This is a genomic window from Yonghaparkia sp. Soil809 (assembly GCF_001429705.1).
Lineage (GTDB): Bacteria > Actinomycetota > Actinomycetes > Actinomycetales > Microbacteriaceae > Microcella.
This window is the reverse complement of sequence record NZ_LMSV01000001.1, coordinates 55,899-167,640: the sequence shown is the minus strand read 5'-3', so window position 1 is coordinate 167,640 and position 111,742 is coordinate 55,899. Positions and strand designations below refer to the sequence as shown.

Sequence of the window (111,742 nt, the reverse complement as noted above, 5' to 3'; positions counted from 1 at the left end):
GAGCGTCTCGGCCTCCCCGACCGCCCATCGACCGGTGCGCGGGGGCGGCTCGGTGCGCGCGCTCGCCGCATCGACCGAGGTGACGCGCTCGCGCACCGGTCGCGTCCCGGCGCGACGGCGATCCCCGGCGGAGCCCGTGGACCCGAGCTCGGTCATCGCCCGGCCTCGCGCGGCCGCAGCATCGCCTCGCGCACGATCGGGATCGAGCGCCGGCTCACGGGGACCTCTTCGCCGGCGACCGTGAGCGTCGGATGCGCGCCCACGAGCCTCACCGCGGTGATCGCGTCGCGCAGCACGAGGTACGAGCGGTGCACGCGGATGAACCCGGCGTCGTGCCAGCGCTGCTCGAGCTCGGAGATCGGCTCGCGGATGAGGTGGCTCTCGGTCTCCGTGACCAGCCGCGAGTAGTCGCCCTGCGCCTGCACCCAGCGCACGTCGCTGCGGTGCACCACGCGCATCGCGTTGCCCACCCGGACGGGGATGCTCTCGTCGGGCGGGGCGTCCGGGCCGAGGGGGCTGTCGCGCAGCGCGAGGATGCGGCCGACCGCGCGCTGCAGCCGCTCGCGCCGGATGGGCTTGAGGATGAAGTCGACGGCCTGCACGTCGAAGGCCTCGATCGCCCCGGCCTCGTCGGCGGTCACGAAAACGATCGCGGGCGGCTCGGCGAACCGCGAGACCGCGCGCGCCAGGTCGAAACCGGAGAGCCCTGGCATGTGGATGTCGAGGAAGGCGGCGTCGACCTCGCGCTCGGCCAGCAGCCGCAGGGCCTCCGAGCCCGTCGCGGCGCGCAGGATCTCGCGCACCCGCGGGTCCGCCCGCAGCATCGACTCGAGCTCGTCGAGCACGCGCCGCTCGTCGTCGGCGATGAGCACGTCGATCGCGCGCATCGGCTCGCCGGTCTCCGGGCGGGCCGTCACGGGCCCGCCGGCCTCTCGGTCTCGTTGAAGGGCTGCGACTTCGGGATGCGCATCCTCACCATCGTCCCGGCCCCCTCGTTGGTCTCGATCACGAGCGCGTGGTCGTCGCCGTAGATGCTCCGCACGCGGGCGTCGACGTTCCGCAGCCCGATGTGGTCGGTGCGCTCGGACTCCGTGAGCAGCTGCCGCAGGGCCGAGGGCCGCATGCCGACGCCGTCGTCGTCGACCGTGATCTCGGTGTGGGTGCCGTCGTCGCGAGCGGCGATGACGACGGTGCCTCCGGCCTCGCGCGGCTCGAGACCGTGACGGATGGCGTTCTCGACGAGCGGCTGCAGGCTCAGGAAGGGGATCACGGTGGCGAGCGTCTCGGGTTCGATGCGCAGCGTGACGCTCAGGCGCTCCTCGAAGCGGGCGCGCTCGAGCTCGACGTACGAGTGGACGCTCGTGAGCTCGTCGGCGAGCGTCGTGAACTCGCCCTGCGAGCGCAGCGTGTACCGGATGAAGTCGGCGAAGTCGAGCAGCAGGTCGCGCGCCCGCTCGGCATCCGTGCTCGTGTAGGAGGCGATGACGCTGAGCGCGTTGTAGATGAAGTGGGGGCTGATCTGGGCGCGCAGCGCCCGCAGCTCGGCCTCGGCGAGGGCGGCGCGCGAGGTCTCCAGCTCGCCGAGCTCGATCTGCGCGCCGCACCACGCGGCGACCTCCGTCGTCGCGCGGACGAGGGGGGCGTGCACCCGCGTCGCGAAGGCCACGATCGCACCGACCACGCGGCCGTTGACGATGACGGGCGCCCCGACGGCCTGGGGGGAGCCTCCCTCGTCGTCTCCGATCGACCCGCGCGGAGCATCCGCCCCTGATGACCGGGTCGACAGCAGCTGCCGCTGGCCCGTCTCGATGACGCTCGCCGCGACCCGCGCCGCGACCGGCGCGAGGTCGCCGCGGCCGTCGAGGGCGACGACGCCGTCCCGATCGGCGACGGCGATGGCCTCGCTGCCGAGGAGGGTGCGCAGGTAGCGGCCCGCGCGATGCGCGCCCTCGCCGTCGAGCCCGCCGCGCAGGTGCACGGCCGCGCGCGAGGCGAGCGAGAGCGTGCGGAACGTCGCGCGCTCGGCGTCGCTGCCGAGGTCGCCGCCGCCTCGGGCGTGCCGCCGGATCAGCTGCGCGAGCAGCGTGACGGCGATGCCGAGAGCGAAGGCGGCGACGGCGAGGAGCGCGGCGTCAGGCATCGGCGCTCCTCGTCACGTCGTCGTCAGCAGCAGCGGGCCCCGGGGTTCTGGTCCTGCTCGTCCATTCTGCCCCGCCAGAACTCCCGCTCGGTCATCGGGGCGACATCCGCTCCGTGCGTGGCGGCGTGATGATCGAGGTACGTGCGGTAGGCGGTGTCGCCCATGAGCTCGCGCATGTACCAGGTGACGGCTCGTCCGGCGCGCCCGAGGACGGCGGCGCCTGCCCGGACCGAGAGAGTCCGGGCAGGGCGCCGTGATTCGGTCGCGGTCATCAGTGCCTGGCCGACGAGGGCCGTGTGGCGGCGGGCAGCTGCGCCCACCGGCGCTCGAGCTCGCGCTCGGCCCTCGTGGCGAAGAAGCCCTCCGGCGCGTACCGGCGCGAGGCGACCGGGGCGTCCTCGTGGCTCTCGCCGCCGCCGGCGCGGATGGCGCGGACCGTCACGATGAGCGAGGTGATGACGACGATGATCGCGAGCGTCACGAACACGATCGACAGGATGCCCTGCACCATCGTGTTCCGCACGACCGCCTCCATCGCCTCGACCGTCGGGGCCGTGCCGAACGAGGTCTCTCCCGCCTCGAGCGCTCCGCGGAACGCGAAGTGGTTCGCCCAGTAGCCCACCTGGGGCACGGGGGAGAAGATCTTGAAGGCCGACGCGGTGATCGTCACGACCGCGGCGAAGGCGAGCGGCACGCCGATGATCCACAGCCAGCGCACGTAGCCCGGCCCGCGCTTGGCGACGATCGCGAGCACGACCGCGAGCGCGATGACCGCGAGCAGTTGGTTCGCGATGCCGAACAGCGGGAAGAACGTGTTGATGCCGCCGAGCGGATCCGTGACGCCGAGGATCAGGATCCAGCCCCAGCCCGCGACCATGAGGGCCGTCGTGATCCACACGCCGGGGCGCCACCCCGTGTCCTTGAACCTCGGGAGGACGTTGCCGATCGAGTCCTGCAGCATGAAGCGGGCCACGCGCGTGCCGGCGTCGACCGCGGTGAGGATGAACAGCGCCTCGAACATGATCGCGAAGTGGTACCAGAAGCCCGCGAGCGCGGCGCCGCCGAAGAGCTGCTGCATGATGTTCGCGATGCCGAGCGCGAGGGTCGGCGCGCCGCCCGTGCGGGAGACGATCGACTCCTCGCCGACGGCCGCCGCCGTGCTCGTGAGCATGTCGGGCGTGAGGTTCACGCCCATCAGACCGAGCGAGTTGACGAAGGCGACCGCGCCCTCGACCGTGCCGCCGGTGGCGGCCCCGGAGGAGTTCATCGCGAAGTAGATCCCGCGGTCGAGCGAGAGCGCGGCGACGAGCGCCATGATCGCCACGAAGGACTCCATGAGCATGCCGCCGTAGCCGATGAAGCGCGTCTGGCGCTCCTTCTCGATGAGCTTCGGCGTCGTGCCCGAGGCGATGAGCGCGTGGAAGCCGGAGAGGGCGCCGCACGCGATCGTGACGAACAGGAACGGGAACAGCGTGCCGGAGACGACCGGGCCGAGCTCGCCGCCGGCGAACTCGCTGAGCGCGGGGACCGAGATCTCGGGCCGCACGAGGACGACGGCGCCGGCGAGCATGACGATGACGCCGATCTTCATGAACGTCGAGAGGTAGTCGCGCGGGGCGAGCAGCAGCCAGACGGGCAGGATGGCGGCGACGAAGCCGTAGATGATGATGCCCCACGCGATCGTCGTGCGGTCGAGCGTGAAGAGCTCGATGCCCCACGGCGTCTCGGCGACCCAGCCGCCGGCGATGATCGCGGCCATGAGCAGCACGAAGCCGATGATCGAGACCTCGGAGATCTTCCCCGGGCGCAGGTAGCGCAGGTAGACGCCCATGAAGAGGGCGATCGGGATGGTCATCGCGACGCTGAAGACGCCCCACGGGCTCTCGCCGAGCGCGTTGACGACGACGAGCGCGAGGATCGCGATGATGATGAGCATGATGAGCAGCGAGGCGAGGATCGCCGCGGTGCCGCCGACGCGGCCGAGCTCGTCGCGGGCCATCTGGCCGATCGTGCGACCGCCGCGGCGCATCGAGAAGAACAGCACGAGGTAGTCCTGGACCGCGCCGGCGAGCAGCACGCCGACGATGATCCAGATCGTGCCGGGCAGGTAGCCCATCTGCGCGGCGAGGACGGGGCCGACGAGCGGGCCGGCGCCGGCGATCGCGGCGAAGTGGTGGCCGTAGAGCACACGGCGGTCGGTCGGCACGTAGTCCTTGCCGTCGGCGCGCACCTCGGCGGGCGTGGCCCGCCGGTCGTCGGGGCGCGTGATGTAGCGCTCGATGACCTTCGAGTAGAAGCGGTAGCCGATGAGGTAGGTGCAGACGGCGGCGAACACGAACCAGAGCGCGTTGACGGTCTCGCCGCGCACGATTGCGATCATGGTCCACGAGATGCCGCCGAGCAGCGCGATCGCCGCCCAGACCAGGATCTTCGGCAGGGTCCACCGGGTCTCGCGCTCCGCGGCGGGCAGCTCGGTGGGGGGAAGGGCCGGGTCGGGCTCGGGGCCGTCGGGCCGGGCCTCGACGGTCGATCCGGGTGGCTGTGACGTCATTGTGCTCCTCCAGGGGGTCGCATCGTTGCGTGTGGTCACCCTAGGAAGGGGCGCCGGCGCGCGCACGGCCCTGCCGACGGGCGGCTGTTCGGTGCGACGAACGGCGGATCCGTGCGACGAACAGCGAGCCGAGCTGCGCCTTCGACGCGCCTGCGCCGCGCGGGCGAGCGGGGCGCCGGTGAGGGGGCGCGCGCCGGAACCGTCACCCGCCGCATCCTGGCTGTGTAAAAAATCATTGACAGGATGTCCGTTGCGCTTTACCTTGAGCGTGTCAGGAATTCTTGACATCCGCATCGATCGACCAGAAGGAGACCCCGTGGCGCAGGAGGAGAAGGTGGCCTGGATCGGCCTCGTCGTCGGCATCGTGACGGGCGTCGTCTACGGCGTCGTGCTCGCCGCCCGCGCGGCCGGCGGGCCGCTCGTCGAGGCGCCCTACGTCGACGCGATGCTCTGGAGCATCGGCATCGGCATCATCGTGACGGCCGTCGTGACGATCGTCGTCGCCATCCTGACCCGTCGGGACGGCCAGGGGACCGACGTCCGCGACCGGCAGATCAGCGCCCGCGCCGAGCACACCGCGCGCGCCGTGCTCGTGATCGGAGCCCTCGCAGCCCTCGTGCTCGCGATGCTCGAGGCCGACCACTTCTGGATCGCCCACGCGCTCTTCCTCGGCTTCTACGCCTCCGCGGTGCTCGAGGGCATCACGAAGGTCGCCCTCTACCGCGGGGGAGTGCCCGCGTGGTGAAGCCCACTCGCGTGGAGAACCGCATCCGCGCCCTCCGCTTCGCCCACGGCGAGCTGACGCAGGCCGATCTCGCCGAGCGCATCGGCGTCACCCGCCAGACCGTCATCGCCATCGAGCAGGGCAAGTACTCGCCCTCGCTCGAGGTCGCCTTCCAGATCGCCCGCGTCTTCGGGGTCCCGCTCGACGACGTGTTCCAGTATCCGGACGGCGCGTGAGCGCCGCATCCGCCCCCGCGCCCGACCGATGAGACGAGAGACCACCATGACCACGATGACGACGCCCGCGACCATGCGGGCCCTGCTGCAGAGCGGCTACGGCGGCGTCGAGATGCTGCGACTCGATCAGGCGCCGGCGCCCGCACCGCGCGCCGGTCGCGTGCTCGTGCGCGTCGAGGCCGCGAGCCCCGACTCGGGCACGATCCACCTGCTGACCGGGCGGCCGACGCTCGTCCGCCCCTTCCTCGGGCTGCGCCGGCCCCGACAGCCAATCCCCGGCCTCGCGTTCGCGGGGCGCATCGAAGCGCTGCCGCCCGGCGCGACGCCCGAGCAGGTCGGGTTCGCCGTCGGAGATCGCGTCGCCGGGTCGGCGCCCGCGGCGTTCGCCGAGCTCGTGCTCGCGACGCCGCGGAAGCTCGCGCGCATCCCCGACGCGGTGTCGTCGACCGACGCCGCCGCGCTGCCGATCTCCGCCGTCACCGCCCTGCAGGCCGTCCGCGATGCCGCTCGCGTCGGCGCGGGGCAGAAGGCGCTCGTCATCGGCGCGGGGGGCGGAGTCGGGGCGTACCTCGTGCAGCTCGCCGTTCTCGCGGGCGCCCGCGTCACGGGCGTCGCGAGCGGGGGGAAGGCCGCCTTCGCCCGCTCTCTCGGCGCCGAGCGCACGATCGACTACCGCACCGATCCCGGGCCCGAGGGCTGGGGGCGCTTCGACGCCGTCATCGACACGGCCGACGGCCGCGACCTGCCGGTGCTGCGCCGACTGCTGACCGAGCGCGGCACGCTCGCGATCGTCGGCGCCGATCACGTCGGCGGGCCCGTGCTCGACGGGCTCGACCGGCAGTTCCGCGCTGCGCTGCTCGACCCGTGGGTGCGGCACCGCCTCGTGATGGTCATGCAGAAGGAGTCCGGCGCCGATCTCGCGATCCTGCTCGATCACCTCGCGGCAGGGCGGATGTCCGCGGCCGTCGACGAGGTCGTCCCCCTCGAGCGCGCCCTCGGAGCGATCGACCGGCTCCGGCGGCGCGAGGTGCGCGGCAAGGTCGTCATCGCGCTCGGCTGACCGGGGCCGGACGAGCCCGGCCGGGAGCGCTCAGCCCGAGAAGGCTCCGGTGAGGATCGCCTCGACGTCGGCGCGGTCGACCGGGCGGGGGTTCGCGATCGGCAGCCGGCCCGCCACGAGGTCGATCGCCTCGGTCAGCTGCTCGCGCGTGAGACCGAGCTCGGCGAGCCCGCGCGGAGCGCCGATCGCGCTCGCGAGGTCGCGCAGTCCCGCGACGGCGTCGTCCGCTCCGAGCGCGCGCGCCATCATCGCCGCCGACTCGGGGGCGGCGACGGCGTTGAACGCGAGGACATGTGGCAGGACCACGGCGTGCGTCTGCGCGTGCGGCAGGTCGAACGCGCCGCCGAGCGCGTGGCAGATCTTGTGGTGGAGGCCCGAGCCGGCTGTCGCGAAAGCCATCCCCGCGAGGAAGGAGCCGTAGAGGAGTCGCTCACGGGCGGCGGCGGTGTCGGTCCCGGCATCCGCCGCAGAGGCGCCGCTCGCCCGCTCGGTGCCCGCGAGGCCGCGCAGGCCCTCCGCGAGAGCCTGGACCCCCTCGGTCGCGATGAGCCGGACGATCGGGTTCGAGGCCTCCGTCCAGTAGGCCTCGACGCAGTGCGCCATGGCGTTGAGCCCCGAGGCGACCGCGAGGTCGACGGGCAGGGTCGCGACGAGGTCGCTGTCGTAGACGACGGTCGCGGGCAGCACCCGTCGGTCGACGCCGGTCTCCTTCCGCGCCGCAGTCGTCATGCCCCACATGGGCGTCATCTCGCTGCCGGCGTACGTCGTCGGCACGGCGATGATGGGCAGCTCCGTGGTGAGCGCGACGATCTTCGCGGTGCCGGTCGTCGATCCGCCCCCGATCGAGACGAGGCCGTCGACGCGGTGGTCGACGGCCATCCGTCGCGCCTCGGCCGCCACGGAGTCGGGCACGTGCGGACGCACCCCGGTGAAGCGGACGGCGACGCGATCGCGCCACGGCGCGAGGAGCTCGTCGACGAGCGCCGTGTCGCGATCCGACGCGATCACCATGAGGCGCTCGGCGCCGAGCGCCTCGACCTCGGCCGCGAGCGAGGTCCGGCTCGAGCCCGCGCCGAAGATCACGCGGTGAGGCAGCGATGCGTAGCGGAACTCCACGGCGCGAGCATATCCGCGCGGCGGCATCGCGACGATGCCCGCGCGGTCGCGGGAGAGCGCATCGTCTGCCATCCTGACGCGAGGAGCGCAGCGCTGCGCCCGGAGGGGAGCCCGCGGTGGTCGATGAGCCGGAGGCCGCGCTGCGGGCCGAGCGCGAGGAGCACCTCACCCGGGAGGTCGAGGCGAGCTTCGAGGCGACCCCCGACGAGCGGCTGAGAGCCGTCATGCAGGCGCTCACCCGCCACCTGCATGCGTTCGCGCGCGAGGTCCGGCTCACCGCACCGGAGTGGGAGGCCGCGATCGCCTTCCTCACCCGAGCGGGGAGCATCACCGACGACCGCCGTCAGGAGTTCATCCTGCTGAGCGACGTGCTCGGGCTCTCCATGCTCACGGTGGGCATGAACGCGCCCGTGACGGCGGAAGCCACGGAGTCGACCGTGTTCGGGCCCTTCTTCGTGAACGGCAGCCCCGAGATCGCGCTCGGCGGCGACATCGCCGAGGGAGTCCCCGGTCGACCGTGCCACGTCGCCGGTCGCGTCACGAGCACCACGGGCGCCCCGATCGCCGGCGCGCGCGTCGAGGTGTGGGGCGCCGACGAGGACGGCTTCTACGACGTGCAGTACGAGGGCGACCTCGTGCAGGCCCGCGCGCACCTCTTCACCGACGGCGACGGGCGCTATGACTTCTGGACGGTGCAGCCCGCCGCCTATCCCATCCCGCACGATGGGCCGGTCGGCGATCTGCTCGCCGCGACCCGGCGCTCGCACATGAGGCCCGCGCACATCCACTTCATGGTGAGCGCGCCCGAGCACACGACGCTCATCACCCACATCTTCGTCGCGGGCGACGAGTGGCTCGATCGCGACGCCGTCTTCGGCGTGACGGAGAGCCTCGTCATCGACTTCGCGCAGCACGACCGCGGCGAGGCGCCGGGGCGCATGATCGACGGGCCGTGGAGCTCGGCGCGCTTCGACATCGTCCTCGCGCCGAGAGAGGGCGCCGAATCGAGACCCTAGCGCGGGATTCTCAGCTCGACGAGCCCTCGAGGCTGCCCGTCACGGGGCCGGCCGGGTCGTAGATCACGCAGAGGATCTCGCGATCGCCCTGCGCCCAGCTGCCCTCGGTCGGGAAGTAGTAGCTGAAGTCGTAGGGCGACTCGTCGTAGCTCGCGCCGACGAACGACTCGAACCCGGTCAGGCACTCGGAATCGGCGCGCTCGAGGATGGCGTCCTCGCCGGGGTAGTCGTCCTCCGACATGATCACCGAGGCGTACACCTCGCTGTCGTGCGGCTCGTCGCACGGCGTCGTCGGAACGGTCTCGACCTGCTCGGTGGCCTCGGCGTCGTTGAGGCAGTCGCCGACCTGGATGGTGAACACGTCGGTCGAGTCGTTGCCCTCGATGACCTGGCCCTCGGTGTCGCGCTCGGCCTCCCCTCCTCCCGTGAACTGCGAGAGGAAGGCGCACCCGGATAGCGCGGCGGTCGCCGACACGAGTGCGAGCGCTGCGAGGGCTCGGCGGAACGGGGTGGACGCGGACATGGGCTACTCCTCTTCGTCGGGTGCGAGCGCGATCTCGTCGGATGCGTCGTCGCGGGCGACGAGCGCGAGCACAGCATCGTGCAGGTGGCCGTTGGTGGCCAGGGCGCTGCCGTGCCACGGCCCCGGTGCGCCGTCGACCGAGGTGAAGCGGCCGCCCGCCTCCTCGACGATCGGCTGCAGGGCGGCCATGTCGTAGGGCTGCAGGTCGAACTCGCCCGCCACGTCGATGACGCCCTCGGCGACGAGCATGTACGACCACATGTCGCCGATGGCGCGCGAGCGCCAAGCGGCGCGCGTCAGCGCGAGGAGGCCGTCGAGGCGGCCCTCGTCGTCCCACCCGGGCAGGCTGTTGTACGAGATCGAGGCGTCGGCGAGATCGCGCACGCCGCTCACGCGCAGCGGGCGGGCATCCGTCTCAGGGGCGGGGCCCGTGCGCAGCACGAAGGCGCCGAGACCGCTCGCGCCCCACCAGCGGCGCTCGAGAGCCGGCGAGCTCACGACGCCGACGACGGGCACGCCGTCGATCGCGAGCGCGATGAGGGTGCCCCAGATGGGCATGCCGCGCAGGAAGTTGGCGGTGCCGTCGATGGGGTCGATGATCCACTGGCGGCGGGCGCCCTCGCCCGTGCCCGTCGCGGTGCCGTACTCCTCGCCGAGGATGCCGTCCTCGGGTCGCGCCGCGGCGAGGCCCTCGCGGATGACCCGCTCGACGGCCCGATCGGCGTCGGTCACGGGGGTGCGGTCGGGCTTCGTCGTCACCTCGAGGTCGACGGCGCGGAAGCGGTCGAACGAGACGGCGTCGGCCCGCTCGGCGAGCTCGAGCGCGAGCGCCAGATCGGCGGCGAGGTCGGTCACGGCTCTCACAGTAGCGGTCGCGAGCCTCGCTCAGTACGCGGACTTGGTGAGCGTCGTCAGCAGCCGCTGCAGCGAGTCGAGACGCTGCGGCCCGAGCGCGCCCAGATCGCCCCGCGCGGCCGCGTCGACGAGCTCGCAGTCGGGCGAGTCGGGGAGGTGCGTGCAGCCGCGCGGGCACGAGCGGGCGACCTCGGCGAGGTCCTCGAACGCGGTGAGGATGCTGTCGGGGTTGACGTGCCCGAGGCCGAACGAGCGCACGCCGGGAGTGTCGATGATCCAGCCGCCGTCGGGCAGCCGCAGCGACACGGTCGAGCTCGAGGTGTGCCGACCGCGCCCCGTCACGGCGTTGACGTGGCCGATCGCGCGCTGGGCGGAGGGCACGAGCGCGTTCACGAGCGTCGACTTGCCGACGCCCGAGTGCCCGACCGCGACGGTCGTGCGGTCGCGCAGCAGAGCGTGCAGCTCGTCGAGCGGGGGATGCTCGGCCGAGCTCGTGACCACGCGCACGTCGAGCCCCGCGAAGTGGGCGAGGAAGGCCGTGGGGTCGGCGAGGTCGGTCTTCGTCACGACGAGCAGCGGAGAGATGCCGGCGTCGAACGCGGCCACGAGGTAGCGGTCTACGAGCCGGGGTCGCGGCTCGGGGTTGGCGGCGGCGACGACGATCATGAGCTGGTCGGCGTTCGCGACGACGATGCGCTCGACGGCGTCGGTGTCGTCGGCGCTGCGTCGCAGAAGGGTGCGGCGCTCGTGCACGCGGACGATGCGCCCGAGAGCGCCCTCCTCGCCGCTCACGTCGCCGACGACGTCGACGCGGTCGCCCGTGACGATCGCGGTCTTGCGCAGCTCGCGGGCGCGCGTGCAGATCACCGCGCGCTCGGACGGTTCGCCCTCGTCGATGAGGGCCAGGTACCGGCCGCGGTCGACCGTGACGATGCGGCCGACGACGGCGTCGTCGTGGGCGGGCCGCTGCTTCGAGCGCGGCCGGTTGGCCTTCGGGTTCGGGCGCGAGCGCACGGCCGACTCGTCGTACGCGCCGTACGGCTCGTCCTCGTCGTCGTCGGGCGGCAGCCAGCTCATGCGGAGCCGGACCCCGCCCGCGCGGAGGCGACGAGACGATGCCACAGCTCGGGGAACTCCGGGAGCGTCTTCGACGTCGCGCCGATGTCGTCGATGTCGATGCCGTCGACGGCGAGCCCGATGACGGCACCCGCGTGGGCCATTCGGTGATCCTCGAACGCGCCCCAGTCGGCGCCGTGGAGGGCGCGCGGCTCGAGGGCGAGCCCGTCGTCGAGCTCGGTCACGGTGCCCCCGGCGCGCGTCAGGTCGTCGGCGAGCGCCGCGAGGCGATCGGTCTCGTGGCCGCGGAGGTGCTCGATGCCCGTGATGCGGCTCGGGGAGTCGGCGAGGGCCACGAGCGCGACGAGCGCGGGCGCGAGCTCGCCCCCGCGCGAGAGGTCGAGGTCGACGCCGGGCATCGAGCGACCGCCGAGCAGCCCCTCGCCGCCGTCGACGACGAGCGCGTCGCCTTCGCGACGGACGGTCGCACCGAAGCGGGGGAGGATCTCGATGAGATCGGCGCCGACCTGCGTCGTCGTCTCGGGCCAGCCCTCGATCGCGACCGTGCCGCCCGCGACGACCGCGGCGATGAGGAAGGGCGCGGCGTTCGAGAGATCGGGCTCGATGTCGACGTCGCGCGCCGCGATCGGCCCGGGCGCGACGACCCACACGCCCTCATCAGGGCTCGAGACCGTCACGCCGCGCGCCTCGAGAGCGGCGATCGTCATCTCGATGTGCGGCATCGACGGCAGCCGCTCGCCCGTGTGCCGCAGGGTGAGACCCTCGGCGAAGCGCGGGGCGGCGAGCAGGAGGCCCGACACGAACTGGCTCGACGCGCTCGCATCGATCGCGACCTCGCCGCCGCGCACCGCGCCCGAGCCCCACAGGCTGAACGGCAGGGCGCCGCGGCCGTCGTCGTTGACGTCGACGCCGAGCGCGCGCAGCGAGTCGATCGTCGTGCGCATGGGGCGCCGCCGCGCCGCCTCGTCCCCGTCGAACGCGACCGGGCCGAGAGCGAGGGCCGCGACGGGCGGCAGGAAGCGCATGACGGTGCCCGCGAGGCCGACGTCGATGCTCGTCGATCCGGTCAGCTCGGCAGCGGGGGTCACGCGCAGGTCGGGGCCGTACGCGCCGTCGCCCGGCACCTCGTCGATGCCCACGCCGAGCGCGCGCAGCGCCGCGATCATGAGCGCCGAATCGCGCGAGTGCAGGGGCCGGCGCAGCAGCGAGGGGCCGTTGGCGAGAGCGGCCAGCACGAGCTCGCGATTGGTGAGGCTCTTCGATCCGGGCAGGGCGAGCCGGGCGTCCAGCGGGCCGGTCGCTCGCGGCGCGCGCCACGGCCCCTCGTCGCCCGTCGGAGCCGAGTGGTCGGCGCGGTCGTCGTCGTAGGGGCTGAATCGGGGCGAGGAATAGCCGAATACCTGCATCGGTTACAGAGTATCGGCAGCACGAGCGAAGGGAGCCGCCGCATGACGAGCGCCGTCCTCGAGCGCGTGATCACCGCATCCGCCGACCCGGCCGCCCGCCCGCGCGCGGGCGCGAGCCCGCAGGCACCGGTCGTAGACTCGCTCCCGATGACTGACGAGCTCGCCGAGCGCCGCCAGCTGTTCCAGGAGCAGGCGCTCCCCTTCATGGACCAGCTCTACGGCGCCGCCATGCGCATGACCAAGAATCCCGCCGACGCCTCCGACCTCGTGCAGGAGACCTTCGTGAAGGCCTTCGCCGCCTTCGGTCAGTTCGAGCAGGGCACGAACCTCAAGGCGTGGCTGTACCGGATCCTGACGAACACGTTCATCAACGTGTACCGCAAGAAGCAGCGCGACCCGTACCAGGGGTCGACCGACGAGCTCGAGGAGTGGCAGCTCGGCAGCGCGCAGTCGGCGACGTCGAGCTCGAGCCGCTCGGCCGAGGCCGAGGCCATCGATCGGATGCCCGCGAGCGCCGTGAAGGACGCCCTCCAGTCGATCCCGGAGGACTTCCGTCTCGCCGTGTACTTCGCGGACGTCGAGGGGTTCTCGTACCAGGAGATCGCCGACATCATGAAGACCCCGGTCGGCACCGTGATGAGCCGGCTCCACCGCGGCAGACGCCTGCTGCGCGAGCTGCTCGCCGACTACGCCCGCGAGCGCGGGATCACGCTGAAGGACACCATGACCACATCGAGGAGCACGACATGACCGACTGCGGCTGCGACAAGGCCAAAGCCGAGCTGGAGGAGTTCCTGCACAACGAGCTCAGCGCCGAGCAGTGCCAGGACATCCGCGACCACATGAGCAACTGCGACGACTGCTCGGCCGAGCATCTCGTCGGCCTCACCCTCACCACCAAGGTGAAGGAGGCCTGCCAGGAGAAGGCGCCGGACGAGCTCCGCGCGATGATCCTCGGCACGATCGAACGTCTGGATGCTCGCGCCTAGCCGCGCGATCCCTCATCCCGAAACGCGAACGGGCCCGCCCCTCCAGACGGAGGAAGCGGGCCCGTTCGGCGTTCTGCGGCCTAGTCGCCGAGCGCCGCGTCCATGATCGCGGCGTGCTCCTGCGCGCTGCGCTTGGTCGATCCGGTCGCGGGCGAGGCGGATGCCGGGCGCGAGATGACGCGGACGGGCCGGCCCCCGCGCTTGGCGCTCTCGAGCGCGAAGAAGGGCCAGGCGCCCTGGTTCTCGGGCTCGTCCTGCACCCACACCAGCTCGGCGTTCGGGTACCGGTCGAAGACCTCCTGCAGCTCGGCCTCGGGCAGCGGGTAGAACTGCTCGAGCCGCACGAGTGCGACGTCGTTCGTGCCGCGCTTCTCGATCTCGCTCTTGAGGTCGTAGTGGATCTTGCCGGCGTGCACGAGCACGCGACGCACCGACTGCGCGTCGGTGATGTTCGCGTCGTCGAGCACGGGCTCGAAGCGGCCCTCGGTGAAGTCGGCGACCTCGCTCGTCGCACCGCGCAGGCGCAGCATCGCCTTCGGAGTGAAGACGATGAGCGGGCGGCGGGGGCGCGCGTAGGCCTGGCGACGCAGCAGGTGGAAGTACGACGCGGGCGTCGAGGGGCGCGCGACGGTCATGTTGTCCTCCGCCGCGAGCTGCAGGTAGCGCTCGATGCGCGCCGACGAGTGGTCGGGGCCCTGGCCCTCGTAGCCGTGCGGCAGCAGCAGCACGACGCTCGAGCGCTGGTTCCACTTCTGCTCGGCGGAGGAGATGAACTCGTCGATGATCGTCTGCGCGCCGTTGGCGAAGTCGCCGAACTGCGCCTCCCACAGCACGAGCGAGTCGGGGCGCTCGACCGAGTAGCCGTACTCGAAGCCCATGGTCGCGTACTCGCTCAGGAGCGAGTCGTAGATCCAGAGCTTCGCCTGGTTCTCGGCGAGGTTCGCGAGCGGCAGCCACTCCTGGCCGTTGGCGCGGTCGTGGAGCACGGCGTGGCGCTGCACGAACGTGCCGCGGCGCGAGTCCTGGCCCGACATGCGCACGGGCGTGCCCTCCATGAGGAGGGAGCCGAGGGCGAGCAGCTCGCCGAAGCCCCAGTCGATGCCGCCGTTGCGGCTCATCTCGACGCGCTTCTTGAGCATCGCCTGCAGCTTGCCGTGGATCGTGAAGCCGGCGGGCGGGTTGTCGTGGGCGTCGCCGATGTGCTGGATGACCTCCACCGGCACGCCGGTCGTCTCCGGCTCCGCCGCGATGGTCTCCATCGCGGGCGAGGCGACCGCGCCGGCTCCGACGACGGGGATCTGCCCCGTCTGGACGGCGTGGGTCTCGGCGAAGGCGACCTCGAGGCGCTCCTGGAAGTCGCGGTGCGCGGCGTCGAACTCGTCCGGTGTGATGTCGCCGCGGCCGACGAGCGACTCGGTGTAGAGGGTGCGCACCGAGCGCTTGGCCTCGATGAGGTTGTACATGAGCGGCTGCGTCATCGAGGGGTCGTCGCCCTCGTTGTGGCCGCGGCGGCGGTAGCAGATCAGGTCGATCACGACGTCGCGCTTGAACTCCTGCCGGTAGGCGAAGGCGAGCTCGGCGACGCGGGTGACGGCCTCGGGGTCGTCGCCGTTCACGTGGAAGATCGGCGCCTGGATGGTCTTGGCGACATCCGTCGAGTAGTTCGACGAGCGCGCCTCCCCCGGGGGCGTGGTGAAGCCCACCTGGTTGTTGACGACGACGTGGATCGTGCCGCCCGTCCGGAAGCCGCGCAGCTGCGACAGCTGCAGGGTCTCGAGCACGACGCCCTGGCCGGCCATCGCCGCGTCGCCGTGCACGAGCACGGGGAGGACACCGAACTGGCCGTCGCCCTTGCGGTCCTGCTTGGCCCGGACGATGCCCTCGAGCACGCCGTTCACGGCCTCGAGGTGCGAGGGGTTCGCGGCGAGGTAGACGGGGATCTGCTTGCCGCTCATCGCGGTGAAGACGCCCTCGGTTCCGAGGTGGTACTTCACGTCGCCCGAGCCCTGCACGCTGCGCGGGTCCTGCGTCCCCTCGAACTCGCGGAAGATCTGGCCGTAGGTCTTGCCGGCGATGTTGGCGAGCACGTTGAGGCGGCCGCGGTGCGCCATGCCGATCGCGACCTCGTCCATCTCGGCCTCGGCGGCTCCCTGGAGGATCTCGTCGAGCAGCGGGATCACCGACTCGCCGCCCTCGAGGCTGAAGCGCTTCTGACCGACGTACTTGGTCTGCAGGAAGGTCTCGAACGCCTCGGCCTGGTTGAGCTTGCCGAGGATGCGCATCTGCTCGTCGTGCGTCGGCTTCTGGTACGGCCGCTCCAGGCGGTCCTGGAACCAGCGGCGCTGCGCCGGGTCGGCGATGTGCATGTACTCGAGGCCCACCGTGCGGCAGTAGGAGTCGCGGAGGACGCCGAGGATGTCGCGCAGGAGCATCGTGCGCCGGCCGCCGAAGCCGCCCGTGACGAACTCGCGATCCAGATCCCAGAAGGTCAGGCCGTGGCTCGCGATGTCGAGGTCGGGGTGCGAGCGCTGGCGGTACTCCAGCGGGTCGACGTCGGCCATGAGGTGGCCGCGAACACGGTACGCATTGATGAGCTCGTGCACGCGCGCCGTCTTGTTGATCTGGTCCGCGAGGTCGACGTGGATGTCCTGCGCCCAGTGGATCGGGTCGTAGGGGATCCGCAGGTCGGCGAAGATGTCCTCGTAGAAGCCGCGCTGCCCGATGAGCAACTCATGCACCTTCTTGAGGAACTCGCCCGAGCCCGCGCCCTGGATGACGCGGTGGTCGTACGTGCTCGTGAGCGTGATGGTCTTGCCGATGCCGAGCTCGGCGAGCGTCGCGGGCGACGAGCCCTGGAACTCAGCCGGGTACTCCAGCGCGCCGGCGCCGATGATGGCGCCCTGACCGCGCATGAGGCGCGGTACCGAGTGCACCGTGCCGATGCCGCCGGGGTTGGTCAGCGAGATGGTGTTGCCCTGGAAGTCGGAGGCGGCGAGCTTGTTGTCGCGCGCCCGCTTGACGACGTCCTCGTAGGCGGTGAGGAAGTCGCCGAAGCCCATCGTCTCGCACTTCTTGATGCCGGGCACGAGGAGGGCGCGCGAGCCGTCGGGCTTGGGCAGGTCGATCGCGATGCCGAGGTTGATGTGCGCGGGCGTGACCACGACCGGCTTGCCGTCGACCTCGTCATAGTAGACGTTCTGGCTCGGGAACTCGCGCAGCGCGCGGACCATCGCCCACGCGATCAGGTGCGTGAAGGAGACCTTGCCGCCGCGGGCGCGCTTGAGGTGGTTGTTGATGACGATCCGGTTGTCGATCATCAGCTTCGCGGGGATCGTGCGCACGCTCGTCGCGGTCGGGACGCTCAACGAGGCGTCCATGTTGGAGGCGAGGGTCTTGGCCATGCCCCTGAGCGGGGTGACCGTGTCCTCCGCCGGTTCCTCGGCATCGGCCGTCGCCGCGGGCGCGGAGGCCGTCGCGGGCGCCTGCGCGGGGATCGGCTGGCGCTGCGGGGGAGCGGAGGTCGTGCGGGCCACCGGCTGGCTGCCGGTGATCGGGACGGACGCCGGCGGGACGGAGGACGCCGCGGGCACCGAGGCGGGGGCCGCCTCGGGTGCGTCCATCGCGACCGGGGCGGGGGATGCCGCGGGAACGGGCTCGGCGTCCGACGCGGGCGGCGGGGCGTCGGCGAGAGCCGACTGGTGGTACTTCTCGAGGATCGGCCACCATGACGGGTCGACCGAGTTCCTGTCGGCCTTGTACTGCTCGTACATCTCGTCAACGAGCCACTCGTTGGCACCGAACTCGCCCGCGGCGCCGCCGTCGGGGCTCACTCCGGTCACTTGGCTTGACACAGCCGACCGCCCACTTCCGTTTCGCTAGATGCTCGGATCGAATGGGAACCCTCGCTGGTCCCCAGCCCGTCAAGCCTACCCATGGAAGTCCCGCCCCCCGTGCGCGAGAGGCCCGCCGTAGTCTGAAAGATGTGCGATTCTTCGACGAACGACCCGCCCACGATCTGACCTACTCCGACGTGTTCCTGGTGCCGAGCCGATCGGATGTCGGCGGCCGGCTGAGCGCGGACCTGACGGTCGACGACGCGACCGCCCTGGGCATCCCCCTCGTCGCCGCGAACATGACGTCGGTGACGGGCCCGCGCCTCGCCGCCGCCCTGGCTCGCCGCGGCGGTCTCGGGGTGCTGCCGCAGGACACCCCGCTCGGCGAGCTCGACGCCGCGATCCGCGCCGTGAAGAGCGCGCACGTCATGCTCGACCCGCTCGTCGCGGTGGGCGTCGAGACGACGATCGCCGAGGCGCTGCGGCGCGCCCCCGACACCGCGGGCGCCCTGCTGACCGTCGTCGACGCCGACGGGGCGCCCGAGCGGTGCATCCCCGTCAGCCGCCTGCGCGGCGCGCTGCCCGATTCGCGCATCGGCGACCTCGTCGGCGACCCCGTGCCCGCCCTCGACGACGAGGACGTCACCGACCCGCGCCAGGCCTTCGACCTCATCGACGCGGCGGGCGTCGACGCCGTCGCCGTCATGCACCACGGGCGCATCATCGGCTCGCTGAGCGCGCGCAGCGCCGTGCGCGCCACGCTCTACACCCCGGCGACGGATGCCCGTGGCCGGCTCCGCGTCGCGGCCGCGATCGGCGCCAACGGCGACCCGGCGGCGCGGGCCGAGGCGCTCGTCCGGGCCGGCGTCGACGTCATCGTCCTCGACACGGCCCACGGCCACCAGGAGTCGATGCTCGCGGCCGTGCGCGCCGTCGCTGGCAAGAAGCTGGGCGTCCCGCTCGTCGCGGGCAACGTCGTCACGCCGGAGGCCGTGCACGACCTCGTCGAGGCGGGTGCGGACATCCTCAAGGTCGGCGTGGGGCCGGGCGCGATGTGCACGACGCGCATGATGACGGCCGTGGGGCGCCCGCAGTTCTCGGCCGTGCTCGACACCGCGCAGGCGGCCCGCGAGAAGGGCGCCCGCGTCTGGGCCGACGGGGGAGTGCGCTACCCGCGCGACGTCGCGCTCGCGCTCGCCGCGGGCGCCTCGGCGGTCATGATCGGCTCGTGGTTCGCCGGCACGCTCGAGGCGCCGGGCGAGATCGAGGTCGACGAGGAGGGTCGCTGGTTCAAGAGCTCGTGGGGGATGGCCTCGACGCGCGCCGTCGAGCAGCGGTTCCGGCGGCTCGACGCCTTCGACCGGGCGCGGAAGACGCTCTTCGCGGAGGGCATCTCGAGCTCGCGCATCCTGCTCGACCCGCAGCGACCCTCGATCGACGACCTGCTCGACATGATCACCTCGGGGCTGCGCTCGTCGATGACGTACGCGGGCGCGGCGACGCTGCCGCAGTTCCACGAGCGGGCCGTCGTCGGCGTGCAGTCGGCCGCGGGGTACGAGGAGGGGAAGGCGCTGCCGGTCTCGTGGTGAGCGTCCGCCCCGCGAGGGTGCGCGTCGTCGAGAGCGCGCCCCCGGGCATCCGACGCTCAGCCGCGCCGGGGTCGCCTGGCTATACTTCCTCGCATCATGGATGACCCGCCGTCTTCGCCGTCCGACCCCAGTCATAGTCCCTCGCCGATGATCGGGGGCACCCGTGGGCGCTGAGTGGATCCTCCTCGGCGCGGGCGTGCTCCTCACCATCGGCACCGGCTTCTTCGTCGCGAGCGAGTTCGCGCTCGTCAACCTCGATCGCTCCGATCTCGAGGCGCGCCAGGCGCGCGGCGAGAAGCGGCTCGGGCCCACGATCGCGGCCCTCAAGATCACCTCGACGCACCTCTCGAGCGCGCAGCTGGGCATCACGCTCACGACGCTCCTCACGGGCTACACGATGGAGCCCGCCATCTCGATGATGCTCGCCGGGCCGCTCACGGCCCTCGGCCTGCCGGAGGGCGCCGTGAGCGTCGTCGGCACGATCGTCGCCGTCGTCATCGCGACGCTGCTGTCGATGATCGTCGGCGAGCTCGTGCCGAAGAACTTCGCGCTGTCGCTGCCGCGCCAGACGGCGAAGCTCGTCATCCCCTTCCAGACGCTGTTCACGACGGTGTTCAAGCCCGCGATCTCGCTGCTGAACAACACGGCGAACGCCATCCTCCGCGCCGTCGGCATCGAGCCGAAGGAGGAGCTCAGCGGCGCCCGCACGGCGGAGGAGCTCGCCTCGCTCGTGCGACGCTCCGCGAAGGAGGGCTCGCTCGAGGCCGACACGGCGACGCTGCTCTCGCGCACGCTCGCGTTCTCGCAGCACTCCGCCTCCGACGTGATGACCCCGCGACCGCGCGTCGCGAGCATCGACCGCACCGACTCGGCGCTCGCCGTGATCGAGCTCGCGCGCCGCACGGGCTTCTCGCGCTTCCCCGTCACCGACGATTCGATCGACGACATCGTCGGCATCGTGCACGTCAAGCAGGCCGTCGCGGTGCCGCACGACCGGCGCCCCGACGTGCCCGTCTCCGCGCTGCAGAGCGACGCGCTGCGCGTGCCCGAGACGATGATGCTCGACACCCTGCTCGCCGAGCTGCGCGGCCGCGGCTACCAGATGGCCGTCGTCGTCGACGAGTACGGCGGCACGGCGGGCGTCGCGACGCTGGAGGACCTCGTGGAGGAGCTCGTCGGCGAGGTCTCCGACGAGCACGACCGCGTGCTCGTCGGCGTCGTCCGCTCGCGCGACTGGCTGACCTTCCCCGGCATCCTCCGGCCCGACGAGCTGCGCGACCGCGCGGGGGTCTCGGTGCCGGACGACGGCCCGTGGGAGACCGTCGGCGGCTGGATGATGTCCGAGCTCGGCCGCCTGCCGGCCGTCGGCGATCTCGTCGAGATCGACGCGGGCGCCTTCCGCGTCGAGAGGCTCGACGGCCGCCGCATCGACCGCGTCCGCTACACCCCGAGACCGGCCATCGAGGACGAGGAGGCCGGTCGATGATCAGCGACTCCGACTGGTGGGGACTCGCCTGGCTCGTCGTCCTCCTCGCCGGCAACGCGTTCTTCGTCGGCGCCGAGTTCGCCGTCATCTCGGCCAAGCGCTCGCAGATCGAGCCGCGCGCCGAGGCGGGATCCCGTGCCGCGAAGACCGCCCTCTGGGCCATGGAGCACGCGACGCTCATGCTCGCGACGAGCCAGCTGGGCATCACGGTGTGCTCGCTGCTCATCCTGAACGTCTCCGAGCCGGCCATCCACCACATCCTCGAGATCCCGCTGCAGCTCACGGGGCTGCCGTACGAGGTCGTGAGCGGCGTCGCGTTCACGATCGCGCTGCTCATCGTGTCGTTCCTGCACGTGGTGCTCGGCGAGATGGTGCCGAAGAACATCTCGTTCTCGCTGCCGACGCGCTCGGTGCTGCTGCTCGCGCCCCCGCTCGTGGCGGTCGCGCGCGTGCTCCGCTTCGTCATCGTCGCTCTCAACTCGGTCGCGAACGGCGTGCTGCGCCTGTTCCGCGTCGAGCCGAAGGACGAGGCGACGAGCGCCTTCACGCTCGAGGAGGTCGCGACGATCGTCGAGCAGTCGCAGCGCGAGGGTCTCCTCCACGACCGCTCGGGCGCGCTCAGCGCGGCCTTCGAGTTCACGACGAAGAAGGTCGACGACGTCGCCGTGCCGATGGGCGAGCTCGTCCACCTGCCGGAGGACGCCTCGCCCGCCGACGTCGAGCGGGCGGTCGCTCAGCGCGGCTTCAGCCGCTACGTCCTCGTCGACGACGACGGCGAGCCCACCGGCTACGTGCACCTGAAGGACGTCATCGACCTCGACGAGGACGAGTTCGACGACCCGGTGCCGCCGAAGCGCATCCGTCGCCTCGTGTCGATCCTCGCGAGCGCAGACCTGGAGGACGGCCTCGCCGTCATGCGCCGCTCGGGCGCCCACCTCGCTCGCTCGGTCGACGCGCAGGGCAGCACGACGGGCGTGCTCTTCCTCGAGGACATCATCGAGGAGCTCGTCGGCGAGGTGCAGGACGCCACTCGCCGCCGCCCCTAGGCGGGGGCTCGCGCAGACGACGACGGCGCCGCTCCCGAGGGGGCGGCGCCGTCGTGCGAGAGGTCGCGCTCCGCGCGCGGTGCGGATGCGCCCCTAGAAGAACGCGCGCCGGTACTGCGGCGGCACGAGCTGCTGCAGCGCCGCCTCATCGCCGAGGTCGCGCGCGAAGCTCAGCGCGGCATGCGGGTCGCGCATCCACTTGCGCCCCATGAGGATGGCGTCGGCCTGACCGGAATCGATGATCTGCTCGGCCTGCGCAGCCTCCGTGATGAGCCCCACGGCGGCGACGGGCACGTCGCCCTCCGAGCGCACGTGCGCCGCGAGCGGCACCTGGTAGCCGGGCCCGACCGGGATCGACGCGCGCACGAGCCCGCCGCTGGAGATGTCGAAGAGATCGGCGCCCGCCTCGAGCGACCAGGCCGCGACCTGAGCGGTCTGCTGCTCGTCCCAGCCGCCCTCCGTCCAGTCGGTGGCCGAGAAGCGCACGAGCACGGGAACGTCGACGGCCGCGCGCACCGCGCGCACCACGTCGAGCACGATGCGCGCGCGGTTCTCCAGCGAGCCGCCCCACGCGTCGTCGCGCTGGTTCGACAGCGGAGAGAGGAACTGGTGGAGGAGGTAGCCGTGGGCGGCGTGCACTTCGACGAGATCGAAGCCCGCCGCGACGGAGCGGCGCGCCGCGTCGGCGAAGGCGGCCACGACATCCGCGATGCCCTGCTCGTCGAGGGCGACGGGCGCGTCGTAGCCGTCGAAGGCGATCGCCGAGGGGGCCACCGTCTGCCAGCCGGCCTCGCTGACCGGCATCGTGCCGCGGCCCGACCACCCCTCGGGCGTCTCGCCCCACTCGGGGTAGATGCTCGCCTTGCGTCCGGCGTGCGCGAGCTGGATGCCGGCCGCCGCGCCCTGCGAGTGCACGAAGTCGACCACGCGCGACCAGGCCTCGGCCTGCGCGTCGTTCCAGATGCCGGTGTCGTGGGGGCTGATGCGCCCCTCGGGCGTCACGGCGGTCGCCTCGGCGATCACGAGGCCGGCACCGCCGCGCGCGAACGAGCCCAGGTGGGCGAGGTGCCAGTCGGTGGGCACGCCGTCGCGCGCGATGACGGAGTACTCGCACAGGGCGGCCACCCACAGTCGGTTGCGCAGCGTGAGGGAGCGGACGGTGAGCGGGGAGAAGAGCGCAGAGGTCACGAGACAGTGCAAGCAGCCAGCGGCCCGGGGTATTCCTGGGAGCGGCCGCGCGGGTGGGGGCGGCCGTGCGCGGGGGCGGGTGCGGCCGGGCAGGCGGGCGCGGTCGGGAGCCCCGCGCTCGTGCGAGCGGACGGGCCGGGCGTCGAGCGCCGCTCGATAGGGTGTCGGCGTGACAGGCCCGACGCAGTTCCTCCCCGACGCCGCCGCTCGACTCCTCGCCGTCCCCGGCGAGCACGACGACAAGTACCGGCGCGGCGTGCTCGGCGTCGTCACCGGCTCGGCTCAGTATCCGGGGGCCGCGGTGCTCGGCGTCGAGGCGGCCCTGCGCACCGGCGTCGGCATGGTCCGCTACCTCGGCCCCGCTCGTGCCGCCGACCTCGTCCTGCAGCGCCGCCCCGAGGCGGTCACCGAGCCGGGGCGCGTGCAGGCGTGGCTCCTGGGCAGCGGGATGCCCGTGCCCGGGCACGGCGGGGAGCGCGACGCCGCCACGCGCGACCGCTTCGAGCGCGCGCTCGAGTCGGGTCGCCCCCTCGTGCTCGACGCCGGCGCGCTCGATCTCGCAGCCTCGTCGACGGCGCCCACGGTCATCACTCCGCACGCCGGGGAGCTCGCCCGGCTCACGAGCGTCGACGCGGACGCGGTGCGCGCCGACCCGCTCGGCTCCGCCCGCCGGGCGGCCGAGCGCTTCGGGGTGACCGTGCTGCTCAAGGGGCACACGACGCATGTCGTGGGTTCCACGGGCGAGGAGCTCGTGGCGCGATCGGCGCCCGCGTGGCTCGCGATCGCGGGGGCGGGGGATGCCCTCGCGGGCATCCTCGGAGCCCTCGTCGCGACGCACGGCGACGCGGTCGTCGACGATGCGGCGCTGCTGGGGCGGCTCGCGGCGGCGGCCGCGGTGATCCACGGGCTGGCGGCGCAGCGCGCCTCGGCCGGCGGGCCCTTCACGGTGCTCGACCTGTGCCGCGAGCTCGGCCCGACGATCGCGCAGCTCGTGAAGTACCGCCCGGTCGTGTAGCGCGCGGGCCCCCCGCCCGGCCCCCGCCCGGCCCCCGCGCCCGCGCCCTCACACGCGCTCGGCCCCGAACATGAGCTGCTTTAGTGAGCGGGCGCGGCTTCGGTCGAGCGCATCATCATCAAATCCGCTCATCGTCGCTCGCGGCCGGGGAAGAGGAAGCCGGCGGCCCGCAGGCGCGCCGCGAGCCGCACCGGCGCGAGCGCGACGGCCCACCCGGCCCGAGCCATGCCGCGCACGCGAGCGCGAATCTCGTCCTCGCGCTCCTTCTCCGCGACGAGCACCTCCTCCGCGGTGCGGCCGCCGCGCAGTGCGGGGTCGAGGTACTTGGCCCTGCCGTCGAACTCGAGCACGAAGTCCTGGTCGGGCCAGTAGCAGTCGACGAAGTACCGTCGGCCCGAGTCGCCGCGGAACTCCCACTGCAGCTCGGGCTGCGGCAGACCGAGCAGGTGGATGCTCGCCCGCAGCAGCGACTCGCCCGGGCTCTCCGCGCGAGCGTCGGCAAGCTGCGCGACCGTGAGCGCGCGCGTCCGGCCGTGTCGCACGGGGCGGCGCTCCGCCTCCTGCAGGAGCAGGTCCTGGTCGAGCGGCGCGCGAAGGAGGGCTCGCGCCGAGCTTCCACGGACCGCGGCGTCGGCGGCCATGAGCCCGGCGGCGAGGGATCGCGTCGCTGAGACGTCCGACACCGTCCGCGCGAGCGAGGTCACCGGGAGGCCGTCGATGTGCTCACCAGGATCCGGCCGGGAGGTGACGTGACGGATCAGCCCGCCGGAGTGCCGCCCGCCTCCCCGGCTCGGGCGGACCGAGTGCACGGTCGAGGGCCACCCGTCGATCGTCGGCAGCCGCCAGAGCGCCAGCGCGCTCGGTCCGCAGAGCAGCTCGTCCGACGCGAGGCCGCCCGATGCGGCATGCACGAGCGCGCGATACCGCGCGTCGGGGTCAAGCTGATCCCATGCCTCGTAGTGGATGTACACGCCACGCGCGAGACGGATCAGGGTCGACCGGCGCGCAGCATCGATGGTGGCGCTCCGATCCGAGGGGGTGGCGATGCCACGGAGCCGGATGAGCCCGCGGTCGTCAGCGAAGTCGTTCATGGCCGGAGCATCGAGCAGGTCGAGCCGGCGCCGCAGCCGCAGGTGGAATGACGGGGGATTCCGTCCGTGCACGGTGCGCTGGTGACGACACGCAGAGCCCGCTCGCCGCCCCAGCCCGCTCGAGGATGCGCAGGTCTGATGACGATGAGCGCTGTCGATGCGGCGCTTGCTCATCAAACCCGCTCATCGTCAAGGGTGGAGGGCGCGGGTGGCGTGCGCGGGCGAGCGGTCGTGCGCGCACCCGCCACTACGCTGGGCCGGTGACCGAGCCCCGCAGCGAGCGCCCCACGGCGGACGCGCGCACGGCGCGGGCGGGCACCTCGGACGCGCGCACGGCGCGGGCGCGCACGGCGCGGGTCGCCGTCGCCCGCGGCCTCGCCGAGCTGGGCGCGCATCCCCTCGCCCTGTGGTCGGCGTTCGGCGTCATCCACCTGTGGCTCATCGCCTACAACCTTCTCGGCCCCGGGCTGCCGCTCGGCGACGTGACGCTCGTGTACCGCTTCTGGGTCGAGCAGGGCCTCATCGCGAACGACTGGGTCGGCATCGACTCGTCGTGGGTGTACCCGATCGTCGCGCTCGTGCCGATGCTCGCCGCCTACGCGTTCGGCCCCGACCCGTACCCGGTCGTCTGGCTCGTGATCGTCATGCTCATGAACGCGGGCGCCCTGCTCGTCATCGCGGGCACCGGCCGTCGCGTGCGCGATGCGGCCGCCGCCTGGTGGTGGATGCTCTTCCTCCTCGCCCTCGGACCGATCGCGCTCGGCCGCATCGACTCGATCACGGCTCCTCTCGCAGTCGCCGCGGTCGCCCTGCTCGCCCGCCACCCCCGGACCGCCGCCGGGCTCCTCGCCGTCGCGGCGTGGATCAAGGTGTGGCCCGCCGCGATCCTCCTCGCCGCGGTCATCGGGCTGCGCGAGCGCGCGCGCGTCGTGCTCGCGACGGTCGCCGTGACGATGGTCGTCGTCGCGGGCGGGCTCGCGGTCGGCGCGGGCGCCTCGCTGCTGTCGCCGCTCACCGAGCAGTCGGGGCGCGGCCTGCAGGTCGAGGCGCCGCTCACGACGCCGTGGCTGTGGGCGGCGTGGGCGGGGGAGTGGAGCGCGCGCGTCTACTACGACCGCGACATACTCACCTGGCAGGTGTTCGGCGAGGGCTCGCAGCAGGCGGCAGCGCTCGCGACGCCGCTACTCGCGATCGTCGTGCTCGCGATCGTCGCGCTCGGCCTGCTCGCGCTGCGCGCGGGCGCGCCCGAGGTGCGGCTCGTCCCGGCTCTCGCTCTCGCGCTCGTCGCCGCGCTCATCGTCGTCAACAAGGTCGGCTCGCCGCAGTTCGGCACGTGGCTCGCGGCGCCGATCCTCCTCGGCGTCCTGTGGCGGGCGCGCGGCGGCGCGTCCTTCGCCGTGCCCGCCGGGCTCGCGCTCGCGATCGGCGCGCTCACGCAGGCCGTGTACCCGTTCCAGTACGGCGAGCTGCTGGGCCTGCAGACTCCGCTCGTGGTGATCCTGACCCTCCGCAACGCGCTCGACGTCGTGCTGCTGGTGTGGGCGGTCGTCGCGGTGGTGCGGGCGTGGCGGTCCGGAGCGACGGGCGCCGAGCATCCGCCCCGCGCCCGTCGTGGCACGCTGGAGGTCGACGGCCCCGCGGGCCGCGCGAGAGACAGGGAGCCCCACTCATGATCGTCGCCTTCTCGGTCGCCCCCTCGGGCGGATCCTCGACGGACTCGGTGCATGACGCGGTCGCCGCCGCCGTGCGCGTCGTGCGGGAATCGGGGCTGCCGAACCGCACGAGCAGCATGTTCACCGAGGTCGAGGGGGAGTGGGACGAGGTCATGGAGGTCGTGCGGCGCGCGACCGAGGCGGTCGGCGCCTACGGCACGCGCGTCTCGCTCGTGCTCAAGGCCGACATCCGCCCCGGCCACGTCGGCGAGCTCGACGGCAAGGTCGAGCGCCTCGAGGCCGCGATCGCGCGCCACGAGGCGTAGCCCCTCGATGCTGCAGCCCGTCATCGCCGGGGTGATCGGCGCCGTCACCGGGTTCGCGAGCTCGTTCGCGCTCGTCATCGCCGGGCTCATCGCGGTCGGTGCGAGCCCCGCCGAGGCCGCCTCGGGACTGCTCGCACTGTGCCTCGGGCAAGCGGTGCTCGCGATCGCCCTCTCGTGGCGCTACCGGCTGCCGCTGTCGTTCGCGTGGTCGACGCCGGGCGCAGCGCTCCTCATCGCGGCCGAGGGCACGACGGGCTCGTACGCCGCGGCGATCGGCGCGTTCCTGGTCTGCGGGATCCTCATCGCTCTCACGGGTCTGTGGGGCGCGCTCGGGCGGGCGATGACGCGCATCCCGATGCCGCTCGCGGGTGCGATGCTCGCGGGCATCCTCTTCCCCATCTGCCTCGCCCCGGTCACGGCGGTCATCGACGAGCCGCTCCTGGCGATCCCGGTCGTGCTCGTCTGGCTCGTGCTCGTGCGGCTCGCGCCCCGGTGGGCCGTTCCCGCGGCGATGCTCGTCGCGGTCGTCGGCATCGCGATCACCGCGACCGGCAGCGGGATGCTCGACGCGGGCCTCGCGCCCGCCCTCGCCGTGACGCTCCCCGCCCTGGACCCGCTCGTGATCGTCTCGCTCGGAGTCCCGCTGTTCATCGTCACGATGGCGGGCCAGAACGTCCCGGGCTTCGCGGTGCTCCGCACCTTCCGGTTCGAGCCGGTTCCCGCGCGGGCGATCCTCGTCGCGTCGGGCGGCATGACGGCGGCGGTCGCCGTGCTCGGCGGCTACGCCCTCAACCTCGCCGCGATCACGGCGGCGCTCATGGCGGGGCCGGACGCGCACCCCGACCCGCGACGGCGCTGGGTCGCACCCGTAGCCGGAGGCGTCACCTACGTGCTGCTCGGCCTCGCCGCGGGGGTCGCGACGGCCGTCGTCGCCGCGGCCCCGCCCATCCTCATCATCGCCGTCGCGGGCCTCGCCCTGCTCGGCGCCCTGACGACGAGCCTCGTGAGCGCGTTCGAGTCGCCCGAGACGCGGCTGACCGCGGCGGCGACCCTGATCGTCGTGGCCTCGGGCGTCGTCGTCGCGGGCATCGGCAGCGCGTTCTGGGGTCTCGTCGTCGGCGCCCTCGTACTGGCCGTGACGACCTGGCGGCCGACGCGCGGGCGCGAACCGGAGGAGCTGTCGGAGGCCCCCGAGCCTCACTAGCCTGGGCGGATGCACGCCGACTTCCGCACCCTCCCCGCCGACCCCGCCTCGCACGACGCCCTCGCCCGCCAGGGCCTGCGCTACGAGCTCGTCGGCGACGACACCGCCCGGCAGGACGCGTTCTCGCAGGCGGTCGCCCGCGGGTTCCACGGCGGAGCGCCGGAGGATCAGGCGCTCGTCGAGATGCGCGAGTCGTCGCGCGAGCGGCGCGCGATCGGCGTCTGGGACGACTCGGCCGCCGAGCCCGAGGTGCCCGTCGCGACGGTCGACAGCTGGCCGACGCCGCTGCGCGTGCCGGGCGACCGCGACCTCGAGGCGTGGGCGATCAGCGTCGTGACGGTCGCCCCGACCCACCGGCGGCGCGGCATCGCGCGCGGGCTCCTCGAGGGCGAGCTGCGCGCGGCGATCGCGAACGGCACGCCGCTCGCGATCCTCACCGTCTCCGAGTCGACGATCTACGGCCGCTACGGCTTCGGCCCCGCCACGTGGTCGGCCGAGCTCGTCGTCGACACGAAGCGCGCGCGCTGGGTCGGGCCGACCCCCGCGGGCCGCGTGCACCTCATCTCGCGCGAGAGCACCCGCGCGATCGCGCTCGATCTGGAGGAGCGCGCGCGGGTCGCGGGCGGCATCCCGACCTGGGGCGGTCATTGGGATCGCCAGCTCGGCCTCCGCCCCTCGCAGGCGTCGACGTCGGCCGACCTCCGTGTCGTGCGCTACGACGACGAGGCGGGCGAGCCGCAGGGCTTCGCGGTGTACCGCGTCAAGGACGCCGGCGCCGACTTCACGAAGCACCCGGTCGAGATCATCGACCTCATCGCCGAGACCCCCGACGCCTACGCCGCGCTGTGGCGCTACGTGCTCGAGCTCGACCTCGTCCACGAGGTGGTCGCCCACCAGCGGAGCGTCGACGAGCCCGTGAAGTGGATGGTCGCGGATGCCCGTGCCGTGCTCACGCGGTCGGTCACCGACCACCTGTGGGCGCGCATCCTCGACGTGCCGAGGTGCCTCGAGGGCCGTCGGTGGCAGCGGGCCGGCCGCGTCGTGCTCGACGTCGCCGACGACCTCGGTCTGGCCGGCGGGCGGTTCGCGCTCGAGGTCGACGACGCGGGCGCCGCGCGCGTGACGACGACGGACGAGCCGGCCGACGTGAGCCTCGGCATCGATGCGCTGAGCTCGCTCCTGCTCGGCGGCGCGAGCCCGATCACGCTCGCCGCCGCCGGTCGCCTCGAGGGCGACGCGGCGGCGGTCGAGCGCCTGCACGGCATGGCGGTCACTCCCGTGCCGCCGTGCCTGGGCTTCTGGTTCTAGCCGCTCAGGCGGCGAGCCCGCGTCGCGTCAGCAGCGGCTCGATGACGGCGTCGCGGCCGCGGAACTCGCGGTAGGCCTCGAGCGGGTCGCCAGCGCCGCCGAGCCCGAGCACGTACTGGCGGAACCGGTCGCCGTTGGCGCGCGTGAGTCCGCCGTTCTCCTTGAACCACTCGACGGTGTCGGCGTCGAGCACCTCGCTCCAGATGTAGCTGTAGTAGCCGGCCGAGTACCCGCCCGAGAACACGTGGGCGAAGTAGGTCGAGCTGTAGCGGGTCGGCACCGCGGGGTTGTCGAGACCCACGCGCGCGAGCGCCTCGGCCTCGAACGCGGCGACATCCGTCACGGCGGCGGCCTCGGCGGCGCTGAGCGTGTGCCAGGCCTGGTCGAGCAGGGCCGCGGCGAGGTACTCGCTCGTCTTGAAGCCCTCGCCCCAGGTCTCGCTCGCCCGGATGCGGTCGAGGGTCTCGGCGGGGATCGGCTCTCCCGTGACGTGGTGGACGGCGTAGTCGTTGACGATCTCGGGCCAGAGCATCCACATCTCGTTCACCTGGCTGGGGAACTCGACGAAGTCGCGGTACACGTTCGTGCCCGTGAACGACGGATAGGTGACGTGCGCGAACAGGCCGTGCAGCGCGTGGCCGAACTCGTGGAAGAACGTGTTGACCTCGTCGAAGGTCAGCAGCGCCGGCTCGCCCGCGGCGGGCTTGGGCACGTTGAGGTTGTTGACGACGATCGTCGGGTGGTCGAGCAGCGCGTTCTGGCCGATGAGCTCGTTCATCCAGGCGCCGCCGCGCTTGCTGTCGCGCGTGAACAGGTCGAGCAGGTAGAGGCCGAGCTCGGAGCCGTCCTCGTTGCGCACCTCGAAGGCGCGCACGTCGGGGTGGTAGCCCGTGAGGTCGGGGCGCTCCTCGAACGTGATGCCGAAGACCTTCGTCGCGGCGGCGAACACGCCCTGCTGGAGCACGCGCTCGGCCTCGAAGTAGGGGCGGAGGGCGGCGGTGTCGACGTCGAACTCGGCCGTGCGCACGCGCTCGCTGTAGAAGGCCCAGTCGTGCGCCCCGATCGGGTGACCGGCTTGTCGCTCGAGCTTCTCCTGCTCGGCGCGGGCGTTGCGAGCGGCGGCGGGCGCGAGCTTCTCGAGCATCTCGGCGACGCGCGCGGGCGTCTTCGCGGTGCCGTCGGCGGTCACGAAGGCGGCGTGGTTCTCGAAGCCGAGCAGCTCGGCGCGCTCGGCGCGCAGCCGCGCGATCTCGAGCAGCACGGCGCTGTTGTCGTGCTCGTTGCCGCGCGCGGCGCGGGCGCGGGATGCCGACATGATCCGCTCGCGGACGTCGCGGTTCGTGAGGGAGGCCAGCCACGGGTGCCCCGTCGGCAGCACGAGGGTGACGAGGTGCTTGCCCTCGAGCCCGCGATCGGCGGCCGCCTGCGCCGCGGCCGAGATCTCGCCGGGGGTGAGCCCGTCGAGCTCGGCGACGTCGTCGATCACCACGGCGAGGTCGTTGGTGTCGGCGAGGAGGTTCTTCTCGAAGCGGGTCTGCAGCACCGAGAGTCGCGAGTTGAGGTCACTGAGTCGCGCCTTCTGCGCGTCGTCGAGGCCCGCGCCGGCGAGGGTCATGACGGTGTGGCGGCGCTCGATGAGGTACCGCTGCTCGGGCGTGAGCTCGAGGCTGTCGCGCTGCTCGTGGAGCGCGGCGATGCGCGCGTAGAGCGCGGAGTCGAGCGTGATGGCGTCCTCGTGGGCGGCGAGCTTCGGCGCGAACTCCTCCTCGAGCGCGTTGCTCGCGTCGTTCGAGTCGGCCGAGCTCTTGTTGAAGAACACGCGCAGTACGCGCGTGAGCAGCTGGCCGCTGCGCTCGAGGGGCTCCATGGTGTTGGCGAAGGTCGCCGGCTCGGTCTGCGCGGTGATCGCGGCGATCTCGGCGCGCTGCTCGGCCATGCCCTGCTCGATCGCGGGGCCGAAGTGATCGTCGCTGATCTCGGCGAAGGGCGGCAGCTGGTACGGCAGGGTGCTGGGGGAGAGGAAGGGATTGCTCATCCGTTCACCCTAGGGCCGGCCGCCGCCGCAGCCGCNAAAGACTCTTTTGCAAGCGTATCTTTGCAGTCATGGGACCCGATCCGAACGGCAGGGCAGACCTCGAAGGCCTCAAGGCCCTCGCGCACCCCCTTCGCGTCACGATCATCGACGCGCTCTCGACGTACGGCCCGCAGACCGCGAGCATGCTCGCCGAGCGGCTCGGCGAGTCGAGCGGATCGACGAGCTACCACCTCCGCCAGCTCGAGAAGCACGGCTACGTGGAGGAGCTCGCGGAGAAGGGCACCGGCCGCGAGCGCTGGTGGCAGCGCGTCCAGGCCCCCATCTACCTCGGTGACGAGGAGACGGGCAGGAGCGAGACGGGCCGCGAGGTCTCGCGCATCGTCATGCGCGAGTTCGCCCACCACCGCGAGCAGTACTTCCGCGACTTCATCGAGCGCGGCATGACCGAGCTGAGCGAGGAGTGGCAGCACGCCTCGAGCATCACCATGTCGAACGTCCACGTCACCGCCGAGCAGCTCGCTCAGCTCCACCACGACGTCGGCGAGCTCGTCCACGAGTTCGTCGAGAAGCACCGCGGTCAGCGGGTGCCGGGCTCGCGCCCCGCGCTCGTGCAGTTCTACGCCTTCCCGGTCGTCGACGGAGTGGAGGTCCCTGCAGAGGGAGACACCCCCACCGACGGCAGCACCCCCGAAACCCCGTCCGACACCACCGACACCGCGAAGGAGGAGCGAGCATGACCGCCGTCACCATGAGCACGGGCATGATCACCATCCAGCTGCCGCGCCGGCGCACTCCCGTTCTCCGCCGCCTCGCTCTGAGTGCCGGCCTCGCCCTGCTCACCTGGTCGGGCGCGCGCGCCGCGGTCAGCGGGCACGACGAGCAGGCTCGCCTCATCGCGACGGAGAACGCCGTGCGCCGCACCCGCGACGGCTTCCGCTACGGCTTCGTGCAGTAGCCCCGCCGCCCCACGATCAACGGGCGCGCCGATCCCTCCTGGTCGGCGCGCCCGTTTCGCGTCTCCGGTGCATCCGCCGACGCGGCCGTCTCCGGCGCCGGCCGTCTCCGGCGCCGGCCGTCTCCGGCGCGAGCCGTCTCAGGCGTCGTGCGTCGCGTCGTCGTCGAGCGTCGTCGTGACGCTTCCGTCGTGCCCTTCGCGGATGACCGTCCCGTCGTCGAGCTCGACCACGGGTCGCCCCTCCAGCCACGTGAGGGTCCAGCGCCACTGCGTCGTGTCGCGCCCGAGCAGGTCGCCCTCGACGGCGCGGATCGCCGCGCGGACGGCGGGGCTCACGCGGGCCGGCGGCTCGCCGCCCACGGTCCAACGGGTTCCGAGCTGCATGCTCAGCACTCCTTCTCGTAGGTCACCCAGCTCGTGCGGGTCGCGAGCCGGTCGTACACGCGCTGGGCGCGGTCGTTGTCGTGCGCGGTGATCCAGCGCAGGGTTCCGCCGCCGTGCGCGGTCGCGTGCGCGGCGACCGCGTCGAGGAGCGCGGTCCCGGCGCCCGTGCCGCGCAGCTCCTCGTCGACGTACAGGTCGTCGAGGAACCAGCCGGGCCCGGCGGTGAAGGTGTCGGGCTGCTCGCGCACGTGCGCGAAGCCGCGGACCTCCCCGTCGATCTCCGCGACGAACGCGGTCAGCGGGTGGCGGGCATCCATCAGCCAGGCCCAGACGCCGTCGATGACGGCCGCCTCGAAAGCGGTCTCGTAGAACGCGCCGTAGGCGAGGAAGAGCCGCTGCCACGCGTCGCGATCGGCGGCGGCGATCGGCCGGATTGTCAGGGGGCTAACGGTCATGCGCTCAGTGAACCACGGCGCGCGCCCCGGCCGAGGAAACGGCGGGGCGCGCGTCGCGAGAGGCTCGCACGAGCAGGGCGCGGGCTACGGCGCCTCGGGCAGGGAGCCAAGCTCGATCGCGAGCACCTCGACGCTCTCGCCCTGCTGGATGTCGAGCGTGTCGATGCGCCCGACGGCCTTGAGGTCGCCGGCGGCCTCGGCGAGCAGGAGCGGCGCCGAGATCGTCGCGTGCGCGACGGGCGTCTTCTGCGAGGCCTTCGCGTCGGTCTTCGCGCGACGGATCCCGATGAGGGCGGCCGAGACGAGCGGCAGCAGCCCGCTCGGGGCGGCGTCGACGCCGAGCTCGTTGACCGTCGGCCAGGCCGCGCGGTGCACGCTGTCGTCGTGGGTCCAGCTCCACACCTCCTCCGTGGCGAAGGGGATGACCGGCGCGAGCAGGCGCAGCATGACGTCGACCGCGCGGCGCAGCGCGGTCACGGCGCTCGCCTGCCCGTCGACGCGATCCGACTCATCGCCGGGCGTGGAGCCGTAGGCGCGCTCCTTCACGAGCTCGAGGTAGTCGTCGCAGAACGTCCAGAAGAACTGCTCGGTCAGCTCGAGGGCGCGGGCGTGGTCGTACTCCTCGTAGGCCTTCGTCGCCTGGCGCACGACGTCGCCGAGGGTCGCGAGCATGTCGACGTCGAGCGGGTCGGTGACGACCGCGTCGCCCGCCGGCACGGGGAATGAGTAGACGAACTTCGCGGCGTTGAGCACCTTGATCGCGAGGCGCCGGCCGATCTTCATCTGCTTGGGGTTCTGCGGGTCGAAGGCCGCGTCGGTGCCGAGGCGCGAGCTGGCGGCCCAGTAGCGCACCGCGTCGGAGCCGTGCTCGTCGAGCATGCCCTGCGGCGTGACGACGTTGCCCTTCGACTTCGACATCTTCTTGCGGTCGGGGTCGACGATGAAGCCCGAGATGCCGGCGTGCTTCCACGGCACCGTGCCGTGCTCGAGCTCGGCGCGCAGCACGGTCGAGAACAGCCAGGTGCGGATGATGTCCTGACCCTGGCTGCGCAGGTCGTACGGGAAGACCAGGTCGAACAGCTCCGGGTCGTCCTCCCACTTCGCCGCGATCTGCGGGGTGAGCGAGGAGGTCGCCCACGTGTCCATGATGTCGACCTCCCCGATGAAGCCGCCCGGCTGGCCGCGCTGGGCCTCGTCGAACCCGGGGGCGGGCATCGATGACGGGTCGACGGGCAGCATGTCCTCGGTCGGCACGATCGGGTCGCCCGTCTGCTCGCCGTTCTCGTCGAGGCGGTACCAGACGGGGATGGGCACGCCGAAGAAGCGCTGGCGTGAGATGAGCCAGTCGCCCGAGAGCCCGCCGACCCAGTTCTCGTACCGCACGCGCATGAAGTCGGGGTGGAAGGCGATCTGGCGGCCGTTCTCGAGCAGCCGCTCGCGCAGGCCCTCGTCGCGTGCGCCGTTGGCGATGTACCACTGGCGCGTGGTGACGATCTCGAGCGGCTTGTCGCCCTTCTCGAAGAACTTCACGGGGTGCGTGATGGGCCGCGGGTCGCCGTGCAGGTCGCCCGACTCGCGCAGCAGCTCGACCATGCGGGCCTTCGCGCTGAACACGGTCGTGCCGGCGAGCTCGCCGTAGACCGCGAGGGCGTCGCCCTCGATGCCCTCCGGGGCATCGGCGAGGATGCGGCCGTCCTTTCCGAGGATCGGGCGCGTCGGCAGGTCGAGCTCCCGCCACCACACCACATCGGTCACGTCGCCGAAGGTGCACACCATGGCGATGCCGGAGCCCTTGTCCTGCTGGGCGAGGTGGTGGGCGACGACGGGCACCTCGACGCCGAAGAGGGGCGTGCGCACGGTCGTGCCGAAGTAGGGCTGGTAGCGCTCGTCGTCGGGGTGGGCGACGAGGGCGACGCACGCGGCGATGAGCTCGGGGCGCGTGGTCTCGATCTCGATCGTCCCGCCGTCGGGCGTGTGGAAGCTCACCCGGTGGTACGCACCGGGCATCTCCTTGTCCTCGAGCTCGGCCTGCGCGACGGCGGTGCGGAAGGTGATGTCCCACAGCGTGGGGGCGTCGGCGCGGTAGGCCTCGCCGCGGGCGAGGTTGCGCAGGAAGGCGCGCTGCGCGACACGCTGCGCCTCGTCGCCGATCGTCCGGTAGGTCTGGGTCCAGTCGACGCTCAGGCCGAGCGCTCGCCAGAGGTCCTCGAACTGCTTCTCGTCCTCGACGGTGAGGCGCTCGCACAGCTCGATGAAGTTGCGGCGGCTCACGGGCACCTGGTCGGCGGGCTTGCCGCTCGTGCCGCCGCCCTCGAAGGGAGGCGTGAAGTCGGGGTCGTAGGGGAGGGCCGGCTCGCAGCGCACGCCGTAGTAGTTCTGCACCCTGCGCTCGGTCGGCAGCCCGTTGTCATCCCACCCCATCGGGTAGAAGAGGTGCTGGCCGCGCATGCGCTGGAACCGCGCGGCGAGATCCATGTGGGTGTAGCTGAAGACGTGGCCGATGTGGAGGGAGCCCGAGGCGGTCGGCGGGGGAGTGTCGATCGCGTACACGGCGTCGGAGCCGGCGACGAGGGCGGCGTCGCGGTCAAAGCGGTAGGTGCCCTGAGCCTCCCACACCTCGCCCCACTTCGGCTCGAGACCCTCGAGGGCGGGCTTGTCGGGGATGGCGTTGCTCATGGGTTCTCGCTCCGTATGGGCGGCACCGTGTCAGAGGTAAGGGTGCCTGGGTGTGGGTGTGACTCCATCGTATCCAAGGAAGCGTCAAGCGCCGTTCTCACCGGTAGAGCCTCGATCGAATGAGACCAGTGGCCTCTCGCAGCGAGCAACTCTGTTGACCCCTTCGGATAACGCACCAACCCGCGAGGCTCGTGCGGGGCAAAGTCCGCACGGTCACCGTAGATCGGCACATCGAGAAAGCACCCATACGTAAAACCGCAAGTTACGCGGAAGAGAAGTTCTTTCCGAGCCTTGACGGCGGAGCGATACCAGCGACGGATGACGCTCGAGAAATGCGCCTTTCGATGTCGCCCTTGGTTGAGATTACGTGGCTATGCTCACCTTATTCGCGTGTCGCCATCTCAAGTCGTGAGTTCAACCGGAAGACTATTTCGGTCACAGTTCGGCGATAGGGCAGTAAGAGACCTCGAAATGGACCAACGNCCTGCCAGCTAGCATCAAGCTCAACTCTTACAAGCTGTCGATTCTGAAGTAGAGCGTAGACGCTTGGAGGCGAAGTTGGCGCGTAAACCCGAAGCTCCGTCGAGGTCGGGCGCAATGCAATTGCCGAGATTGAAGTAGTTACTTGCCGAAAATCAAGCTGTCCATAACCCCCTTCGCTAACGGAGATGGGCCCGACGAGCGCCACGACATCTTGAAGATGCCGACGTGCTTCCCGAGTGAAATGTCGAGCTTGCAGGTGACGTCCAAGAAGCCAGATCAACAGTAACGCGTACATTGAAATGGCAACAATCCACGAAGCGGGCACGGCCGAGTCGCTCTGGGGATTTCTTAGGTAAGAGAGACTGGAAAGAATTAGCGGGATTAGCGGTAAGGGAAGCAGGGCGAAGAAGGCAGCCGGGTGATTTTTGATGTCTGCCTCCGTTGGTGTCAGATATTTGGCTCGGTTGATGATGACTACTGGCCGGAGTACCAAGGCCCCGAGAACGTCCATGCCGAGGATCCCACNCCGCGCCCCTCCCGAGTCTCCCCGGCGTCAATACTCTCAACAACGACGATGTCCCCGCGTTCGGCGTCGCGAGTATCACCGTCTCCTTCACGCTCGACTGCTCCACCACATGCTCGAGGTCGACCTGTGGCGCGATGCCGCGGAAGATCAGCGAGTCGCGAACCTTCCCGTTCGAGGACTGAGTGCTCGCCGTTCCCGGCCCGGCGCCCGTGAGCGAGAAAGTGACCTCGTGGCCCTCACGGGTGAGCACGACAGCTCGTGAGCTATCCGCCCTATCGGCGAAACGCGGATTCAGGGGGTGCTTATCGGTTCGCCATCCCGACGCTGCTGCCTCGAGCCGAGTCTGGCCTGGCACCCACCTGTCGTCGACGTCACGAACGTTCGATGGATACGGCGTGGTGACATCGACAAACGATCCATCGGGGGTGCGGTATGTCGTCGCGTACTCCGAGCGGCGAACGACGTCGGCTTCGGTGGCAGTCGCCAACCATTCGTTCAGGGCCGCTTCGTTTGCGCCGGCTCCCTCTGGCCCCGCAGGGGCCAACTCGTGAGCGCCCGGATCCCCGACGGATGAGAAATCTCCAGCAGGAGTGCTCGATGCCCGATCAGGAGCAGCAGAGGAGCCGATGGACGGCAGATCCAGCACGGATCCCGCCGCGAGTGCTGGCGCCGCGACAGCCTCCACGGCCACGAACATCAGCATCGATGAGATGAGAGAGAAACTGGTGATCGACGCGACGACGACGGCGAGCAACCCACGAGCAGCACTGACCAACGTTGGCCTTCCGGACGCCACGGGCATTTGGGAGGACCGCTCACCTGGTGTGGTTAAAGCAAAGCATCTTCACAAATCGCGCAGGGTGACAGATGCCGTTGATAACGGATGCATAACGAATGGACAGAACGGTCGGTAACCACGCGGTACTGTCCTCTGCGGCCCGTCTGCTGCCGCTATCCACAAACACCGACGTGCAGGAGCCCCGCGGCGTGGACGACCGCGGGGCTCCTGGCTTCCTGTGGGGCGGGGCTAGTTCGCCGCCGCCTGGTAGGCCTGCTGGATGGCCGTGCCGAAGTACGGCCCGAACATCGTGTTGCGCACGCCCGAGTAGCCGAAGCTGTTGACCGAGTTCTGCAGGCCCTGCGTGAACCACGGTCCGCCCGAGGAGCCGCCCGTCATGTCGCACGGGATGCCCTGCGAGAGCGTCTGGTTGTACGGGTCGGGCTTCGCCGTGCCCGTGCAGCCCTGCAGCGTCTCGCCGTTGAAGGGCCGCGCTGCCGGGTAGCCGAAGGCTTCGTAGGCGAGCCCGCGGGAGAGGTTGAAGCCGACGCCCGTCGCGCCGACCGTGTCGCTCAGCGTGCGGCCGTTGAGGGGGGCCATGACAGCGAAGGCGCCGTCGTAGCTGATGTCGCCCGAGTTCGCCCAGGCGGAGGTCGTGATGAGCTCGGTGGCCGTCCACTGGCCGTACGGCGCGCGGCCGTTCTCGTAGGCGGGCACGAAGATCCAGCGCGAGGCGTAGGCCCCGCCTCCCTCGTTGACGCAGTGGCCCGCGGTCGAGACGGTGAGCTCGTTGGCGGAGGAGACCGCGTTGCCCGAGCAGACGTAGTTGCCGCCGTTGAGGGTGAAGAAGACCTTGCCGATGTGCGAGACGGGCGAGTAGCGCGTCGCCGACGGCTTCTGCGCCTGGATGCGCTGCGGCTGACCGGCTTCGACGGGCTTGCCCGGGTTCGCGTTCTTCGCGGCGCGGGCGTTGTCGGCGACGAGGACGTCGGCGGGGATCGCGGAGCGCATGCGCTCCTCCGTCCAGTACTCGGCGGCCGAGACGGCGTGCGCCGGGACGTGCCGCTCGATGCCGTTCTCGAGGCCGTTCTGGCTCGGAGCCGCGGTGGCGGTGGCCGGCGCGGACAGCAGCGCGGCGGCCATGAGCGCGGCGAGCGCGCCCAGACGAGCGCGCGTGACGTGCGTGGTCATGGTTCTCCTTCAGGGGTGACCGCCGTGTCGCCGGCCCGGCTGGACCGCGATCATGACGTGATGCGATGCTGGCGGTCACCCCCCGCTCTGGGGTGAGGTTTCTCGGTTAGACAGAAAGGTCTGTCTCTTAACGACAATCTCGGTTTGCGGCTCATTGCTCTTAGTACTGTCGTCAGTCGGCATCTGGAGCACCGCAAGGAGGCTCGGTCTTCTTGGCACCCGCGCCGACTAGCGGAAGCCCCTGGCCTTTCTAGGTCCCGCTCATCAACGGCACTGGATTCAGTCGAAAGTAGCGCCAGGCTCGCGAGCGCTTGAGGCCTTCGGAAGCGCCAGTCTCTCGGCGCAGCGCACATTCGTCCAGCAGCGACTCCCGTCGCCTCAAGCCAGGAGTCGCTTAAGTCTTCAGCAGTCCCGACCGATGCCGTGGTCCGGTCGCAGTCGGGCCGGATCGTGGCTTCCACTCTCACCAGCGGTGATCCGGCTGCGGGGGGTGTGGCTTATCGGGGAGTGTTCGGCTTCGATGCCGCCGCGCGTCTGGTGAAGGCCAGCCTCTCGGTGAATGGCGCGGTGGACCACACTTTGCAGTATGGATTCACGGACTCTTCGGCGGCGTGCTCGACGGCGGGTTTTGCCGGGTCGGTGGCGGGTGCCGGGCGCAATGGCAACCGCACCTCGTACTCCGATTCCTTCACCCCCGCATCAGGTACGGTGGAGACGACCGCGTCAACGTATTGCTATGACGCCGCTGATCGCCTGCTGGGCTCGATCGTGACCGGGGCTGCGGCAACGACCAACCCGGTCGCGGATGGCCTGGCAGCCTCCGAGCTCGCCTACGATGCGCGCGGCAATACGATCACGTTGGCGGATCAGCAGCTGGCATACGACGCAGCGAATCGTCATTGGCGCACGATCACCGGCGTCGGCAGCCCGTCGCAGACGACCATCACCTACACGCGGGATGCGGGAAGCCGCATCGTGGCGCGCGAGGTGAAGGAGGGTGCCACGTCCACCGAGAGCGTCCGCTACGCTCATGCCGCCTCCGGGGACGTCTCGACGCTGGTCGTGGACGAGGCCGGTGCAATTCAGGAGTACACGGTCGCTCTGCCGGGCGGGGTGGCGGCGCGGATGCTGCCGGGTGCGCAGCAGTGGTCGTATCAGAACATGCATGGCGACATCGTGCTGACCGCGGATGGCGATGGAGTGCGTGGGGCGCAGTTGGTGCGGTATGACCCGTTTGGTCAGCCGATCGATCCGGCGACGGGGCGGATCGGATCGAGCAGCGCGGATGATGCGGTGATCGACAACGCTGCCGGGAGTGCTGACTATGCCTTTGTGGGTCAGGATCGCAAGCTGTATGAGCATCAGGGGTCGGTCGCGATAGTGCAGATGGGTGCGCGGGTGTTCGTGCCGGCGCTGGGGCGGTTCTTGAGCGTGGACCCGGTCGAGGGCGGGGTGGACAACGACTACGTCTATCCGAACGACCCCATAAACAAGCTCGATCTGACGGGAATGTTCACTGCCGATTCTTATGAGAAATGGATCGGGAATAAGGGCGCCAAAAGGGACCCGCTGGGCTCCATTTGGCGTAAGGGGCGACCGGCCAGCCCGTCTCTATTGTCGCGGCTGATTTCCGGCCCGCCCAGAAAACCTGCAGCCGTCAGTCAGGGAGGCGGTCGGTCTCGCCCCACGCCATTAGTCGAGATCCGGGAACTCCCAGGCACCAATCTCCGCACCGGTCTCGCAGTCTCTGCCGACGCCTGCCTTCTTGGATGTGTTTCCGGCGGGATTTCCTTCGCGAGTGGCAACATTTATGGCTCCCTCGGCTATGGGGTCGGCGCCTCGGCGGGGCTCAGCGTGAACGTCGGCCACGGCGGAGGAATCGGCGCAGGCGCCTCTACCGGAGTCGAGTGCGCCGGCACTCTGGGGCCGATTGGCGTCTACGGAGGTGGAAGCGTGAGCGGGCCTGGAGATTACGGAACTGAAGCCGGATGGGCTGGCGGCGCTCGCGGCGGGTGTAGCCTCAACCAATCACATACCTGGCAGTTGTTCGGATAATTTGTCCAGATTGGATTTGCGCCATGGAAGATGTGCACTGGGCCGCCTTTGTTATTCCCCCACTGATGATTTTTGTCGGAGTGGCCATGTTCGCAAATGCGAGGAAAGTGGCAGCCATCAATTCCGAGGCGCTCAAGGCACTGGGCACAAAATCTGCAACTAAAGCTCTGCCTCGGTCAACGCCGGGACAGTTTCGAGTTGCAGGGACAGTTCTGGCGCTCGGCGGCATTTCGGTGCTCATATTTGGCTGGCTACCAAGGCTATTCTGAATCTGCGCGGCTTTTAGCTTCGAAAGTGTGAAGACCTCCAGGCTGTGCAGAAATTGCGGAGCTATCGAGATCTCGACGCAATCAGCTTCGTGGGACCGGACACTGCGCCCTAAGGCACCGATCGGCACGGCCATCCAGCAGGCGTACCAGGCGGCGGCGAACTAGCCCCGCCCGACCAGAAGCCAGGAGCCCCGCGGTCGTCCACGCCGCGGGGCTCCTGCACGTCTGGCCTGCCGCACGCGCTACGGCAGCAGGCGCACGACCTCGACGGTCCGGTGCGTCACGAGCCCGTCGGCGTTCTCGGCCGAGACCGTGTAGAGCTGGCTCTCCTCCGAGCACTGGTACGCGAACTCGTAGGTCGCCGTCGTCGGCACCTCCTCGAACGGCTCGGCCCGCGCGTCGTCGGTGCCGATGCCGAACCACGCGGTCGTCGCGCCATCGATGCTCCAGCTCCAGAACAGCGGAACGGATCCGCTCTCATCGGGGCAGTTGGCGGTGTTCTCCGCCTGGAAGATCGTGAACGCGGGCGCCGGGGCGGGCTCGGGGGCTGCGCTCGTCTCGGTCGGGGTCGGCGAGGGCGACGGCTCCTCGGTCTCCCTCGGCGTCGGCGAGGGCGACGGCGTATCCGACGGCGAGGCGCTCGCGCTCGGCGTGCCCGACGCGACCGGTGCGGGCGCGTCGTCGCGGTTGAGCAGGGCGAAGATGAGCACGACGAGCGCGATGAGCAGGATGACCGCGAGCACGATGAGCGCGATCGCCCCGCCGCTCAGGCGGCGCGATCCCGTCGCGGCGCTCGCCGGGGCGGGGCCCGCAGCCGGCCCGGCCCCGATGGGCGCGCTCGAGCGCGGGAAGCCGCCGGCGGCAGCACCCGCCGCGGCCCCGGCACCGAGGCCGGCGGCCGCTCCGACTCCGCCCGGTCGGAAGATCTCGGTCGGGGCGGTCGGCGGCGGGGGAGTCGGCGCGACCGGCGGCACGGCGCCGGGCTGGTCGAGCGGTCGGGTGAAGGCGCGAGTCGGGGCATCCCCGGCATCGACGGCGTCGTACGCCTCGGTCGGGGCGTCGCCCGCAGCATCCGCCCCGCTCACCGGCCGCAGCGGCTCGGTCGGATCCTCGTTCGGCGTTCGCTCGTCGGCCATGGTCGCCCCCGTCCCCTGAGACGGAGACCGCCCCCGTCGCGGCCAGTGTAGGGCGCGAGCGGGGGCGGTCGGGGGAGGCGGGTGGCGCGGGGAGCGCCGATCAGCGCTCGGCGCCGACGACCTCCGGAGCCGTCACGGCGGGCGCATCCTCATCGCGATCGACGCGGATGCGGATCGCGACGAGCGAGGCGACGAGCGTGATGAGCGACATGCCCGCGAGCACGATCGCCGGGTGCCACCAGGCGTTGCCGGTCGCGACGCCGAGCTCGGCCGTGAGATACGGCACGAAGCCGGCCACGACCGCGGCGAGCGCGTAGGCGAAGCCGAGCGCCGAGTAGCGGTAGCGCTCGTCGAAGAGCTCGGTGAAGATGCCTCCGAGCGCCGCCCAGCTCATCGTGGGCAGGATGCCGCCGATCACCATCATGCCGACGAGGAAGCCGAACGAGGCGTCCTGCAGGAAGAAGTAGATCGGGAACGACACGAGCAGCGTGCCGAGCGCGCCGATCGCGATCACGAGGCCCGAGCCGATGCGCGTCGCCCACGCTCCGAACAGCGGGATCGTCACGAGCTGCAGCAGGCCGCCGATCGTCGTGGCGATGAGCAGCTGGTAGTAGTCGTAGCCGAGCACCGCCGCGCCGTAGTTGAGCGTGTAGGTGTTCATGAGCGAGTACGAGCCGATGCCGAGCAGCGCGACGCCCACGGCGACGACGATCGTGACGGGCTGCGCACGCAGCAGGGCGGCGAGGGGGATGCGCGGCGCACGGCCGGCTCCCTTCACGGCCGCGAAGACCGGGGTCTCGGTGATCGCGAGGCGCAGGTAGAGCGAGATCGCGAGCAGCGGGATCGCCGTGAGGAACGGGATGCGCCACGCCCACTCGCCGATCTCCTCCGTCGTGAGAGACAGGGTCAGCCAGAGAAACGCGACGGCCGAGAGGATCGAGCCGATGGGCGAGCCGAGCTGGGGCATCGCGGCGGCGAACGCGCGCTTGGCCTTCGTCTCGTGCTCGGTCGCGATGAGGATCGCGCCGCCCCACTCGCCGCCGAGCGACACGCCCTGCAGTACGCGCAGCAGCACGAGGAGCACGGCGCCGACCCAGCCGGCCTGGTCGAAGGTCGGCAGCACGCCGATGAGCGCCGTCGCGACGCCCATCATCGTGATCGTCACGATGAGGGTCGTGCGGCGGCCGATGCGGTCGCCGACGTGGCCGAAGACGATCGCGCCGATCGGGCGGATCACGAACGCGACACCGATCGTCGCGAGCGCGGCGAGGTTTGCGCCGACGGGGCCGAGCGGCTCGAAGAACAGCGGGCCGGCGAAGAAGGCCGAGAAGTACGCGAACAGGTAGAAGTCGTACGACTCGAGCGAGGTGCCGACGAGGGATGCCCAGCGGGCGCGACGCGCGATGCGGGGGTCGGAGGGGGCGGGGGTCAGGGGCTGCATGGTGGGCGCTTGGCCATGCGTATCAGTAGTCACAAGCACACCAGCGTAGTGACGCCCGGGCGTATTCCCGGCGGCCGGCCCTCGGGCGTTCGGTACCATGGACGCACAGGCGTCGATCCGGCCATCACCGGGGAGCCCTCGGAAGAACAGCGGGACGCTCGTGCTCGAGCGACCCGCCAACTAGACCCGAGCGGGGCAGGCCCGTCACAGCCGCAGGAGAGGGGCCGGAGCATCCGCCCGCCAGCACGGCGAGCGGAGGGCATCGGCAAGCGGGGTGGTACCGCGGCGGGCTCGACGAGCCCCGTCGTCCTCGCGGTGAGTGCGCTGCAGACACCGGAGACACCATGGGCTACCCCCTCCACCGCGACGACCAGGGCGTCGTCGCCTCCCCGCGCTTCCCCGCGCTCGAGGCCGACGTGCTCGAGTACTGGGCGACGAACGACACCTTCCGCCGGTCGATCGAGCAGCGCGAGGGCTGCGAGGAGTGGGTCTTCTACGACGGCCCGCCGTTCGCCAACGGCCTGCCGCACTACGGGCACCTGCTCACGGGCTACGCGAAAGACGTGTTCCCGCGGTTCCAGACGATGCGCGGCAAGCAGGTGCACCGGCGGTTCGGGTGGGATACCCACGGTCTGCCCGCCGAGCTCGAGGCGATGAAGCAGCTCGGCATCACCGAGAAGGCCCAGATCGAGGAGATGGGCATCGAGGCGTTCAACGCCAGGGCCCGTGAGAGCGTGCTGCGCTACACCGACGAGTGGGAGACCTACGTCACGCGGCAGGCCCGCTGGGTCGACTTCGAGAACGACTACAAAACGCTCGACATCTCGTTCATGGAGAGCGTGCTGTGGGCCTTCAAGACCCTGCACGACAAGGGCCTCGCGTACGAGGGATACCGCGTGCTGCCGTACTGCTGGCGCGACGAGACGCCGCTGTCGAACCACGAGCTGCGCATGGACGACGACGTCTACCAGATGCGCCAGGACCAGTCGGTGACCGTCACCTTCCCGCTCGTCGGCTCGAAGGCCGAGGCGCTCGGCCTCACGGGCGTCAAGGCGCTCGCCTGGACGACGACGCCGTGGACCCTCCCGACGAACGCGGCGCTCGCCGTCGGCCCCGAGGTCGAGTACGTCGTGCTGCCGGCGGGCCCCCACGGGGCGGCGGATGACCGGGACGGGTCGGGCGCCCGCGACGCGGTCGCCGGCGAGAGCCAGTACATGCTCGCGAACGACACCCTGGGCGCCTACGTCAAGGAGCTCGGCTACGAGACCGCGGCCGAGGCGCACGCGGCGATCACGCGGCGGATGCTCGGGGCCGAGCTCGGCGGCGTGCACTACGACCGCCTCTTCGACTACTACGCCGACGTCGAGGCCTGGGGCATGCAGCACGCCTGGCAGATCCTCGTCGCCGAGTACGTCGCCACGGGCGAGGGCACGGGCATCGTGCATCAGGCCCCCGCCTACGGCGAGGACGACCAGGCGATCTGCGCCGCCGCGGGCATCCCCATCATCATCTCGGTCGACGACGGCGGGCGATTCCTGCAGCAGGTGCCCGAGGTCGCGGGACTGCAGGTCTTCGAGGCGAACAAGACGCTCACGAGCATGCTGCGCGAGCAGGGCCGGCTGCTGCAGGTGCGCAGCTACGAGCACAGCTACCCGCACTGCTGGCGCTGCCGCAATCCGCTCATCTACAAGGCCGTCTCGAGCTGGTTCGTGCGCGTGACCGAGATCCGCGATCGGATGCTCGAGCTCAACGAGCGGATCCGCTGGGTGCCCGACAACGTCAAGCACGGGCAGTTCGGCAAGTGGCTCGAGGGCGCGCGCGACTGGTCGATCAGCCGCAACCGCTTCTGGGGCAGCCCCATCCCGGTGTGGAAGAGCGACGACCCCAACCACCCGCGCGTCGACGTCTACGGCTCGCTCGCCGAGCTCGAGGCGGACTTCGGCGCCCTGCCGCGCAACGCCGCGGGCGAGGTCGACCTGCACCGCCCGTTCATCGACGAGCTCACGCGCCCGAACCCCGACGACCCGACCGGGCGCTCGACGATGCGCCGCATCGAGGACGTCTTCGACGTGTGGTTCGACTCCGGCTCGATGCCGTTCGCGCAGGTGCACTACCCCTTCGAGAACGCCGACTGGTTCGAGAACCACAACCCGAGCGACTTCATCGTCGAGTACATCGGGCAGACCCGCGGCTGGTTCTACACGATGCACGTGCTCGCGACGGCGCTGTTCGACCGCCCCGCGTTCTCGAACGTCATCAGCCACGGCATCGTGCTCGGCAACGACGGCCAGAAGATGTCGAAGAGCCTGCAGAACTACCCGAGCGTGACGGAGGTGTTCGAGCGCGACGGCTCCGACGCCATGCGCTGGTTCCTCATGTCGAGCTCGGTGATCCGCGGCGGCAACCTCATCGTCACCGAGGAGGGGATCCGCGCGGGCGTGCGCGAGTTCCTGCTGCCGCTGTGGAGCACGTACTACTTCTTCACCCTCTACGCGAACGCGGCGCAGGTGGCGGATGCCCGCTGGCGCACCGACTCGACGAACGTGCTCGACCGGTACCTGCTCGCGAAGACGCGCGACCTCGTCGAGACCGTGACGGCCGAGCTCGAAGGCCTCGACAGCCCGCTCGCGGCCGCCGCGCTGCGCGACTTCGCCGACGTGCTCACCAACTGGTACGTGCGCCGCAGCCGCGAGCGCTTCTGGGCCGGCGACGACCGCGACGCGATCGACACGCTCTACACGGTGCTCGAGACGCTCGCGCGCGTGGCGGCACCGCTCGCGCCGCTCGTCTCCGAGGAGGTCTGGCGCGGCCTGACGGGAGGCGAGAGCGTTCACCTCGCCGACTGGCCGGGCGCGGATGCCTTCCCCGCCGACCCCGCGCTCGTCACCGCCATGGACCGCGTGCGCGCGATCGCGAGCTCGGGCCTGGCCCTCCGCAAGGCGCAGAGCCTGCGCGTGCGCCTGCCGCTGTCGACCCTCACGGTCGTCACGCCCGACGCCGCAGCGCTCGCGCCGTTCTCCGACATCCTCCGCGACGAGCTCAACGTCAAGGCCGTCGAGCTCGTCGAGTTCGACGACTCGCTCGTCGCCGCGTACGGCATCACGCGCCGCCTCGCCGTCAACGCGCGCGCAGCGGGGCCGCGCATCGGCAAGCAGGTGCAGCAGGCGATCGGCGCCGCGAAGGCCGGCGACTGGCGGGTCGAGGGCGACGGCGTCGTCGTCGGCGGCATCGCGCTCGAGCCGGGCGAGTTCACGCTCGAGCTCGAGCTCGAGGACCCGGCCGCGGCCGTCGTCTTCCTGCCCGGCTCGGGCTTCGTGCTGCTCGACACCACCGTGACGCCCGAGCTCGAGGCCGAGGGCGTCGCGCGCGACGTCATCCGCGCCGTGCAGCAGGCCCGCAAGGACGCAGGCCTCGACGTGAGCGACCGCATCGCGCTCGCGCTCGGCTCGAGCGATGCCGCGACGCGCGCCGCGATCGAGGCCCACCGGGAGCTCATCGGCGGCGAGACGCTTGCCACCTCGCTGAGCGTCGGGGAGGCTGGCGAGGGGGCGGCGGCGCCGGTCGGGGCCGGGGCATCCGTGACGATCGAGGTGGAGCGAGCATGACCGGGGCGCAGGACCGCCGGGAGCCGAGCGAGCAGGAGCTCGCCGACCGCGAGGTCGCCGACGCCGTCTTCGCCGAGCTGCTCGCGCGCCTCGGCGAAGGCAGCCCGCAGCCGCGCCTCGAGCCCACGCGCCGAGCCGTCGAGCTGCTCGGCGACCCGCAGCGCTCGTACGGGGTCATCCACATCACCGGCACGAACGGCAAGACGTCGACGAGCCGCATGATCGAGAGCATCCTGCGCGCCTACGGGCTGCGCGCCGGGCTCATGACGAGCCCGCACCTCGTGCGCGTCACCGAGCGCATCATGATCGACGGCGCCCCGATCGCCGATCGTGCGTTCGCCGACAACTGGGCCGACATCCAGCCCTACCTGCTCATGGTCGACGCCGAGCTCGCCGCGAACGGCGAGGAGCCTCTCACCTACTTCGAGGCGCTCACGGTGCTCGCGTTCGCATGCTTCGCCGATGCGCCCGTCGACGTCGTCGTGCTCGAGGTCGGCATGGGCGGGGAGTGGGACTCGACCAACGTCGCCGACGGCGACGTCGCCGTGCTCACGCCCATCGCGCTCGACCACGAGAGCCGACTCGGCCGCACCGTCGCCGAGATCGCGCGCACCAAGGCGGGCATCATCAAGCCCGCCGCGCACGTCGTCACCGCGCTGCAGCAGACCGAGGCGATGGATGAGATCCTGCGCGCCGCCGAGCACGACGAGGCGCCCGTCGCCGCCGCAGGGGTCGATTTCGCGCTGCTGGATGCCCGGCTCGCGGTCGGCGGCCAGGTCATCGACGTGCGGGGCCGAGCGGGGGAGTACCGCGACCTCTTCCTGCCCCTCTACGGCGAGCACCAGGCGCGCAACGCCGCTCTCGCGATCGCGGCGGTCGAGTCGTTCCTCGGCGGAGGCGAGCAGCCGCTCGCGATGGACGTCCTGCACGAGGGCTTCGCGACCGTGACGAGCCCCGGCCGGCTTCAGCTCATCGGCATCGAGCCGAGCGTGCTCGTCGACGCCGCCCACAACCCGCATGGCGCCGAGGCGCTCGCGACGGCGCTGCTCGGCTCCTTCGCGTTCGAGAAGGTCACGGCGATCGTCGGGATCCTCACCGACAAGGACGCACGCGGCATCATCGAGGCGCTCGACCCCGTCGTCGACCGGTTCGTCGTCACGCAGTCGGAGTCCGATCGCGCGCTCGACTCCGACGAGCTCGCCGAGCTCGTGACGCACATCGCCGGCCACGACCGCGTGCGCATCGAGCCGGAGCTGTCGGTCGCGCTCGAGGAGGCCCGCGACGAGGCCGGCCCGAGCGACGCCGTGCTCGTGACCGGGTCGATCACGCTCGTCGGTCAGGCGATGCGCATCGCGCGTGAGGAAGGCTGGGCGCTGTGAGCGCACCCGCATCCGCCTCCGCCGACGATGCCCCCCGGAAGCCCCGTCGCGCGCGAACCGCGACCGAGTCCCTCCTGAGCGTCGTGCTCGTCATGGAGGCCGTCGTCGTGATCTTCGGCGCCCTCGTGATCTACGGCCTCCGCGTCGTCGACCCCCTCGCCGCGTTCGGCGGGGGAGCCGTCCTCATCGTCCTGCTGCTCGTCGCGGCGCGCCTCGTGCGCTACCCGTGGGGGCAGTGGTTCGGCCACGCGCTGCAGCTGCTGCTGCTCGCGACCGTGTTCCTCGAGGTGCTCGCGGGCGTCGCCGCCGCGATCTTCGTGGGATTCTGGATCTGGGCCGTCATCAAGGGCCGCCAGCTCGACGCCGCGAACGGCGTCGGCCGAGCATCCTGACCCTCGCGCCCCAACAATCGCACGACCGCACCTGACCGCCGGGAGGCCACCATGACCACGTCCGTCGAAGAGACCCTCGTCCTGCTCAAGCCCGATGCCGTCGCCCGCAACCTCACCGGCGAGATCCTGCGCCGCATCGAGGCGAAGGGCTACCAGCTCGTCGACCTGCGCATGGTGCAGGCCGACCGCGACCTGCTCGCCGCCCACTACGCCGAGCACGAGGGCAAGCCCTTCTACGAGCCGCTCATGGAGTTCATGGAGTCGGGCCCCGTCGTCGCCGCGCGCGTCGCCGGCCACCGCGTGATCGAGGGGTTCCGCTCGCTCGCCGGCACGACCGACCCGACGACCGCCGCGCCCGGGACGATCCGCGGCGACCTCGGCCGCGACTGGGGCCTGCGCGTGCAGCAGAACCTCGTGCACGGCTCCGACTCGTCCGAGTCGGCCGCGCGCGAGCTCGCCCTCTGGTTCGCCTGAGCGGTCGCCCGCCGCCGCGCCGCCCTCGTCGGGGCTAGAGCAGGCGCGGGAGCAGTGTCGGGAACTGCACGATGATCGCGAGCACGATCACCGCGTAGTTGACGACGACGATCGCCCACGTGAACGGCAGCACGGCCGCGCCGACCCGTCGGCCGGCGCCGCCCGTGAGTCGGCCCGTGGCGAGCAGCCACGCGAGCAGCCACCAGAACAGGGGGATGACCGCGGCCCAGACGAGCATGCACCACGGGCACAGCGCGCCGATCTCGTAGACCGACTGGGTGAAGAGCCACGTCACGAACACCCACGCGCCCGCGACCCCCGCGAGGAAGAGCGCCCAGAACCAGCGCGCGAACCGCGCACCGGCGAGCAGAGCGACCCCGACCGCCATCGGCGCGACGAAGCCCGCGACGCCCAGCAGGGGGTTCGGGAAGCCCAGGAGGGACGCCTGCCAGCTCTCCATCACGCTGCCGCACGAGACGAGCGGGTTGATGTCGCAGTTGAGCACGTGCTGCGGGTCGATGAGCTTCGCGACCCGCTCGGTGATGAGGGCCATGGCGCCCCACCAGCCCACCGCGCCCGTGAGCAGGAGGAACGCGCCCATGAGCCAGGGGCGGCGGGCCGGTGCGGCGGTGGCGACGGAGGCGGGATCGAGCGCGGTCACGACTCGATCCTCCCGCACGCGGCGCGCGGGCGCCCGGGTCGAAGGTCCCCCGTCGGCGCGGGTCGTGCGATAATGAGGAGCAGTCGTCGCCAGCCGCGCTCGCGACGCACCAGAGACAAGCTTTCCGGGCACACCGGACCATCCTCGCGACACCGAGTCGCGAGCGTCGGATAGCCAGTTCCGAGTATGCGCAGTGACAGTGCGCGGGCCCGCGCCCGACCCGAACCGGGGGGCTGCGGCCCGACAACCGAAGAGTTTCGCAGCGGGGGCGACGCGCCCGCTGCCGGAGAGTTCCCGTCCAGGCGCGGCCCGGACGGTCGAGGAGTGCACCAGCGATGGTGAGTGACGACAACGAGACGAACCCGAAGAAGCGCACCCGGCTGTTCAAGCCCCGCGCCGCCCGCAAGGGCCAGGACGACGCGCAGAGCGCCCGCGAGAGCGCGGCGACCGCGCCCGTGACGGAGGACGTCGCGGCGCCCGCCGTCGAGGCGCCCCCGGCCGCCCCGCCCGAGGACGCGGCGTTCGAGGTCGAGTCGCCGGCTGCCGAGCCGGAGCCCGTCGAGCCCATGGCCGTCGAGCCGGAGCCCGTCGAGCCCGAGGCCAGCGAACCCGAGGCCAGCGAGCCCGAGCCAGAGACCCCGACGACCCCGTTCCCCGTGCTGAAGCCCGAGAGCACCACCTCGCTGCTGTTCTACGCGCCCCCCGTCGAGTACCTCGCGCCGCGTCCCGGCACCGGCCCGGTGCGCGAGCGCGATGACGACGACGAGCCCGAGGAGGGCACGAGCACGAGCCGTCGGCGCTCGCGCGCGCGTCGCAGCCGCGGTGGAGCATCCGTCGATGGCGACCAGGCCCCCGCCGAGCGCGAGGACCGCGCCGAGCGACCGGACCGTTCAGACCGCTACGACCGCTCGGAGCGCACCGACCGCCGCGACCGTCGCGAGCGCCGCCCCGCCGAGCTCATCACCGAGCCGCAGCGCATCAAGGGCTCCACGCGCCTCGAGGCCAAGAAGCAGCGCCGCCGCGACGGCCGCGACGCCGGTCGCCGCCGCCCCGTCATCACCGAGGCCGAGTTCCTCGCCCGCCGCGAGAGCGTCGACCGCGTCATGGTCGTGCGCTCGAAGGACGGCCGCATCCAGATCGGCGTGCTGGAGGACGGCGTGCTCGTCGAGCACTACGTCGCCCGCTCGCAGGAGTCCAGCCTCATCGGCAACGTCTACCTCGGCCGCGTGCAGAACGTGCTGCCGAGCATGGAGGCCGCCTTCGTCGACATCGGCCGCGGCCGCAACGCCGTGCTCTACTCGGGCGAGGTCGACTGGGAGGCCGCGCAGGCCGAGGGCGAGAAGAATCAGCCCCGCCGCATCGAGCTCGCGCTCAAGCCCGGCGACCGCATCCTCGTCCAGGTCACCAAGGACCCGATCGGGCACAAGGGCGCGCGCCTGACGAGCCAGGTCAGCCTCCCGGGCCGCTACCTCGTCTACGTGCCCAACGGGTCGATGAACGGCATCAGCCGCAAGCTCCCCGACACCGAGCGGGCGCGCCTGAAGAAGATCCTCAAGGAGGTCCTGCCCGACAACGTGGGCGTCATCGTGCGCACCGCCGCCGAAGGCGCGACGGAGGAGCAGCTGACGCTCGACGTCAACCGCCTCACCGCGCAGTGGGCCGAGATCTCGAAGCAGGTCGCGAACCCCAACGCGCAGGCGCCGATGATGCTCCACAGCGAACCCGATCTGCTCGTCAAGATCGTGCGCGACGTCTTCAACGAGGACTTCCGCTCCATGGTCATCCATGGTCAGGATGCCCAGCAGACCATCGAGGCCTACCTCCGGTCGGTCGCGCCCGATCTTCTCGATCGCGTGCAGAAGCACGAGGGCGACCACGACCCCTTCGACGAGTACCGCATCTCGGAGCAGATCGAGAAGGCCCTCGAGCGCAAGGTCTGGCTGCCCTCGGGCGGCTCGCTCGTCATCGACCGCACCGAGGCCATGACGGTCGTCGACGTCAACACGGGTAAGTTCGTCGGCTCGGGCGGCAACCTCGAGGAGACGGTCACGAAGAACAACCTCGAGGCCGCGGAGGAGATCGTGCGCCAGCTTCGGCTGCGCGACATCGGCGGCATCATCGTCGTCGACTTCATCGACATGGTGCTCGAGTCGAACCGCGACCTCGTGCTGCGGCGCCTCGTCGAGTGCCTCAGCCGCGACCGCACGAAGCACCAGGTCGCCGAGGTCACGAGCCTCGGCCTCGTGCAGATGACGCGCAAGCGCCTGGGGCTCGGCCTGCTGGAGACCTTCAGCGAGCAGTGCGACGTGTGCGCGGGCCGCGGGCTGATCCTCCACCACGACCCCGTCGTCAAGCACCGCTCCTCGCAGGGCGGCGCCGACCAGGGCGGCAGCCGTCGAGGCGGGCGCTCGGGCTCCGACCGCTCGGGCGGCGACCGCACCGGCGGCGACCGCGGCGGTCAGCGCGGCGGCGCCGGCCAGAACGGTCAGAACGGCCAGAGCGGCGGAGCGAAGTCGTCCGGCCACGCCGGCACTCACGCGATCACCGAGGACGTCTCGAAGGCGCTCGCGACCATCGCCGCGAAGACCGTGCACCACGATCCCGCGCCCGAGGCCGAGCGCCCCGCGGCCGACTCGGCCGCCGCCGCCGAGTCGCCGAGCGGGACGTCGGCTGTGAGTGCGCCGGCTCCCGAGAGCGCGACGAGCGAGGCGGGCGCGACGGGCGGCTCCCGCGCGGACGGCGCGTCGAGCGCCCCCGAGTCGCCCGCCCGTTCGGGACGCTCGCGCGGCGGTCGCCGTGCTCGCGGAGGCGCCGGGGCCGCATCGGCGGCGTCCGAGCCCGCGACGACGAGCGGCTCGGCCGACGCCGTCGTGCCCGTCCTCGACCTGCCCGAGCCGCCCGTGAGCCGGTCGAGGCAGCGCATCGACCCGCGCGCCGCCGAGCAGCTCCTCGGCTCGGTGCTCGAGGCCCTGCCCGAGCCCCCGGCCCCCGGCACGCGCAAGCGAGGCTCGCGCCGCGCGACGTCCGGGACCATCTCGACCGCCGGTCTGGACGCCGCGAGCGACGCCTAGCGTTCGATGACCGCTCGACTTCAGACGCCCGTGCGGCGGGAGGACCACCGAGCCTCCCGCCGCTGGGGCGCCCGGCACCTCATCGCCGCCGGGCTCGGAGTCCTCGGCATCATCGCGCTCATCGTGCTGCGGGCGGCGACCGCCGAGTCGGGACCCACGGGTCTGCCCGACGTCGCGCAGGATCTCCTGACGCTCTCCACGAGCGTCGTGATCGAGTCCCTGCCGTTCATCGTCCTCGGCATCGCGCTGTCGATCCTCGTCCAGGTCTGGATCCCGGAGGCGTGGCTGCTCCGGATCCTGCCTCAGAACCCGTGGGGCCGGCGCGCGGTCATCTCGCTCTTCGGCATGCTCCTGCCCGTGTGCGAGTGCGGCAACGTGCCCCTCGCGCGGGGGCTCGTGCGGCGCGGCTTCACGATCCCCGAGTCGATGGTCTTCCTCGTCGCGGCGCCGATCCTCAACCCGGTGACGATCCTCACGACTCACGCCGCGTTCGGCTTCGACGACGGCATCCTCGTCGCGCGCCTCCTCGGCGGCTTCCTCATCGCGAACGTCCTCGGCTGGCTGTTCTCGCTGCACCCGGAGCCCGAGTCGCTCCTCACGGGCCGGTTCGCCGAGGAGTGCCGGGTGGACGACGGCCACCGGCACGGCACCCGCGCCGAGCAGTCGGTCGACCTCTTCGTGCGCGAGTCGAGCATCCTCATGCCTGCCCTCGTGATCGGCGCCCTCGTCGCCGGGGGCATCCAGGTGGCGGTGCCGCGCGACGTGCTCGTCGCCCTCGGCAGCGACCCCCTGTTCAGCGTGCTCGCGATGATGGCGCTCGCGTTCGTGATCTCCGTGTGCTCGAACGTCGACGCGTTCTTCATCCTGCCGTTCGCGTCGACCTTCCTGCCCGGCTCGATCGTGGCCTTCCTCGTCTTCGGCCCGATCATCGACATCAAGATGCTCGCGCTCATGCGCACGACGTACTCCACGCGCACCCTGCTGCGCGTGACGCTCGTCGTCGGCCTGCTGAGCGCCGTGCTCGGACTGGTGGTGAACTATGTGGTCTAGCGTCCAGCGCTGGCGCGGGGTCGCCCTGATCGCCGCGATCTCGGCCGTCGCCCTGTGGCTCGCGGCCTCCGGCCGGCTCGTGCTCTACATCCACCCGCGCTACATCGTCTTCACGGTGATCATGGCGGCGATCGCCCTCGTGCTCGTCGTCGCCGCGGTCGCTTCGGCCGCCTCGCGACGGCGCCGCGATGAGGAGGCGCCCGTCTCGCGCCGCGAGCGCGCGCTCGGCCTGACGGCGGCGGCGATCGCGGGCGCGTTCGTGATCGGGATGCTCGTCATCCCGCCCGCGACGCTCTCCACCGCCACCGCCCAGCAGCGGCAGATCAACGCGACCGCGGCCGATCTCGACGCCCTCGACGACGCGGCGCAGGCCGACGACGCCGCCGTCGCCCGCTTCACCGTGCGCGAGTGGTCGGGCATCCTCCGTCAGACGAGCGACCTCGGATTCTTCGCCGACAAGCCGGTGACCGACCTCGTCGGCTTCGTCGCGCCCGACCCCGACGACCCCGAGAACGTCTTCTACGTCTCGCGCTTCGTCATCACGTGCTGCGCGGTCGACGCGCAGCCGCTGGGCGTGCCCGTGCATCGGCCCGGCTGGCAGAGCGAGTTCCCGATCGACACGTGGGTGAGCGTGTCGGGGGAGCTCGGAGCGAACCCGAGCGAGTCGAGCCTGCAGCCGCTCGTGGTGCTGCCCGACGCGGTCGAGGCGGTGGAGCAGCCGAGTGAGCCCTACCTCTTCTGAGCACACCCGGACGGAGGAGCGGTTCCCGGGCGTCGCCCGCGCCGCCGACCACGGCCGCCGCCTGCGGGACGAGCGCGACCAGCGCCGATTCTCCCGCGCGTTCGCCGCGCTCGTAGGGGTGCTCGCCGGGCTCGGCCTGATCTTCCTCGCGCTCGGCGTGCTGCAGGGCCCCAAGCTCTCCTCCGCGCAGGTCGACGCGACCCGGGTCACCGAGCAGTCGGGCCAGCAGCTCCGGCTGTTCGCCAACCAGCCCGTCGACGCCGTCGACGCGGACGCCGTGACCGTCGAGCCCGCCGCGGCGACGAGCGTGTCCGTGCAGGGCGAGCTCATCGTCGTCCAGTTCGACGAGCGCCTGCGCTACGGCACCGAGTACACGGTGCGCGTCGAGGGCGTCGGCGCTCCCTCCCGCCCGAACACGAGCACGTTCGAGCATCGCTTCACGACCGCCTCCGCGAGCGTGCTGTACCTCGACCGCGAAGACAACGGGGTGGACGAGATCCTCCGCGCCGACATCGAGGGCGCGGGTCGCGGCGCGGTCGTGCACGCCGCGCCGGGCATCCAGCACTTCGCGCCCGTCGAGCGGGTGCTCGTCGTCGCGCGCGACGACGGCGCCGGCGGCACGGTCCTCGAATCGGTGGATGCCCGCAGCGGCCGCATCGAGCGCCTGCAGCTCCCCGACGGGGCGCGCGTCGATCGCCTCATCGCGCCGCGCGCGGGCACGACCCTCGCGCTCGTGCTCTCTCCGGCCGCGGCGGCGGACGCTCCGGGCGGGATCTCCCCGCGGTCCCTCGCCCTGCTCGACATCGGAGGGGATCGCGCTCTGCGTCCGCTCGTCGACCTCGACGGCGAGCCGCTCACGGCCCTCGACGCCTGGTTCCTGCCGGAGGGCGACCTGCTCGTCCACACGGTCGACGAGACGCTCGTCCGGCTCGACCCCGGCGCCCCGGAGACCGTGCTGCCGGTCGGCGCCTACCCGACCGTCCACGGCGTCTCGAGCGACGGAGGCCGTGCGAGCGCGACCGACAGCTTCGGCGGAGTGGCCCTCGACCTGGCCACCGGCGAGGAGGAGCGACTGAACCCCTCGCTCGTCGAGGGCGAGGTGGCGTTCGGCGGCGAGGCGGCGCTCACCGCGGCGGGCCTGCGCGTGCAGAAGGTCGCCGTGGCCGACTCCGAGACGGGCGCTTTCGCGACCGTGCTCGTCGCCGACGACGGCGGAGGAGCAGCGCGCGTGCTCGCCCGCACGATCGAGAACCGCGGCAGCCTCGGCGCCGTCCTGCTCTCGCCCAACGACCAGTTCGTCGCCGTCGAGGTGACGCCCGACGTCGAGGCGGCGGTGGGCGACGGCCGGCCCGTCGAACCGCGCCCGACGAGCGTCACCCTCGCGATCATCGACGTGGAAACCGGGCAGCTCGTGCGCACCCTCGAGGGCTTCTCCCCGGTCTGGACGACCGGCTAGAGCCCGCGCTTCGCCCGCTGGCTCACCCGCAGACCGGCGGCGCTCAGGCGGGCGACGAGCTCCTTCCCGGTCACCGGCTCCGCGCCCTGCGCGACGAGCGCGTCGTAGCGCTCCTGCGGGTAGTCGTAGTGATCGTGGTCGAATCCCCGCTCGGGGATCCCCGCGGCGCGCGCGAAGGCGTGCAGCTCCTCGAGCGAGGAATCGCTCACGAGATGCCCCCAGAGCCGGCCGTGGGCGGGCCAGACGGGCTCGTCGATCAGCACAGCCATGCGGGAGATTGTAGGCTGGGGGTACGCGGTTCGAGGCGCGCCGGTCCTTTTGACCGGCATCCTGCGATCAGGTATGCTCGACCGTTGGTGTGCGCTGGGCCGAGCCCGCGCGAGACGCCAGGAGTTTTCTTCCATTCCGAAGTAAGGGTGAAACGTGGTCTACGCAGTTGTGCGCGCCGGTGGGCGGCAGGAGAAGGTCGAGGTCGGCACGGTCGTCGTCCTCGATCGAGTCAAGGCGGGCGAGGATGGCACCATCCAGCTCACCCCCGTTCTGCACGTCGACGGTGACACGGTCACCACCGACGCGAAGAAGCTCGCGAAGATCACCGTGACCGCCGAGGTCCTGGGCGACCTGCGCGGCCCGAAGATCGTCATCCAGAAGTTCAAGAACAAGACCGGGTACAAGAAGCGCCAGGGTTTCCGCGCCGACCTGACCCGCGTCAAGATCACCGGCATCAAGTAAGAAGGGGCGCGAAGAATGGCACACAAGAAGGGCGCTTCGTCCACCCGCAACGGCCGCGACTCCAACCCCCAGTACCTGGGTGTGAAGCGCTTCGGCGGCCAGGTCGTCAAGGCCGGCGAGATCATCGTCCGCCAGCGCGGCACCCACTTCCACCCCGGCGCCAACGTCGGGCGCGGCGGAGACGACACGCTGTTCGCGCTGTCGGCCGGCGCCGTCGAGTTCGGGCGCAAGGGCGGCCGCAAGGTCGTCAACATCGTCGCCAGCGCCTGAGCATTCAGGTCTCGGTCTCACGACCGCAACGTCAGCGAATGGGCGGGCTTCGGCCCGTCCATTCGTCGTTCAGGGCCTATTCGCCCGTACGGCGGATGCCCCGCTCATGATCCACAGGAGGGAACAGCCATGGCGACCTTCGTCGACCGCGTGACCCTCCACGTCCGCGCCGGCCACGGCGGGCACGGGTGCGTCTCGGTGCGCCGCGAGAAGTTCAAGCCGCTCGCAGGCCCCGACGGCGGCAACGGAGGCGACGGCGGCGACATCGTCCTCGTCGCCGACGCCCAGGAGACCACCCTGCTGCCGTACCATCGGCGGCCGCACCGCTCGAGCGACAACGGCGGTCCCGGCATGGGCGACAACCGCTCGGGCTTCTCCGGCGGCGACCTGATCCTCCCCGTTCCGGTCGGCACCGTCGTCCGCGACGAGAACGGCGAGGAGCTCGCCGACCTCGCCGAGCCCGGCATGAGCATCGTCATCGCCCCGGGAGGTCAGGGCGGGCTCGGCAATGCCGCGCTCGCGACGACCAAGCGCAAGGCCCCCGGCTTCGCGCTGCTCGGCACGCTGGGCTGGGAGGGGGACATCCTCCTCGAGCTCAAGACGGTCGCCGACGTCGCACTCGTGGGGTTCCCGAGCGCGGGCAAGTCGAGCCTCATCGCCGCGATATCGGCCGCGAAGCCGAAGATCGCCGACTACCCGTTCACGACCCTGCACCCGAACCTCGGCGTCGTCGAGTCGGGCGAGAGCCGGTTCACCGTCGCCGACGTGCCCGGCCTCATCGAGGGCGCCAGCGAGGGCAAGGGCCTGGGTCTGGAGTTCCTCCGTCACGTCGAGCGCTGCACCGCCCTGCTCCACGTGCTCGACTGCGCGACCCTCGAGCCCGGCCGCGACCCGCTCAGCGACCTCGACGTCATCCTCGGCGAGCTCGCCCAGTACCCGGTGCCCGAGGGGCAGACGCCCCTGCTGGAGCGCCCGCAGCTCGTCGCCCTCAACAAGGTCGACGTGCCCGAGGGCCGCGACCTCGCCGACATGGTGCGCCCCGAGCTCGAGGCGCGCGGCTATCGCGTGTTCGAGATCAGCGCCGTCAGCCGCGAGGGCCTGCGCCAGCTGACCTTCGCCCTCGCCGAGCTCGTCGAGCGCGACCGCGCCGCACGCATCGCCGAGAGCGCCTCGCGCGAGCGCATCGTGATCCGCCCGCGCGCCGTCGACGCCGTCGACTTCACCGTCACCGCCGAGGGCACGCACGAGGGCACGATCTACCGCGTGCGCGGTGCGAAGCCCGAGCGCTGGGTGCAGCAGACGGACTTCACGAACGACGAGGCGGTCGGCTACCTCGCCGACCGGCTCGCGAAGCTCGGCGTCGAGCGCGAGCTCTTCGCCAAGGGCGCCGTGGCCGGGGCGACCGTCGTCATCGGCGGCCGCGACGGCATGGTCTTCGACTGGGAGCCCACCCTCACGAGCGCCGCCGAGCTCATGACCGCCCCGCGCGGCACCGACGCGCGCCTCGACGCCCTCAACCGGCCCACGACGAGCCAGCGCCGCCAGAGCTACAAGGAGCGCATGGACGCCAAGACCGAGGCGCGCGCCGAGCTCGAGCGCGAGCGGGCGGCCGGCATCTACTCCGGGGAGGACGAGTGACGTCAGGCGTGCGACCGGAGGTCGTGACCGCCCATCGGGTCGTCGTGAAGGTCGGCTCGTCGTCGATCAGCGGCGAGAACGCCGCGCAGATCGGCCCGCTCGTCGACGCGCTCGCGGCGCTGCACGCGCGCGGTGCGGAGGTCGTGCTCGTGTCGTCGGGAGCGATCGCCACGGGCATCCCCTTCTTGGCGCTGGATGCCCGTCCCACCGATCTGGCGACGCAGCAGGCCGCGGCCGCCGTCGGGCAGAACGTGCTCATGGTGCGCTACCAGGAGAGCCTGGCGCGCTACGACCTCGTCGCCGGGCAGATCCTGCTCACCGCGACCGACCTCGAGCACTCCACGCCCCGATCGAACGCGCAGCGCGCCATGGAGCGCCTGCTCGGGCTCCGGGTGCTGCCGATCGTCAACGAGAACGACACGGTCGCCACCCAGGAGATCCGCTTCGGCGACAATGACCGCCTCGCGGCTCTCGTGAGCGAGCTCGTCCACGCCGACCTGCTCGTGCTGCTCAGCGACGTCGACGCGCTCTACACGCGCCCGCCGCACGAGCCGGGCGCCGAGCGCATCGAGCACGTCGCCCACGATGACGACCTCGGCGGCGTCGAGCTCGGCGACATCGGCGCGGCCGGCGTCGGCACCGGGGGAGCGGGCACCAAGATCGCGGCGGCGCGCCACGCGGTCGGGAACGGGATCCCCGTCGTGCTCACCTCGACCGGCAACGTCGGAGCGGCCCTCCGCGGCGAGGCCGTCGGCACCTGGTTCGAGGCGGCCCCGCCCGACTGATCGGGCCCCGAGCCCGCGCCTACACTGGGAGCATGACCGCTCCCGCCGGCGCTCCCACCGCTCCTCCCGCCTCCGCGCCCGCGATCACGACGCCCGGGCTCCTCGACGTCCTGAGCGCCGCGAAGGACGCCTCGCGCGCGCTCGCGACCCTCACCGCGAACGCCAAGAACGCCGCGCTCGAGGCCATCGCGCGCGAGCTCGAGGGCGGCGTCGAGCGCGTGCTCGCCGCCAACGAGCTCGACCTCGCCAACGGCAGGGAGAACGGACTCTCCGCCGGCCTCCTCGACCGCCTCCGGCTCGACGAGGCGCGCATCGCCGGCCTCGCGCGCGCCGTGCGCGACGTCATCGCCCTGCCCGACCCGGTCGGCACCGTCGTGCGCGGCTCGACGCTTCCCAACGGCGTGCGCCTGAGCCAGGTGCGCGTGCCCTTCGGCGTCGTCGGCGCCATCTACGAAGCGCGCCCCAACGTCACGATCGATATCGCCGCGCTCGCGCTCAAGAGCGGCAACGCCGCGGTCCTCCGCGGCGGCAGCGCGGCCGAGAGCACCAACCGCGAGCTCGTCGCGCTCATCCGCGCGGCGCTCGAGTCGGTCGGTATGCCCGCCGCGGCCGTCCAGACGATCGACCCCTTCGGCCGCGCGGGCGCGACCGAGCTCATGCGCGCGCGCGGGTACGTCGACGTGCTCATCCCGCGCGGCAGCGCCGACCTCATCCAGACCGTCGTGCGCGAGTCGACCGTTCCCGTCATCGAGACCGGCGCGGGCGTCGTCCACATCGTCCTCGACGCGAGCGCCGACGAGTCCATGGCCGTCGAGATCGTCCACAACGCCAAGGTGCAGCGGCCGAGCGTCTGCAACGCGGTCGAGACGGTGCTCGTGCACCGCGACGCGGCCGCCCGCCTGCTGCCGCCGATGCTGGAGGCCCTGCGGGCATCCGGCGTCACGGTGCGCGGCGACGAGCGCGCTCGCGCCGTCGCGGGCGATCTCGAGCCCGCCACCGACGAGGACTTCGCCACCGAGCACATGGCCCTCGAGATGTCGGTCGCCGTCGTCGACGATCTGGATGCGGCGCTCGCGCACATCCGCCGGTTCTCGACCCAGCACACCGAGTCGATCATCACCGCCGACATGGCCAACGCCGAGCGCTTCCTCGCCGAGGTCGACTCGGCCGTCGTGATGGTCAACGCCTCGACGCGGTTCAGCGACGGGGGCGAGTTCGGCTTCGGGGCCGAGGTCGGCATCTCCACGCAGAAGCTCCACGCGCGCGGGCCCATGGGTCTGCCCGAGCTCACGAGCACCAAGTGGATCGTGCGCGGCGACGGGCAGGTTCGCGGCTAGGCCGCGATAGACTGCACCGGCCGCCCCGACACCGTCAGGAGAACCCGCATGTCGCTCACCAGCCTCCTCATCGCCTCGGAGGAGCTCGCCCCGCTCATCGCTCCGCCGCTCGTGATCGCCGGTGTCGCCGCTCTCGCATTCCTCATGATGGGCATCGTGACCTTCACCTACCGCGACGTCGCCAACCGCCACGCGGGCAAGGGCCCCGCCCGCGGCCACGACGCCGGTCACGACGGCGGCCACCACTAGACCGGCCGGCGCGATCTCCGCCCTCGCCGCCGCCCCGTCGTCCGCACCCGCGCGGGCGCGGATCGGCATCATGGGCGGCACCTTCGATCCGATCCACCACGGTCACCTCGTGGCCGCGAGCGAGGTCGCCGACCACTTCCAGCTCGACGAGGTCGTCTTCGTCCCGACCGGCCAGCCGTACCTGAAGCCGGAGGCCACGGGCAGCGAGCACCGCTACCTCATGACGGTCATCGCGACCGCGTCGAACCCGAGCTTCAGCGTCAGCCGCGTCGACATCGACCGCGACGGGCCCACCTACACGATCGACACCCTCCGCGACCTGCGGAAGCGCTTCCCCGACGCCGAGCTGTACTTCATCTCCGGTGCCGACGCCATCGCCCAGATCCTCGACTGGAAGGACGTCGCGGAGCTCTGGGAGCTCGCGCACTTCGTCGCGGTGAGCCGCCCGGGTCACCCGCTCACTGCACGCGGGCTGCCCGAGGGCGACGTAAGCTTGGTCGAGATTCCGGCCCTGGCGATCTCGTCGACCGACTGCCGCGAGCGCGTGGGGCGGGGATCGCCCGTGTGGTACTTGGTTCCGGATGGCGTCGTCCAGTACATCGCCAAGCACCGCCTGTACCGGAGAAGCTCGTCATGACCACCTCGAACGAACCGCCGCTCAGCCGCCGGGCCGCCCGTCGCGCGCAGCAGGACGCGCAGACGATCGGCGAGCCCCGCGATCCGGCGCCGCTCGCTCAGCCGGATGCCCCTCAGTCTGATTCCCCCGAGCGCTCGGCGAGCTTCGCGGCCGTGCACTCGGCCCCCGCGCACTCCGCTCCCGCGCATTCGGCTCCGGTCGACTCGATCGAGTACCGCACCGAGGTGCGCCCGCGCGTGCCCCGCTACGAGCCCCTCTCGCCGCTCACGCCCGCGAGCGGCGACGACTCGCCGGCGCTGCCGCCGTCCGCCCCGCTCGCCCCGCCCTTCGCGCCGCCGACCGCCCCCGGGCTCCGCCGCGAGACCCGGACGCGCGACTTCCGTCCGCCGGCCGAGCGCGCGCGCACGTCCTTCTCGCCCGTCGCGCAGCCGGAGGACGCCGCCCTCGACTACCGCACGCAGCAGGGCCCGTCGGGCTCCTACGCCGCGCCGGCCCCCTCAGCACCGGCGCCGTCGGCCCCGGTCGCGTCGGCGCCGACGGTCGACCCCGCCTTCGCCGCGCTCGACCCGGACCCGGTCCCGGAGACGGCCAGCGGCGCGTCAGCCGATGTCCCCGAGCCCGACCTCCAGGCGATCTCCGAGCCCCAGCCCGAGCCTGAGCCCGAGGCGTCCCCGGAGCCGGATCCCGAGCGCGCGTCCTCGGCCCCCGCGGCCGCGACGGCCGCCGACTCCGGAGCGTTCGTGCTCCCCGAGTACACGATGACCCGCCGCGAGCTGCGTGCCCTGCGCGAGAAGCACGAGCAGCAGTCGTCCGCCGTCGAGCCGGAGCCCGTGCCCGAGCCCGAGCCGGCGCCCCTGCATCTGTGGCAGCCGACCTCGACCGGTGCGTCCGCACCCGCCCCGCTCATCGAGCCCGGCCCGCCCGCGTCCTCCGAGGTTGCGGCACCCGCCGTCTCGACCGCGACCGGGTCCCACTGGTCGGCCGGATTCCACGAGCCCGCCGACGATCCCTTCGAGAACACCTTCAGCCGTCAGGTCGGCTCCGCATCCGTCTCGACGAACGCGCTCGTGCTTCCCGAGATGCCCGTGGGCAGCCTCGCCGGTCCCGTCCCCGGTACGGGGGAGATCATCATCACCGGCATGGTCGACGTGCCCTCGAGCATCGCATCGACCGGCGCCGTCCCGTCCGTCCACGACAGCCCCGACATCGACGACCTCATCGATCCGGGCGATCGCGAGTTCGTGAGCTCCGACTCCGCCCCGGTGAGCGCGATCAACGCCGTCAGCAGCCACACGGCGACCCGCAACGTGATCTCCGGGCCGCGTCCGCGCGGCGCGATGCTCACGACCGTGCTCATCGTCTCGACCGTCGTCATGGCCATCGCCGCCGTGACGATCTTCGTGGTCGCCGCGGCCAACGGTCTATTCTGATCTCTCCCCACCCCCGAAGGATGCTGTGACCGCCACCGACCGTGCCATCGATCTCGTTCGCGTCGCCGCCCGCGCCGCCGACGCCAAGCAGGGCGACGACATCGTCGCGCTCGACGTCTCGGGTCCGCTGCCGCTGGCCGACGCCTTCGTCCTCGTGACCGGGCGCAACGAGCGCAACGTGCAGGCCATCGCCGCCGAGGTGGAGGAGAAGATGATCGAGGCCGGCGCCAAGCCGCTGCGCCGCGAGGGCCGAGCCGAGGGCCGCTGGATCCTCCTGGACTTCGGCGACGTCATCGTCCACGTCTTCCACGAGGAGGAGAGGCTCTTCTACTCGCTCGAGCGCCTCTGGAAGGACTGCCCGGTCATCCCGATCGACCTCCCCGAGCACGCCGCGGCATCCGACCAGGTCTGACCGCCGGGCGCCGGTCCGACCCCCGCGCCTCCCCGGCTCCCGCGATGCTCAGCGCTCCCATAGAGGAGCTTGGGAGGGTCGACGCATGAAGTGTCCTGCAGACGACGCCGTCCTCGTCATGAGCGAGCGCAACGGCATCGAGATCGACTACTGCCCCCAGTGCCGAGGCGTGTGGCTCGACCGCGGCGAGCTCGACAAGATCATCGAGCGCGCCGCGGGCTTCGACGCCGCCGGCCCGACGGCCGCGAGCGCCGCCCCGCCCGCCGCCCCGCGGGTCGAGCTTCCGCGCGACGTCCCGCCCGCTCAACCCGGCGGGTTCCCCGCCCCCGGCTACGCGCAGCCCGGCTACGCCGCTCCGTACGGCGACCCTGTGCACGGCCGTCCGCGCTGGGGCTCGAACTCGCCGTCGTCGGCTCCGCGATACGGGCAGGGCGGGTACCCGCGCAAGCGCAAGCACTGGCTGAGCGAGCTCTTCGACTGAGCGAGCGGGGCGGCCTCGGCCTCCGCCCGCGCGACCCTCCCGAGGGGGTCGCTCGAATTGGCCGAGGCGCACCCCGTGTACTACAGTGATCGAGTTGTCATCGGCTGGTCCGGTGGCTGCGGGCCTGTGGCGCAGCTGGTAGCGCACCTGCATGGCATGCAGGGGGTCAGGGGTTCGAATCCCCTCAGGTCCACGACACGATCCCCGGTTTCGGCCGGGTTTCGTCGTATTCGGCGCCTGCTGACCCGATCGGCGGGGCGGCGCGCCGGAGGCCGTGCGCGGTGAGCGCCGGCCCGGCCCGGAAGGACCACCCCGTGAGCTCCTCGCTCTCCGCCGCCTCCCGCTCGGTTCCCGCCTCCGCTCAGCGCATGCACGTCGTGAGCGATGAGACCACGCAGATCGCCGACATGGTGCTCGACTACGCGCGCCGTCGACTGCTGAGCACCGACACCCCACTCGACAAGCCCTTCTCGCCCGCTGAGCTCAAGCGCCTCGCGTCGGGCAGCATCGGCGAGAGCGGCATCGGCGCACGCCGTGCCCTCGCCCTGTTCGAGAACGTGCTCGCCCCCTCGTGCATCACGACCGACCACCCGCAGTACCTGTCGTTCATCCCCTCCGCGCCGACCAAGGCAGCGACGGCCTTCGACCTGGTCGTCTCCGCGACCGCGGTGTACGGCGGCTCGTGGCTCGAGGGCTCGGGCGCGGTCTTCGCCGAGAACGAGGTGCTCCGCTTCCTCGCGACCGAGTTCGGCCTGCCCGACGGTGCGGGGGGCGTCTTCGTGCAGGGCGGCACGGTCGGGAACCTCTCGGCTCTCGTCGCGGCGCGCGACCACCGGGCCCGCCGGCTGCGCGAGGCCGGTCGCCCCCGGCCCGAGCGCTGGGTCGTCGTGTGCGGCGCCGAGGCGCACTCCTCGATCGTCTCCGCGGCGCACGTCATGGACATCGACGTCGCGATCGTGCCGATGGACGAGTCGGGCTCCCTGCGCGGCGCCGACGTCGAGCCGGCGCTCGTCGAGCACGGCGACGCGGTCATCGCGGTCGTGACGACGGCGGGCTCCACGAACTTCGGCATCGTCGACGACATCGCCTCGATCGCGGCGCTGAAGGACGCGCACGACTTCTGGCTGCACGTCGACGGAGCCTACGGCCTCGCGGCCATGCTCGCGGCGGGCTCCCGACACCGGTTCGCCGGCGTCGAGCGCGCCGACTCGCTCATCGTCGACCCGCACAAGTGGCTCTTCGCCCCCTTCGACGCCTGCGCGCTCATCTACCGCGACCCCGACCACGGGCGTCTCGCTCACACCCAGCACGCCGAGTACCTCGACACCCTCACCGAGGCGGCCGACTACAACCCCTCCGACTACGCGATCCAGCTCACCCGCCGCGCGCGCGGCCTGCCGCTGTGGTTCTCGCTCGCGACCTTCGGCGCCGAGGTCTACCGCGAGGCGATCGAGATCTCGATCGACCTGGCCCGTCGCATCGCCGATGAGATCACGAGACGCCCGCACCTCCGTCTCGTCCGCGAGCCGCAGCTCTCCGTCGTGGTCTTCGAGCGCGAGGGGTGGGATGCCCGTGACTACGCCGCATGGAGCGACCGTCTGCTCGACGACCAGCACGCCTTCGTCGTGGCGAGCTCGCACGCCGGCCGCCCCAACACGCGCTTCGCGATCGTGAACCCGACGACGACGTTCGAGCAGCTCGTCGGCATCCTCGACACGATGGAATGAGCCCCCGCGGGAGTGCGCCGATCGCTCGGCCCGCTCCCGGCGACGCGGCCATACGCTGTCGCCATGAGCCACGACGCCGTTCCCGACCCCCTCGACGACGCCCTCCGGCGCCACACCGACTACGGCGCCGAGAGGCTCGAGGAGGAGGACGTCGCGGCCGATCCGATCGCGCAGTTCACCGCGTGGATGGCCGAGGCGGCCGAGCGCGGCGTGTACGAGCCGAACGCGATGGTGCTCGGCACGATCGACCCCGACGGCCAGCCGTCGATCCGCACCGTGCTGCTGCGCGGCGTCGACGAGCGCGGCTTCGAGTTCTACACCGACTACACCTCGCGCAAGGGCCGGGCGCTCCTGGCGAACCCCGCGGTGTCGGTCGTCTTCCCCTGGTACACGCTCCATCGCCAGGTGATCGTCTTCGGCGAGGCGCACCCGGTCGAGCGCGAGGCGAGCGAGGACTACTTCGCGCGGCGCCCGCGCGGGGCGCAGATCGCAGCGTGGTCGAGCGATCAGTCGCAGCCGATCGCCTCGCGCGAGGCGCTCGAGGAGAAGGTCCGCGACACGGAGGAGCGCTTCCGCGACGACGAGACCGTCCCGCGGCCCGAGCGCTGGGGCGGCTTCCGCATCGCCCCGCACCGGGTTGAGTTCTGGCAGGGGCGCACGTCGCGGCTGCACGATCGGCTCGTGTTCCGCGCGGCTGTGGGCGGGGGATGGGAGCTCGAGCGCATCCAGCCGTGAGTCGACTGCGGGAATGGCCTCGGGCATCCATGCGTTTGCATAGTTCGATACGCTCGTATCGCCACATCCGCGAGAGAGACGGAAGACCATGACCGCGACCACCGACCCGGCAGGCCTGCAGTTCGGCCTCAACACCTTCGGCGACGTCAGCCACGACGCCGCCGGCGAGCCCGTACCCTACCCGCAGGTCATCCGCGACGTCGTCGCCGAGGGCGTCCTCGCTGACCAGGTCGGCATCGATGCGTTCGCGATCGGCGAGCACCACCGCGACGACTACGCGGTCTCCGCCCCCGACATCGTGCTCGCGGGCATCGCCGCGCGCACCGAGCGCATCCGGCTCTCCTCCGCCGTCACGGTACTGAGCTCGGACGACCCGATCCGCGTCTTCCAGCGCTTCGCGACGATCGACGCGATCTCGAACGGCCGCGCCGAGATCGTCGTCGGGCGCGGCTCATTCACCGAGTCGTTCCCGCTCTTCGGCTTCGAGCTCTCCGACTACCAGGTGCTCTTCGATGAGAAGCTCAACCTGCTCGCCGAGGTGCTCAAGGAGGGCCCCGTGACCTGGAGCGGCAGCACGCGCGCACCGCTCACGGGCATCGAGGTGTACCCGAAGACGGCGAACGGGAGCATCCCCACCTGGGTCGGCGTCGGGGGCAGCCCCGAGTCGGTCGTGCGCACCGCCCACTACGACATGCCCATGATGCTCGCCATCATCGGCGGCGACCCGCAGCGCTTCGCGCCGTACGTCGACCTGTATCACCGCGCGCTCGACCAGATGGGCAAGGACCGCCTGCCCGTCGGGGTGCACTCGCCCGGCTTCATCGCCGACACCGACGAGGAGGCCCGCGAGCTGTTCTGGCCGCACTACCAGGCCGCCTTCGGCCGGATCGGCCGCGAGCGCGGCTGGGGCCCCACGACTCGCGAGCACTACGACGCCGAGATCGAGCACGGCTCGCTCTACGTCGGTGGCGCCGAGACGGTCGCCCGGAAGATCGCGGCGACGGTCACGGGGCTGGGGGTCCAGCGCTTCGACCTGAAGTACACGACCGGGCCGGTGCCGCACGCGGCCAACATGCGCGCGATCGAGCTCTACGGCACAGAGGTCATCCCGATGGTGCGCGAGCTCGTCGCCGAGACCGTGCCCGTCGGCTGAGCTCAGCCGGCGGGGGCCGGGGCGGTGGGGCGCGCGGGCAGGCGACGGGCGAGCATCCGCTGCTTGAACCAGTCGGTGTCGGGCACGCGCGCGAGGATGGAGCCCGCGATGATCGTGATGAGCACGTAGGCCGTCGCGAGAGGCGCGAGCTGCGGCTGGAGACCCGCCGCGACCGCGAGGCCGGCGATGACGATCGAGAACTCTCCGCGCGGGGTGAGGGTCAGGCCCGCGCGCCATCGCCCCGGGAGGGCGATCCCGGCGCGTCGGGCCGCGATCCAGCCCGTCGCGACCTTCGTCGCCATCGTGACGATCGCGAGGATGATCGCCGGGACGAGCACCGGCACGATGTCGGCGGGGTCGGTGGCGATGCCGAAGAACACGAAGAACACCGCGGCGAAGAGGTCGCGCAGCGGCGAGAGCACGATCTCGGCCGAGCGCGCGACCTGGCCGGAGATCGCGATGCCGACGAGGAAGGCCCCGACCGCGGCCGAGACGTTCACCTGCTGAGCGATGCCCGCCACGAGCATCGTCAGACCGAGCACCCCCAGCACGAGCGACTCCGCGTGGTGCGGCGAGAACAGGGCCGAGACGATGCGGCCGTGGCGCAGCGCCAGGTACAGGATCAGCAGCGCCACGAGAACGGCGATGACGAGGGCGGTCGCCCCTGCGAGGAGCCCCGCGCCGATCACGAGGGCCGAGAGCACGGGCAGGTAGAACGCCATCGCGAGATCCTCGATCACGAGGATCGAGAGGATGGTCGGGGTCTCGCGGTTCGACAGGCGCCCCAGATCGCGCAGCACCTTCGCGATCACCCCCGAGGAGGAGATCCAGGTGATGCCCGCGAGCGCGACCGCGGCGACGGGACCCCAGCCGAGGATGAGCGCCATCGCCGCGCCGGGGACGGCGTTGAGCAGGGCGTCGACCAGGCCTGCGCGTCGCGAGCGCCTGAGGCTCTGCACGAGTTCGGTCGCCGTGTACTCGAGCCCCAGCATGAGCAGCAGGAGGATGACGCCGATCTCGCTGCCGATGGCGAAGAACTCCCCGCTCTCCTCGAGAGGGATCATCCCGCCCTCGCCGATGAGGAGGCCGATGATGAGGAACAGGGGGATGGGGGAGAACCCGACGCGGTCGGCGACCCGGGAGAGGAGCCCGAGGGCGAGCAGGAGGGCGCCGACCTCGATCAGGAGGAGCGTCGTCCCGTGCATCGTCAGCTCGGCAGCGTGCCGTCGGCGAGCAGGCGCGCGAGCGTCTCGAGCGCCGGCCGCGTGCCCACCACGATGAGCGTGTCGCCGGCCCGCAGCTCGGTCTGCGGCGTGGGAGAGGGGACGACCTCGCTGTCGCGGACGATCGCGACGATCGACGTGCCGGTGAGGGTGCGCGCCTTCGTGTCGCCCAGGCGGCCGCCGACGAACGGCGAGGAGGCGGGCAGGAGGAGCTGCTCGGTGAACAGGCCGGCTGCCTGCTCGCGGATTCCGGCGAGCTGACCGAGCATCACCGAGGCGCCGAGCACGTCGGCGAGGGCGAGCGCCTCGTCCTCCGACAGGCTCACGCGTTCGCGGCAGGCGTCGGGGTCGACGTCGTCGAAGACCGCGAGCTCGCGCTCGCCCGTGCGGTGCGAGACGATGCCGATGCGCCGGCCGTCCTCGGTCACGATGTCGTGCCGGGTCCCGATGCCGGGAAGGTCCACTTTCTCGATGCGCACTCCCACGCCGCTCACGGTATCAGCGGATGCGGGCGCCGCCGACTCCACGACGGACGCTACGAAACCGCGATGAGGGCCCCGACCCCGGCGAGGCTCACCACGGCGGCGAGGGCCGCGCTCATGATGATCCGGAACAGGGCCCGCGACCGCGGAGCGCGCGCCACGACCACGGCCCCGACCACGAGGAGCGCGAGCCCCGCGGCGGCGCCCACGGCGCTGAGCGGGGTGACGCGGGCGGGGCCGAGCACGCCGAGCACGGCGGCGAGGGCGAGGCTCGCGAGCGCGACGAGCCCGGACGCCCGCGCGCCCCAGCGGTGGGGCAGCGCGCGGATCCCGTGCCGCGCATCGTCCTCCAGGTCGGGCAGCACGTTGGCGAAGTGGGCGGCGACGCCGAGCAGCGCGCCCATCGCGATCGCCCACCACTGCGCGCCGCGGGGGTCGGGCGCGGCGAGGGTGACGATGAGCGGCATTGCGCCGAAGCCGACGGCGTAGCAGGCGGTCGCGAGCGCTCCGCGCTTGAGGCCCGCGTTGTAGGCCCAGCCCGCGAAGAGGAAGACCGCGTGCGCGAGCGCCGCGCCCGGGCCGAGCAGGAGCGACAGCGCGATCGCGCCGAGCGCCGCGCCCGCGGCCAGCGCGAGGACGAGCCGCGCCGAGAGGTCGCCGCGCGCGATCGGCTTGTCCGCCCGCCCGTCTGCGGTGTCGCGCGCGGCGTCGAGCGCGTCGTTCGACCAGCCGATCGACAGCTGCTGCAGCAGGATCATGAGCGCGACGAGCGCGGCCCGCCCGGTCCCCAGCCCCGACGCGAGCGACAGCAGGAGCGCGACGAGCGTCACGACCACGGTCGGCCCCGCGTGCGCCGCGACGACGAGCGCGAGCAGGGGACGGGGCATGGGGTCATGCTAGGCGCGGGCTACCCTGGAACGATGCGCCGACCCCCGACGACGCTCTCCGGACGGTCCGCGCGCGTCGCGCGACCGGGCATCCGCCGCGGCCTCGCCGCCCTCGCGCTCCTGCTCGCGGCCTCGACGGCGCTCGCCGCGTGCGGTGCCGCGCCGGAGGCCTCGCCGGTCCTCCGCGGGGTCTCGGCGCCTCCCGCCGCCGACCCGACGGAGATCAACGTCGCCCAGCGCATCGCTTCGATGTCGCTCGAGCAGAAGGTCGCCGCGCTCGTCATGGTGCACGTGCCGGGGACCGACCCGGCCGCGATCCGCTCGGTCGTCGACGGCCACGGCCTCGGCGGCGTGATCCTGATGGGCGACAACGTCGCCGGCGACGTCGCGGCGACCCGGGCGCTCACGAGCGCTCTCTCCTCCGATCCGGGGCTGCCGCTGCTCACCGCGATCGACCAGGAGGGCGGGGTGGTGGCCCGCCTGCCCGGCGACGTGTGGCCGGCCGGGCGCGCGCTGCAGTCGGCGAGCCCGGAGGAGGTCGAGGGCGTCTTCGCCGCGCGCGCCGGACTCGTCGAGAGCGCGGGCGTGCTCGTCAACTTCGGCATCGTCGCCGACATCGAGATCGGCTCCGGCTCGTTCATCGGGCCGCGCACGCTCGGGGAGACTCCCGAGGCGGCGGCCGAGCGCGTCGCGGCGGCCGTGCGCGGCGAGCAGGGTCGCGCGCTGTCGACGCTCAAGCACTTCCCGGGCCACGGGGCGAGCCCGGACGACTCGCACGTGAGCATCCCGACCTCGAGCCTGACGCTCGCCCAGTGGCGGGCGACGCACGCGGTGCCCTTCGCGGCGGGGATCGAGGCGGGGGCGCCCCTCGTCATGACCGGTCATCTGCGGTTCGACAGCGTGAGCCCGCTGCCGGCCTCGCTCTCCCCGACCTGGATCCGCATCCTCCGCGACGAGCTCGGATTCGACGGCGTCATCGTCACCGACGACCTGCTCATGCTCCAGCGCTCGGGCGACGCGCACTTCGGCGACCCCATCGAGAACGGGGTCCGCGCCCTCGCCGCCGGCAACGACCTGCTCCTCTACGTCCTCCCGGGGGATCCCGCCTCGGTCGGCTTCGACGTCGGCTCGCTCGTGGATGCCCTCGTCGCCGCCGTCACGAGCGGTCGCGTCGACGAGGAGGCCGTCGACGACTCCCTGCGCCGGGTGCTCGCTCTGCGTCGGGCGGCGTCCGCCGAGACCGGCCCCTTTTCCGACTGCGGGCTGAAGTGCGTCGGCCTGTCGCCGCGAGCGCGGCCCGCCGACTGATGGCCGACCGCAGTCGGCAGCCGGCTCAGAGCGTCGGCAGCTGCAGGTCGCGGATCGTCTTGACCTCGCCGCGCTCGCTGACTCCGCGCTCGGCGCCCTGCGCGTCGGCGGTGAGCGCGAGCGTCCCGATCGCCGCGCCGCTCGTGAGCACGAGGCCAACGAGCGCGAGCCCGATGGTGCGGTGGAAGCTCTCGCTCGCGACGGCGGGCGTGCGCAGAGCGGCGCTCGTGAGCGCCGTCGCCGCCGCGCCGCCGCGCGCGAGCAGACTCCACATGGGGTGCTCCTCGTCGGGTTGAGGAACTCGAGCGCGTGGGTACGCGCCCTGAGAAGCGACCTCGTTTCGGGTTCGGTCGCTCGCTGTCATGGTACGTCGAGCCCTTCGGGCGCGCCAGGAGGCGCGACGAGTTCGCGCGGGCCGCGCGCGGCGCGTTCGCGCGCGGGGCCCCGATCATCCATGATGAGAGCGATGAGCGCCTCCGAGTCCCAGGTTCTGCACCGTGATGTGCTGCACGCCGTCGCCGGCTCGCTCGGTGCGACGCTCGTGGACGCGCACGCGCTGCAGATCGAGCCGACGGGTCAGGGGTTCACCCACGGCTACCGCGTGACCCTTCGCGACGACTCCGGCGGCACCGCCGACCACACGGTCTTCGTCGAGACCTCGCCGCCGGACACGACCCGATCCGGGGTGCTCACCCTCACGCAGCCCGAGACGGGCGAGCGCGTCGACGTCTGGGTCTACCCGGCCGACCCCTCGCTGCCCGCGCTGCGCACGGCCGTCTACGCCGAGGCCGCCTCGATCGTGCTCGCCCGCCTGGGCCTCCCCATCGAGGATCTCCGCGTGAGCCTCGCCGCCTACCGCCCGGGCAAGCGCGCGGTCGTGCGCGTCGACACCGCCCGCACCGCCTACTTCCTGAAGGTCGTCCGGCCGCCGGCCGCCGAGCCGCTGCAGGCCAAGCACACGCACTGGCGCCACGAGGGCGTCCCCGTGCCGACCGTGCTCGGCTGGAGCGAGGAGGGTCTCGTCGCTCTCGAGGCGCTCGCGGGCTCGGAGCTCATCTCGGTGCTCGACCGGGTCTCGGGGCCGGATGCCCTGCTCGACGAGATCGTCCGGCTCATGCAGCGCATCGCCGCCGTCCCGTCCACCGCCCCCGCGCGCGCATCGCTCGTGCGACGCCTCGACTGGTACGAGGAGCGCCTGGTCGAGCAGCTCCCCGCCTACGACGGCCTCATCGAGAGCACCTCCCGCGCGATCGCGCGACGCTTCCGCGCCGGCGGCGCACCGCCGCCCAGCCGCACGGTCCACGGCGACCTCCACCTCGCCCAGCTCCTGGTCGACCCCTCCGCACCCACGACCATCACGGGCGTGCTCGACATCGACACCTCCGGCTGGGGCGACCCGGCGGACGACGCCGCCGCACTCTACGCGCACCTCATCGCGACCGTCGTGCACGACGGCGGCAGCCGCGCGACGCTCCGCGCCTCGCGCGCCTCGGTGCTCGCCGACGGCTGGCGCCGCCGCTGGTTCTCGTGGCCCGAGGCGGGCTTCGCCGACCGCGCTCACGCGATCGCCGCGACCCAGCTGCTCGGCCACGCCCTCGCGCGCTCCGCCGCCGGCTCCGATGACGCGGCGGTGCTCATCGAGCGCGCGCACCGCGTGGTCGCGGCCGACGACGCGCCCCTCACCTCCGCCGCCTGGTGAGTCGCCCCGGAGGGTGAGAGTTCTCTCATCCCCGGCACCTCCGCCGCGCATCCTGGCACCATGGAGTCTGGGCGCGACCGGCGCGCCCGCGTGCACGGGGAGGGTCGGCATGCAGCAGAACGGCTGGATCGCACTGGGCGCCGCATCGGCGCTCGGGCTCGGCGTGCTCGCCGGCAGCGCCGTGACCGCCGCGACGGCGATGCCGCTCGCCGACACGACCGAGAGCGTCGACATCGCCCCGATCTCCGACCTCCGCGGCGACGCGAAGCTCTTCGCGGGTGCGCGCGACGACCGCGTGACGGTGCCGGGCAGCACGCCCGCTCCGTCGAGCTCGCCCGGCCCCGCGACCGCGGCGCCCGCATCGGCCCCCGCCGTGACGCAGGCACCGGCCCCGCAGCCCGTGCCGGTCGCGCCCGTCGCGCCGGCGCAGAGCGTCGACTCGCCGGATTCCCCGGACGACGGCGACGACGACGTCGACGACTAGGAGCTCGCCCGTCGATCAGACGAGCCGGTAGCCCATCCCGCGCACCGTCTCGATGCGCTCCGCTCCGATCTTGCCGCGCAGGTATCGCACGTACACGTCGACGACGTTCGAGCCGGGGTCGAAGTCGAACCCCCACACCCGCGACAGCAGCTGCTCGCGCGAGAGCACCTGGTCGGGGTGCTGCAGGAACTGCTCGGCGAGCGCGTACTCGCGCGCGGAGAGGTCGACCGCCGTCTCGCCGACCGTCACCCGCCGGGTGCGCATGTCGAGGGCGAGGTCGCCGTGCCGGAGGATCGTCTCGCCGGCGGCGATCTGCCCCGATTCGCGCAGTCGAAGGCGGATGCGCGCGAGCAGCTCGTCGAACTTGAACGGCTTCGGCACGTAGTCGTTGGCGCCGCCGTCGAGCCCCTGGACGGTGTCGTCGAGACTCGTGCGGGCGGTGAGCATGATCACGGGGGTGGTATCGCCGCGGGAGCGGATGCGCTGGAGCACGGCGAAGCCGTCCATGCCGCCGGGCAGGCCGACGTCGAGCAGGACGAGGTCGAACGAGCCGGTGGCGAGGTAGTCGAGCGCCTCGCGCCCCGATCCGACGACGGTGGGCGCGTACCCGCTGGAGGTCAGGCCCTTCTCCACGAACGTCGCGATGCGCGCTTCGTCCTCCACGACGAGGATGCTCGTCATCGCGTCTCTCCGTCCTCGCGGGTCGTCGGGCTCACGTCCGCGGGCGGCGGTGGCGCGGGGGCGTCCGACTCGACCGGCACGACGATGCCGAAGCGGGATCCCGCCGGCGAGGTCTCCAGGCTCACGTGGCCGCCGTGGGCGCGCGCGATCGCGGCGACGATCGGCAGCCCGAGGCCCGAGCCGGCGATGCCGCGGCCCGTGTCGGCGCGGCCGAAGCGCTCGAAGATGCGGGCGCGCGACTCCTCGGGGATTCCGGGGCCCTCGTCGGCGACCCAGAGCTCGACGGCGCCGCGGTAGGCGCTCGAGCCGATGCGGATGGTCGAGCCGGCGGGGGAGTACTTCGCGGCGTTGTCGGCGAGCTGCAGCCAGGCCTGGGTGATGCGGCTCGGCGAGAGCGAAGCGACTACTGGGACGGAGCTCTCGAGCTCCCACTCGTGGTCGCCGATCGCCTGCGCCTTGCCGAAGACGGCCGCCGTGAGGTCGGCCACGTCGGTGGGCTCGGTCGCGAGGAGGCCGCGCTCGGTGCGAGCGAGGTCGTCGATGTCGCTCACGAGCTCCGACATGCGGTCGAGCTCTTCGATCGCGATGTCGCGAGCCGCCCGCACCTCGGAGGGCTTCCGCGGGTCGAGGAGCTCGAGGTTCCCGCGCACGATCGTGATCGGCGTCGCGAGCTCGTGGCGCACGTCGTCGAGCAGCTGGCGCTGGGCGGTGAGCGCGCCGTCGATGCGGTCGAGCATGTCGTTGACGGTCGTGGTCAGGGCACCGAGGTCGTCGCGCGTGCGGACGGGGATGCGTTCGGTCGTGTTCTGCGCGGTGATCCGCTCGGCGGCCAGGCGCAGCTCGCGCAGCGGCGCGAGCAGGCGACCGGAGACGAACCAGCCGGCGGCGCCGATGAGGAGGATCGTGAGCCCGCACAGCCACGCGTAGGTGACGAAGGCGCCGCCGACCTCGTCGATCTCCCGCTGCACGTCGATCGCGGTCATGTAGGCGCCGCGCTGCTCGGAGCCGGAGATCTCGACGGGCGCGACGACGTAGCGCACGGCCCGGACGTCCTCGAGGGCGGGGGTGCTGGCGGTGCCGAGCACGACGGTGCCGCCCTGCGACTCCTCCCACGCCCGGGCGAGCAGGGCCGGGTCGTCGGCGAGCTCGAACGACACCGTCACGCTCGGCTGCCATGCGGGCGCTCCGTCGAGCAGCGCGATGCTGCTCTCGTGCCGGCCGGGGATCACGTACGACAGGATCGCCTCGAGCGCCTCCCCGACCGTCGCGTAGGCGGGCGCCGCGGGCGCGTCGGCGGGCGCCTCCGCGCCGCCCTCGGCGGGCACCTCGGCCGCGGGCTCGTCCACCGCGGCGGCCGCGGGCGGGTTCTCGAGCACCTGCCTGGCGGACTCGACGGCGGCGAGCAGCTCCTGATCGACGCTCTCGATGACGCGGTCGCGCTGCACGAAGTACGCGCTGATGCCCGCGAAGGTCATCCCGACCGTCGTGATGACGAGGATGACGGCGAGGATGCGCGCGCGCACCGACCACGTCGGGAAAGCGATCGCGCGCACCATGCCTTCATTATCGGCACCGTGCGCCCGCGAACCCGCCCGGATGAGAGGACTCTCACGCCCGGGCCCGCCTCGCCGTCTCAGTCGAGCCGCGGGGTGTCCTCCGCCGCGAGGACGCCCGCCTCGCCGAGCTCGAAGGCGAGACCGGCGCCGTCCGGGGCGGACACCCACGGGGCCTCGGCCGCCGCGCGCGCGGCGTCGTCGACGTGGCTGCGGCCGCCCGCGAGCACCGCCTCCCCTGGCGACAGCTCGCGGATCGCGACGGCGCGCACGTTCTCGGGGTGAGCGGCGGCGAAGTCCCGGTAGAGCTCCTCATCGTGCTGGCCGTCGTCGCCGACGAGGATCCAGCGGATCGTCGGGAACTCGCGGGCGAGGCGCTCGAGGCTCTCGCGCTTGTGGTCGCGGCCGCTGCGGAAGAGCCGGTCGTGCGTCGGCCCCCAGTCGGTCAGCAGCAGGGTGCCGTCGGGGTAGAGGTGGCGCGAGAGGAATCGGTCGAGGGTCGGTGCGACGTTCCACGCGCCGGTCGAGAGGTAGACGACGGGGCAGGAGGGGTTCTCGCGCACGATGCGCTCGTAGAGCACCGCCATGCCCGGGACGGCCTGGCGCGCGTGCTCGTCGAGCACGAAGGTGTTCCAGGCGGCGAGGAAGGGCCGGGGGAGCGCGGTGACCATGACGGTGTCGTCGATGTCGCTCAGGAGGCCGATGCGGGCATCCGGCTGCACGACGTAGACGGGGGCCTCGACGGGCGGGGTGTCCTCCACCTGCAGCTCGATCGTGCGCAGGCCCGGCTCGAGATCGACGGCGACGTCGACGTCGACGACGCCGCCGCGGTCGGCGTGCACGGTGAACTCCTGCCCGTCGACGCGCACGACGATCTCCGCGCCGCCGATCGCGATGCTCGTGAAGCTGCGCCACCCGCGGATGGCCCGGGCGGGCTTCCGGAGGTCGAGCCCGGGCTTGACCAGCAGGACGCGGCAGAGCACGCGCACCCAGCCGGGCCCGCCGTACCCGCTGTAGGGGAGGACGATCGGCACGAGGCCCCGCTTCCGGCCGCGGCGCTCGCGCATGCGGTGCACCGAGTCCTCGAGAGCGGCCGCCCGGCGCGCCCACGACGGACGGTGCTCGGGCTCGTGGTCAGGGGTGACGGCCGCCATCGCTCCAGTCTGTCACGAGGCCTCCGACCGGCCAGGACGCGACCGGATGTTCGCCACAGCGAACAGCCCCACGGCGCGCCGAATATTCCTGAGAGGAAAACCGGTCGAAGTCTCACCTTGCGCGCTACCATCGCACTCAGCCCGGTCGTCGAAAGGTACCCACCCATGTCAACCATCGAACTGAGTACGACGCTCCTGACCGCGTCGGCTCCCATCCGCAACGAACCCGTCCAGGCGCGCAGCACGGCGCGCCTCGCCGCCCTCCTCGATTCGGCCGCCGCCGTCATCGACGAGATCGGCTACGAGCGCCTCACGACCGCCATGGTCGCCGATCGCGCCGGTGCCTCGATCGGTACCGTCTACCGCTACTTCCCCGACCGCATCGCCGTCCTGCAGTCGCTCGCGGCGCGCAACTCCGAGCGCCTGCTCGCACGGCTCGCGGGTGAGCTCGCCGCCGAGGGCCACGCGACGGCGACGGACGCCCTCCTCGGCGTCCTCGACGTGACGGTCGACCTCGTCCGCTCGGAGCCGGGCTACCGCTCGCTCCGCGTGGGCGACGTGCTCGATCTGCTCCCGCCGAGCGCGGAGGAGACCGCCAACGGCGTCGTCGCCGGTGCCGTGGCCGACGCGCTCGAGCAGCGCTTCGCCCTCTCGCTCGATGACAGCGGCCGCCTGGCGATCGCGACGGCCGTCGAGGTGATCGACGCGCTCGTCGCCCGCGCCTTCGCGCGGGACGGCGACGGCGACGCCGCGCTCCTCGACGAGGCCCGCCGCGTCGTGCGCGCGACGGTCGCCGGGGTGCTGTAGCCCGCTTCCCGCGCTTCTCCACGAGAGCCCCCGCCGACCCGCGGGGGCTCTCGTGCGTCTCCGTGCTCGGTGCGCCGAGCATCCGCATCTTCTGGATATGTGCCGGGAAAACCGCGCGATTCGCCCCTCTCGCGGGGCGGCGGCTGTTTGACTGGGAGCGCGCTGAGTGATCCCTCGGCGGCGATCGACATCGAGGAGACGCGTTCCGTGATCGAGTTCCGCTCCATCTCCAAGACCTTCCCCGGCGGCACGACCGCCGTCGACGACTTCAGCCTCGTCATCCCCTCGCACCGCACGACCGTGTTCGTCGGGTCGAGCGGCTGCGGCAAGACCACCCTGCTGCGCATGATCAACCGCATGGTCGACGCGTCGAGCGGCGACCTCGAGATCGACGGCGAGAACGTCTCGACCATCGACCCCGTGAGGCTGCGCCGCCGCATCGGCTACGTCATGCAGAACTCGGGGCTTCTGCCGCACCGCACCGTGATCGACAACATCGCGACCGTGCCGCGCCTCAACGGGGTGCCGAGGAAGGACGCGCACGAGCGCGCGCTGCAGCTCATGGACACCGTCGGCCTCGACCGCTCGATGGCCGAACGCTACCCCTCGCAGCTCTCCGGCGGCCAGCAGCAGCGCGTCGGCGTCGCGCGCGGTCTCGCGGTCGACCCCAACATCCTGCTCATGGACGAGCCCTTCGGCGCCGTCGACCCGATCGTGCGCGCCGAGCTGCAGCAGGAGCTCCTGCGCCTGCAGCGCGAGCTGGGCAAGACGGTCGTGTTCGTCACGCACGACATCGACGAGGCGTTCCTGCTCGGCGACCAGGTCGTCATCCTCGAGAAGGGCGCCCGGATCGCGCAGAAGGGCACCCCGGAGGAGATCCTCGCGAACCCCGCGAGCGACTTCGTCGCGAGCTTCGTCGGCGCCGATCGTGGCAAGCGCGCGCTGAGCATCCGCGAGATCGACGGCGCGCGCGTGCTCGTCGACGCCGACGGCACGGTCGCGGGCCGGCTCGTGGAGGCGGGCCCGTCGTGACCTGGATTCTCGCGAACATCGAGCAGATCCTCGAGCTGTCGATCGAGCACGTCCGGCTGAGCATCCTGCCGATCGTGCTCGGCTTCATCATCGCGCTGCCGCTCGGCTGGGTCGCGCACCGCTACCAGCTCACGCGCGGGCTGATCCTGACGCTCGTGGGGCTCCTCTACACGATCCCGTCGCTCGCGCTCTTCGTCATCCTCCCTCCGCTGCTCGGTCTGCCGTTCATCGGTGAGGCCAACGTGCTCATCGCGCTCACCATCTACGCGGTCGCGATCATGGCCCGATCGACGGCGGATGCCCTTGCGAGCGTCGATCGCGACATCCAGCAGGCCGCCACGGCGATGGGGTACTCCTCCTGGCGGCGCTTCTGGGCCGTCGACTTCCCCCTCGCCGGGCCTGTCCTCCTCGCGGGCCTCCGCGTCGTCGCCGTGAGCACGGTGAGCCTGCTCACGGTCGGGGTCATCGTCGGCGTCGACAGCCTCGGCTACCTGTTCACGAACGGCTACCAGCGCGGCATCCTCGAGTCGGTGCTCGCGGGCGTGGTCGCGACCGTCGTGATCGCGCTCCTGTTCGACCGCATCCTCGCGCTCGTCGGCGCGTGGCTCATGCCGTGGACGCGCGTGAAGGGGGCATCGTGAACCTCTTCCTGGACGCGCTCGCGTGGATCGGCGACCCGACCAACTGGCAGGGGTCGACGTCGATCCCCGTCCGCATCGGCGAGCACCTGTTCTACACGGTGCTCGCGGTGCTCGCCGCGTCGATCATCGCGATCCCGCTCGGCTGGCTCATCGGGCACACGGGCAGGGGCCGCGAGATCGCGGTCGGCATCTCGGGCGCCGCGCGCGCCCTGCCCTCGTTCGGCCTCCTCTTCCTGTTCGTCATGCTCGCGGGCGTGCTGCTGCGCGGGCCGTCGACGGTCCTCGTCCTCGTCCTCCTCGCGATCCCGCCGATCCTCGCGGGCGCCTACGCCGGCCTCGAGGTCATCGATCGCCGCGTCATCGACGCCGCGCGCTCGATGGGAATGACCGAGTGGCAGATCCTGTGGCGCGTCGAGGTGCCGCTCGGCCTGCCGCTGCTGATGGGCGGGCTGCGCAGCGGCACTCTGCAGGTCGTCGCGACGGCCGTGCTCGCCGCCTTCGTCAACCTCGGCGGCCTCGGGCTGCCGATCGTGGAGGGCATCGCCCTGCGCGACTACGACCGCATGCTCGGCGCGGCGATGCTCATCATCGCCCTCGCCCTCCTGCTCGACGCGCTGTTCGCGGTGCTCGAGCGCTATGCGGTGCCACGCGGCGTGCGCGCGCGCCGCGCCCCTGAGCTCCGCACGGCGGCCCCTCGCCGTCGTGCGGCGGCGGAGACCCCCGCCACCACCTGAGAGAAAGAAGATCGTGATGTTCACAGCAAGGAACAAGGGCCGGTTCGCGATGACCGCGACCGTGGTCGGGGCGGCATTGGCCCTGGCAGGGTGCGCGTCGGGTGATCCGCTGGAGCCCGGCACCGACCCGGATGCGGGCGGCTCGAGCGAGACGATCGTCATCGGCTCGCAGGCCTACTACTCGAACGAGATCATCGCCGAGATCTACGCCCAGGCCCTCGAGGAGGCCGGGTTCGAGGTCGAGCGCAACTTCAACATCGGCCAGCGCGACGCGTACATCCCCGCCATCGAGGCGGGCGAGGTCGACCTGTTCCCCGAGTACACGGGCAACCTCCTGCAGTACTACGTGCCCGACACCGAGGCGACCGCGGAGGACGAGGTCTACGCGGAGCTCCAGGGCGCCCTGCCCGAGGGCCTTCAGGTGCTCGACCAGTCGTCGGCGACCGACCAGGACAGCTACAACGTGACGGCCGAATTCGCCGAGGCCAACGGCCTCGAGTCGATCGCCGACCTCGCGGGCGTGGAGGGCCTGATCCTCGGCGGCAACCCCGAGCTCGCCGAGCGCCCCTACGGCCCCGCGGGCCTCGAGTCGGTCTACGGCGTGACGGTGGAGTTCCAGGCCACCGGTGAGACGACCGTCGAGTCGCTCCTCGAGGGCGTCGTCAACATCGCCAACGTCTACAGCGCCGACCCGCGCATCGGCGAGAACGACCTCGTGACCCTCGCCGACCCCGAGGGCCTCTTCCTGGCCTCGAACGTCGTGCCGGTCGCGAGCGCGGACCTGTCGCAGGACGCGATCGACGTCATCAACGAGGTCAGCGCCGCGCTGACCCCCGAGGGCCTGGTCGCCCTCAACGTCCAGAGCACGGTCGACCAGCTGTCGGCCGCCGATATCGCCCAGGGCTGGCTCGAGGAGAACGGCTTCCTCGGCTAGTAGCCACGGCTTCCCACGCCCGACGGGGGCGGAGCGCTCGCTCCGCCCCCGTCGTCGCATTCGGGGGATGCCCGGGGCGGGCGGGAGCGCGCCGGCTCAGTCCTCGCGCGTACGGGCGTCGTGATCGCCCGGACGGTCGGCGAAGCGCGACGAGTACCGATCGAGGAGCTTCTTCACGATCCACACCAGGAGGAGGAATGCGATGATGATGCCGACGAACAGGTACGCCGCCCCGCCGAGCGTGTCGTCGAGCTCGCGGTAGGTGCCCGCGGCGGCCGAGCCGACCGAGACGTACGCGAACGACCAGATGGTCGAGGCGGCCGCGAGCCACAGGATGAAGGTGCGGTAGCGCAGCGTGCTCATGCCGACGGTGAGCGGCGTGAGCGAGTGCAGCACCGGCAGGAAGCGCGAGATGAACACGGCGATGCCGCCGCGCTGGTCGAGGAAGTTCTCCGCCCGCACCCAGTTCTTCTCGCCGATGAGCCGCCCGGCGCGCGAGGCGCGCAGCCAGGGGCCGATGGTGCGGCCGATCCAGAAGCCGATCGAGCCGCCGGCGAGAGCGCCCGCGATGCACGTGATCGCGAGGGCGAAGTACTCGACGGGCGAGTCGACGGCGGTCGAGGCGACGAGCACGACGGTGTCGCCGGGGACGACGAGGCCGATGAGCACGCTCGTCTCGAGCATGATGAACAGCCCGGCGAGGAGGGTCCGCACGACGGGGTCGACGCCCTGAACGGTGTCGAGCAGGCCGTCGAGGATCTCGTTCACGAGCGCGAGCCTACCGACGACCGCCTCGCGCGCGCTGGGGGCGTCGGCGCCGATCGGAGGCGCCGCCTCCGGATTCGGGACCTTCGGCCCCTGCCGACCCCGGAGCCCGATTCCTAGGGTGGAAGGGAACCCCACCCCTCACTCACGCAAGGCGGTCCGTCTCCCGTGCTCGACTGGCTCGATCCGCTCGCCCTCGCCCGCTGGCAGTTCGGTCTCACGACCCTCTACCACTTCCTCTTCGTCCCCCTCACGATCGGCATGGCGTTCCTCGTGGCGCTGCTGCAGACGGCGTGGGTGCGCACGGCGAAGCTGAAGTACCTGCACCTGACGCGCCTGTTCGGCCGCATCTTCCTCATCAACTTCGCCATGGGCGTCGTGACGGGGATCGTTCAGGAGTTCCAGTTCGGCATGAACTGGAGCGACTACTCGCGATTCGTCGGCGACGTGTTCGGGGCGCCGCTCGCGATGGAGGGTCTGCTGGCCTTCTTCCTGGAGGCCACGTTCATCGGTCTGTGGATCTTCGGGTGGGACAAGCTGCCGGCGAAGCTGCACCTCGCGTCGATCTGGGTCGTGTCGATCTCGACGATGCTCTCGGCGTACTTCATCCTCGCCGCGAACGCGTTCATGCAGAACCCCGTCGGCTTCACGATCAACGAGGTGCGCGGCCGCGCCGAGCTCACCGACATCGTCGCGGTGCTGACGAACCCCGTGGTCCTCGCGTCCTTCCCGCACACGATCTTCGCCTCGATCATGTTCGCGGCGGTCGTGGTCGTCGCGGTCGCCGCGTACCACCTGTCGCGCGGCCAGCACGACGACACCATGCGCACCGCGCTGCGGTTCGGCGGCGTCACCAACCTCGTCGCCTTCGCGGGCGTCGCGCTGAGCGGCGATCAGCTGAGCCTCGTGATGGTCGCGACGCAGCCGATGAAGATGGCCGCGGCCGAGGCGCTCTACGAGACCGCGGGGCCCGCGAGCTTCTCGATCTTCTCGCTCGGCACTCCCGACGGGTCGAGCGAGATTTTCTCCGTGCGCGTGCCCTACCTGCTGTCGCTGCTCTCGACGCACACGCTCACGGGCGAGGTCGAGGGCATCAACGACCTGCAGGCGCAGTACGTCGACCAGTTCGGCCCCGGCGACTACACACCCATCATCTGGGTCACGTACTGGGCCTTCCGCTGGATGATCGGGCTCGGCTCGCTCGCCGCGCTCATCTCGGTCGTCGGCCTCTGGCTCACCCGCGGCGGCCGCACGCCCGCCGGCTGGGCCTGGAAGGTCGCCATCTGGGCCGCCCCGCTGCCCATGATCGCGAGCCTCGTCGGCTGGATCTTCACCGAGATGGGCCGACAGCCCTGGCTCGTGTTCGGTCTCATGAAGACGGAGGATGGCGTCTCGCCCAACGTCACGGGCCTCGAGGTGCTCATCTCGCTCGTCGTCTTCACGGTGCTGTACGGCGCGCTCGCCGTCGTGGAGTTCCGTCTCATCCGGCGGGCCGCGATCGAGGGCCCGAAGGAGTGGGAGGACCACTCCGACGCGGACGACATCGACCGCTCGAAGCTCGCCACGGTCTACTAGGAGGACCCCATGGATCTCGCCACCCTCTGGTTCCTCATCGTCGGGTTCTTCTTCATCGGCTACTTCGTGCTCGACGGCTTCGACTTCGGCGTCGGCATGTCGCTGCCCTTCCTCGGCACGGACGACACCGACCGCCGCCAGATCATCAACACGATCGGCCCCGTCTGGGATCTCAACGAGACCTGGCTCATCGTCGCCGGCGCCTCGCTCTTCGCGGCATTCCCGTACTGGTACGCGACGCTGTTCAGCGGCTTCTACCTCGCGCTGCTGCTGATCCTCGTCGCGCTCATCCTCCGCGGCGTCTCGTTCGAGTACCGGCACCAGGGCCGCAGCCCCGAGTGGTCGGCGGCCTTCGACCGGATGATCGTGATCGGCTCGGCGGTCCCTGCCCTGCTGTGGGGCGTCGCGTTCGCCAACATCGTCCAGGGCACCCCGATCGACGCCGACGGCGACTTCGTCGGCTCGCTGCTCACGCTCCTGAACCCCTACGGGCTCCTGGGCGGGCTCACGACCCTCCTGCTGTTCTTCACGCACGGCGTCCAGTTCGTGGCCCTGAAGACCGACGGCGAGCTGCGCGAGCGCGCCCGTGCCCTCGCCGCGCGCGCGGGCCTCGTGACGATCGTCGTCGCGGCCGCCTTCCTGACCTGGACCGTCCTCGCGCACCTCGATGTCGCGCACGCCCCGCTCATCGCGGCGCTCGCCGCAGCCGCGGCGGTCGCCCTCGTCGGGGCGACGCTCGCCAACCGCGCGGGACGCGAGGGCTGGGCCTTCGGACTCTCGGCCGCGACGACGCTCCTCGCGGTCGCGACGATCCTCGCGGCGATGTTCCCGAACGTCATGCCGTCGACGATCGACCCGGCCTACAGTCTCACGATCGAGAACGCCTCGAGCACCGAGTACACGCTGCAGGTCATGACCTGGGTCGCCGTGTTCATGATCCCGCTCGTGCTGCTCTACCAGGGCTGGACGTACTGGATCTTCCGCAAGCGCGTCACGCGCGCCTCGATCGCCGTGGGGGCGGCGCACTGAAGCCCCTCGATCCGCGCCTGCTGCGCACCGCCTCGGCCGCGCGAGCGCTCCTCGCGCTCGGCGCGGTCGTCGGCGTCGCGCACACCGCGAGCATCGTCGCGTTCTGCTGGTCCGCCGCGGGCAGCATCGCGGCGGTGATCGAGGGCGCGCCCCTCGATTCGATGGGGATGCTCGTGGCCGCGACCGCCGCATCCGTCATCGCCCGGGCGCTCACCCAGGCCGCGCTCGACGCGCTCGCCGCCCGCGGCGCCGCGCGGGTGAAGAGCCAGCTGCGCCGCCGCGCGCTCGAGGCGATCGACCGCGGCGGCTCGAGCGCGCTCGGTCGGCGGTCGAGCGGCTCGCTCGCGACGATCATCGGCCCGGGGCTCGACGCGATGGACGGCTACGTCGGCCTGTACCTGCCGCAGCTGATCCTCACGGCGGTCGCGACCCCGATCGTCGTGGGGGTGCTGCTCGTGGCCGACACTGCCACGGGCGTCGCGGTCATGCTGACCCTTCCGCTCATCCCCGTGTTCATGGTGCTGATCGGCTGGGCGACGCAGGCGATGCAGCGCTCGCAGTGGGAGGCGCTGCAGTCGCTCTCGACGGGGTTCCTCGAGGTCGTCCGCGGGCTCTCGACGCTCACGATCTTCGGGAGGCAGCACCGGCAGACCGCGCGCATCGAGGCCGTGACCGACGCCTACCGCGCGCGCACCATGAGGGTCCTGCGGGTGTCGTTCCTGTCGAGCTTCGCGCTCGAGCTCGCGGCGAGCCTCTCGGTCGCGGTCGTCGCGGTGTCGGTGGGCGTGCGCCTCATCGACGGGGCGATCCCGTTCGCGCTGGGGCTCTTCGTGCTCATCCTGACCCCTGAGGCGTACCTGCCGCTGCGTCTCGTCGGCGCGCGCTTCCACGCGGCGGCCGACGGCATCGCCGCCTCCGACGACGTGCTCGATCTCATCGAGGGCGACGGCCGAGAGGGCGGCGCGGATGCCCCGCCCGCCCCGACCGCGCCGCTCGCCTCCGCGACGCCCCGCGACGGCGAGACGCACGACGTCGCCCTCGCCCTCGAGGGCGTGGGCGTCGCCCGCGGCGGCCGCGCGGTCGTCTCGGGCCTCGACGCCGCCTGGCGGCGCGGAACCCTCGTCGCGATCACGGGCCCGAGCGGCGCCGGCAAGTCGTCGCTCGTCGCCGCCCTCCTCGGCCTCGTCCCCGCCGAGGGGCGCATCGTCCTCGCGGGCCGCGAGGTCCCGGCCGAGGAGCGCCTCGCGCGCATCGCCTGGGCCGGGCAGAGCCCGGAGCTCACGGCGGGGTCGCTGGAGGAGGTCGTGGCGCTCGGCTCGGAGCATCCGGACCCCGCGCTCGTGGCTCGCGCGCTCGCGCTCGCCGGTGCGCTCGACGTCCCGCTCACGACCGTCCTCGGCCCGGCCGGTCAGGGGCTGTCGGGCGGGCAGGCGCAGCGCGCGGCGATCGCGCGCGCCGCCTACCGGGCCCTCGAGCGCGACCTCGACACGATCGTGCTCGACGAGCCGACCTCGGCGCTCGACGCGGAGGCGGAGGGGCGCGTCGTCGCGGGGCTGCGCTCGCTCGCCGACGAGGGGCGCCTCGTGGTCGTCGTCACGCACCGACCCGCAGTGGTCGCGGCCGCCGACGAGGTGCTCGACCTCGCCGCGATCGCCGCGGGGTCGGAGCGCTGGGGACGCGACGCCCGCGCCCCGGAGGTGATCGCGCGATGACCCGCATCGGCATCCGCCCGGTGCTGCGGGCCGCGCAGCCGCCGCTCGCGGCGCTCGCCCCGGCCCTCGCGCTCGGCGCCCTCGCGGCCGGCTCGTCGGTCGCCCTGCTCGCGACCTCGGCCTGGCTCATCGCGCGCGCCGCCGAGCAGCCGCCGATCCTCTTCCTCGGCTTCGCGATCGTGGGCGTGCGCGCGTTCGCGATCGGCCGTGCCGCACTGCGCTACCTCGAGCGCGTCGTCGGGCACGACGCCGCCCTGCGCGCGCTCGCGGGGCTGCGCGTGAGTGTCTTCCGGCGCCTCGTGCCGGTCGCGCCCGACGGGCTGCGCGCCGCGCGCTCGGGAGACGTGCTCACGACGCTCGTGCAGGACGTCGACGCCCTGCAGGACCTCCCGCTGCGGGTGGTGCAGCCGCTCGTGAGCGCCGGGGTCGTCGCGGGGCTCGCCGTCGTCGGCGTGGCCTGGGTCTCGCCCGTCGCCGCGCTCCTGCTCGCGCTCGGGCTCGCGGCCACGGCCCTCGCCGCGACCGCCGTGCTCGCGGCGCTCAGCCGCGGGGCCGAGCGTCGCATCGCCCCGCTCCGCGCCGACCTCGCCGACGCCGTGCTCGAGTACGTCGCCCGCTGGGAGACCCTGCGCGCGTTCGGCGCCGACGCGCCGCGACGCGCCGCGCTCCTCGCCCTCGACGACCGGCTGCGCCGCGCCCAGTCCCGGCAGTCCGCCGCGGCGGGCGCGGTCGTCGCGCTCCTGACGCTCGGCGGGGGGTCGATGCTCATCGCCACGCTCCTCGCGGTGCAGCCCGAGCTCGCGAACGGAGCGCTCACCGGCCCGCAGCTGGCCATGCTCGTCCTGCTGCCGCTCGCCGTGATCGAGGTCGTGGGCGCCCTCCCGTCGGCGGTCGGGGCGTGGTGGCGCGTGCGGGCGAGCGCCGAGCGCGTCGCGACCGTCGTGCCCGAGTACGTCCCCGACGAGATCCCGCTCGCGCCCGAGAATCCGCGCGCTCTGCCCGCAGGAGCATCATCGGTGCGGCTCACGGGCGTCGCGGCGCACTGGCCGGGGGATGCCCGCCCCGCGCTCGCTCCCCTCGACCTCGAGCTGCACCCCGGCGACCGGGTCGTCCTGCAGGGGCCGAGCGGGGCGGGCAAGACGACGCTCGCGCACGTGCTCGTGCGGTTCCTCGAGCACTCCGGGCGCTACGAGCTCGGCGGCGTCGACGTGCGCGAGCTGCACCCCGACGAGGTGCGGCGCCGGGTCGTGCTGCTGGAGCAGCAGCCGCACCTGTTCGATGAGAGCATCCGCCAGAATCTGATCTTCGCGCGCGACACCGCGACCGACGACGAGCTCGTCGCCGTGCTCGAGCGCGTCGGGCTCAGGGAGTGGCTCGCCGAGCGCGGCGGTCTCGACGCCACGGTCGGCGAGCGCGGCAGGCTCGTCTCCGGCGGTCAGGCGCAGCGCATCGCGCTCGCCCGCGCGCTGCTGAGCGCGGCGCCCGTGCTCGTGCTCGACGAGCCGACCGCGAACGTCGACCCCGAGCGCTCGGAGGCGCTGCTGGAGGAGCTGCTGGGCGCGGCCGCGGGGCCGGAGCGCGCCGTGCTCGTGATCTCGCACGCACCCGTGCCCGACCGGCTCGTCACCCGTCGGGTGCGCATCGCCCCCGCGCGCTGAGCGGGCGACCGGCGAGCAGGCCGATCGGCCGGATCGGGCGCTCAGTACTCGACGCGCTCGGTGTTCTCGCGCCAGGCGTCGAACGGCGCTGAGGCGCCCGACGACGGCGCGTGCTCGACGGGCGTGGGCCACGCGTCGCGGGGGGTGTCGAAGAGGTCGTAGAACACCGCGTCGTCGAAGCCCGCCCGTGCGGCATCGTGCCGGTCGGCGGCGAACACCACCCTGTCCAGCCGCGCCCAGAGCGCGGCGCTCAGGCACAGCGGGCACGGCTCGCAGCTCGCGTAGAGCACGCAGCCGCTCAGGTCGAAGGTGCCGAGCTCGCGCGCGGCGACGCGGATCGCGACGACCTCGGCGTGGGCGGTCGGGTCGTTGTCGCGGGTGACGCGGTTGACCCCGGCGAACTCGCGGCCGTCCGGGGCGACCACGATCGCGCCGAACGGACCGCCGCCGTCGGCGACGTTGCGGGCGGCGAGAGCGATGGCGCGATCGAGCGCGGAGGAGTCGTGCACCGCGACAGCCTAGCCGCGCCCTCACCGATAGACTCGAGCCGCCACCGCCACTGCTGTCGGACCCACAAGGAAGAGGCATCCATTCATGGTGCGCACCACCGGCCCTGCTCCCAGCTTCACGACGAGTGACGACGGAGTCCCGATCTATCGACCCGGTCTCGCGGAGGCGGGCGCCCCGCCGCGCGAGATGCGCATGGAGCACGACTCGCTCGGCTCGATGCCCATCCCGGCCGACGCCTACTGGGGCATCCACACCGCTCGCGCGCTGGAGAACTTCCCGATCACGCGTCGGGCGCTCTCCAATCACCCGAATCTCGTCATCGCCCTCGCGTTCGTCAAGCAGGCGGCGGCGCGTGCGAACGCCGAGATCGGCGTGCTCGACACCGAGAAGGCCGAGGTCATCGACCGCGCCTGCCAGGAGATCATCGAGGGCCACCACCACGACCAGTTCGTGCTCGGCGTGCTGCAGGGCGGCGCGGGCACGAGCACGAACATGTCGGTCAACGAGATCATCGCCAATCGCGGCCTCGAGCTGCTCGGCCACGCCAAGGGCGAGTACGAGCACCTGCACCCGATCGACGACGTCAACCGCAGCCAGTCGACGAACGACGTGTACCCCACCGCGATCAAGCTCGCGATGGTGCTGAGCCTGCGCACGCTGCTGGAGGAGCACGAGCTGCTCAGCGAGTCGTTCGCGAGCAAGGGGCGCGAGTTCGCGCACGTCCTCAAGGTCGGTCGCACGCAGCTGCAGGACGCCGTGCCGATGACGCTCGGCCAGGAGTTCCGCGGCTTCGCCACGACGATGCGGGAGGACCACGACCGGCTCTCCGAGGTGATCCCGTGGCTCAACGAGATCAACCTCGGCGCGACGGCGATCGGCACGGGCATCACCGCCGACCCGCGGTACGCCGAGAGCGTGCGCCGGCACCTGAGCGAGGTCTCCGGCTACGCCATGGTGACCGCCCCCGACCTCATCGAGGCGACGAGCGACGCGGGCATCTTCATGACCCTCTCCGGTACGCTCAAGCGCGCCGCCGTGAAGCTCTCGAAGATCTGCAACGACCTCCGCCTGCTCTCCAGCGGGCCGCAGGCGGGCTTCGGCGAGATCAACCTGCCGCCGCGCCAGGCGGGCTCGTCGATCATGCCGGGCAAGGTCAACCCGGTGATCCCCGAGGTCGTGAACCAGGTCGCGTTCTCGATCATCGGCGCGGATGCGACCGTCACGGCGGCGGCCGAGGCGGGGCAGCTGCAGCTCAACGCCTTCGAGCCGGTCATCGCCACGAGCATCATGCAGTCGCTCGCGTGGATGACGAACGCGTGCCGGACGCTCCGCCTCAACTGCGTCGACGGCATCACCGCGAACGTCGAGCGGCTGAGCGAGATGGTCGACCTCAGCGTCGGCGTCGTCACCGCCCTCACGCCGTACATCGGCTACCAGGCCTCGGCGAAGCTCGCCTACGAGGCGCTCAACTCGCCCCTGTCGATCCGGCAGATCGTCGTCGAGCGCGGCCTCATGTCGGCGGAGGACGTCGAGCGCGTGCTCTCGCCGGAGAGGCTCTCGGGCTCGGTGCCGATGACGGGCGCGATCGCCCTGCCGATGGTGCCGGTCGAGGACTGACCGCGAGCCGACGCCGGCCCCGTGGTCGCCACGGGGCCGGCGCTCTCGGCGTCAGTGGTCCCTGAGCAGCGCGATGAGCTCGCTCTTGCGCAGCCTCGAGCACCCGGTGAGTCCGAGCTCCGTCGCGCACGGCCGCTCCTCCGCCGCGCCCGTCCGCGCGGGCGCCATCAGAGGCTCTTCCCGCCGGTCACGGGCAGCACCGCGCCCGAGACGTCGCTCGCGGCGTCGCTCGCGAGGTACACGGAGGCGGGGGCGACCTCGGCGGGCTGCCCCGCGCGACCCAGCGGGGTGTCCTGCCCGAAGTCGGGTAGCGTCTCCGGCCAGCTCGTCGCGGGGATGAGCGGCGTCCAGATCGGCCCGGGCGCGACGGCGATCGCGACGGCGCGGCCGATGCCGCTGTCGCCGCCGGTGATGAGCGCGCGGCGGTCGCGCAGGCGGTCGGCGCCGCGGTAGCTCTCCTCGCCGTGGTCGGGCGTCGGGCTCGTCGCGTCGGTGAGACCGGGCTGCGACTGCTCCTGCTCGGGGAAGCCCTCGCTGCGGTGGAGGGACGTCGGGTCGGTGGTCGATGCGCTCATGTCGCTCCCTTCGTCGACCGCCGGCGCGGTCGCGGGGGCCACGGTACGACCGGGGCGTCGCCGGTCGTCACGGGGTTGACAGCCGGTCAGTTCGACTCGGCGCTGCCCTTCTCGACGAGCCGCTTGGAGAGCAGGACGATGAGGATCACGCCGTACGTGTCGGCGACGATGCTGATGTTGTACTCCCAGAAGAACCAGATCCAGAACTCGCTCGCCTCGAGCGGGGCGCCCGCGTGCTCCTGCTCGCCGACCCAGACGTGGTGCCCGGCGAGGACAGCGACCAGCGTCTGGACGACGAGGATCGCCGCGAGGACGATCGACAGGCTGTGGCGCTGCCAGAAGGAGCCCTCCGTGCGCGCGCCGCGGTAGTGCATGACCATGGGGGCACGCTAGCGACGGCGATCGCGGGCGAGGAGGGGGTTGCGCGAGCGGCCGCGAGGGCATGCTCAGACGGCGGGGCGCTCGTCGTCCAGGGCGACGTCGGGGTCGGGCTCGACCTCGACGCGCTCGTCCGGGTCGATCGTCGGCGGCGGCAGTGCCTCGTCGAGGGCGTCGTCGAGGTCGACGGGGCGCTCGGCGTCGTGGTCGATGTCGCGGGCCAGCAGCTCGCGGTCGACGAGCTCCTCGTCGCCGCTGCGGGGCTCGTGGTTCCGGGGCTCGTGCTCGTTCGCGGTCATGCCCGCTCCCTCCGTCGGTGCGCGGTGCGCGCTCCATCCTCCCGCGCTCCCGTCGCCGCCGGGGGAGCGCTTCTCCACAGGTGCAGGGTCGCGTAGCTGCGCCACGGCGCCCAGCGCTCGCCGAGCGCGTGCGCCTCGCGCGTCGTCCCGGCGGCTCCGGCCGCGCGCAGCGAGCGCAGAAGCACGAGGTCGTCCGCGAGCAGGATGTCCGGGGCGCCCAGCACGCGCATGGCCACGTATCCGGCCGTCCACGGACCGATCCCCGGCAGCGCCTCGAGGCGCGCCCGCAGCTCGGCCGCCGGCATCCCGACGTCGATCGCGAGCCGCCCGCTCGCGAGCTCCTCGGCGACGCCGATGATCGTCGCCACCCTCCGCGCGGGACCGCGCAGCACCGAATGCCCGTGCTCGGCGATCGCGGCCGCGTCCGGGAAGGCCCGCAGACCGGCGCGCGGCTCGTGCGCGGCGAGCGCATCGAGGTCGGCCGCGAGGCGCCCGAGCACGGTGCGCGCGGCCGGCAGCGAGATCTGCTGCCCGACGATCGTCCGCAGGAGCGTCTCGGCCGCGTCGACCGCTCCGGGGATGCGGATGCCCGGCTGCGCGGAGACGAGCGGCCCGAGCAGGGCATCCCGCCCGAGGGCCTCGTCGATCGCGGCCGCGTCGGCGTCGAGATCGAACCAGCGGCGGATCCGCGCGACGAGCGGAGCGAGGTCGGCGATCGCGGCGAGCTCGGCCGAGCAGACGACGCCCGGGCGCTCGGCGTCCAGGCGCACCCTCACGAGCGCGGGGCCGTGGGGGAGGGGGATCCAGCGCCGGACGGCCCCGTCGTCGACCTCCTCGACGCCCGAGATCGCGTGGTCGGCGACGTAGCGGACGAGCCCGGCGCCGTCGAAGGGCGCCCGCGCCGCGAGCCGCACGCTCACGGCGGTCGCTCCGCCCGCGGCGGCCGCGCCGGGCGTCGCGCGGACGCCGTGACGCCCGGACCGCGCGAGGCCGCGCAGAGCCGTGGGCGTGAGGCCGTAGACCTCCTGGATCGTGTCGTTGAACTGCCGCAGGCTCGCGAACCCCGCCGCGAACGCGACGTCGGCGACCGGGAGGTCGGTGCCCGCGAGCAGGGCCCGCGCCGACTCGGCCCGGTGGGCGCGCGCGAGGGCGAGCGGCCCGGCGCCGAGCTCGCCCTGCAGCACGCGCACGAGGTGCCGGCTCGAGTAGCCGAGCCGCGACGCGAGCCCCGGAACGCCCTCGCGCTCGACGACCCCGTCGAGGATCAGCCGCATCGCGCGGGCGGCGAGATCGTCCCGTCGATTCCAGTCGGGGTTGCCCGGCACCGCGTCGGGCTGGCAGCGCTTGCACGCGCGCAGCCCCGCCTCGTGCGCCGCCGCTGCGGTCGGGAAGAAGTCGACGTTGTGCGGCCGTGGCGTCGTCGCGGGGCACGAGGGGCGGCAGTAGATGCCCGTCGTGCGCACGCCGGCGATGAACTGGCCGTCGAAGCGCGCATCGCGCGCGGCGAGGGCCCGGTAGCAGACGGCGTGGTCGAGAGGGGGCACGCCCCCACCCTGCCACCGGGCGGATGCCCGCACCAGCGGGATTCGGACATCCCGATCAGGGCGCCGCGCCCCGATCGCCTCGCTAGGCTCGCGAACATGAGCGAGCCCCTCCACCCGCCCGCATCCGCGCCGAGCACGCCCGACTGGTCGGCGACCGCGGGGCTCGCGCCCGACTCGGCACCCGCGCCCGCGAGCGCGCCGCCGGAGGTGCGCGCGGAATCGTCCACGCCGGCCCAGCCCGGGTTCGCGACGCCCCCGCGGCGCCGGTCGGCGGGGATGCTCGTCCTCGCCGTCATCGGATTCGTCGTCCTCGGCGCGGTCGCCCTCGTCGTCGGGCTCTACCTCCTCGCCGGTCTCGGCCCTGCGGGCCTCGTGATCGGCGCGATCATGGCGCTCGTGCCGCTCGCGATCGTGTTCGCGGGCATCCGCTGGATCGATCGATGGGAGCCCGAGCCGCGCGGCGCGCTCGTCTTCGCCTTCCTGTGGGGCGCGGGCATGAGCGTGCTCATCGCGCTCGCCGTCGACGCCGAGATCCGCAACGTCGTCGCGATGGCGGGCGGGTCGAGCGAGGCGTTCGAGTTCTTCGGCGCCGCGATCCAGGCGCCGATCGTCGAGGAGCTCGGCAAGGGTCTCGGCGTGCTCATCCTGTTCTGGACGGTCCGCCGCCACTTCGACGGGCCCGTCGACGGCATCGTCTACGCGGCGACCGTCGCGGGCGGGTTCGCGTTCACCGAGAACATCCTCTACTTCGGCACGCAGCTCGCCGATGGCGGGCTTCTGAGCGGAGGCACGATCGAGATCTTCTTCATCCGCGGTCTCATGTCGCCGTTCGCGCACGTCATGTTCACGGCCTTCATCGGCGCCGCGCTCGGGTTCGCCGCTCGCCGGGCGGGGGCGCTCGCGGGCCTCGGGCTCTTCGTCGTCGGGGCGATCCCGGCGATCCTGCTCCACGCGTTCTGGAACGGCGCGCTGTTCTTCGTCGGCGACTTCTACGGCTACTACCTGCTCGTGCAGGTGCCGATGTTCCTCATCGCCGTTGCGATCGTCATCGCGCTGCGCAGGCAGGAGCAGCGACTCACCGCCGTGCGCCTCGGCGAGTACGCCGCGGTCGGCTGGCTGCACCCGCAGGAGGTCGCGATGCTCGGCACGCCCGCCGGGCGGCGCACGGCGCAGGCGTGGGCCGCGCGCCACGGGGTGCCGGGGCTCATGCGCGCGTTCATCCGCGACGCGACGCGCCTCGCGCACGCGCGCCAGCGCATCCTCGGCGGTCGCGACGGCATCGGCGCCCACGTCGACGAGGCGGAGCTCCTGCAGCGCGTCGCCGCCTCGCGGCACGCCCTCATGTCGGGGCGCGCGACGCCCTGAGATCGGCCGACGCTGCGACCGTCCCGCGCGAGCGCGCGGTCGGGCGGATGCCCGTGGCCCCTTAACGAGATGGGGGCCGGTCGGTGCGCCCCCGCGCTCCGACCGGCCCGTCCGATTCCCTCCCTGCGTCGCAGCCCCCTGCGACTCACCCCCCGGTTGCAGTCCCCCGGAGTTCCTCGGCTCGTTCCCGATACACACGGCATTCGGCGCCCGCCCGAGAGCGGATTGCCAGAGTGCGGGCCCCCACTTCGGGGGATATCCGCGGCGGGAGCGAGCGGAGTCGAGGCGGACGGCGCCGGTTAACAGACTCGCCGCCCAGTGGCGGGGCAGGGCCTCCGGCGCTTCTGGGCGGCGAGTTGATCTGCCCCTATGGTGCATCGCGCTTCGCGCGGGGTCAAGAGACGGGGAGAATCGGGCGTTCGACCCCCTGACTGGGGCGTGAGCGGACCGAGCGCCGCTCGCTAGCCTGACCAGCGGGGAATCGACCGCGCTTCGGCCCCGCTGACCCGACGAGCGCGAGTGAAGGCGGTGACGCGGGTGGCGGCCTGCCCGAACTGCGCTTCGCCGCTGCGCGACGGGCTCCGATTCTGCACGCAGTGCGGCACCGCACTGCTCACCGCTCCCGCCATCTCCGCGCCCGCTCCCGCGGTCGACGCCGTGCCCGCCCCCGTGCCGGCGCTCGGTCCCGGGGCTCCCGAGCCCGTCGCCCGCCCGAGCATCCTCGGGCTCCTGGTGTCGCCGTCGCCGGCATCCGTCGAGGCGGAGGACGCAGAGGAGGACGACGACGCGCGTGAGGCGGACACGGCCGAGCCCGAGGCGCCGCCGGAGCCCGCCGAGCCCGCCGTCCCCGTCGCGCCCCTGCATCCGCTGGGCGTTCCGGTCATCAGCGCGCGGCAGCCGCCGAGACCGGGCGCGAACCCGACGCACATCGGCCGCGCACGCTCGTACATCACGGCGCCTCCCGCGCCCGTGGCGTCCGCGACGTCCGCGGAGCCCGCGAGTGCGCCTCTGCCGACTGCCGACGCGGCAGCCGCCCGGATCCCCTCACCGCCGGCAGCGGTGGTATCCGGGTCGAGCGCGGCATCGGGGGCGACCGCGCCCTCCGCCTCGACCGCGCCCTCCGCGCCGTCGCCGTCGATCGATCAGCGACCCGCGGGGCGCACCTCCGGCCGTCGCTACTCTCCGCCGCCCGTGCGCAGCACCGCCGCGTCGTGGGCCCTCGTCACCGGTCTCCTGCCGCTGCTCGTATCGATCTTCGGCAACGCCGTGACGACCGAGCTCGGCACCGAGGCGCTCGAGGCGACCGCCTCCGGAGTGACCTCCGGCGCGTGGGCGCCCGTCTTCGTCGCGCTCTCGCTCGTGTTCGTCGCGAACGCCGCCCTGCTCACCGTGTGCGCGATCACCGGGGTCCGGGGCATCCGCGAGACGAGCAACGGCATCACGCGGGGTCGCCCTCTCGCGGTCTCCGGGCTCGCCGCCGGCGCTGTCAACGTCGTGCTGCTCGTGGCGGGGCTCGTGATCTCCATCTCGGGGCTGTCGGCCGTCCTCGCCTGACCGCCCCCAGCATCCGGTCGGTGCTCTGACGGCCTTCTCCCAGGTTCCAGCGCATCCGGATGCGCGGGCCGAGGGGAAGTGATGGATGTAAGGCGAATTCCGCCTTGACCCCGGAAGGGGCATCCGCCCCGCCCCCGGGGCCGTCAACTGGAGGAACCATGCGCAACCGAATCCTCGCGGGCCTGGGCGTCGCCGCCCTCGCCACCGTGGGCATCGCTGCCCCCGCGAACGCCATCAGCGACACCTCGGCCGACCTCTACGTCGTCCACGCCTTCCCCGGCCTCACCGTCGACGTCTACGTCAACGACGGCGCCGAGCCGGCGCTCGCCGACTTCGAGCCCATGGACGTCGCGGGCCCGCTCGACCTTCCCGCCGGTGACTACAACTTCAAGGTCGTCGCCGCCGGTGGCGACCCGACCGTCCCCGAGGAGGTCGCGATCGAGCTCGACGCGACGCTCGCGGCCAACACCAGCTACACCGCCGTCGCGCACCCGGCCGAGGACGGCACCCCGGTGCTCTCGGCCTTCGTGAACGACATCTCGGAGATCCCCGCGGGCGAGGGCAAGATCACCGTCCGTCACACCGCGCAGGTCGGGGCCGTCGACGTCCGCTCGGGAGACGCCGTCCTGATCGAGGCGCTCGCCAACCCGGACGAGGCCGACGTGCTCCAGCTCCCCGCTGACACCTACGCCGACATCAACGTCGTGCCGACCGGCACCGACACGCGCGCGATCGAGCTCGGCGATGTCGCGCTCCCCGCCGGCACGAACATCTTCGTCCACGCGTTCGGCCCCATGGAGGACGACACCTTCAGCGCCGTCATCTTCACGATCGACGGCCTGGGCGCGACGCCGGCCGAGATCCCCGCGGGTGAGGCCGGCCTCGGCCAGCAGCCGAACACGGGCCTGATCGCCGCCGGTGCGGCGCTCCTGCTCGCGCTCGCCGCGGCCGCGGTCATCGTCCGTCGTCAGACCGTCGGCGCCGAGCGCTGATCGCGGTTTGCCTCACATGACGACGAGCGGGAGGGCGGCGCGAGCGATCGGGCTCACGGTCGCCGCCCTCCTGCTCCTCGCCGGGTGCGCTGCTCCGGAGCCGGAAACGGCTCCGGAGCAGCGTGCTTCCGACACGCCCCGCCCGACCCCCACCTCGACGGCGTTCACCGATCCGCGCGAGGCTCTGGACGCCCTGGCGGCCCGCGTCGCTCCGGCTCCGGTGTCGCTCTCCATCCCCGACCTGGGGATCGAGATGGACGTCCTTCCGCAGGGTCTCGACGAGCGCGGGGCGATGGCGCTGCCGGCCAGCGCCTTCGACGCCGGCTGGTACGAGTACAGCGCGGGCCCCGGCGCGAGCCAGGGCGCGACCGTCCTGGCCTCTCATGTCTTCACCGTCGCCGAGGGGGAGGGCCCCTTCCTCCGGCTTCTCGACGCGCAGCCGGGTCAGCTCGTCGCGGTCGTGGACGCCGAGGGCGTCCGGCACGAGTACCGCATCTCGATGGTCGAGCAGATCTCCAAGGACGTCGTCCCGCTCGATCGCGTGTTCACCTCGGTGGGCGACCCCCATCTGGTGATGGTCACGTGCGGGGGCGACTACGACTACGGGTACGCCGGTGGCCGCGGCCGCTACGAGGACAACGTCATCATCACGGCGGAGCGGTTGTCATGACAGCCCCGTTCGCTACCATGGCGCGCACGGCCGATGCTCGTCCCGGCCGTTCGACGCACGGGGAGCGGAGCCGGCACGTGGTGGCAGCGATCGACGACGGCACCGAGCTCGCTCGGCGCTTCGTCGCCGGCGACGAGCGCGCGCTCGCCGACATCTACGGTCGGTGGAGCTCGCTCGTCTACTCCCTCGCCCTGCGCTCGCTCGGCGACGTCTCCGACGCGGAGGATGCCGCCCAGCGCGTCTTCGTGAAGGCGTGGCAGAGCCGCGAGCGCTACGACGCCAGTCGCGCCAGCCTCTCGGCGTGGCTCGTGGGCATCACGCGCAACGTCATCGCCGACGCCCACGAGGCGCGGGCGCGCGAGCGGTCGATCACCGAGCAGCTCACCGCCATCACCTCGCCGGGCGAGTCGGCGGCTCCCGACGCGGAGCTCGCCGATCGCCTCGTCGTGGCCGACGAGATGGCGCGGCTCGAGCCCATCCCGCGCCAGGTCGTCGAGCTCGCGTTCTTCGACGACCTGACCCATACGCAGATCGCCGACCGGCTCGGGATGCCCGTCGGCACCGTGAAGTCCCACATCAGACGCAGCCTCGCCCGGCTCCGAGACCGCATGGAGGTGACCCATGGAGCAGCACGACTCTGACCGCGCCGCGCACGATCGCGCGGATGACGACGCCCTGGCGCATCTCGACGCCGAGGCCATCGCGCTCATCGCCATCGGCGAGGCGCCGTCCTCACTCGGCGAGTCGCGCCACCTCGCGGTCTGCCCCGCCTGCCGCTCCGAGCTCGACCAGCTGCACGGCGCCGCCGAGATCGCCCGCACCACGATCGGCGAGGGCGCGTTCGTCGCCCCGTCGTCGGCGGTCTGGGCGGGCATCCACCGCGAGCTCGGCCTCGCCGCCGACGTCCGCCCGCCCGGTCTCGACACCGACCCCGCATCCGAACCGGTCGCCTCCGCCCCGGCCGCACCCGTGAGGAGCTTCGCCGACGAGCGCGCGCGCCGGGGCCGCATGCGTCGCCTGATCGCTCCCGTCGCCGGCATCGCGGCCGCAGCGGTCGCGGTCGGCGCCGTCGCGCTCTCCTGGGAGGCCCTGCGTCCCGCCCCCGAGTCCGTCACCGTCGCCCGCGCGGCCCTCGACGCCCTCCCGGCCTGGCAGGGCTCGACCGGCACCGCGGTCGTGTCCGAGACCGCCGACGGCGAGCGGGTCGTCTCGATCGAGCTCGACGCCTCCGTCGAGGCGGACGGGGTCCGCGAGGTGTGGCTCCTCACTCCCGAGGTCGACGGGCTCATCAGCCTCGGCCTCCTCGAGGGCGGGTCGGGCACCTTCGTCATCCCCGACGGCATCGACCTGGCCGAGTATCCGATCGTCGACGTGAGCCTCGAGCCCGTCGACGGCGACCCCGCCCACTCGGGCGACTCGATCGTCCGCGGCGCGCTCGACGTCTAGTCGGCCGAGCGGCTCGCGAGCACGCCGACGGCCACGAGGAGCAGGCCCGCCACGATGAGGAACGCCGCGCCGACCGCGATCACGGTCGCGAGCGCGGCCCCCGGCAGGGCGAGCACGAGGATGCCCGCGATGATCGACAGCGCGCACGTCGCGATCGCGAGGCCCCGCGGCGCGATCGCGGCATCGGGCATTCCGCCGAACAGCCCCGCGATGCCGTCGGTGATCCAGCCCACGCCCACGACGGTGACGAGCAGCGCGAGCCCGGCCCCGGGGCTCGCGATCGCGATGACGCCCGCGACGAGCACGAGCGCCCCGAGCGCGCCGACGAAGACGCGCAGCGCGCGGGGGAGCTGCGGCCCTCGGAGGGCGACGAGCAGCCGGAGCGCGCCGACGACGAGCAGGTGCGCGCCGAACAGGACGGCGACGGTGACGAGCGTGGCCGCCGGCCAGGCGAGCGCGGCGACGCCGAGCAGGGCCGAGACGACGCCGGTGACGAGCAGGAGCGGGCGCGGGCGCGACGGAGCGTTCGAGGGCATGATCCCAGTGTGCCCGACCCGCCGGTGCCCGCCGATCAGTAGCGGTCGGGCTCCGGTGCCCGCACGAAGCGGCGCCCGGTGACCTCCTCGGGCAGGATCCTCACCCACCGGTACTTGAGGGTCGGCAGCCACGGCGAGAGCGGAAGCGTGTCGGCCGCGTCGATCTCGCTCTGCAGTTCGAGCCGTTCGGCGCGCCCCTTCGCCACGACGCTCCACGCCTCCTCGTCGGTGGCGCCGTCGATCTCGAAGGCGACGCGGTCGTTGATCGAGAGCTCGAGCAGCTTCGTGCCGGGCGCCGTGCGGAAGTAGAGCATCCGCTCATGGGTCGCGTAGTTCACGGGGAAGATGTCGACGGTGCCGGCCGCGGTGACGGCGAGCCGGCCGAGGCTGCGCGAGGCGAGGGCGTCCCAGCACTCGTCCGCCGTGAGCTCCGTGATGGGGCCGAGTCCGATGGTCATGAGGGGCTCCTTTCCGCTGCCCCTCATCTGACTCCAGGGGCAGGGGGCCGCGTCAGGGCCGAAAGTCCCCAGTCGGCCGCTCAGCGCGTGCAGGAGCCGGTGCTGACGCTCTCGCTCAGGCCGGGCGCGGCGGCGATGACGGGGTCGAGCTCCGCCATGGTGTGCGCGTAGCCGATGTCCTCGCGGTTCTGCGCCTTGGCGAAGATCATGCCCACGACCGCGCCATCGAGGGAGAGCACGGGGCCTCCCGAGTTGCCGGGGTTCACGTCGGCGGCGAGCGTGTAGGTGTCGCGGGGGAAGGAGCCCTCCCCGTCGATCCCGGGCGAGATGATGGTGCCGACCTGCACGACCTCGGCGCCTCCGGAGGCGAAGGGGCCGCCCCAGGGGTAGCCCTGCACCGCGCCGACATCGCCGACCCCCATCGTGTCGCCGAGGGGGAGGGTCGCGACGGGCAGGTCGTCGACCGCGACGACCGCGACGTCCTGCTGTCCGTCGAAGTAGACGACCCGACCGGCGAGGCCGCCGACGCCGGGGAACTCGATCGTCGGCTCGGTCACGCCCGCGACGACGTGCGCATTGGTCAGCAGTCGATCCTCCGCGATCACGAACGCCGTCCCCGACTGCACCTGCCCGCACGCGTAGGCGGAGCCCGAGATGCGCCCGACCGACTGCCCGGCGCGCCGCAGCTCCGGGTTCTGCGCGTCGATGACCGGGGGCGGCGGGGGAGCGACGTCGCCGAGCGCGTCGGCGATGCGCGGGATGCCCTCGCTCACGACGAGGCTCCGCACCTGGCCGAGCGCGCTCGACACGGGGCCCGGCGTGAAGCGCTCGATCGTGCGGAGCACGGTCGAGTTCGCCGTGGTCGTCGACACGAGGGGGATGCCCAGGGCCGTGACGGTCGAGCCGACGAGGCTCATCACCAGGAGGGAGACGACGCCGCCCGCGATCGCGCCGCCCACGCGGTCGAGGGGTCGGGCGCGCCGCGCGACGCCGCGCCGCCAGACGTGGCCCAGGCGCTCGCCGAGGCTGAGCCCGCCCACGACGAGCAGCACGATGGCGAGGAAGACCGCGGTCGCCCTCCAGGTCGGCTCGGAGATCCACGTCGTGATGGGCGGGATGAGCAGGAAGGCGAGCACCGCGCCGAGCGCGGCCCCGATCACCGAGCCGAGCGTGAAGAGGAAGCCTGCGGCGGCCCCGCGCGCGATCGCGCCCGCGGCGAGCAGGAGGAGGAGCACGTCGAGCAGCAGCGGCAGCAGCATCCGGCCCCCGTTCCTGATCCCGAGCGTTCTGAGCATCCTGGCACGCCGCTCCTCGCGGTGTCTGCCCCGTCGTCGGGGGGCGATGCCCCGCAGCGCGAGGAGTCGCGGCCGACTGCTAGTATCTGAAGGTTGCCGTCGAACGGCCGCGGAGAAAGAGAGCCCCGAGCATTCCGCTCAGGGCGCCGCGCAACGAGGAGAGAGGGGATCACCTATGGCACTGGAAGCAGACGTCAAGAAGGCGATCATCGACGAGTACGCGACGCACCCCGGTGACACCGGATCCCCCGAGGTGCAGGTCGCGATGCTCACCAAGCGCATCAAGGACCTCACCGAGCACCTCAAGGAGCACAAGCACGACCACCACTCGCGTCGTGGTCTGCTGCTCCTCGTGGGCCAGCGTCGCCGTCTGCTGGGCTACCTGCAGAACATCGACATCGAGCGCTACCGCTCGCTGATCGAGCGACTGGGTCTGCGCCGCTAACACGCTCTGCGCGTTGGCGGGTCGTCGAGAGACACCGCGAGCTTCTTGCGCGAAGGCCGCCCCCGACCTCGTCGGGAGGCGGCCTTCGTCGTCGGGGGGGGGAAGGAACGACCGGAATTCTGGCACTTCTGCTCCCTTCTTCCGCAGCAGGGCTAGGGTGTCTCGGATGAACGAACCACGCCGCCGCGGTCGCCCCGTCGAGCTCGACCTCGAGCGGGTCGGGCATGTGGCGCTCGATCTGTTCCGCGAGCACGGCTACGACGCCGTGACGATGGAGGACATCGCTCGCGTCGTCGGGCACAGCCGCCGAACGATCTTCCGCCACTTCCCGGCCAAGGCCTCGCTCGTCTGGGCGGGCACCGACGGCTTCGCCGATGCCGTGAAGTCCGAGCTCGAGCGTATCGACCCGGCCGTCCCGGCGATCGACGCGGTGCGTCAGGCCTACATCGCCGCCGCGAGCGTGCCGCCGGAGATCCGCGAGGTCACGCGGCAGCGCCTCCTCCTCATCGGTGACAACCACACGCTCCACGCCGACGGCGTCGCCCGATTCGCCGACGTCGGCCTTGTGATCCGCCAGGCGTTCATCGATCGCGACGGGCTCGACCCCGACGGACTCGAGGCGGCCATCGTCGGCGACACCCTCGTGCTCGTCGCGCACCAGGCCTTCGTGTGGTGGGCCCGCCACGGCGAGGGCGAGCCGGCCGCCGTGCTCGAGGCGGCGTTCGACCGCGTCGCCGAGGGCCTCCGCCACCGGTGAGGCTCCGCCCCGCCCGCGGCCCCGTCACCCGCGCCGTCCGCCGACCGTCCGCGCTGCGCCGCGTCAGCCTCGTGCGCCTCGCGCTCGTGGCGGCCCTGATCGGTCTCGTCGTCGCCGCGGGCTCGCCCTCGCTCGGTCCGCTCAGGAGCCTCGCGCGCGGGCTGCTCGTCGCCGTCGTCGTCGCGATCGTGGCGAGCTACCTCGTCGAGTTCCTCCTCGCGCGCCGGCGGCGCTGACCGCGACGGATTCCCTGCCGAATCCCCGCTCCGCGTGCGATTCTCGAGGCATGCCCGAGCAACGACGCGCGCCGCGACGCCCTCGTGCGCGCCCGCTCCGCGCGCGGCTCGTCGCGGGTGCGGTGGCCGCGCTGCTCGCGCCGGGCATCCTCGCCGCCTGCGCCCCCGCCCCGATCGAGACCGCGGCCGGCCTCGGGGCGGTGACCGCCCAGCGCGACCGCGTCGCCGAGCAGGCGCACGAGCGGTCGATGCAGCGCCTCGCCGAGTTCGTGCGGGCCAAGTGGGGCCCCGTGTCGCTGCCGGAGGTCGTCGTCGAGCGATGGGTCGACTACGGCGAGTGGGGCGGGCTGATGTCGGAGTGCCTCGCGAGCGCGGGCTTCCCCGGCGCTCGCGCCGCCGACGAGGGCGAGCGCATCGACTACAGCGGGGTCGACGTCGACTCCCCGCGCGAGCTGTTCGACGTCGACGTCGCGACGTACGCCTGCCAGGGCCGCTTCCCCGTGCGCAGCTGGTTCGTCGACTCGGTGCGCGGCGTCGAGCTGCCCTGGGCGTACGACTACGCGACCTCCGAGCTCCCGGCGTGCCTCGCCCGCCACGGCTGGGCCGTCGCCGAGGCGCCCCCGAGCCAGGAGTTCGCCGCGACCTGGCGCACCGACGACGCCTACGACCCCTACGCGCTCGTCGGGCCCGACCCGCTCGAGCGCGCGGCCGCGAGCGCCCGCTGCCCTGCTCCCGAGGTCCTCCTCGACGGGGCGTCGCGATGACCGCCCGCCGCGCCGTCGCCGCCCGCAGCGCCGTCGCCGCCTCCCTCCTCCTCGCCGCGCTCGCCGGCTGCGCGTCGCCGACCGCGGCCCCCGCCGTGACGATCGAGGATGTCGTCGCCGAGCGCTCGGCGACGATCTCGGCGCAGTGGCGCGCGGCTGTCGCCCACTCCACGCGGTTCGTCCGCGAGCGCTGGCCCGAGGCGGAGCTCGAGATCGCGTTCGACCGCTGGGTGCCCGTGGAGGACATCGACGAGGCGCGCGCCGCGTGCCTGAGTGAGACCCTCGGCCGCGAGGTCACCGTCACGGAGGCGAGCGGGCTGCTGCAGGTCGGGCCCGGCCCCGTCTCCGAGCCGGTCTGGCGCGCGCCGGTCGCCGACATCGGCTGCGGGCTCTCCGTCCAGCCGTGGAGCTCGCTCTACCCGTTCGGCGGGCCCGTCGAGCGGCAGTGGGTGCGCGAGCAGCTGCTCATCGAGCTGCCGGCGTGCGCGAGCAGCCTCGGCGCCCGCCTGATCGTGCCCGACGTCGACGCGGCGATCGACGGCGCGATCTACCCCACGAGCGTGGGCCGCTCGGTGAGCGCGATGCAGAGCGTCTGGCCGCACGTCGAGATCGTCGGCGACCCGACGGCGCAGGCGCGCGTGCGTGCGCAGTGCACCGACCCGGGGCCGGCCCTGCTGGCGCTCGACCCTCCGGAGATCGTGCCGTGACCTCCGGGCCGCGGCGATCCGCCCTCGCGCTCCTCTGCGGGGCGCTCGTGATCGCCTGCGGCGCGTGCTCCGGCGTCGAGCCGCCGAGCGTCAGCCTCGAGCTCGTCGCGGCCGAGCGGGCCGAGCGCCTCATCGGTCTCTGGTTCGACAGCACCCAGGCCACGCAGCGGGATCTGCGCGAGCGCTGGCCCGACTCCCCGCCCCTGCAGTTCGAGTTCACCGCGTGGGTCGACCCCGCCGACTACCGCGCGCGTCTGCTCTCGTGCGCCTCCGAGAGGCTGGGGCGGCCGGCGGTGCTGGGCGGCGAGGCGCTCGCGGGGGAGGACCCGTGGGCCCCGGCCGTCGCGGAGGCGCTGTGCCGCCACGAGTTCCCGCCCTTCAGTCAGGAGTTCTCGCTCGGCGGGCCGATCGAGGCGCGCTGGCTCGACGCGCAGCTCACGACAGCGCTGCCGGCCTGCGTCCGCGCCTTCGGCGGTCGGCTCGACATCGCCGACACGTCAGCGGTCATCGACGCCATCCGCGACCGGCCCCTGAGCTCCGAGGGTCCGCGCGACATCTGGTCGATCATCGCGGTCACCGGCGTCAGCGCCCTCGATCGCGCGGCGATGCGCGCGGCCTGCCCCGACCCGGCGCTCGCCCTCGACCGCCTGCCGCTGCCCGTCATCGACCGGTAGCGCCCGCCCGAGCGGATCCTCAGCCGCCCGCGGGCCGCGGGCCGCACAATGTCCTCATGCCGTCGGACGACCTCCTCCGCCCGATCGCCGTCGTGCGGGCCGGGGCGGGGCCGTGGGGGCTCCGGCTCGCCCTCGCCGCGATCGCGATGGTCGCCGCGGCGACCGGGCTCGTCGTCGGGGTCGCGCCCCCGGGCATCCTCACGGGTCTTCTCATCGCGGTCTCGCTCGGCGGGTTCCTCCTGCTCGCCGCGAGCGCCGCGCAGATCACCACCCGCTGGCGCACGAGCCTGCGCTCCGACGGCTGGTCGCTCGTCGTGCGCTCACCGTTCGCCGTCGCCGAGCACTCCTACGGGCACGAGCTCGCGATCGGCCGCTGGCTCGACGCTCGTCGGGGGCGCCCCGAGCTCTGGGTCATCGAGTCGGGTCGCATCGCAACTCCCATCGGAGACGCCCTCGACCCCCTGCGCGTGGAGGCCTTCGCTCTCGCGGTCGGCGTCCCCGTCGTCGACGTCGACGGCGACCCGCCGAGCGCGCGCGGTGCCTAGGCTGAGCGCATGAGCCCTCGCCCCCGCCCATCCCGCGTCGTCCGGTACCACGAGCGCGGCGGACCCGAGGTGATGGGCCTCGAGACGATCGAGGTGCCGCCGCCCGGCGCGGGCGAGGTGCGCGTGCGCTTCGCCGCGGGTGGGCTCAACCCCGTCGACGCGAAGATCCGGTCGGGCCGCTCGCGCATCGCGATCCCGCTCCCGGTCGACGTGGGCCGCGAGTTCGCGGGCGTCGTCGAGGAGGTCGGGGCGGGCGTGACCGGTATCGCACCGGGCGACCGCGTCTTCGGCTCGATCCCGCAGCGCGCGTTCGCCGACTGGGTGCTCGCCCCCGCCGGGGTCGTCGCGCGCGTGCCCGACGGCGTCGCGCTCGAGGTCGCCGCCGGGCTCGCGCTCGCCGGCCAGACGGCATGGGACGCCCAGGAGTCGCAGGGGCTCGTCGCGGGCGACACGATCGTCGTGAGCGCGGCCGCCGGCGGCGTCGGCGGAATCCTCGGCCAGCTCGCCGTGCATCGCGGCATCCGCGTCATCGGCACGGCCGGTGCCGGCAATCACGCGTGGCTGCGCGCCCGCGGCGTCGAGCCCGTGCTCTACGGCGAGGGCCTCCGCGAGCGGCTCGCCGCGGCCGCGCCCGGCGGCATCACGGCGGTGTTCGACCAGGCCGGCGCCGAGACCATCGAGGCGGCACTCGCGCTCGGCGTGCCGCCCGAGCGCATCAACACGGTCGCGACCGATGCGAGTGCCTACGGGGTGCGGGGCGTGGGGCGCGGCGCCGTGCATCCGCCCACTCTGGATGCCCTCGCCGCGCTCGTCGCCGACGGCACCCTCGACGTGCCGATCGCCGCGACGTTCCCGCTGTCGGAGGTGCGGACGGCGTTCGCGTTCCTCGAGGCGGGGCACCTGCGCGGCAAGGTCGTCGTGACCGCCGACGCGCCTTCGCAGTAGCCGCGGCCCCGCGGTGGCGCGGTGCGACGCGCCCCGCGCGCCTCTTCACTAGGCCGCGACACGCCGGGCTGATAGCCTGGGCGAGGCGCGGTTCCGCGTCACCCAAATGAATACCGCACGGAGCAGGCCGGCTCGAAGCTGGTCACCGGTGGTGATCTCCCGTCTCGCAGCGCTCGCGCAGCGCCGGAACGGTGGATGTCTACTGTTGGCCAGAGCAGACCCGGCGGCATCACGCCGACGTCCCTTCCTGCCCGCTCCTGCTCCGCGCGTCGCGTCGCGCATCCACTTCGGGATGCCCGGGGCACAGACGTGTAAGGAGACAGACCTCAATGGAAGGTCCTGAAATCAAGTTCGCCGAGACCGTTCTCGACAACGGCAAGTACGGCACCCGCACCGTCCGCTTCGAGACGGGCCGTCTCGCGCAGCAGGCGCAGGGCGCGGTCGCCGCGTACCTCGACGAGGAGACGATGCTGCTGAGCGCCACGAGCGCCGGCAAGCACCCCCGTGAGGGCTTCGACTTCTTCCCCCTGACGGTCGACGTCGAGGAGCGCGCGTACGCCGCGGGCAAGATCCCCGGCTCGTTCTTCCGCCGCGAGGGCCGCCCCTCGACCGAGGCCATCCTCGTGTGCCGCCTCATCGACCGCCCCCTGCGCCCGACCTTCATCGAGGGTCTGCGCAACGAGGTCCAGATCGTCATCACCGTGCTGAGCATCGCGCCCGACGAGTTCTACGACGCCCTCGCGATCAACGCCGCGAGCGCCTCGACCCAGATCTCGGGTCTGCCCTTCAGCGGCCCGATCGCGTCGGTGCGCCTCGCGCTCATGCCCGACAACGCGGGCGGCGGCCAGTGGGTCGCCTTCCCGAAGCACAGCCAGCTCGCCGAGGCCGTCTTCGACATCATCGTCGCCGGCCGCGTCGTGACGAACGCCGATGGCAGCGAGGACGTCGCCATCACGATGGTCGAGGCCGAGGCGACCGAGGGCGCCTGGGGTCTCATCCAGGGCGGCGCCGTCAAGCCGAGCGAGGAGATCGTGGCCCAGGGCCTCGAGGCCTCGAAGCCGTTCATCATGCAGCTCGCGAAGGCCCAGCAGGAGCTCGCCGCGCAGTCGGCGAAGGAGATCCAGGACTACCCGGTCTTCCTCTCCTACAGCCCCGAGCTCTACAGCGCCGTCGACGAGATCGCCCACGAGGAGCTCGCGGGCGTCTACCAGATCGCCGACAAGGTCGAGCGTCAGACCGCTGACGACGCCCTCAAGGCGCGCGTCAAGGTCGCCATCGAGGGCCGCATCGCCGCGGGCGAGCTGCCCGAGGACTCGCTGAAGGACTTCGGCGCCGCCTACAAGTCGGTCTCGAAGAAGATCATGCGCACGCGCGTGCTCACCGAGGGCGTCCGCATCGACGGCCGCGGCCTCGCCGACATCCGCGCGCTCGACGCCGAGGTGCAGGTCATCCCGCGCGTCCACGGCTCGGCGATCTTCCAGCGCGGCGAGACGCAGATCCTCGGCGTGACGACGCTCAACATGCTCAAGATGGAGCAGCAGATCGACTCGCTGAACCCCGTCACGAGCAAGCGCTACCTGCACCACTACAACTTCCCGCCGTACTCGACCGGTGAGACCGGCCGCGTCGGCAGCCCCAAGCGTCGCGAGATCGGGCACGGCTTCCTCGCCGAGCGCGCCCTCGTGCCGGTGCTGCCGAGCCGCGAGGAGTTCCCCTACGCGATCCGTCAGGTCAGCGAGGCCATGAGCTCGAACGGCTCGACCTCGATGGGCTCGGTCTGCGCCTCGACCCTGTCGCTGCTCAACGCCGGTGTGCCGCTGCGTGCGCCGGTCGCGGGCATCGCGATGGGCCTCATCAGCGACGAGGTGGATGGTGAGACCCGCTACGCGGCCCTCACCGACATCCTCGGCGCGGAGGACGCCCTCGGCGACATGGACTTCAAGGTCGCCGGCACGAGCGAGTTCGTCACGGCCATCCAGCTCGACACCAAGCTCGACGGCATCCCGTCGTCGGTGCTGCAGCAGGCTCTCGGCCAGGCGAAGGACGCCCGCATGGCGATCCTCGCGGTCATGAACCAGGCGATCGACGCGCCCGACGAGATGGCCCCCACGGCTCCTCGCGTCATCAGCGTGCAGATCCCGGTCGACAAGATCGGCGAGCTGATCGGCCCGAAGGGCAAGACGATCAACGCGATCCAGGACGAGACCGGCGCCCAGATCTCGATCGAGGAGGACGGCACGGTCTACATCGGCGCCGTCGACGGCCCCTCGGCCGAGGCCGCCCGCGCCCGCGTCAATCAGATCGCCAACCCGATCAACCCCGAGGTCGGCGAGCAGTACCTGGGCACCGTCGTGAAGCTCGCGGCGTTCGGCGCGTTCGTGTCGCTCATGCCCGGCAAGGACGGCCTGCTGCACATCAGCGAGGTCCGCAAGCTCGCCGGTGGCAAGCGCGTCGAGAACGTCGAGGACGTGCTCAGCGTGGGTCAGAAGATCCTCGTCGAGATCACGAAGACCGACGACCGGGGCAAGCTGTCGCTCGCGCCCGTGCTCGCCGACGGCGAGGGCGCCGAGGCGCCCGCCGAGGGCGAGGACGGCTAGTCCGACCCCGAGCACCGAACGACCGGATGCCCGCTCCCGACCCCGGGGGCGGGCATCCGTCGTTCGCGGCGAGCGCTACTCGGTGCGCGAGAGCCCCGAGAGCACGGCGCGGCCGATGAGGTGGTCGCGCAGGATGAAGCCGAGCAGCGCGGGCGTCGCGTCCTCGGGGACCTCGATCGACGGGACGTCGAGGGCGTTGACGATGAAGTAGTACCGGTGGTCGCCGTGGCCCGAGGGCGGCGCAGCGCCGAGGAAGCGCTTGAGACGCAGCTCGTTCGCGACCGTCACCGCGCCCTCGGGCAGGAGCCCGGCATCCGGGTCGCCGGCGTTCGCCGGGAGCGATGTGCACGAGGCGGGCAGGTTGTAGACCGCCCAGTGCCACCAGCCGCTGCCGGTCGGCGCGTCGGGGTCGTACATCATGACGACGTAGCTCTGCGTCCCCTCGGGGGCGCCGCTCCAGTGCAGGGCGGGGGAGCGGTCCTCGCCGCCGGCTCCCGCGATGCCGGAGCGCGCCCACTGGGGCAGCTCTTCGCCCTCGGCCAGGTCGGGGCTCGAGAGCGCGAAGGTCGGAACGTCGGGCAGTCGCCAGAACGGGTCGTTGGTCACGGTAGGCCTCCTGAGGCGTCGATCCATCGTGCGGATGCTCCTACCGTGCCATGCCTCCCCGTACGACCCCTCGGATCTATGCAAATTCATGCAGTTGTTCCCCAGGTGATGCACAGCGCGCTCAAGCCGCACTGGGGGGTTATTCCGACACTCAACGATAGATTCGCGACCGTCAACCCAAGCCGGAGGGGCCCACGACCCGATGGAGTCACTACCGCCGTTCGCCCCCGAACGGCGCCTCACACGATTCGAAGGAGAATTGTGGACTTCCAGATTGTGCAGGCGTTCTTCATGCTCGGCTTCGTCGCGATGGCGGCGGGCACTCTGTGGTTCTTCATGGAGCGGAACGATCTCAAGCCGGAGCTGAGGTCCGTCGCGACGTACGCCGCGGTCATCACCTTCGTCGCGTCCGTCCTCTACTACGTCATGAAGGACATCGTCGCGTTCCCCGGCGGCGCCATCGACGCTGCGGCCGTCGAGGCGACCGCTCCGATCCGATACATCGACTGGCTCATCACGACCCCGCTGCTGCTCATCGAGTTCGGCATCATCGTCGCGCTCGCGGGTGCCGCGAAGAAGGGCCTCGTCACCCGCCTCGTGATCGCCGACATCATCATGATCGTCACCGGCTACCTCGGCGAGATCGGCGAGCCCGGCTCGGCCGGCAACGTCGTCTTCTTCGTGATCTCGGTGCTGGCGTGGCTCTACATCGTCTACGCGATCTTCCAGGTCAAGGTCGGCGGCGCGCCCGAGCACGTCAGGCGCGCGGTCTCGATCATGCGCCTGTTCGTGATCATCGGATGGTCGATCTACCCGCTCGGCACGGCCACGCAGGAGTTCCTCGAGCTCAGCGGAAGCGACCTCGCCGTCGCCGCGAGCGCCGCCGCGATCATCTACGTGATCGCCGACGTGCTCAACAAGGTCGGGTTCGGCATCGTCGCGGTCAACGCGGCGAAGAAGTCGTCGGGCATCGACGAGGTGCACCCCGCCTCGTAGCCCGAGAAGATCCCCGATGCGGTCGCGCCTGTGGGGGCGCGGCCGCATCGTGGCATCCGGACCGGAGCATCCGACCTTTCGTCATTCACGGTCGGATAACGATGGCGTGGCGGAGTCGAGAGGACGTCGATTCGAGCGCTACCGTGTGGCCACGTTCCGACCCCGCGGCGACCCGGCCGCAGCTCGAAAGGCCCCGACCGTGACCGACACGAGGGGCGGCGCCGACCTGATGGCGTCGCCGCCGATGACCTCCCCGTCATCGATGCCCAGCGCACCCCCCTCTCCGGCCGCGGCATCCTCGCCCTCGTCTCCCGCCGATTCCTCGGCCGACGTCCCGGTCCGGTGGCGGCGCATCGGCCCGAGCGCTCTCCGCGTCTTCCCCCTCGCTCTCAGCGGCACGACCTTCGGCTGGACCGCCGACGAGTCGACCACGACGGCGATCCTCGATCGCTTCCTCGAGCTCGGCGGTTCGTTCATCGACACCGCCGACTCCTACGCCGGCGGACGCAGCGAGATCATGGTCGGCAACTGGATGCGCCGCCGCGGTGCGCGCGACCGTCTGACGATCGCGACCAAGATCGGCAAGAGCGCCGACAGCCCCGGCCTGTCGGCGCGCGCGGTCGAGTCCGCCGTCACCGCGTC

109 protein-coding genes and 1 tRNA gene (2 of these 110 only partly in view) are annotated in these 111,742 nt (G+C 72.3%); 70 read left to right on the top strand and 40 right to left on the bottom strand.

Annotated features, from left to right (window positions below; all coding sequences use genetic code 11):
• The 5 genes in view from ASG83_RS00840 to ASG83_RS00820 are tightly spaced (at most 26 nt apart) and all read right to left on the bottom strand, a layout consistent with a single transcriptional unit that may run on beyond the window.
• On the bottom strand, window positions 1-156 hold the 5' end (the start) of the coding sequence (locus ASG83_RS00840; protein ID WP_055855963.1) for a hypothetical protein. Its footprint begins 258 nt before the window's first position; the window shows 156 of its 414 coding nt (coding positions 1-156); its start codon is at window positions 154-156; its stop codon lies beyond the left edge, outside the window.
• On the bottom strand, window positions 153-887 hold the full coding sequence (locus ASG83_RS00835) for a LytTR family DNA-binding domain-containing protein (protein WP_055858971.1): 735 nt from the start codon (window positions 885-887) through the stop codon (window positions 153-155). The genes ASG83_RS00840 and ASG83_RS00835 overlap by 4 nt, the downstream gene beginning before the upstream one ends.
• Before the next feature lie 26 nt (window positions 888-913).
• Window positions 914-2,140 (bottom strand): sensor histidine kinase, encoded by a 1,227-nt coding sequence (locus tag ASG83_RS00830; RefSeq protein WP_055855960.1) that lies wholly within the window; start codon window positions 2,138-2,140, stop codon window positions 914-916.
• Window positions 2,141-2,163: 23 nt separating this feature from the next.
• Window positions 2,164-2,412: a YbdD/YjiX family protein gene (locus ASG83_RS00825; RefSeq protein WP_055858968.1), complete on the bottom strand. Its 249-nt coding sequence runs from the start codon at window positions 2,410-2,412 to the stop codon at window positions 2,164-2,166.
• Window positions 2,412-4,691: a carbon starvation CstA family protein gene (locus ASG83_RS00820; RefSeq protein ID WP_055855957.1), complete on the bottom strand. Its 2,280-nt coding sequence runs from the start codon at window positions 4,689-4,691 to the stop codon at window positions 2,412-2,414. Before ASG83_RS00820 ends, ASG83_RS00825 begins: the two co-directional genes overlap by 1 nt.
• Window positions 4,692-4,959: 268 nt before the next feature.
• Here ASG83_RS00820 and ASG83_RS00815 point away from each other — a divergent pair, with 268 nt between their 5' ends.
• From ASG83_RS00815 to ASG83_RS00805, 3 genes are read left to right on the top strand one after another with little or no spacing between them, the layout of a single operon-like run.
• Complete coding sequence (locus tag ASG83_RS00815; RefSeq protein WP_156376751.1) at window positions 4,960-5,436, top strand: hypothetical protein; 477 nt, start codon at window positions 4,960-4,962, stop codon at window positions 5,434-5,436.
• Entirely contained in the window at window positions 5,430-5,651 is a 222-nt protein-coding gene (locus ASG83_RS00810; protein ID WP_055855951.1) for a helix-turn-helix transcriptional regulator, read from the top strand. The genes ASG83_RS00815 and ASG83_RS00810 overlap by 7 nt, the downstream gene beginning before the upstream one ends.
• A 46-nt stretch (window positions 5,652-5,697) precedes the next feature.
• On the top strand, window positions 5,698-6,711 hold the full coding sequence (locus ASG83_RS00805; protein ID WP_162253775.1) for an NAD(P)-dependent alcohol dehydrogenase: 1,014 nt from the start codon (window positions 5,698-5,700) through the stop codon (window positions 6,709-6,711).
• Between the two features lie 30 nt (window positions 6,712-6,741).
• On the opposite strand, the gene ASG83_RS00800 is transcribed toward ASG83_RS00805, so the two are convergent.
• On the bottom strand, window positions 6,742-7,827 hold the full coding sequence (locus ASG83_RS00800) for a maleylacetate reductase (protein WP_082599128.1): 1,086 nt from the start codon (window positions 7,825-7,827) through the stop codon (window positions 6,742-6,744).
• Window positions 7,828-7,943: 116 nt separating this feature from the next.
• Here ASG83_RS00800 and ASG83_RS00795 point away from each other — a divergent pair, with 116 nt between their 5' ends.
• On the top strand, window positions 7,944-8,843 hold the full coding sequence (locus tag ASG83_RS00795; protein WP_055855946.1) for a dioxygenase: 900 nt from the start codon (window positions 7,944-7,946) through the stop codon (window positions 8,841-8,843).
• 10 nt (window positions 8,844-8,853) lie between these two features.
• Here ASG83_RS00795 and ASG83_RS00790 read toward each other — a convergent pair whose 3' ends face one another.
• From ASG83_RS00790 to aroA, 4 genes are read right to left on the bottom strand one after another with little or no spacing between them, the layout of a single operon-like run.
• A complete protein-coding gene (locus ASG83_RS00790) occupies window positions 8,854-9,366 on the bottom strand; it encodes a septum formation family protein (protein WP_055855943.1) in 513 nt (170 codons plus the stop codon).
• A 3-nt stretch (window positions 9,367-9,369) separates the two neighbouring features.
• A complete protein-coding gene (locus ASG83_RS00785) occupies window positions 9,370-10,221 on the bottom strand; it encodes an inositol monophosphatase family protein (RefSeq protein WP_082598982.1) in 852 nt (283 codons plus the stop codon).
• A 30-nt stretch (window positions 10,222-10,251) separates the two neighbouring features.
• Window positions 10,252-11,298 carry a ribosome small subunit-dependent GTPase A gene (rsgA, locus tag ASG83_RS00780; protein WP_055858961.1) on the bottom strand — a complete coding sequence of 349 codons (1,047 nt, stop codon included), beginning with the start codon at window positions 11,296-11,298 and terminating at the stop codon, window positions 10,252-10,254.
• A complete protein-coding gene (aroA, locus tag ASG83_RS00775; RefSeq protein WP_055855937.1) occupies window positions 11,295-12,704 on the bottom strand; it encodes a 3-phosphoshikimate 1-carboxyvinyltransferase in 1,410 nt (469 codons plus the stop codon). The genes rsgA and aroA overlap by 4 nt, the downstream gene beginning before the upstream one ends.
• A gap of 147 nt (window positions 12,705-12,851) precedes the next feature.
• Between aroA and ASG83_RS00770 the strand changes: the two genes are divergently transcribed.
• Window positions 12,852-13,454, top strand: a complete 603-nt coding sequence (locus ASG83_RS00770; protein WP_200932296.1) for a sigma-70 family RNA polymerase sigma factor — start codon at window positions 12,852-12,854, stop codon at window positions 13,452-13,454.
• Entirely contained in the window at window positions 13,451-13,693 is a 243-nt protein-coding gene (locus tag ASG83_RS00765) for a zf-HC2 domain-containing protein (protein ID WP_055855935.1), read from the top strand. Before ASG83_RS00770 ends, ASG83_RS00765 begins: the two co-directional genes overlap by 4 nt.
• An 80-nt stretch (window positions 13,694-13,773) precedes the next feature.
• Here ASG83_RS00765 and ASG83_RS00760 read toward each other — a convergent pair whose 3' ends face one another.
• Window positions 13,774-17,544 (bottom strand): multifunctional oxoglutarate decarboxylase/oxoglutarate dehydrogenase thiamine pyrophosphate-binding subunit/dihydrolipoyllysine-residue succinyltransferase subunit, encoded by a 3,771-nt coding sequence (locus ASG83_RS00760; protein ID WP_082598978.1) that lies wholly within the window; start codon window positions 17,542-17,544, stop codon window positions 13,774-13,776.
• A 131-nt stretch (window positions 17,545-17,675) separates the two neighbouring features.
• Between ASG83_RS00760 and ASG83_RS00755 the strand changes: the two genes are divergently transcribed.
• The 3 genes from ASG83_RS00755 to ASG83_RS00745 all read left to right on the top strand — a co-directional run bounded on the left by ASG83_RS00755 (window position 17,676) and on the right by ASG83_RS00745 (window position 21,647).
• A complete protein-coding gene (locus ASG83_RS00755; protein ID WP_055855932.1) occupies window positions 17,676-19,115 on the top strand; it encodes a GuaB1 family IMP dehydrogenase-related protein in 1,440 nt (479 codons plus the stop codon).
• Between the two features lie 163 nt (window positions 19,116-19,278).
• A complete protein-coding gene (locus tag ASG83_RS00750) occupies window positions 19,279-20,601 on the top strand; it encodes a hemolysin family protein (RefSeq protein WP_055855930.1) in 1,323 nt (440 codons plus the stop codon).
• Complete coding sequence (locus tag ASG83_RS00745; RefSeq protein WP_055855927.1) at window positions 20,598-21,647, top strand: hemolysin family protein; 1,050 nt, start codon at window positions 20,598-20,600, stop codon at window positions 21,645-21,647. Before ASG83_RS00750 ends, ASG83_RS00745 begins: the two co-directional genes overlap by 4 nt.
• 93 nt (window positions 21,648-21,740) lie before the next feature.
• On the opposite strand, the gene ASG83_RS00740 is transcribed toward ASG83_RS00745, so the two are convergent.
• On the bottom strand, window positions 21,741-22,835 hold the full coding sequence (locus tag ASG83_RS00740; protein WP_055855924.1) for an NADH:flavin oxidoreductase/NADH oxidase: 1,095 nt from the start codon (window positions 22,833-22,835) through the stop codon (window positions 21,741-21,743).
• A gap of 169 nt (window positions 22,836-23,004) precedes the next feature.
• Here ASG83_RS00740 and ASG83_RS00735 point away from each other — a divergent pair, with 169 nt between their 5' ends.
• On the top strand, window positions 23,005-23,850 hold the full coding sequence (locus tag ASG83_RS00735) for an ADP/ATP-dependent (S)-NAD(P)H-hydrate dehydratase (RefSeq protein ID WP_055855920.1): 846 nt from the start codon (window positions 23,005-23,007) through the stop codon (window positions 23,848-23,850).
• 128 nt (window positions 23,851-23,978) lie between these two features.
• Here the strand turns inward: ASG83_RS00735 and ASG83_RS00730 are convergent, their stop codons facing one another.
• On the bottom strand, window positions 23,979-24,941 hold the full coding sequence (locus ASG83_RS00730; protein ID WP_055855918.1) for a hypothetical protein: 963 nt from the start codon (window positions 24,939-24,941) through the stop codon (window positions 23,979-23,981).
• A 260-nt stretch (window positions 24,942-25,201) separates the two neighbouring features.
• Between ASG83_RS00730 and ASG83_RS00725 the strand changes: the two genes are divergently transcribed.
• The 4 genes from ASG83_RS00725 to ASG83_RS00710 are packed head-to-tail and all read left to right on the top strand — an operon-like array spanning window position 25,202 to window position 29,431.
• On the top strand, window positions 25,202-26,614 hold the full coding sequence (locus tag ASG83_RS00725) for a glycosyltransferase 87 family protein (RefSeq protein ID WP_200959250.1): 1,413 nt from the start codon (window positions 25,202-25,204) through the stop codon (window positions 26,612-26,614).
• On the top strand, window positions 26,611-26,919 hold the full coding sequence (locus ASG83_RS00720) for a thiamine-binding protein (protein ID WP_055855912.1): 309 nt from the start codon (window positions 26,611-26,613) through the stop codon (window positions 26,917-26,919). The genes ASG83_RS00725 and ASG83_RS00720 overlap by 4 nt, the downstream gene beginning before the upstream one ends.
• Before the next feature lie 7 nt (window positions 26,920-26,926).
• Window positions 26,927-28,123: a benzoate/H(+) symporter BenE family transporter gene (locus ASG83_RS00715; protein WP_055855910.1), complete on the top strand. Its 1,197-nt coding sequence runs from the start codon at window positions 26,927-26,929 to the stop codon at window positions 28,121-28,123.
• A gap of 9 nt (window positions 28,124-28,132) precedes the next feature.
• Window positions 28,133-29,431, top strand: a complete 1,299-nt coding sequence (locus ASG83_RS00710; protein WP_055855907.1) for a GNAT family N-acetyltransferase — start codon at window positions 28,133-28,135, stop codon at window positions 29,429-29,431.
• 4 nt (window positions 29,432-29,435) lie between these two features.
• On the opposite strand, the gene ASG83_RS00705 is transcribed toward ASG83_RS00710, so the two are convergent.
• Complete coding sequence (locus ASG83_RS00705) at window positions 29,436-31,466, bottom strand: M3 family metallopeptidase (RefSeq protein WP_055855904.1); 2,031 nt, start codon at window positions 31,464-31,466, stop codon at window positions 29,436-29,438.
• A 68-nt stretch (window positions 31,467-31,534) separates the two neighbouring features.
• On the opposite strand from ASG83_RS00705, the gene ASG83_RS12835 reads away from it, so the two are divergent.
• Window positions 31,535-32,203 carry a helix-turn-helix domain-containing protein gene (locus tag ASG83_RS12835; protein WP_055855901.1) on the top strand — a complete coding sequence of 223 codons (669 nt, stop codon included), beginning with the start codon at window positions 31,535-31,537 and terminating at the stop codon, window positions 32,201-32,203.
• The gene (locus tag ASG83_RS00695) at window positions 32,200-32,421 is read left to right on the top strand and encodes a hypothetical protein (RefSeq protein ID WP_055855898.1); all 222 of its coding nucleotides are present in this window, start codon (window positions 32,200-32,202) and stop codon (window positions 32,419-32,421) included. Before ASG83_RS12835 ends, ASG83_RS00695 begins: the two co-directional genes overlap by 4 nt.
• A 138-nt stretch (window positions 32,422-32,559) precedes the next feature.
• Here the strand turns inward: ASG83_RS00695 and ASG83_RS00690 are convergent, their stop codons facing one another.
• From ASG83_RS00690 to ASG83_RS00675, 4 genes are all read right to left on the bottom strand, one after another.
• Window positions 32,560-32,805, bottom strand: coding sequence for a hypothetical protein (locus ASG83_RS00690; protein ID WP_055858953.1), 246 nt, complete (start codon window positions 32,803-32,805; stop codon window positions 32,560-32,562).
• A 2-nt stretch (window positions 32,806-32,807) separates the two neighbouring features.
• On the bottom strand, window positions 32,808-33,260 hold the full coding sequence (locus tag ASG83_RS00685) for a GNAT family N-acetyltransferase (protein ID WP_055855896.1): 453 nt from the start codon (window positions 33,258-33,260) through the stop codon (window positions 32,808-32,810).
• Window positions 33,261-33,344: 84 nt separating this feature from the next.
• Window positions 33,345-35,936 (bottom strand): valine--tRNA ligase, encoded by a 2,592-nt coding sequence (gene valS / locus ASG83_RS00680; protein WP_055855893.1) that lies wholly within the window; start codon window positions 35,934-35,936, stop codon window positions 33,345-33,347.
• 2,036 nt (window positions 35,937-37,972) lie between these two features.
• Window positions 37,973-38,914 (bottom strand): serine protease, encoded by a 942-nt coding sequence (locus ASG83_RS00675; protein WP_055855892.1) that lies wholly within the window; start codon window positions 38,912-38,914, stop codon window positions 37,973-37,975.
• A gap of 450 nt (window positions 38,915-39,364) precedes the next feature.
• On the opposite strand from ASG83_RS00675, the gene ASG83_RS00670 reads away from it, so the two are divergent.
• Entirely contained in the window at window positions 39,365-40,969 is a 1,605-nt protein-coding gene (locus ASG83_RS00670) for an RHS repeat-associated core domain-containing protein (RefSeq protein WP_156710898.1), read from the top strand.
• A 23-nt stretch (window positions 40,970-40,992) separates the two neighbouring features.
• Window positions 40,993-41,238, top strand: a complete 246-nt coding sequence (locus ASG83_RS12575; protein WP_156710896.1) for a hypothetical protein — start codon at window positions 40,993-40,995, stop codon at window positions 41,236-41,238.
• 242 nt (window positions 41,239-41,480) lie between these two features.
• Here the strand turns inward: ASG83_RS12575 and ASG83_RS00665 are convergent, their stop codons facing one another.
• Window positions 41,481-42,374, bottom strand: coding sequence for a hypothetical protein (locus tag ASG83_RS00665; protein WP_055855881.1), 894 nt, complete (start codon window positions 42,372-42,374; stop codon window positions 41,481-41,483).
• A 100-nt stretch (window positions 42,375-42,474) separates the two neighbouring features.
• Window positions 42,475-43,815: an MFS transporter gene (locus ASG83_RS00660; protein WP_055855878.1), complete on the bottom strand. Its 1,341-nt coding sequence runs from the start codon at window positions 43,813-43,815 to the stop codon at window positions 42,475-42,477.
• Between the two features lie 344 nt (window positions 43,816-44,159).
• Between ASG83_RS00660 and ileS the strand changes: the two genes are divergently transcribed.
• Genes ileS through ndk form a run of 4 tightly spaced genes read left to right on the top strand, consistent with a single transcriptional unit; the run spans window position 44,160 to window position 49,665 of the window.
• Window positions 44,160-47,420 (top strand): isoleucine--tRNA ligase, encoded by a 3,261-nt coding sequence (gene ileS / locus ASG83_RS00655; RefSeq protein WP_055855875.1) that lies wholly within the window; start codon window positions 44,160-44,162, stop codon window positions 47,418-47,420.
• Window positions 47,417-48,799 carry a folylpolyglutamate synthase/dihydrofolate synthase family protein gene (locus ASG83_RS00650; protein WP_055855873.1) on the top strand — a complete coding sequence of 461 codons (1,383 nt, stop codon included), beginning with the start codon at window positions 47,417-47,419 and terminating at the stop codon, window positions 48,797-48,799. The genes ileS and ASG83_RS00650 overlap by 4 nt, the downstream gene beginning before the upstream one ends.
• Window positions 48,796-49,191 (top strand): DUF4233 domain-containing protein, encoded by a 396-nt coding sequence (locus tag ASG83_RS00645; RefSeq protein WP_055855870.1) that lies wholly within the window; start codon window positions 48,796-48,798, stop codon window positions 49,189-49,191. Before ASG83_RS00650 ends, ASG83_RS00645 begins: the two co-directional genes overlap by 4 nt.
• A 51-nt stretch (window positions 49,192-49,242) precedes the next feature.
• On the top strand, window positions 49,243-49,665 hold the full coding sequence (gene ndk, locus ASG83_RS00640) for a nucleoside-diphosphate kinase (protein ID WP_055855867.1): 423 nt from the start codon (window positions 49,243-49,245) through the stop codon (window positions 49,663-49,665).
• 34 nt (window positions 49,666-49,699) lie between these two features.
• Here ndk and ASG83_RS00635 read toward each other — a convergent pair whose 3' ends face one another.
• Window positions 49,700-50,326, bottom strand: a complete 627-nt coding sequence (locus ASG83_RS00635; protein ID WP_235459977.1) for a vitamin K epoxide reductase family protein — start codon at window positions 50,324-50,326, stop codon at window positions 49,700-49,702.
• Window positions 50,327-50,661: 335 nt separating this feature from the next.
• On the opposite strand from ASG83_RS00635, the gene ASG83_RS00630 reads away from it, so the two are divergent.
• Genes ASG83_RS00630 through ASG83_RS00615 form a run of 4 tightly spaced genes read left to right on the top strand, consistent with a single transcriptional unit; the run spans window position 50,662 to window position 56,645 of the window.
• Window positions 50,662-53,397, top strand: a complete 2,736-nt coding sequence (locus ASG83_RS00630; protein WP_055855865.1) for an Rne/Rng family ribonuclease — start codon at window positions 50,662-50,664, stop codon at window positions 53,395-53,397.
• Window positions 53,398-53,403: 6 nt separating this feature from the next.
• Complete coding sequence (locus ASG83_RS00625) at window positions 53,404-54,447, top strand: permease (protein WP_082598975.1); 1,044 nt, start codon at window positions 53,404-53,406, stop codon at window positions 54,445-54,447.
• Window positions 54,437-55,189 (top strand): TIGR03943 family protein, encoded by a 753-nt coding sequence (locus ASG83_RS00620; RefSeq protein ID WP_055855862.1) that lies wholly within the window; start codon window positions 54,437-54,439, stop codon window positions 55,187-55,189. The genes ASG83_RS00625 and ASG83_RS00620 overlap by 11 nt, the downstream gene beginning before the upstream one ends.
• Window positions 55,170-56,645: a hypothetical protein gene (locus ASG83_RS00615; RefSeq protein WP_055855859.1), complete on the top strand. Its 1,476-nt coding sequence runs from the start codon at window positions 55,170-55,172 to the stop codon at window positions 56,643-56,645. Before ASG83_RS00620 ends, ASG83_RS00615 begins: the two co-directional genes overlap by 20 nt.
• On the opposite strand, the gene ASG83_RS00610 is transcribed toward ASG83_RS00615, so the two are convergent.
• The gene (locus ASG83_RS00610; protein ID WP_055855856.1) at window positions 56,642-56,914 is read right to left on the bottom strand and encodes a DUF4031 domain-containing protein; all 273 of its coding nucleotides are present in this window, start codon (window positions 56,912-56,914) and stop codon (window positions 56,642-56,644) included. The two genes, ASG83_RS00615 and ASG83_RS00610, sit on opposite strands and share 4 nt — an antisense overlap.
• A 154-nt stretch (window positions 56,915-57,068) precedes the next feature.
• Between ASG83_RS00610 and rplU the strand changes: the two genes are divergently transcribed.
• The 14 genes from rplU (at window position 57,069) to ASG83_RS00540 (ending at window position 68,231) form a co-directional block, all read left to right on the top strand.
• Window positions 57,069-57,377: a 50S ribosomal protein L21 gene (gene rplU / locus ASG83_RS00605; protein ID WP_055855854.1), complete on the top strand. Its 309-nt coding sequence runs from the start codon at window positions 57,069-57,071 to the stop codon at window positions 57,375-57,377.
• Between the two features lie 15 nt (window positions 57,378-57,392).
• Window positions 57,393-57,647, top strand: coding sequence for a 50S ribosomal protein L27 (gene rpmA / locus ASG83_RS00600; RefSeq protein WP_055855851.1), 255 nt, complete (start codon window positions 57,393-57,395; stop codon window positions 57,645-57,647).
• A 129-nt stretch (window positions 57,648-57,776) separates the two neighbouring features.
• Entirely contained in the window at window positions 57,777-59,285 is a 1,509-nt protein-coding gene (obgE, locus tag ASG83_RS00595) for a GTPase ObgE (RefSeq protein WP_055855849.1), read from the top strand.
• Window positions 59,282-60,070, top strand: a complete 789-nt coding sequence (gene proB / locus ASG83_RS00590) for a glutamate 5-kinase (protein ID WP_055855846.1) — start codon at window positions 59,282-59,284, stop codon at window positions 60,068-60,070. Before obgE ends, proB begins: the two co-directional genes overlap by 4 nt.
• A 32-nt stretch (window positions 60,071-60,102) precedes the next feature.
• Entirely contained in the window at window positions 60,103-61,407 is a 1,305-nt protein-coding gene (locus ASG83_RS00585; protein ID WP_055855842.1) for a glutamate-5-semialdehyde dehydrogenase, read from the top strand.
• A gap of 48 nt (window positions 61,408-61,455) precedes the next feature.
• On the top strand, window positions 61,456-61,656 hold the full coding sequence (locus ASG83_RS00580) for a hypothetical protein (RefSeq protein WP_055855838.1): 201 nt from the start codon (window positions 61,456-61,458) through the stop codon (window positions 61,654-61,656).
• Window positions 61,657-61,669: 13 nt separating this feature from the next.
• Window positions 61,670-62,293 carry a nicotinate-nucleotide adenylyltransferase gene (gene nadD / locus ASG83_RS00575; protein WP_255357375.1) on the top strand — a complete coding sequence of 208 codons (624 nt, stop codon included), beginning with the start codon at window positions 61,670-61,672 and terminating at the stop codon, window positions 62,291-62,293.
• Window positions 62,290-63,723 (top strand): hypothetical protein, encoded by a 1,434-nt coding sequence (locus tag ASG83_RS00570; protein WP_055855832.1) that lies wholly within the window; start codon window positions 62,290-62,292, stop codon window positions 63,721-63,723. The genes nadD and ASG83_RS00570 overlap by 4 nt, the downstream gene beginning before the upstream one ends.
• Window positions 63,724-63,748: 25 nt before the next feature.
• Window positions 63,749-64,135: a ribosome silencing factor gene (gene rsfS, locus ASG83_RS00565; RefSeq protein ID WP_055855829.1), complete on the top strand. Its 387-nt coding sequence runs from the start codon at window positions 63,749-63,751 to the stop codon at window positions 64,133-64,135.
• 85 nt (window positions 64,136-64,220) lie between these two features.
• Window positions 64,221-64,616, top strand: coding sequence for a zf-TFIIB domain-containing protein (locus ASG83_RS00560; RefSeq protein ID WP_055855826.1), 396 nt, complete (start codon window positions 64,221-64,223; stop codon window positions 64,614-64,616).
• Window positions 64,617-64,736: 120 nt separating this feature from the next.
• A tRNA-Ala gene (locus tag ASG83_RS00555) sits at window positions 64,737-64,809 on the top strand.
• 121 nt (window positions 64,810-64,930) lie between these two features.
• Window positions 64,931-66,343, top strand: coding sequence for an aminotransferase class V-fold PLP-dependent enzyme (locus ASG83_RS00550; protein ID WP_082514910.1), 1,413 nt, complete (start codon window positions 64,931-64,933; stop codon window positions 66,341-66,343).
• Between the two features lie 63 nt (window positions 66,344-66,406).
• The gene (gene pdxH, locus ASG83_RS00545; protein WP_055855823.1) at window positions 66,407-67,078 is read left to right on the top strand and encodes a pyridoxamine 5'-phosphate oxidase; all 672 of its coding nucleotides are present in this window, start codon (window positions 66,407-66,409) and stop codon (window positions 67,076-67,078) included.
• An 88-nt stretch (window positions 67,079-67,166) separates the two neighbouring features.
• Entirely contained in the window at window positions 67,167-68,231 is a 1,065-nt protein-coding gene (locus tag ASG83_RS00540; protein ID WP_055855820.1) for an LLM class flavin-dependent oxidoreductase, read from the top strand.
• A 2-nt stretch (window positions 68,232-68,233) separates the two neighbouring features.
• Here the strand turns inward: ASG83_RS00540 and ASG83_RS00535 are convergent, their stop codons facing one another.
• From ASG83_RS00535 to ASG83_RS00525, 3 genes are read right to left on the bottom strand one after another with little or no spacing between them, the layout of a single operon-like run.
• Window positions 68,234-69,436: a cation:proton antiporter gene (locus tag ASG83_RS00535; RefSeq protein ID WP_055855818.1), complete on the bottom strand. Its 1,203-nt coding sequence runs from the start codon at window positions 69,434-69,436 to the stop codon at window positions 68,234-68,236.
• Window positions 69,437-69,438: 2 nt separating this feature from the next.
• Window positions 69,439-69,939: a cation:proton antiporter regulatory subunit gene (locus tag ASG83_RS00530; protein WP_055858942.1), complete on the bottom strand. Its 501-nt coding sequence runs from the start codon at window positions 69,937-69,939 to the stop codon at window positions 69,439-69,441.
• Between the two features lie 50 nt (window positions 69,940-69,989).
• Window positions 69,990-70,823: a UbiA family prenyltransferase gene (locus ASG83_RS00525; protein WP_055855816.1), complete on the bottom strand. Its 834-nt coding sequence runs from the start codon at window positions 70,821-70,823 to the stop codon at window positions 69,990-69,992.
• Window positions 70,824-70,856: 33 nt separating this feature from the next.
• Between ASG83_RS00525 and ASG83_RS00520 the strand changes: the two genes are divergently transcribed.
• The gene (locus ASG83_RS00520; RefSeq protein WP_082598970.1) at window positions 70,857-72,131 is read left to right on the top strand and encodes a glycoside hydrolase family 3 N-terminal domain-containing protein; all 1,275 of its coding nucleotides are present in this window, start codon (window positions 70,857-70,859) and stop codon (window positions 72,129-72,131) included.
• A gap of 25 nt (window positions 72,132-72,156) precedes the next feature.
• Here ASG83_RS00520 and ASG83_RS00515 read toward each other — a convergent pair whose 3' ends face one another.
• Window positions 72,157-72,405, bottom strand: a complete 249-nt coding sequence (locus tag ASG83_RS00515; RefSeq protein ID WP_055855813.1) for a hypothetical protein — start codon at window positions 72,403-72,405, stop codon at window positions 72,157-72,159.
• Between the two features lie 192 nt (window positions 72,406-72,597).
• Here ASG83_RS00515 and ASG83_RS00510 point away from each other — a divergent pair, with 192 nt between their 5' ends.
• Together ASG83_RS00510 and ASG83_RS00505 are read left to right on the top strand one after the other, a co-directional pair.
• The gene (locus tag ASG83_RS00510; protein ID WP_055855811.1) at window positions 72,598-73,830 is read left to right on the top strand and encodes a phosphotransferase family protein; all 1,233 of its coding nucleotides are present in this window, start codon (window positions 72,598-72,600) and stop codon (window positions 73,828-73,830) included.
• A gap of 109 nt (window positions 73,831-73,939) precedes the next feature.
• A complete protein-coding gene (locus tag ASG83_RS00505; RefSeq protein ID WP_055855808.1) occupies window positions 73,940-74,314 on the top strand; it encodes a hypothetical protein in 375 nt (124 codons plus the stop codon).
• Between the two features lie 15 nt (window positions 74,315-74,329).
• Here ASG83_RS00505 and ASG83_RS00500 read toward each other — a convergent pair whose 3' ends face one another.
• The 3 genes from ASG83_RS00500 to ASG83_RS00490 all read right to left on the bottom strand — a co-directional run bounded on the left by ASG83_RS00500 (window position 74,330) and on the right by ASG83_RS00490 (window position 77,702).
• Window positions 74,330-74,995, bottom strand: a complete 666-nt coding sequence (locus ASG83_RS00500) for a response regulator transcription factor (protein WP_055855806.1) — start codon at window positions 74,993-74,995, stop codon at window positions 74,330-74,332.
• Window positions 74,992-76,551, bottom strand: a complete 1,560-nt coding sequence (locus tag ASG83_RS00495) for a HAMP domain-containing sensor histidine kinase (RefSeq protein ID WP_055855803.1) — start codon at window positions 76,549-76,551, stop codon at window positions 74,992-74,994. The genes ASG83_RS00500 and ASG83_RS00495 overlap by 4 nt, the downstream gene beginning before the upstream one ends.
• Before the next feature lie 77 nt (window positions 76,552-76,628).
• Window positions 76,629-77,702, bottom strand: coding sequence for an App1 family protein (locus ASG83_RS00490; RefSeq protein ID WP_055855801.1), 1,074 nt, complete (start codon window positions 77,700-77,702; stop codon window positions 76,629-76,631).
• Between the two features lie 165 nt (window positions 77,703-77,867).
• Here ASG83_RS00490 and ASG83_RS00485 point away from each other — a divergent pair, with 165 nt between their 5' ends.
• The 5 genes from ASG83_RS00485 (at window position 77,868) to ASG83_RS00465 (ending at window position 81,850) form a co-directional block, all read left to right on the top strand.
• On the top strand, window positions 77,868-78,509 hold the full coding sequence (locus ASG83_RS00485) for a TetR/AcrR family transcriptional regulator (protein WP_055855798.1): 642 nt from the start codon (window positions 77,868-77,870) through the stop codon (window positions 78,507-78,509).
• A 207-nt stretch (window positions 78,510-78,716) separates the two neighbouring features.
• Window positions 78,717-79,541: an ABC transporter ATP-binding protein gene (locus tag ASG83_RS00480; protein WP_055855795.1), complete on the top strand. Its 825-nt coding sequence runs from the start codon at window positions 78,717-78,719 to the stop codon at window positions 79,539-79,541.
• A complete protein-coding gene (locus ASG83_RS00475) occupies window positions 79,538-80,182 on the top strand; it encodes an ABC transporter permease (protein WP_055855792.1) in 645 nt (214 codons plus the stop codon). The genes ASG83_RS00480 and ASG83_RS00475 overlap by 4 nt, the downstream gene beginning before the upstream one ends.
• Entirely contained in the window at window positions 80,179-80,916 is a 738-nt protein-coding gene (locus ASG83_RS00470; protein WP_055855789.1) for an ABC transporter permease, read from the top strand. Before ASG83_RS00475 ends, ASG83_RS00470 begins: the two co-directional genes overlap by 4 nt.
• A gap of 16 nt (window positions 80,917-80,932) precedes the next feature.
• The gene (locus ASG83_RS00465) at window positions 80,933-81,850 is read left to right on the top strand and encodes an ABC transporter substrate-binding protein (protein WP_055855785.1); all 918 of its coding nucleotides are present in this window, start codon (window positions 80,933-80,935) and stop codon (window positions 81,848-81,850) included.
• A gap of 96 nt (window positions 81,851-81,946) precedes the next feature.
• On the opposite strand, the gene ASG83_RS00460 is transcribed toward ASG83_RS00465, so the two are convergent.
• Window positions 81,947-82,618, bottom strand: coding sequence for a DedA family protein (locus ASG83_RS00460; RefSeq protein ID WP_055855783.1), 672 nt, complete (start codon window positions 82,616-82,618; stop codon window positions 81,947-81,949).
• A 165-nt stretch (window positions 82,619-82,783) separates the two neighbouring features.
• On the opposite strand from ASG83_RS00460, the gene ASG83_RS00455 reads away from it, so the two are divergent.
• The 4 genes from ASG83_RS00455 to cydC are packed head-to-tail and all read left to right on the top strand — an operon-like array spanning window position 82,784 to window position 88,589.
• Window positions 82,784-84,190, top strand: a complete 1,407-nt coding sequence (locus ASG83_RS00455) for a cytochrome ubiquinol oxidase subunit I (RefSeq protein ID WP_055855779.1) — start codon at window positions 82,784-82,786, stop codon at window positions 84,188-84,190.
• 9 nt (window positions 84,191-84,199) lie between these two features.
• The gene (cydB, locus tag ASG83_RS00450; RefSeq protein ID WP_055855778.1) at window positions 84,200-85,219 is read left to right on the top strand and encodes a cytochrome d ubiquinol oxidase subunit II; all 1,020 of its coding nucleotides are present in this window, start codon (window positions 84,200-84,202) and stop codon (window positions 85,217-85,219) included.
• Window positions 85,153-86,931: a thiol reductant ABC exporter subunit CydD gene (gene cydD, locus ASG83_RS00445; RefSeq protein WP_369813379.1), complete on the top strand. Its 1,779-nt coding sequence runs from the start codon at window positions 85,153-85,155 to the stop codon at window positions 86,929-86,931. The genes cydB and cydD overlap by 67 nt, the downstream gene beginning before the upstream one ends.
• The gene (gene cydC, locus ASG83_RS00440) at window positions 86,928-88,589 is read left to right on the top strand and encodes a thiol reductant ABC exporter subunit CydC (RefSeq protein WP_055855775.1); all 1,662 of its coding nucleotides are present in this window, start codon (window positions 86,928-86,930) and stop codon (window positions 88,587-88,589) included. The genes cydD and cydC overlap by 4 nt, the downstream gene beginning before the upstream one ends.
• A 41-nt stretch (window positions 88,590-88,630) precedes the next feature.
• Here the strand turns inward: cydC and ASG83_RS00435 are convergent, their stop codons facing one another.
• Window positions 88,631-89,098, bottom strand: a complete 468-nt coding sequence (locus tag ASG83_RS00435; RefSeq protein ID WP_055855772.1) for a nucleoside deaminase — start codon at window positions 89,096-89,098, stop codon at window positions 88,631-88,633.
• Between the two features lie 187 nt (window positions 89,099-89,285).
• Here ASG83_RS00435 and ASG83_RS00430 point away from each other — a divergent pair, with 187 nt between their 5' ends.
• Entirely contained in the window at window positions 89,286-90,716 is a 1,431-nt protein-coding gene (locus ASG83_RS00430; RefSeq protein WP_055858935.1) for an aspartate ammonia-lyase, read from the top strand.
• Window positions 90,717-90,767: 51 nt separating this feature from the next.
• Here the strand turns inward: ASG83_RS00430 and ASG83_RS12970 are convergent, their stop codons facing one another.
• The 5 genes from ASG83_RS12970 to ASG83_RS00410 all read right to left on the bottom strand — a co-directional run bounded on the left by ASG83_RS12970 (window position 90,768) and on the right by ASG83_RS00410 (window position 93,512).
• Window positions 90,768-90,884 carry a Rho termination factor N-terminal domain-containing protein gene (locus ASG83_RS12970; RefSeq protein ID WP_235451404.1) on the bottom strand — a complete coding sequence of 39 codons (117 nt, stop codon included), beginning with the start codon at window positions 90,882-90,884 and terminating at the stop codon, window positions 90,768-90,770.
• On the bottom strand, window positions 90,884-91,291 hold the full coding sequence (locus ASG83_RS00425) for an SDR family oxidoreductase (RefSeq protein WP_055855769.1): 408 nt from the start codon (window positions 91,289-91,291) through the stop codon (window positions 90,884-90,886). The genes ASG83_RS12970 and ASG83_RS00425 overlap by 1 nt, the downstream gene beginning before the upstream one ends.
• An 86-nt stretch (window positions 91,292-91,377) precedes the next feature.
• Entirely contained in the window at window positions 91,378-91,671 is a 294-nt protein-coding gene (locus ASG83_RS00420; protein WP_055855766.1) for a hypothetical protein, read from the bottom strand.
• Between the two features lie 66 nt (window positions 91,672-91,737).
• On the bottom strand, window positions 91,738-91,968 hold the full coding sequence (locus ASG83_RS00415; RefSeq protein WP_055855763.1) for a hypothetical protein: 231 nt from the start codon (window positions 91,966-91,968) through the stop codon (window positions 91,738-91,740).
• Window positions 91,965-93,512 carry an AlkA N-terminal domain-containing protein gene (locus ASG83_RS00410; RefSeq protein ID WP_055855753.1) on the bottom strand — a complete coding sequence of 516 codons (1,548 nt, stop codon included), beginning with the start codon at window positions 93,510-93,512 and terminating at the stop codon, window positions 91,965-91,967. The genes ASG83_RS00415 and ASG83_RS00410 overlap by 4 nt, the downstream gene beginning before the upstream one ends.
• A gap of 96 nt (window positions 93,513-93,608) precedes the next feature.
• Here ASG83_RS00410 and ASG83_RS00405 point away from each other — a divergent pair, with 96 nt between their 5' ends.
• From ASG83_RS00405 to ASG83_RS00380, 6 genes are all read left to right on the top strand, one after another.
• Window positions 93,609-94,877, top strand: coding sequence for a PrsW family intramembrane metalloprotease (locus ASG83_RS00405; protein WP_055855750.1), 1,269 nt, complete (start codon window positions 93,609-93,611; stop codon window positions 94,875-94,877).
• Between the two features lie 537 nt (window positions 94,878-95,414).
• Window positions 95,415-96,431, top strand: coding sequence for a zinc ribbon domain-containing protein (locus tag ASG83_RS00400; protein ID WP_235459976.1), 1,017 nt, complete (start codon window positions 95,415-95,417; stop codon window positions 96,429-96,431).
• Window positions 96,432-96,589: 158 nt separating this feature from the next.
• The gene (locus ASG83_RS00395) at window positions 96,590-97,423 is read left to right on the top strand and encodes a DUF4397 domain-containing protein (RefSeq protein WP_055855745.1); all 834 of its coding nucleotides are present in this window, start codon (window positions 96,590-96,592) and stop codon (window positions 97,421-97,423) included.
• A gap of 16 nt (window positions 97,424-97,439) precedes the next feature.
• On the top strand, window positions 97,440-98,093 hold the full coding sequence (locus ASG83_RS00390) for a class F sortase (RefSeq protein WP_055855742.1): 654 nt from the start codon (window positions 97,440-97,442) through the stop codon (window positions 98,091-98,093).
• 77 nt (window positions 98,094-98,170) lie between these two features.
• On the top strand, window positions 98,171-98,734 hold the full coding sequence (locus ASG83_RS00385) for an RNA polymerase sigma factor (protein ID WP_055855739.1): 564 nt from the start codon (window positions 98,171-98,173) through the stop codon (window positions 98,732-98,734).
• On the top strand, window positions 98,715-99,539 hold the full coding sequence (locus tag ASG83_RS00380; protein WP_082598966.1) for an anti-sigma factor: 825 nt from the start codon (window positions 98,715-98,717) through the stop codon (window positions 99,537-99,539). Before ASG83_RS00385 ends, ASG83_RS00380 begins: the two co-directional genes overlap by 20 nt.
• Here the strand turns inward: ASG83_RS00380 and ASG83_RS00375 are convergent.
• The 3 genes from ASG83_RS00375 to ASG83_RS00365 all read right to left on the bottom strand — a co-directional run bounded on the left by ASG83_RS00375 (window position 99,536) and on the right by ASG83_RS00365 (window position 101,828).
• Window positions 99,536-100,075, bottom strand: a complete 540-nt coding sequence (locus ASG83_RS00375; protein WP_055855736.1) for an HdeD family acid-resistance protein — start codon at window positions 100,073-100,075, stop codon at window positions 99,536-99,538. The two genes, ASG83_RS00380 and ASG83_RS00375, sit on opposite strands and share 4 nt — an antisense overlap.
• 35 nt (window positions 100,076-100,110) lie before the next feature.
• Window positions 100,111-100,533 carry a pyridoxamine 5'-phosphate oxidase family protein gene (locus tag ASG83_RS00370; protein ID WP_055855734.1) on the bottom strand — a complete coding sequence of 141 codons (423 nt, stop codon included), beginning with the start codon at window positions 100,531-100,533 and terminating at the stop codon, window positions 100,111-100,113.
• Between the two features lie 80 nt (window positions 100,534-100,613).
• Complete coding sequence (locus ASG83_RS00365; protein ID WP_082598965.1) at window positions 100,614-101,828, bottom strand: MarP family serine protease; 1,215 nt, start codon at window positions 101,826-101,828, stop codon at window positions 100,614-100,616.
• A 175-nt stretch (window positions 101,829-102,003) separates the two neighbouring features.
• Here ASG83_RS00365 and rpsO point away from each other — a divergent pair, with 175 nt between their 5' ends.
• The 9 genes from rpsO to ASG83_RS00320 all read left to right on the top strand — a co-directional run bounded on the left by rpsO (window position 102,004) and on the right by ASG83_RS00320 (window position 109,498).
• Window positions 102,004-102,273: a 30S ribosomal protein S15 gene (rpsO, locus tag ASG83_RS00360; protein WP_055855728.1), complete on the top strand. Its 270-nt coding sequence runs from the start codon at window positions 102,004-102,006 to the stop codon at window positions 102,271-102,273.
• Between the two features lie 166 nt (window positions 102,274-102,439).
• Entirely contained in the window at window positions 102,440-103,030 is a 591-nt protein-coding gene (locus tag ASG83_RS00355) for a TetR family transcriptional regulator (protein WP_055855726.1), read from the top strand.
• Window positions 103,027-103,266, top strand: coding sequence for a hypothetical protein (locus ASG83_RS00350; RefSeq protein ID WP_055855724.1), 240 nt, complete (start codon window positions 103,027-103,029; stop codon window positions 103,264-103,266). The genes ASG83_RS00355 and ASG83_RS00350 overlap by 4 nt, the downstream gene beginning before the upstream one ends.
• A gap of 50 nt (window positions 103,267-103,316) precedes the next feature.
• Complete coding sequence (locus tag ASG83_RS00345; protein ID WP_156710891.1) at window positions 103,317-104,030, top strand: hypothetical protein; 714 nt, start codon at window positions 103,317-103,319, stop codon at window positions 104,028-104,030.
• Entirely contained in the window at window positions 104,027-104,737 is a 711-nt protein-coding gene (locus tag ASG83_RS00340; RefSeq protein ID WP_055855718.1) for a hypothetical protein, read from the top strand. The genes ASG83_RS00345 and ASG83_RS00340 overlap by 4 nt, the downstream gene beginning before the upstream one ends.
• Entirely contained in the window at window positions 104,734-105,411 is a 678-nt protein-coding gene (locus tag ASG83_RS00335; protein ID WP_055855715.1) for a hypothetical protein, read from the top strand. Before ASG83_RS00340 ends, ASG83_RS00335 begins: the two co-directional genes overlap by 4 nt.
• A 56-nt stretch (window positions 105,412-105,467) precedes the next feature.
• Complete coding sequence (locus ASG83_RS00330) at window positions 105,468-105,956, top strand: hypothetical protein (protein ID WP_055855713.1); 489 nt, start codon at window positions 105,468-105,470, stop codon at window positions 105,954-105,956.
• Window positions 105,957-105,965: 9 nt separating this feature from the next.
• Window positions 105,966-106,901, top strand: a complete 936-nt coding sequence (locus ASG83_RS00325; protein ID WP_055855711.1) for an NADP-dependent oxidoreductase — start codon at window positions 105,966-105,968, stop codon at window positions 106,899-106,901.
• 329 nt (window positions 106,902-107,230) lie between these two features.
• Window positions 107,231-109,498 carry a polyribonucleotide nucleotidyltransferase gene (locus tag ASG83_RS00320; protein WP_055855707.1) on the top strand — a complete coding sequence of 756 codons (2,268 nt, stop codon included), beginning with the start codon at window positions 107,231-107,233 and terminating at the stop codon, window positions 109,496-109,498.
• 75 nt (window positions 109,499-109,573) lie between these two features.
• On the opposite strand, the gene ASG83_RS00315 is transcribed toward ASG83_RS00320, so the two are convergent.
• A complete protein-coding gene (locus tag ASG83_RS00315) occupies window positions 109,574-110,104 on the bottom strand; it encodes a YbhB/YbcL family Raf kinase inhibitor-like protein (RefSeq protein WP_082598963.1) in 531 nt (176 codons plus the stop codon).
• A gap of 261 nt (window positions 110,105-110,365) precedes the next feature.
• Here ASG83_RS00315 and ASG83_RS00310 point away from each other — a divergent pair, with 261 nt between their 5' ends.
• A complete protein-coding gene (locus tag ASG83_RS00310) occupies window positions 110,366-111,100 on the top strand; it encodes a bacteriorhodopsin (protein WP_055855703.1) in 735 nt (244 codons plus the stop codon).
• Window positions 111,101-111,299: 199 nt separating this feature from the next.
• On the top strand, window positions 111,300-111,742 hold the start of the coding sequence (locus tag ASG83_RS00305) for an aldo/keto reductase (protein WP_055855700.1). Its footprint extends 616 nt past the window's final position; 443 of the gene's 1,059 nt are visible here — the first part of the coding sequence; it begins with the start codon at window positions 111,300-111,302; its stop codon lies beyond the right edge, outside the window.

Excerpts from the sequence above, each read along its gene's own strand:
- ASG83_RS00835 (WP_055858971.1), bottom strand. The coding sequence starts at position 887 with ATGCGCGCGATCGACGTGCTCATCGCCGACGACGAGCGGCGCGTGCTC.
- ASG83_RS00830 (WP_055855960.1), bottom strand. The coding sequence starts at position 2,140 with ATGCCTGACGCCGCGCTCCTCGCCGTCGCCGCCTTCGCTCTCGGCATC.
- ASG83_RS00825 (WP_055858968.1), bottom strand. The coding sequence starts at position 2,412 with ATGACCGCGACCGAATCACGGCGCCCTGCCCGGACTCTCTCGGTCCGG.
- ASG83_RS00820 (WP_055855957.1), bottom strand. The coding sequence starts at position 4,691 with ATGACGTCACAGCCACCCGGATCGACCGTCGAGGCCCGGCCCGACGGC.
- ASG83_RS00805 (WP_162253775.1), top strand. The coding sequence starts at position 5,698 with ATGACCACGATGACGACGCCCGCGACCATGCGGGCCCTGCTGCAGAGC.
- ASG83_RS00790 (WP_055855943.1), bottom strand. The coding sequence starts at position 9,366 with ATGTCCGCGTCCACCCCGTTCCGCCGAGCCCTCGCAGCGCTCGCACTC.
- rsgA (WP_055858961.1), bottom strand. The coding sequence starts at position 11,298 with ATGAGCTGGCTGCCGCCCGACGACGACGAGGACGAGCCGTACGGCGCG.
- aroA (WP_055855937.1), bottom strand. The coding sequence starts at position 12,704 with ATGCAGGTATTCGGCTATTCCTCGCCCCGATTCAGCCCCTACGACGAC.
- ASG83_RS00770 (WP_200932296.1), top strand. The coding sequence starts at position 12,852 with ATGACTGACGAGCTCGCCGAGCGCCGCCAGCTGTTCCAGGAGCAGGCG.
- ASG83_RS00765 (WP_055855935.1), top strand. The coding sequence starts at position 13,451 with ATGACCGACTGCGGCTGCGACAAGGCCAAAGCCGAGCTGGAGGAGTTC.
- ASG83_RS00745 (WP_055855927.1), top strand. The coding sequence starts at position 20,598 with ATGATCAGCGACTCCGACTGGTGGGGACTCGCCTGGCTCGTCGTCCTC.
- ASG83_RS00730 (WP_055855918.1), bottom strand. The coding sequence starts at position 24,941 with ATGAACGACTTCGCTGACGACCGCGGGCTCATCCGGCTCCGTGGCATC.
- ASG83_RS00720 (WP_055855912.1), top strand. The coding sequence starts at position 26,611 with ATGATCGTCGCCTTCTCGGTCGCCCCCTCGGGCGGATCCTCGACGGAC.
- ASG83_RS00715 (WP_055855910.1), top strand. The coding sequence starts at position 26,927 with ATGCTGCAGCCCGTCATCGCCGGGGTGATCGGCGCCGTCACCGGGTTC.
- ASG83_RS00710 (WP_055855907.1), top strand. The coding sequence starts at position 28,133 with ATGCACGCCGACTTCCGCACCCTCCCCGCCGACCCCGCCTCGCACGAC.
- ASG83_RS00705 (WP_055855904.1), bottom strand. The coding sequence starts at position 31,466 with ATGAGCAATCCCTTCCTCTCCCCCAGCACCCTGCCGTACCAGCTGCCG.
- ASG83_RS12835 (WP_055855901.1), top strand. The coding sequence starts at position 31,535 with ATGGGACCCGATCCGAACGGCAGGGCAGACCTCGAAGGCCTCAAGGCC.
- ASG83_RS00695 (WP_055855898.1), top strand. The coding sequence starts at position 32,200 with ATGACCGCCGTCACCATGAGCACGGGCATGATCACCATCCAGCTGCCG.
- ASG83_RS00690 (WP_055858953.1), bottom strand. The coding sequence starts at position 32,805 with ATGCAGCTCGGAACCCGTTGGACCGTGGGCGGCGAGCCGCCGGCCCGC.
- ASG83_RS00685 (WP_055855896.1), bottom strand. The coding sequence starts at position 33,260 with ATGACCGTTAGCCCCCTGACAATCCGGCCGATCGCCGCCGCCGATCGC.
- valS (WP_055855893.1), bottom strand. The coding sequence starts at position 35,936 with ATGAGCAACGCCATCCCCGACAAGCCCGCCCTCGAGGGTCTCGAGCCG.
- ASG83_RS00675 (WP_055855892.1), bottom strand. The coding sequence starts at position 38,914 with ATGACCACGCACGTCACGCGCGCTCGTCTGGGCGCGCTCGCCGCGCTC.
- ASG83_RS12575 (WP_156710896.1), top strand. The coding sequence starts at position 40,993 with ATGGAAGATGTGCACTGGGCCGCCTTTGTTATTCCCCCACTGATGATT.
- ASG83_RS00665 (WP_055855881.1), bottom strand. The coding sequence starts at position 42,374 with ATGGCCGACGAGCGAACGCCGAACGAGGATCCGACCGAGCCGCTGCGG.
- ASG83_RS00660 (WP_055855878.1), bottom strand. The coding sequence starts at position 43,815 with ATGCAGCCCCTGACCCCCGCCCCCTCCGACCCCCGCATCGCGCGTCGC.
- ileS (WP_055855875.1), top strand. The coding sequence starts at position 44,160 with ATGGGCTACCCCCTCCACCGCGACGACCAGGGCGTCGTCGCCTCCCCG.
- ASG83_RS00650 (WP_055855873.1), top strand. The coding sequence starts at position 47,417 with ATGACCGGGGCGCAGGACCGCCGGGAGCCGAGCGAGCAGGAGCTCGCC.
- ndk (WP_055855867.1), top strand. The coding sequence starts at position 49,243 with ATGACCACGTCCGTCGAAGAGACCCTCGTCCTGCTCAAGCCCGATGCC.
- ASG83_RS00630 (WP_055855865.1), top strand. The coding sequence starts at position 50,662 with ATGGTGAGTGACGACAACGAGACGAACCCGAAGAAGCGCACCCGGCTG.
- ASG83_RS00625 (WP_082598975.1), top strand. The coding sequence starts at position 53,404 with ATGACCGCTCGACTTCAGACGCCCGTGCGGCGGGAGGACCACCGAGCC.
- ASG83_RS00620 (WP_055855862.1), top strand. The coding sequence starts at position 54,437 with ATGTGGTCTAGCGTCCAGCGCTGGCGCGGGGTCGCCCTGATCGCCGCG.
- ASG83_RS00610 (WP_055855856.1), bottom strand. The coding sequence starts at position 56,914 with ATGGCTGTGCTGATCGACGAGCCCGTCTGGCCCGCCCACGGCCGGCTC.
- rpmA (WP_055855851.1), top strand. The coding sequence starts at position 57,393 with ATGGCACACAAGAAGGGCGCTTCGTCCACCCGCAACGGCCGCGACTCC.
- obgE (WP_055855849.1), top strand. The coding sequence starts at position 57,777 with ATGGCGACCTTCGTCGACCGCGTGACCCTCCACGTCCGCGCCGGCCAC.
- ASG83_RS00585 (WP_055855842.1), top strand. The coding sequence starts at position 60,103 with ATGACCGCTCCCGCCGGCGCTCCCACCGCTCCTCCCGCCTCCGCGCCC.
- ASG83_RS00580 (WP_055855838.1), top strand. The coding sequence starts at position 61,456 with ATGTCGCTCACCAGCCTCCTCATCGCCTCGGAGGAGCTCGCCCCGCTC.
- ASG83_RS00570 (WP_055855832.1), top strand. The coding sequence starts at position 62,290 with ATGACCACCTCGAACGAACCGCCGCTCAGCCGCCGGGCCGCCCGTCGC.
- ASG83_RS00560 (WP_055855826.1), top strand. The coding sequence starts at position 64,221 with ATGAAGTGTCCTGCAGACGACGCCGTCCTCGTCATGAGCGAGCGCAAC.
- pdxH (WP_055855823.1), top strand. The coding sequence starts at position 66,407 with ATGAGCCACGACGCCGTTCCCGACCCCCTCGACGACGCCCTCCGGCGC.
- ASG83_RS00540 (WP_055855820.1), top strand. The coding sequence starts at position 67,167 with ATGACCGCGACCACCGACCCGGCAGGCCTGCAGTTCGGCCTCAACACC.
- ASG83_RS00535 (WP_055855818.1), bottom strand. The coding sequence starts at position 69,436 with ATGCACGGGACGACGCTCCTCCTGATCGAGGTCGGCGCCCTCCTGCTC.
- ASG83_RS00525 (WP_055855816.1), bottom strand. The coding sequence starts at position 70,823 with ATGCCCCGTCCCCTGCTCGCGCTCGTCGTCGCGGCGCACGCGGGGCCG.
- ASG83_RS00520 (WP_082598970.1), top strand. The coding sequence starts at position 70,857 with ATGCGCCGACCCCCGACGACGCTCTCCGGACGGTCCGCGCGCGTCGCG.
- ASG83_RS00515 (WP_055855813.1), bottom strand. The coding sequence starts at position 72,405 with ATGTGGAGTCTGCTCGCGCGCGGCGGCGCGGCGGCGACGGCGCTCACG.
- ASG83_RS00510 (WP_055855811.1), top strand. The coding sequence starts at position 72,598 with ATGAGCGCCTCCGAGTCCCAGGTTCTGCACCGTGATGTGCTGCACGCC.
- ASG83_RS00505 (WP_055855808.1), top strand. The coding sequence starts at position 73,940 with ATGCAGCAGAACGGCTGGATCGCACTGGGCGCCGCATCGGCGCTCGGG.
- ASG83_RS00500 (WP_055855806.1), bottom strand. The coding sequence starts at position 74,995 with ATGACGAGCATCCTCGTCGTGGAGGACGAAGCGCGCATCGCGACGTTC.
- ASG83_RS00495 (WP_055855803.1), bottom strand. The coding sequence starts at position 76,551 with ATGGTGCGCGCGATCGCTTTCCCGACGTGGTCGGTGCGCGCGCGCATC.
- ASG83_RS00490 (WP_055855801.1), bottom strand. The coding sequence starts at position 77,702 with ATGGCGGCCGTCACCCCTGACCACGAGCCCGAGCACCGTCCGTCGTGG.
- ASG83_RS00485 (WP_055855798.1), top strand. The coding sequence starts at position 77,868 with ATGTCAACCATCGAACTGAGTACGACGCTCCTGACCGCGTCGGCTCCC.
- ASG83_RS00465 (WP_055855785.1), top strand. The coding sequence starts at position 80,933 with ATGTTCACAGCAAGGAACAAGGGCCGGTTCGCGATGACCGCGACCGTG.
- cydB (WP_055855778.1), top strand. The coding sequence starts at position 84,200 with ATGGATCTCGCCACCCTCTGGTTCCTCATCGTCGGGTTCTTCTTCATC.
- cydC (WP_055855775.1), top strand. The coding sequence starts at position 86,928 with ATGACCCGCATCGGCATCCGCCCGGTGCTGCGGGCCGCGCAGCCGCCG.
- ASG83_RS00430 (WP_055858935.1), top strand. The coding sequence starts at position 89,286 with ATGCGCATGGAGCACGACTCGCTCGGCTCGATGCCCATCCCGGCCGAC.
- ASG83_RS12970 (WP_235451404.1), bottom strand. The coding sequence starts at position 90,884 with ATGGCGCCCGCGCGGACGGGCGCGGCGGAGGAGCGGCCGTGCGCGACG.
- ASG83_RS00425 (WP_055855769.1), bottom strand. The coding sequence starts at position 91,291 with ATGAGCGCATCGACCACCGACCCGACGTCCCTCCACCGCAGCGAGGGC.
- ASG83_RS00420 (WP_055855766.1), bottom strand. The coding sequence starts at position 91,671 with ATGGTCATGCACTACCGCGGCGCGCGCACGGAGGGCTCCTTCTGGCAG.
- ASG83_RS00415 (WP_055855763.1), bottom strand. The coding sequence starts at position 91,968 with ATGACCGCGAACGAGCACGAGCCCCGGAACCACGAGCCCCGCAGCGGC.
- ASG83_RS00405 (WP_055855750.1), top strand. The coding sequence starts at position 93,609 with ATGAGCGAGCCCCTCCACCCGCCCGCATCCGCGCCGAGCACGCCCGAC.
- ASG83_RS00395 (WP_055855745.1), top strand. The coding sequence starts at position 96,590 with ATGCGCAACCGAATCCTCGCGGGCCTGGGCGTCGCCGCCCTCGCCACC.
- ASG83_RS00390 (WP_055855742.1), top strand. The coding sequence starts at position 97,440 with ATGACGACGAGCGGGAGGGCGGCGCGAGCGATCGGGCTCACGGTCGCC.
- ASG83_RS00380 (WP_082598966.1), top strand. The coding sequence starts at position 98,715 with ATGGAGCAGCACGACTCTGACCGCGCCGCGCACGATCGCGCGGATGAC.
- ASG83_RS00375 (WP_055855736.1), bottom strand. The coding sequence starts at position 100,075 with ATGCCCTCGAACGCTCCGTCGCGCCCGCGCCCGCTCCTGCTCGTCACC.
- ASG83_RS00370 (WP_055855734.1), bottom strand. The coding sequence starts at position 100,533 with ATGACCATCGGACTCGGCCCCATCACGGAGCTCACGGCGGACGAGTGC.
- ASG83_RS00365 (WP_082598965.1), bottom strand. The coding sequence starts at position 101,828 with ATGCTCAGAACGCTCGGGATCAGGAACGGGGGCCGGATGCTGCTGCCG.
- rpsO (WP_055855728.1), top strand. The coding sequence starts at position 102,004 with ATGGCACTGGAAGCAGACGTCAAGAAGGCGATCATCGACGAGTACGCG.
- ASG83_RS00355 (WP_055855726.1), top strand. The coding sequence starts at position 102,440 with ATGAACGAACCACGCCGCCGCGGTCGCCCCGTCGAGCTCGACCTCGAG.
- ASG83_RS00345 (WP_156710891.1), top strand. The coding sequence starts at position 103,317 with ATGCCCGAGCAACGACGCGCGCCGCGACGCCCTCGTGCGCGCCCGCTC.
- ASG83_RS00340 (WP_055855718.1), top strand. The coding sequence starts at position 104,027 with ATGACCGCCCGCCGCGCCGTCGCCGCCCGCAGCGCCGTCGCCGCCTCC.
- ASG83_RS00330 (WP_055855713.1), top strand. The coding sequence starts at position 105,468 with ATGCCGTCGGACGACCTCCTCCGCCCGATCGCCGTCGTGCGGGCCGGG.
- ASG83_RS00325 (WP_055855711.1), top strand. The coding sequence starts at position 105,966 with ATGAGCCCTCGCCCCCGCCCATCCCGCGTCGTCCGGTACCACGAGCGC.
- ASG83_RS00320 (WP_055855707.1), top strand. The coding sequence starts at position 107,231 with ATGGAAGGTCCTGAAATCAAGTTCGCCGAGACCGTTCTCGACAACGGC.